Raw genomic sequence first — 115,343 nt, 5'->3', positions numbered from 1 at the left:
AGTAACAGAACTGAGGCAGGGTCAGATGCCATTTCGCCACATAGTGAGACTGGCAGATTAAACTGTGAGCACTTTTCTCTGATGATTTGTAATGCACTTAGAACCGCAGGGTGCAGGTTATCAAACAACCGGGAAACTTTGGGATTGTTTCGATCTACGGCGAGCAGATACTGAGTCAGGTCATTTGAGCCGATTGATACGAAGTCAATGTAAGGTGCCATTTTATCGAGTAACAGCATGGCCGATGGCACCTCGATCATAATGCCCAGTTTAGGAATACTGGTCTGCTTGCCCTCTTTTTGTAGTTCGGCAATGGATTGTTCAATCACCTCTTTGATCGATTTGATTTCATCAATGCGGCTAACCATGGGTATCAGAATTTGTAAGTTTTCCCGACCATGGCCTGCGCGAATCATTGCACGGATCTGTGTCACTAGTAGGGCGGTATTATCCAGCGTGAAACGCACACCCCGCCAACCTAAGTAAGGGTTCTCTTCTTTAAATTCAAAGTAGGGGAGCTGCTTATCGCCGCCGATATCCAGCGTTCGCATCGCTACGGGGCGTGGACTGTAGGCGTCAATAACCTCTTTATAGACTTGATACTGCTCCTCTTCTGTTGGGAAGTTATCATGGATAAGAAAAGGGATTTCAGAACGGTATAACCCAATACCTTCTGCACCATTTAATAAGCCCGGCGATACATCCGCCAGCAAGCCTGTATTTGTTAGCAGCGTTACATGGAAGCCATCTTGCGTGACAGCGGGTTGGTCTTTCAGGTCGGCAAGTGATTTCGTGAACTTCTGCTCATTTCGTTGCAGCTGGCGATACTCTTTTAGCATGGCGGCCGGCGGGGAGATGATCACTTCGCCACGATTACCATCCAACACCACAGGTAGTTGTAGGTACCGGTCAATATCAAGATCCGACACCCCCATTACCGCCGGAATACCTAGCGCGTTGGCTACAATGGATGTGTGTGATAATGCCGATCCTGAGGTACAAATAATCCCCTGGATCTGAGAGGTGCTGTACTCAGATAGGTCGGCGATACTGATAAGGTGGCCTGCTAGGATAATAGGGGTCTTTTTATCCGGCAAAGTACTTTTGACCCGCTTGGCCATTTGCGTCAGCAGTTTAATGGCGATATTGCGCACATCTTCGCCGCGGGCTTTCATGTAGGGGTCGTCTGCTTGTTCAAAGACAGCGGCAAGGTCTAACGCGGTTTGGCGTACCGACCAGTGAGCACTGCGGCCTTGCTGAATCCAATCGAGCACCCCCTCTTTAAGCTCAGGGCTGTCGAGCATCATACGGTAGACGGAAAACAACGAAACGATATCCTCTGGGAGGTCTTTCTCGATTCGGCTGGCACCTCGGTCTAGATCGTCACCTACTTTCTCTAAAGCAGACATAAAGCGCAGGGTTTCTTCGTTTATGCCTTCCCCTTTTTTTACAGGCTCTTTGTCGAGATTAACCTGCGTTTGTATGGAAGTGAGTGTACCTATTCCAACGCCAGAGGAGCTGATAACACCATTAAAACGCTTATAAGGGTTGCGGGGCTTTCGGCTAGGTATCCATTCCCCTGACTTTTGAATATTGGAGAGCGTTGCCGCAAGCTGTGACGCAATAGTGACAAGAAAAGCTTCGGCTTCTTGAGAAAACGGCTTTTTCGCTTTTCCTTGTACAACCAATACACCTGTCAGTTGGCGAAGGTGAATTAACGGGACGCCAAGAAATTGGTGGTACGGTTCCTCATGGGCTTGCGGGAAAAAGGCAAATTTGTCATGGGTTGGCGCATCAGCCAAATTTAAAGGGTGTTTAGTGGCTGCAATAGTACCCACCAAGCCTTCATCAAGTGCCAAGCGGATTTTACCTACCGATGACTCTGCTAACCCCTGGGTCGCTGCAAGTATTAATTTCGATCGGGAAGGGGATTTGAGATAAAGGCTGCAAACAGGCACCTCCATCAGCAAGCTTAACCTCGCCACGATGGCCTTCATCGCTTGCATGGCGTTTTCAGCGCCAGAAATTTCCTGAACCAGAGTGGTTAACGTCGCGAGAGAGTGCTGCATATCTACATCCTGTATCCCAGTAAACAGGTGGAATTACAGCCATATTCGCACATAAAACAATTATTTATCAATGGCTGGAAACCCTGACTTCCAGTAATATGTTGGCGAGTAAAGAAATGCCTAATCGGGAGTAGCACGTGAAAAGTTTTCTGTTTTCAACTGACAATGAACGAGGCGGTGTCATGCTGTGCGATATCGACACACTTGAAGATGCGGTTGAGTACCTGAAAGAGCGTTTTGCCGGTGTTGTTCGGGTTGAGCAGGGAAAAGATTACTGGGATGAGGCCGAAGGTTTTTGCTTTCAAACGGGAGAGGTTGATGCCCAACACCAAGGTGAAGACTCCTCAACATAACATACCCCAATGCGGACACAGGCATGCTGAAGGTATATCACGCTAACCAACTCGATACTCTAAGGGACGTGCTGGTGGAGATGATCCATCGAGACCCGTTAGAGGACCCATTTACCCAAGAACAGATTCTCGTGCAAAGCCCAGGTATGGCGCAATGGCTCAAATTAGAGCTGGCGGCGCGTTCGGGTATTGCGGCTAATATCGAGTTTCCGCTACCTGCAAGTTTCCTATGGCGGGCCTTTGTGGCGGCCTTAGAGGATGTGCCAGAACGCTCTGCGTATCAAAAATCCTCCATGACATGGGTGCTGATGGGGCTGTTACCTCGGCATTTGACCGACCCTCGCTTCAAAGTACTGCTCAATTATCTAGATTTACAAACCGATGCGCTCAGCTTATACCTCTTGTGTGGTCGCATTGCAGATCTGTTCGATCAGTATTTGGTGTACCGTCCCGACTGGATTGCGGCGTGGGAGCGGGGTGAAGATACCCCCGTGACGGATGATGAGCATCTTTGGCAGCCAACCTTATGGCGCGCTATTGTCGCAGATACACAGGCGCGGGGCTTACCCCATTGGCACCGCGCCAATATGTATGAAACCTTTATCACTGCATTGCGCAAACAATCGGGTGAGTTAACAGGTATCCCGAGGCGGCTGTTCGTCTTTGGCATATCTGCATTGCCCGAAAACTACCTGCAAGCCCTAGTTGCTCTTGGGGAGAAAACCGAGGTGCATCTGATGGTGGCGAATCCATGTCGCCACTATTGGGGTGATATTGTTGATCCCGCTTATATCGCACGCCTGAACCGCATGTGGTTATCAAAAGGCGAAGCGCCAGAGGATTACCTGCACGATAGTGGTCATCCTTTATTGGCCTCTATGGGGAAGCTCGGCCGTGATTATCTGCACCTCATTCAGGAGATGTCGCTACCTGAAGTGGGGGTATTCTCGGATGCCAATTACGAATCGCTGCTAGCGGCTTTCCAATCGGATATTTTGGAGCTTGAAACGCGCGGGGGGCGTGATCAAGCATCGCCTTTAATGATTCAGGAGCCTGAGCAAAGTATCGCGGTCCATAGCGCATATAGCCCGCTTCGGGAAGTGGAAATTCTCCATGATCAGTTACTCGCCTATTTTGAGCGTGACCCCGCCCTAAAACCCCGTGACATCATTGTAATGATGCCAGATGTTGCAGGGTATGCGCCTTATATCGATGCGGTATTTGGTAATGCTCAGGCAGAAAGATACCTGCCTTACGCGATTTCGGACAGGAGTGCCGACCAAGAGATTCCACTTCTTAAGAGCTTTTTACAGTTAATGACGCTGGATAAAAGCCGCTTTACCGTGTCGCAGTGTTTAAGCTTGTTGGAGCTACCTGCTACCTTACGGCGGTTTGGTCTAGCACAGGAGGATCTGGATAATATCCGTCGCTGGGTCAAAGATAGCGGGATTCATTGGGGATTGAACCGCCAGCATCGAGCAGAGGCTGGCAGTGTACCTTTTGAGGAAAATAGTTGGCAGTCAGGGTTGGATCGACTCTTTAGTGGCTATGCGATGGGAGCTGTCGAAGATACCTGGCATCAGGTAGCGCCTTATCCGGGGCTTACGGGGCTATCTTCAGCAGCACTCGGTGAACTCACCGCGTTTGTGCGAACGGCAGAAAGCTTAAGCGCCGCCCTAAAAGGTGAAAAAACGCTTACCGCTTGGCTAGTGTTGATACAGCAAGTTATCCATGACTTTTACGAGCCAGATGAACAAGACCATGAAGCGATAGAGCTGATTTACCAAACACTAGAAACGGTTAAAACAACCCACCAGGAAGTTGGCTTCGAACAGCCCTTTGATGTGGCTATTTTGCAAGATTTTCTGAAAGAGTCGCTCACCACGCAGCGCTCATCTCAGCGCTTTCTGTCTGGACAGATAAACTTTTGTACCCTTATGCCTATGCGTTCGATACCCTTTAAAGTGGTATGTTTGCTGGGCATGAATGATGGCGCTTATCCACGTTCGTTACCGCCTGTGGGCTTTGATTTAATGGCTAAGTTCCCAAGTAAGGGAGATCGCTCCCGTCGCGATGATGACCGCTATCTCTTTTTGGAAGCGCTGTTATCGGCAAGGCAAACGCTTTATATCAGCTATGTAGGGCGCTCGATAGCGGATAACAGCCCACGTATACCATCCGTGCTGGTCAGTGAAGTGCTAGAGTATATCGACCAAGCTTATCGCTTGGCGGGTGTTGAGCAACCACTCTCAGACTATTTGACGACGGAGCACCCTTTAACGCCTTACAGTACGCGCTATTTTAGTGAGGTGGATGATCCACTCTTCAGTTATAACCCGCTGTGGGATTTCTCTGATACTTACAGTGGGCAAGAGCTAACCGCGACGTTTATAACCGGTGCTTTACCTGATCAATCTTCAGATGTGAAGACGTTGGAACTGGCTTCCTTGATGTCGTTTTACCGCCACCCTATTCAGTACTTTTTCCAGAAGCGGATGCAGGTATGGTTTCGTGACGAAGAGTCTCCCTTAGAGGATGAAGAGCCCTTCGCTATCGACCCTCTAGACGATTATGCACTGCGTAAAGGGCTGCTCTCCACCGTTGTTCAGGGCCGCTCGCTTAAGGCATACAGTGATTTCCTAAGAGCCTCGGGAAATCTGCCGGTGGGTAAAGCGGGGGATCTTATCTTAAAGCGGCGTATCCACGATATTGAAACGCTCTATGAAAAACTCCAGCCTCTAATGGAAGGTGAGGCGCAGCGTGAAGAGATTCGAGTTCAGCTCGGTGAGCATCTATTAGAAGGGTGGGTAGGGCAACGTTATGCAGGTGGCTTCTTGCGTTATGACGTTGCTAAAGTATCGGGGCGGCATCGTTTTACAACGTGGGTACAGCACTTGGCCTGCTGTGCTGCAGGTTATCAAGAAAGAACACTCTATCGAGGCTTAAGTGAGGCGTTTGCCTTTCGGGCGATACCGGCGACTGAAGCGCGACAGCAACTCTTGGCGTTGGTTGATACTTATTGGCGTGGTATGAGCTACCCTCTGAACTGGTTGGCCGACCCTGCTTGGCTCTGGTTAGATAAAAGCGCCAGCGACCCTGAAAAAGCCCTTGTGAATGCACAAAAGCGTTTTGAGGATGAACGCGGTGGCGATCAGCACAATCTGTATGTCGCTAGGGTCTACCCAGAATGGCACCTGATTGAGCCGGGCTTGCTTGATTTAACCCAGCGGCTGTTTATGCCAATGCTGGATTATCTGGAAGAGATCCATGACAGTAAATCTGCTTGACCCCGTCACGCTCCCTATACGTGGCCAATGTCTGATTGAAGCAAGCGCTGGCACCGGTAAAACCTTTACGCTAGCAGCTTTATATTTACGTCTGTTGTTGGGCTTGGGTAAGGGTGAGTTGAATCGTCCCTTAGGTGTTGATGAGATTCTGGTGGTTACCTTTACGGAGGCGGCGACACAGGAGCTACGAGATCGTATTCGTTCCAGAATCAGAGAGGCAAGGCAGGCGTACCTTGAAGGGGAAAGTAGCGACCCTATACTGTCGCAATTACTGGCTGAATCCACCGATTTTGCAGCACAGGCTCGATTGTTAGAACTAGCCGCTTCTGAGATGGATCAGGCTGCTATTTTTACCATCCATGGTTTTTGTCAGCGCATGTTACGCCAACATGCCTTTGAAAGCGGCGCATCTTTTACGCAAACCCTAACCACAGACGACTTGCCGCTGGTACGCCAAGCGTTGCTGGATTATTGGCGCGAGACCTTCTATCTGGCAAGCGATGATCTGGCGATGGAGATGTTAGGGCACTTTGGTACACCCGAAAAGTTACTGGCTGAGTTGCGTAGCTTTTTAGGGATGGAGTCCCTGGTTCAGCAACCTGACTTAAGCGCTGTTGACTTACCAACAGAGTGGCAAAAATTTAAGCAGGCTGTTGCTGCATTTAAAGCACAATGGCTCGAATCGGTAAGCGATCTTAGCCGCATTATCGAGCAATCTGGAGTTAATAAGCGCAGTTACAGCACGCGCAACCTGCCTAACTGGTTAACGATTGTCACAGGCTTTTGTGAGAGCACAGACAGCAGCGTGCCTTGGGATAAGCTGGCACACTTTCGTGCGAGTGTTTTGGCCGAAAAAACACCCAAAGACTCACCGCCTGAACATCCGGTATTTACGGCCGCCGATGCGTTGTTTGATTTAGCTGTGCCGGTCAAAGAGGTTTTGTTATCTCGCGGATTAACCGAAATAAGGCAGCGCCTGCTAGCTGAAAAACAGCGCCAGCAGCTAATGACCTTTGATGATCTGCTCTCTCGCTTAGCAGTGGCGTTGCGTGGTACCGGAGGTGAAACACTGGCGACGGTGATTCGCCAGCAATATCCAGTTGCCATGATCGATGAGTTTCAGGATACAGACCCATTACAGTACGACATCTTTAGCCGTATCTACCCCGATGAGTCCACCGCTCTGTTGATGATCGGTGACCCTAAACAGTCGATTTATGCGTTTCGGGGTGCGGATATTTTTACCTACATGCGTGCGCGTCAGCAGGTGAGTGCGCATTATACGCTCGAGACTAACTGGCGCTCCTCATCCGCGATGGTCAATGCGGTTAACCACCTGTTTAGTTATGCCGATAGCCCCTTTCTGTACGATCAGGATATTCCGTTCCAGCCGGTATCTGCCTCGCCAAAAGCGGATAGCACTCCCTTTACGTTACACGGCCAGCCCCAAGCGCCTTTAACCTGTTGGCTAGAGCCAGAGCTTATCTCCTCCGGTGATTACTTAAAACGTTTTGCCAGCCGTTGCGCCTTACATATTGCGCAGGTGCTCAAGGATACCGTATGGCAGATCGGTGATCGCTCCGTAGAGCCCTCAGATATTGCTGTGCTGGTAAGGGATAGAAAAGAAGCGCGTGAAGTACAGCAGGCGCTGCAAGGGTGCGGCGTGGCGTCGGTGTTTTTATCAAACCGAGATAGTGTGTTCACCACACGAGAAGCTAAAGAACTACTCTACCTGTTAACCGCTATTGCAGAGCCAACCGATGAGCGATCCATGCGAACGGCTATCGCTACTCAGATTTTCCAATTGGATCTGCAAGCGCTGGATCAACTTTGCCAAAACGAACTCAAGTGGGAAATGCTGGTGGAGGAGTTTCAGCACTACCGCGACCTTTGGCTACGCTTAGGTGTGTTACCGATGCTGCATAACTTAATTGCACATCGAGGCTTAGCAAAAGGTTTAGTAGCGCTTCAAGGTGGAGAACGATCACTGACAGACCTGCTGCATTTGGGGGAGCTCTTACAGCAAGCCAGCCAAGAAACCGAAGGTCTCTCTGGAATTATTCGATGGTTGGCAGAACATATCGCCAACCCAAATCAAAACGCTGATGAGCAACAGATGAGGCTAGAGAGTGACCGCTCCCGTGTCACGGTAATCACGATCCATAAATCTAAAGGCTTAGAGTATGGCTTGGTTTATCTGCCCTTTATCTGTCGATATCGCGAGACAACCTCATCCCTATACCATGATGAGCAAGGCCAGGTGATTCTTAATCATCAACCGGACGATAATGTTAAAGCACAGGCGAAGAAAGAGCGCTTAGCCGAAGATCTACGCCTGCTCTACGTGGCGGTAACTCGAGCTGTACACGCCTGTTTTATGGGGATGGCGGATATTCGCTATCGTGGCAAACAGGGGATGACCCATGAGAGTGCGATAGGCTATCTCTTACAACAGGATAAAGAGATGCCATTTCCTGAGGTGGTGGAGCACTTTGCTCAATCTTGCCCTGAAGCTGTCGTGTTGCCGCTGCCAGAACCGGAAACCACTAACGATACACTGGGGTTGTTTGACCAGATAGATGAATCCCAGCCTTTATCCGAGTCAGGTCAACAAGGTGCCAGAGCCTTTACTGGCCAGATAGAGCGGGACTGGCGAGTGACCAGTTACTCTTCACTCAGCCGCTTTCATTCGGTAGAGCCGATTACCGCTATGAATCTGGATTTAGAAGTAATGGATGAACCTCAACAGGAAGCGCCGCCACTAGAAGAACCATCTCCGAGTATTTTTACCTTCCCCAAAGGTGCGGTTGCGGGGACATTTTTGCATACCATTCTGGAAAATATCGATTTTAGCCAGCTTGAGCCTGAAGCCTTAAGGGCAGTCTTAGAGCACCACCTTCAACTGAGTGGTTTTGATGAGTCATGGGCCGATGTGTTGCAAGCTTATTTCACTCAGATGCTGACGATTCCGCTCACGCCAGCAGGTTGTCGATTAATGGATATCGACTTACAGGCGCGTTTGGTCGAAATGGAGTTTATCCTACCGTTTAAACACTTGGCAGCTGAACCGTTGAACCAACTGATTCGAGCGTCTGACCCACTATCTTCCCGCGCTGGTGAGCTGATATTTGATCAGGTGCAAGGGATGCTCAAAGGCTATATCGATCTGATTATTCGATACCAGGGGCGCTACTATGTTATTGATTATAAATCTAACTATTTAGGAAGCAGCCCAGCTGACTATCACCAGTCTGCGATGGAAGAGGCGATGATCGATCATCGTTACGACCTGCAATACCAACTATACACATTAGCGCTGCATCGTTTCCTGAGAAACCGCTTGCCAGACTACGACTACGAAGAGCACGTTGGCGGCGTGTTTTACCTCTTTCTTCGGGGAATGCAAACAGAGGAGCCTGAGCACGGAGTCTTTTATACACGCCCAGATTTGCATTTTATCGAGCAGCTAGATCACTTGTTTTTTGAGGGCTCGCTATGACTAGGGTAGAGCAGCTTTATGAGCAAGGGCTGATTCGACGGGTCGATTACTATTTTGCCGTTTGGCTGAGAGAACAAGGTTGCACCAGCGAAACGCTTGAAGTGCTGGCTGCATTGGTTAGCCAGCAATCCGGTGAGGGGCATATCTGTATCCACTTGGCACATCTTGATGAGCTATTTTCTGAATGGCCCATATCGCTCAAGGTGCAGATGGAATCGGCGAGCCAACCCGAAATGATCGCAGCGTTAGTTGATCAGTCACTGCTGGGGGATGGGTCAAAACTCACTCCTTTAGTACTTGATAAAGGTCGTTTATACCTTTATCGCTATTGGCTACATGAGTGCCAAGTTGCCCAAACATTACTGGCGCGTAGCTTACCGGTTGCGACTGATCACGCGTTTTTAGATGACGCTTTAAATGACCTGTTTGGTGTCAATCAGCACGAAACCGATTGGCAGCGTGTGGCCGCGGCAACAGCGGTACAGCGTAAAGTTGCCATCATTAGCGGTGGGCCGGGCACCGGAAAAACCACAACCGTAACCAAAATGCTGGCGATCTATCTATTGTTACAACAGCGCTTGTCGCCGCATAACCAACCGGTGATTCGTTTAGCGGCCCCTACAGGCAAAGCGGCTGCCAGACTTTCTGAATCAATCGCCACAGCTAAACATGGGCTGAATCTGAGTGATGATATTCTCGCCGGGCTACCTGAACAGGGGACAACCCTGCATCGTTTGCTTGGAGCAAGACCGGCTGAACATGGCTATCGTTACAGTGCAGAGAACCCTCTACACGTTGATCTGCTAGTGGTTGATGAAGCCTCCATGGTGGACCTGCCTTTAATGGCTGCACTCCTGTCGGCATTGCCACAAAGCGCTCGGCTGGTGTTAATTGGTGATCGCCAACAACTAGCCTCTGTTGAAGCGGGCAGTGTATTGGGGGATTTATGTGCCATCCCTGATGATCCCGCAGAGCGCACGTTTGCACCTTCGGTAGCGTTTCTCAAAAAAAGCTATCGCTTCTGCGAAGATAGCGGTATCGGCGCTTTGGCAAAAGGGGTCAACTCAGGAGAGATCAAAGCCGTAAGAGAGGTGCTCAACCATGGTTATCAAGATTTGGAGATTATCCCCGCGCCAACATCGGATAATGAGCGCCTTATAGCAGAAATGCTTAAGCGTTATGCTCCCTACGTGCAGGCTGTTGAACAACATCAGGAACCTGCCGAGCTGCTAAAGCTATTTGGTACGTTTCAGGTGCTATGCGGCCAGAGAAGGGGAGTCTTGGGCGTCGAAACGCTTAATCCTTTATTTGAAAAAGCCTTAGTGACGAAACACAACGTGAGCATGAATGGCCGTTGGTATGCAGGCAGGCCGGTTATGATTACCCGTAATGATGCCAGTTTAGGGCTGTATAACGGCGATATTGGGATTACGCTACTGGATAAAATCACGGGACGCTTTAAAGTTTGGTTCGATTTAGGGGGCAAGCTTGCTAGTTTCTCAACCAGTCGTTTGCCCAGTCATGAAACGGTTTTTGCTATGACGGTTCACAAAAGCCAAGGCTCTGAATTTGATCAAGTCTTGTTAGTTTTAGGGGAAGACAACCGCGTGAACAGCCGCGAACTGGTCTACACGGGTATTACGCGAGCCAAGAAAAAATGCATTCTCTATGGTGCGATAAAAACACTGGAATCTGCTACCCAAAAACCAACACTAAGAATGAGCGGTTTAGCAGAAAGGATATGGGGTGCATCTTAAAGTAAAGAGCACCCGCAAGCGTTAAAGCGGATGGCCTAGCGGCCGCGTCTGCGTTGAGGCTTATCTTGAGTGCGAATGCGCAACGGCTGCATCTTTTCCTGATGATGCTGGTTAATCAGCGTCCTGCCAAAAAAGGCTATTGCGGCGACTAATATCAATGTAAACAGTATCATCATCTTTCATTCCTCATGCGTTTTTGGCATCTACCTTTACTTTAGACGTAGCTAGCTCATTTCTGCAACTTTTTGTGCAAATTCGGTGTACCCCCCAATGTGGGTTTGGCCGATAAAAATCTGGGGTACCGTCTCAACAGGTTTACCCACTGTTTTTTCGAGATCAGCTTTACTGATTCCCTCTTCATGAATATCAATATAGCGAAAATTAAACCCTTTGATCTCACACAGCTCTTTTGCGCGTGTGCAAAAACCGCAACCTTGTCTACCGAAAATAGTGACACGTTCCATAGTAATCTCCTCTGTAATACAACTATAAAACCGCATTATTGACGGTAATTCCAATGGGATTAATTTATAAGACAGATAGCCCAAACCTATGGGCCATATCATCCACAATGACTGTGGATAAAGCTGTAGACATCCTATGCGGAAACAAGTTCAAAGCCGAAATAGCAGGCGTGTAACATATTGATGAAAAACTAAGCGATTTTAAACAGTTAGCTTTAGCGATAGATAAATGCCCACAGTTTAAGTTGGGTTATCCTATACTACGAATTGCTCAGTACTTAAGACGGAAATCTTCAAGACATTTCCGGCAAAATCCGTATAATTCTGTGCCAATTGCCCCATATGAGCGACAAATTGTCACATTCATATGCTTACGAGTCAGTACGAAAATGCTGGGGCAGGCACTCGGTTTGCACCACAACCAAAAGTTGCGTTGCAGTGCGATATTGATGGGAAATACCTAATCTATATCAGGGCTAGCGAGTGTGATTTTCGGATCCCATATTTACATAAGAGATGGTGAAGATCAGATGACGGCGAAATCGGCAGATGTATTGTTAGTTGGGGCGGGAGCCATGAGCACGACTTTAGGCATGCTCCTAAAGCAGCTCGATCCATCCATTAATATCGTAATGGTTGAGCGACTTGATCAGGTTGCACACGAAAGTACAGATGGATGGAATAATGCAGGCACAGGACACGCCGCATATTGCGAATTGAACTACACACCCGTAAAACCGGATGGTTCAATTGACACGACCAAAGCGTTTGCGATCAATGCTGCATTTGAAGTGAGCTTGCAATTCTGGTCTTACCTTGTTGCCGAGGGGGCATTGCCTTCTCCTAAAAACTTCATTAACCCCACGCCACACCAAAGCTTTGTATGGGGTGAAGAGAACGTAACTTTCTTACGCAAGCGCTACGAAGCACTCAGCCAATCTGCACAGTTTGCAGATATGGAATACAGCGAAGACCCAGACGTACTGCGCGAATGGATGCCGTTGGTATTAGCCAACCGTGATCCTATGCAAAAAATTGCAGGTACGCGTGTTCGTTATGGCTCTGATGTTGATTTCGGCTCCCTAGCCCGCAATATGGCGAACTACCTAGACAAGCAGGATAACTTTGAACTACTGCTTAGCTCCACCGTGCGTGACCTGACAAAACAGGACGACGGCCAATGGCGCGTAGAGCTGAAAAACGAGAAAACAGGCAAAACACAAACTATCATCTCCCGCTTTGTCTTTTTGGGAGCAGGTGGTGGGGCGCTTCCGCTATTGCAGTTATCTGATATTCCTGAAGGGGATGGTTACGGCGGGTTCCCAGTGAGCGGCCAGTGGCTTGTCTGTAAAAAGCCCGAAATCGTTAATCAGCACTTAGCGAAAGTTTACGGCCAAGCGCCGATTGGTGCGCCACCGATGTCGGTTCCTCACTTGGATACCCGCATCATCAATGGTGAAAAAGCGCTACTGTTTGGGCCGTTTGCAGGATTTACCACAAAATTCCTAAAACAAGGCTCTATCCTAGACTTGCCAATGAGTGTACGCGCTAACAACATCAAATCGATGTTGTCTGTGGGTAAAAACAACATGGACCTGACCCGCTACCTGATCAGCGAAGTGATGCAGTCCCATGAAGCCCGTGTAGACTCCCTACGCAACTTCTTCCCAGACGCTAAGAATGAAGACTGGGAACTCGCTTATGCCGGGCAACGCGTACAAATTATCAAAAAAGACCCAGTAAAAGGCGGCAAGCTGGAGTTTGGTACAGAAGTGATTGCCTCAGCCGATGGAACATTAGCAGCCCTGTTAGGTGCATCACCGGGTGCATCAACCGCAGTTAATACCATGATCAACATCGTAGAGCGTTGCTTTGCCGATAGACTGGCGACCCCAGAATGGCAACAGAAAATCAAAGCGATGGTGCCATCATACGGCGAATCGTTAACCGATGATGACGCACTGCTTAAGCGCGTGAGGGAATACACGCTATCTACATTAGAACTGGATGCTTAATAAGCAAACCTGATAGAAAAACCGGCACATAGATGCCGGTTTTTTTGCACTGATATATACATTAGCCATATATTGTATGGCAGCTATCAGTAAAAACTGGTTTGGGGAAAGGTTGAAAGATAGTTAGATTGGTAAGTCAGTTACGGGCAGAGTTCCTGTGGCGCCAATAGGTGAAGTCCGTATACTAAGTTGTTAAGCAGCTAATGAATAAATGGAGTTAATACTTGGCTAAACAACCTTTATCGCACTACTCTCCGAAATTTGCAAATAAGGCGTGGGCTGATAGTGGGGGCTACACTTCGTATTTTCATTGCTCGTATAGCGGAGAGATTAAGAAATCTCACAAGGGTTGGAAGCAATGGGGTAGAAAGCGTGGCCTGTACTCTTGGGCTGTAGAAAAATCATTGGATCGAGAGCTAGAAACTTTAGCTAGCCCGATATACGAAAAAATTGTCAGCTGCGATGAACTATCTGGTAACGAGCGTATTATATGGTCACAATTTATATTGTCTCAGTTGGTTCGTACGCCAACCTATGTGAGGTATGAGAATAAAGCGAGGGATATTTTTGGCATTACGGAAGAGCCAAAGCATTGTCGCATTGGCTGCAAGGATTGTTTAGATCTTAACTTCGTAGCTAATAGAGATTGGTGTTTGCTTTTGGCGCATGAAGACGATTTTTTTGTAAGAAGTGATAACCCGGTGCTGCAAACTGGGTTTATTGAGCTACCAGATACATGCTTATTTTACCCTCTAACTCCTAAGATGTGTTTTGTTGCGTGCTCTATGCCAGAAAACTGGAACGCTTTCATTAACAAGCCTAATGAAACATGTGGGTACCGGTTAGCGAAAGGAGGAGCACACATGTTTAACTTTCATCTAGCAAAATCGGCAGGGGAATCCTTAATAATTTCTCCTAAAGACGATGGTGTTATTGCGGAAGGAATGTATGGAGACGTATTGGGTATTTATCCCCAGCCTCCATTTTCTTTACACGTGCTAGACGTCAACAACTCTGAAAGTGCTTTTGAAAGCATTCGTAAAATTATGAGCTGTACCGATGAAATAGATTATCCTAATTGGCAGCCGAATGAGCTGGAACCGTTTTATCAAAAGAATCAATTTGCTGGAACTACTTAACAATTTTGAAGCATTGCATACGGGTCAAGAACTTCGAGAATACAGTAATGAAGCTATATCACCAAAGATCAATGCTGCTTCTGTGGAGAAACAAGACAAGATAAAACTCCTTGTTTCTCTGCATCCAAATAATAGCTAATGAAAAGATTCCTACTCGCAACCCTGCTTTTCTTACGGGGTGTTACAGCTTTTAGCTCAAGAGTGCGTCGTGTTGTTACACGGTATGGCACGTACAGAGCGTTCTATGGGTAAATTAGGCGCTGAACTTACCAAGGAAGGGTACTTCGTAGTTAATTATGGCTATCCTTCGACTAGCTTAGATATAGAAGAGATCGCTACGAGTCATATTCCTAAAGCCGTTTTCGGTGATGTAGTTAATGATTCCGGTACGGCTATAATCACTCGCTTCTACCAACCTTGATATTCATCGTGATTAAATATTCCCAATATAGAAAAGTTTGCCTCGGTCGAGATTACTTGACCAAACACTATGCTGGTCATTTCGACTTAGACGAAGTGGCAAATTACGCATGCATGTCAAAATATCACTTTTGCCGGGTTTTTTCTGAGGTGTATGGTGAATCACCCTACCATTACATTTCAAAAATGAGGATTGAGCAGGCAAAGAGGCTATTAGTAACTAGCAAGCTGAGTATTAACGACATTTGTGAAGCGGTTGGGTACACGAGTGTCGGTAGTTTTTCTTTCTTGTTTCGCAAGAAAACGGGTATGTCTCCTACACAATACCGCTCCAAATTATGGGCGTTGGTTAAGGATCCCCTTACTTATCCAGTTCAATCAGTTCCTTTGTGCTATGCACATCATCTTTTCGGGGAGAAAATTGACAAGAGCAATATTGAATAAGGTGTAGTGGCTCACTTTGGATAAAATGCGATAACACTCTCATAACAGGATATTCAAATGATACAGTCAATAGCTCATGTTACGGTTTATGTTCTGAACCAAGATGAAGCTCTCGAGTTCTACAGGGATAAGTTAGGCTTCGAAGTAGGATCAGATTTTACGGTAGATGGAGGCTTTCGATGGCTAACGGTATTCGCAAAAGCCCAGCCTGACCTTGAACTAGTCTTGGCTGAACCAAAAGAGGGGCCAATGTTTACCAAAGATGCTGCTGAAAAGATACGCGCTTTAGTTGCGGATGGCGCTTTTGGAGCCGGCGTTTTTGAAACAGACAATTGCCAAAAAACCTACGAGGAACTTGTCGCAAAAGGAGTTGAGTTTACACACCCTCCCACTGAACAATTTTACGGTATTGAAGCGTTAGGGGTAGATAACTCCGGTAATTGGTTCAGCCTTACTGAGCGAGCAAAGTGATTAGCTAGCGCATGTTGTTTAACGAGCCGTTGAGGCTGTTGGATTAGCTCCACAGCCTTTGGTCTTAACGTGTTTGGATCCCGCTATCGGTGTTCAACAAGGTTGCATTTGCTATACTCTCGCAATTTTGCTTAAAGATCGTATTATTTTCCTACTTATGTGAATTGAATTGTGAATTATCTTCAGCCATAAAATCGGTTTACAAGGTTAGTAGCTAGTTGCTACTGTCCTCTTTGTCACATGCATAAATTAATATTTCATATGTAACACAAGGAGTGTAGAAATGATTGGGAAAATTGTTCTAGGGGCTGTATTGCCTTTATCGCTTACCTCATTTTTAGCCAGTGCTTCCACACCTTTAGGGTTTGCGCCTTGGATTAGTAGTAATTGTTACTCTGAATCTTGGGAGGGCGAAGTTAGGCATGGTCAGTGCCAAATAAACTATAACACGGGTGGTTATCCGCGTTGGTCTATTGGCGGTACGCATGAATATGCTGATTTTAGCGGGGGAACAAACACCGATATCAGGTTACTGGACCCAGTTATGGATGTTAGTTTCATACCCAGAACCGACTTTAGTGGTGTGTACGAGGCTAGGCTTGTGTTGGATAAGATAAGCTACCCTCACTATCGAGACAATCAAGGGCGGGATATTCGTACTGGTTACTCTGGTATCTTTTTAGGTGAAACAGCTTATGCAAGAAATTTGGCTCAGAAACCCGTTTTTACACTGGCTGAAGATGTAAATGTCTATTTGGAGGTTGACTTAGAGTCGGTTCAACGGACCGTATTACCTAGTCCAGCGTGGGTAGGAAATGCAGAAGTGCGAGTTATTCTTGGGGCAGTAGCGCAATGGGGGGGGAAGTCTCATTTTGTTGAATTTAATTTAATGCGTACCCCTGGTTTTGATCGATGCCACAACGTAAATATTAATAATAACCCGTCGCACCCGTACGCTTGGAGGCCTTTACTGAATACGATCCCTGCGTATGGTATCAGTTCTGCATATCCTGCAGGATTGGGTTTGGGAAGTGTTTGTGACACCCAGAATAGATATGACCATCGTTTCGTTGGACTTGATGGAACGGGACATTTCAACAAAGATCATGCTACCTCTGAGTTAGTGTACTACAATGTCGCTAACCTTCCTATTTACCCACAGCCATCTCTTGTGGCTGGTGCAGGCTATCAATCTTTTAATATTCCGGTTAGTCGAATTTTTAGGGACTATAATTGGGCACATAAACCGATAAATCAATATGGTAACGTTGATTGGTCTAGTGTTAAGTCTTTTGACTCTAATGACTTAGCTAATGGAGAAGTTAGTTTCTATTTTGGAATAGAGATTTATGGCGCTGGGAAGTCGACGGTAAAAATGAAAACTTTTAACATATATAAAAATTAAGATATAATATAGGGTGGATTTTCCACCCTTTTAGATGTTGTTAGGTATAGTATGGGATTGATTAGATTGATATTGGCTATTTCTGTGTTATTAAGCCATATGCCCGATTTAGGTGTTGAAACTATTATTAATAGAGATAACTTTCCAGTAAAAGTTTGGTCAGGTCATGCTGTATTTGCTTTTTTTATTATTTCTGGTTTTTATGTTTCTTTGATTATTAATGAAAAATACAATCTGTTAGACAAAGGAGTTAAACGATTTTACTATAATCGTGCTTTGAGGCTTTATCCTGCGCACTGGTTTGTGTTGGTTTGCTATATCTTTCTATTTCTATTTACTGGGGTGCAGTCTTTCATTATAGGGGATTTTCAGGAGAAATATTGGTTAGGTGTGTTTTCTATATTTTCTAATTTTCTATTTTTTGGGTCTGAACTTATAGGGTTCAATGATACATCTAATTGGTATTATGTGATTGGACCTATATGGTCCCTAAGTATCGAAGCATATTTCTATATTTTGGCTCCATTTTTGGTTATAAGGCCTCTAAAAGAAATTTTAATTGTTTTAGGTCTTTTTTTGTTGCTACGTTTCTCAATATATTGGTCAGGAAGTGAGCTAGTACCTTGGAGGTATTTTTATTTTCCTTCAGTTTTTGTTTTTTTTATAATGGGTGCTGTTTCTTATAATATTTACGGATATGTTAAAAGATGGCAGTTCTCGGATAAAGTGGGTTTGTTTCTTTTGGTATTCTTAATCTATTTTATGGCAGATGCTCGATATTGGGTTTATCCTGATTTAGATCAAATGGGGTCTTGGTTTTTCTTTATTTTAGTTTTTTTGGCTACCCCTTTTATTTTTATATTCTCTAAGAATATTAAGATAGATAACTTGATCGGGCAGATTGCTTATCCCATTTATATAAGTCACATGTTAGTGATAGCGGTATCTGCAAAAATTAATGTTTTCGATCTTGATAAAGGAGTTGTAGCTTTTTTACTAACCATTGTTGTTTCTTTTATGATTTATTTTTTCATAGATAGACCAATCGATAAGAAATATAGAAATAAAATCTCTAAAGTCTAAGGGTGGGGTATAAGGTTGAGTATCGTATTTGAGTTTTTAGGCTGGTTTTCTGGGGCTTTGTTGTTGCCTAGGAAGCTTATTTCTTATTAACTAACACGCTAAATTATCGACTGGAAGAAATTAAATAGGAGACTTCAGGTGGTGTTGTTCTGTCCGATCCAGCAAGAGCTGGATTGTATAAATGGTAGTGGTCACATTCTCGGGAAGATAAAGTTTGATGGCTATAACGATGAGCACATATTTTGCCCTGACAACGACTCGATCGTCTTAACGAGTGTAGAAAAATCTTATATCTCTGAGAGGCTAGCAGGTCTCGACTCTGGCAAGTACTCAATCCCCATGCAAGACGATGATTAATGCCGCATCCATAAGGCCTTTTGCCGCCTTCCTGCTAGAATAAAACAGTTAGTTTTTGTATCCAAATGGGAGCAGTATGAGCCAGCATCAACTGGAAGTTTTGATCCGTTCGCGTATACCACTGATTGTTATTGAGACTCACGAGGAGAATCAGGCCGTCGCTATGGTTACGGGTATGCGGCAGGTGTTGCAGCGTCCGATATTCAAGTGGAGTCTGACCGAGGGGTTCGAGCGGGTTGACCAGCAAATGGCGCCTCAAAAATTATTTGCTAAGCCTGCGGATGCACTGGCGCATATCAAATCGGTTCGTGTGCCGGGTGTGTATATTCTTGCGGATTTTCACCCCTTTATGGATGATCCAATGCATGTGCGTTTGCTTAAGGATATCGCGTTAAGTGCGGACCAGTTAGGCCATACGGTGATTATGATCAGTCATGAGTTAGCTATTCCGGTGGAGATTCGAAAGCTAACAGCGAAGCTGGATCTCTCTTTGCCAGATCGGGTGGAACTGGAGCAGATTGTTCGTGAAGAGGCGCGGCAATGGGCGCGGGAGTCAGGTAAAAAAGTACAAACTGATCCCGAAACCTTAGGTATGTTGGTTAATCATTTGGTAGGGGTTAGCCGCACCGATGCCCAGCGTTTAGCGCGTAATGCGATCTATGATGATGGGGCGATAACCCAAAGTGATATACCGGCAGTGACTCAGGCTAAGTACCAACTGCTAAGTGACGATGGCAATCTGCATTTTGAGTACGATACGGCTAAATTTTCGGATATTGCAGGTTTTACGCGCCTTAAGCAGTGGCTAAACGAGCGTCAACCTTTTTTTACCGAAAGTGGCTACCATTCCCATTTACCTACACCTAAAGGGGTACTGTTGTTAGGTGTGCAAGGCTGCGGAAAGAGCCTAGCGGCAAAAGCCGTGGCCGGTGCTTGGCAAGTGCCTTTATTGCGTATGGATTTTGGTAGCTTGTACGATAAGTACTACGGTGAAACCGAAAAAAACCTGCGAGATGCCCTAAAAACTGCTGAGGTGATGTCGCCCTGTGTTCTGTGGTTGGATGAGATTGAAAAGGGTATTGTCAGTGGCAGTGATGATAGCGGCCCCGCTAAGCGTGTACTGGGTACATTACTTACATGGATGGCAGAAAAGAAAGCCGCCGTGTTTTTGGTTGCAACAGCCAATGATATTAAAGCGCTCCCTCCTGAGCTGGTACGTAAAGGCCGCTTTGATGAAATCTTTTTTGTCGATCTACCTAACGAGCAGGTGCGCTTTTCTATCTTTGATATTCACCTTAAACGCTTGAAGCTAGATCCTACCCAGTTTGATTTTTCTCGTCTTGTGGCGTGTAGCGAAGGTTTCTCCGGTGCTGAAATTGAGCAAGCGGTGGTGTCTGCCTATTACTCCGCTCATGCCCAATATTCACCCTTAAACCAAGCGTTGTTGATCGATGCCTTGCGTAAAACGCAGCCGCTGTCGGTTGTTATGGATCACCAAATTGACCAACTGCGCCATTGGGCGGCAGATAGAACCGTGCCGTGTGATTAAGGTTCTCGAACATAGCTAAGCGTGTGATTGATGGTGCCCGTGGGGTACTGTCATTTCACTGTCATATTTCTCCTGCAGTATTCCCCTCCACAATGTGTTTTTAACGTTTACAACGTCAGCTTACCGGTGTTTGTAAACGGTATCTGGAAATATCTCTCTTGTGGTTTAAAGATCGACGCATCAAAACATCCCTCCTGGCGATAGGTAGCGATTGTTTACTACTACTGATTAAACTGGTGGTTGCTCTCATTACAGGGAGTGCCGCTTTGTACGCGGATGCGCTGCATTCTGGCACCGATATGTTGGTGTCGATCGTGTTGTTGATCGGGTTAGTCGTACGTTTTCGTAAAGAGCGCCTAGGTGATGCCAACGGTATTTTGTTGGCGTACCGCCTTGAGTCTGTTCTAGCCATTCTCGTGTCGATACTGATCCTGTGGGTTCCTTTTGAAATTATCCGTGGTCTAAAGGCTGAGGATAAGCCACCCGTCGACTATATCTGGTTGGGTATTTTAGGGGTGATGGTTGCTATCTTTTTGGCTTATACAATGGCGCGCCTTAAAAGCAAGGTGGGGGAGGAGACAAACTCTCCAGCTTTAGAGGCCGATGGCTACCATAGCTATATGGATATGTTTACCTCGTTGGCGGTTTTAGGTTCCTTTGTGGGGCTGTTGATTGGGGTGGATGTCGATGCCCCTGTTGCGATATTAATTGCCGTGATGGTGAGTTTGGCGGGTATAGAGCTTTTCATCAGTGGGGTGCGCAGCCTTCTAAAGGGAGGAGAGCTGGAGCAGAGCTCGTTTTTTGAGGCGGTAATGCATAGCCCTGGGTTTCGTGGTATTGGCTGGAAGATGGTTCGTTATCGTACACATCTTCTGGTTTTAGTTGCGTCTTTGGCAGTGTTAGGTTTTTTAGGCAGTGGTTTTCATGTTGTCCCCAGCGGTAGTCAAGGGATTGTGAGCTATTTAGGGAAGCGCCAAGGTGAAGTGTTAACAGAGGGGCTCCATTATGTGGCGCCGTACCCGATGGCGACGCTAAAGACGGTGCCGACGGATTATGTGTATCGCCTTCAGGTGGGGATGGATGAAACGCTATGGGAGCACTCGGATCTCCTCAGTCGCTACCATTGGCAGACGTTGGGCAATGTTAATCGAGATAAGCCACAGCATTTTTTGACTGGCGATGAGAAGCTGCTCAATGTCAGTATGAATTTACACTATCGCTTACCCAATATAGCGGTTGAGACCTACCTCTATGAGAATCTTCACGCCACGATCGAGGCGGTATCGGCTTCCGTTTTGAGCGCTTATCTTGCTTCACGCCCTTTTGCGTTGGATTTTGATACAAACCTCTTGGCGCAGCGGTTGACCGAGCGACTTAAAAGCGCCGGGATCACTATTGAAGTGTTAGCTTTTATACCTGATAAGGTGCAGCCTCCCAGTGCGGTTGTCCGTGATTATCATGATGCGTTGGCCGCCAGAGAGCAGCAATTGCAGCTGCTACAGGGTGTTGAGGGTGAGCGTATTAAGCAGATGCTTCAGAGCAATAACCATGTGTTACAGGTCCTTTCAGAATCCACCATTTCCGGTATTGAAAAGCGCTTAACGGCAGAAGGTGAGGCCGCTTATTTTGAGCAGGTCGCAAAAAGTTATCTACAACAGCCTTTGATGGTTGAGTTGAATCGACGTTTAGAGGTTATGGAAAAGGTATTGCCAGCAATGGATAAAGTATTGGTAAGTCCTGATATTGCCACTGATGATCGGCGCGTATGGAGTGAGGCAGAGTGAAGCTTAAGTGGATAATGAGTTTATCGGGGTTTGCGTTGGCGGTGTTTGCATTGTCAACGATGCTGATTCCGGTATCGGAGTCGCATATTGCGGTGGTCAGCCAGTTTGGCAAAATCGTCGAAGTTCGTAAGGAGTCTGGTTTATTGGTTAAGTTGCCAGAACCTCTTCAGGTGGTAACGTTACTGGATAAACGCCAGCAACTACTGCCCTTAGATAGCATGGAGTTTATTACGCGGGATGGTCGCAATGTGGTGGCTGATAGCTTCATATTGTGGAGAATCAGTGATGCGCAGAAGTTTCTCAGGAGTGTGCGCAATGTTGATGTCGCTAATGTGCGTTTGCGCGATCTCGCCTTATCTGAAATCGGTAGCGCTTTAGGCAGCTCTCCTCTTTCTGCACTTATCAATACACAAGCATCTGATGCCGCCTTAACGGCTTTGTTTACGCAGATCAAAGATAGCAGCAGCCAAAAAGCTATGGAGGCCTTTGGTATTACCATCTCGGCTATTTATCCTTCACGCTTAAGTTTACCGCAACCACTGATCGCGGATGTGTATAAGCGTATGTCTGCAGAGCGGAGCCGAATAGCACAACAGCTACGTGCTGAAGGCCAAGAGGAGGCGGCAAAAATAAAAGCAGACACGGAATATGAGGTGCGTCGTAAGCAAGCTGAAGCGTATCGGGATAGCCAAATTTTGCAGGGAGAAGCTGAGGCCGAAGCTTCTCGTATTTATGCCAGTGTATATGAGTCCCATCCTGAATTTTATCAATATCTGCGCTCGTTACAGTCCTATGAAAAGATACTCAATGAAAAAACACGCTTGGTGATTTCAACAGAAACGCCCGTGTTTAAATATCTGTGGTCAGCGCCGGAGAACCGCGATGCTCAAGCGCAGTGATCTGGGTAATGCTTTGCTGGACTCCCGCAATTTATTGATTGGTTTGTTGTTATCGATCCCTTTCTTGTATTTATTAAGTGGTCTTTATAGCGTTGGTGGTGAGCAACGGGGAATCCACTACCGCTTTGGTAAGCTGATCAATGATAATGTGCCTCCGGGGATGCATTACCACCTACCATACCCTATTGAAAGTGTTGTCTTGTTGCCGGCTTCACGTATCCGCTCTATGGAGGTGGATTACAGCCAGCTGGGTACTCAAATGCAAGCGAAAGAGCTACTCACTGGGGATGAAAATCTCGTGTCGATGAAGCTTTTAGTCGAGTACAGCGTGGCTGAATCTGGTGCTTTTATACACAATAGCCAAGATGCTGAAGCGGTATTGCTGCAATTGGCTTATGCCCAAGGCGCGTTGGCGGTGGCTCGTTGGGATATTGATGCACTCCTGACGTCGGGACGGCATCGTTTACAGCAGGAGTTAAAGCTTAATTTGCAGAAGTTGTTACACACCTTGCAGTTGGGTATTCGAATATCATCGGTGCAAATTCGCCAGCTTGAGCCACCTGCTACAGTCAAACGTGCTTTTGAGCAAGCTAACACCGCTAAAGCGGAGCAACTTAAATGGGTACAGGATGCCAAAGCACAGCGTAGCTCAAGGCTGGCAGAATCACGAGCAAACATCCGCCAGTATCGTTTACAGGCGGATGCCACAGCGAATGAGTTGCTAAAACGCTCAGAGGGCGACAGCCAGCGTTTACAATTACAAATCAATGAGTATAGTAAAGCGCCATCAACGATGGGGCCGCGAATCTATTCTGAGATGTTAGAGCGTGTGCTGGATAAGGCGCAGCTGCAAATCTTCAGCCCATCACAAGACCACCAGTAATTAATCAGTTCGCTGAATCAGTGGCGGATGGTTCAGGAGTGAGGCATCAATAATGAGAAAATTGATCGCAGGTATTGTGTTTTTCATGAGTATAGCGGGTATCTCTCAGGCTGAGGTAGCCACTGATGATTATGTAACTTATCGGCAAAGTGTCTTTAATCTGATGGGGTGGCACTTCAAACAGATGGGGGCGATGATTCAGGGGCGCACCGATTATGATGCCACTGAATTTAAGCAACGTGCTGAGGCCGTCGCAGCGCTGGCTCAAATGCCTGCCGAAGGCTTCATACCAGAAACCCGTGATACACAACTACCCCATCATGTTAAGCCAGAGGTCTGGTATCAAACAGAGCGTTTTGATGAGTTGATGCAAGGGCTAGTGGTCTCGACAACAGAGCTGGCCAAACAAGCAGGCGCTGAGGATAAAGATGATCTGCGCGCCGCTTTTGGTAAGGTGGCCCGCCAATGTAAGAGTTGCCACGACCGTTATCGTGAACGCATGTAGTAAATTAGGGTTGCTTGTTAAATAACCCCGCCGCCAAGTTGCATGGCAGCGGGATTAATCGCTTTAGCCTTTTAATACAGCACTCAGTGACTGGGCGACATACTGTATGTTGCTTGAGGATAAGCCTGCAATACTGATACGGCTCGAATCCACCATGTAGATGGAGTATTCATCTTTTAATTGCGCAACTTGTGCTTTATCAATCCCTAAGAAAGAGAACATACCTTTCTGTTCCGGAATAAATGCAAAGCTTTGCTCAGTACCGCAGGCTGCAATCTCTTTGGCTAACTGATGGCGTAACTGCAAAATACGTTCGCGCATCATAGTTAGTTCATCATCCCACTGCTTGGTTAGTGCTTCGTTACCTAAAATGGTCTCGACAATTGCCGCACCATGAGCCGGTGGCATAGAGTAAATACCACGAATGATACTAAACAGGTTGCTGGCCGAAACAGAGGCTTGTGTTTGGTTAGCAGAGATCACCATGACTGCGCCCGTACGATCTCGGTAAAGACCAAAATTCTTCGAACAGGAGCTCGCAATAAGCATTTCAGGAGCTTTGTCTGCTAACAGGCGTGCGCCATAGGTGTCTTCGACCAGCCCATCGCCTAATCCTTGATAAGCAATATCAACAAAAGGAATTAAGCCTTTACGTACTACAAGCTCTGCGATGCTGTTCCATTGCTCATGGTTGAGGTCAGCACCACTTGGGTTGTGGCAGCACCCGTGTAAAAGCACCACATCGCCGCTTTTAGCGGTTTCTAGGGCACTCATCATGGCATCAAAGCGGATCGCTTTGTTCTCGCCATCGTAGTAGGGGTACTCAGTGATAGTCAGGTTTGCACCTTTGAGCAAAGGAATATGGTTTGCCCATGTAGGGTCACTCACCCAAACGGTGGTGTCTGGGTCGCATTTTGCCAAAAACTCGGCTGCAACTCGAAGCGCTCCACAGCCCCCAGGGGTTTGTGCAACGGTGATGCGCTGATCCTTAATCACCGCATGATCATTCCCTAGTAGCAGGCGGCTGATTTGAAAGCAAAAGCCTTCAGAACCTGCTGGGCCGATATAGGTTTTTGTTGTCTCTGAGGCGAGCAAGTGGGTTTCAGCGGCGTGTACCGCTTGCATAATAGGAGTCTGCCCCTGTTCATCCTTATATACGCCCACACCTAAGTCGACTTTCAGTGGGTTGTTATCCTGACGGTATTGAACCATCAGGTTGAGGATAGGATCTGCGGGTAATCCATGCAGATGTTCAAACATAATATTCTCCTGCGCCTTATTTTAGCTGTGCGAGTAAAGCATCACGCTGTTTAGCTGCTTTTTCTGCGGCAGCCTCCCTGACAGGGCCAAAGCCTCGTATCTCTTTTGGAAGGTTGGCAATCTGCAGTGCCAGTTCGTAATTCTGCTGAGTGGTATCCTTTAGCAGGCGCGTAATGTCCTGTTGATAGTTAGCCAGTAGTGCTTTGTCTAGCTTGCGGTCAGCGGTAAAACGGAACGGATCTAACATTGTGTGACGTATGCCTCGCATTTTGGCGAGCATTCGTAGGGATTTCAACATCCAAGGGCCGAAAGTTCGTTTCACCGGGCGTCCATTGATTACTTTTTTGCTAAGTAGTGGTGGAGCGAAGTTGAAATGGATTTTATAGTCCCCTTCAAAGGTGCGGTGGACTTCATCAATGAAGTCCGTTTCAGTAAACAAGCGTGCAACTTCATATTCATCTTTAACCGCCATCAGGCGGTGCAGTTGGGTTGCAACCGTTGCTGTGAGCGCTTCGTTTTGATTGCCTAGTTTTTTATCCAGCGCACGAATAGCATCGATTTGTTGCAGGTACGTGTCTGCGAATGATTGGCTTTGGTAAGTTACCAGTGCTTGGCTTAGGCGCTGGATTTTCTCATCTAAGGTTTCCGGCGCAAGTACTGCAGCAGGTGAGATGGATTTTTCAACAAAGTCCGGCTGAGCCGCAGCAAGCCGTCCCCAGTTGAAGGCGGTTTTGTTTTTCTCTACGGCAACACCATTGAGTTCGATAGCACGCATTAGAGCGGTTTTTGAAACCGGAATAAGCCCTTGTTGCCATGCGTAACCTAGCATCATGACATTGGAGAAAACGGTATCGCCCAGCAGTTTTAGCGCATAGTCATTGGCATTTAGTGTATTAAACTGGCTATCACCTACGGCATCTGACAGCAAACGAACGCGTTTTTGGCTTTCCATATCCGCATCGCGATACAGTACATGATCGGCGGTAGCCATCTCAGCTAAATTGATCACCGCTTTGGTGTGGTTGTGGCGCAATACATCGAGGGCTTTTGCTGAGCTGGCAACAACCATATCGCAAGCAATCAATGCATCGGCACGGCCATGGTCGATACGTACCTGATGTATGTGATCGGGCGTATTCGCCAGGCGTACATAACTGAGTACGGCCCCACCTTTTTGAGCAAAGCCCATAAAATCCAGTACGCTGGAGCCTTTGCCTTCTAGGTGAGCTGCCATGGTGATTAGTGCACCTACGGTAACAACACCTGTACCACCAACACCACTGACTAACAGATCATAAGTGCCGTTAATGGGCGTGATTAGAGGGGAGGAGATAGTTTCTAGCTGTTGCAACATTGCATCGGCGCTTTGTGCTTTAGGTTTGCGCAGTTGGCCGCCTTCAACCGTGATAAAGCTTGGGCAAAAACCTTTGACGCAACTAAAATCTTTGTTACAAGATGATTGGTCAATCTGACGCTTGGTACCCATCTCTGTGTCTCTTGGCACAATAGAAAGGCAGTTAGATTGTACCGAGCAATCGCCACATCCTTCGCAGACATGATGATTGATCATGACGCGCTTGGCAGGATCTGGGAATTGGCCACGCTTACGACGACGGCGTTTTTCAGCAGCACAGGTTTGGTCGTAGATCAGAACCGTGGTACCTGGAATTTCGCGAAGCTCTCTTTGAACCGCATCGAGTTCATCGCGGTGATGGAAGGTGACACCTTTAGGGAATTGCCCTTCATGACCTTTGTATTTTTCGGGTTCATCACTGAGCACCACAACACGGCGAGCACCTTCTGAACTAACTTGCTGTGCAATGGCGGGAACGGTGATCTGCCCATCAACAGGTTGGCCGCCGGTCATGGCGACAGCATCGTTGAAGAGGATTTTGTAGGTGATGTTGGCACCAGCAGCGATCGACTGGCGAATAGCCATCGAACCTGAGTGGAAATAAGTACCTTCGCCCAAATTTTGGAAGATATGGCCTTTGCCAGTAAAGCGAGATTTACTAGCCCAGTTCACCCCTTCGCCGCCCATTTGAATGAGGGATTCGGTGTTGCGGCCCATCCATGAGGCCATAAAGTGACAGCCGATACCGGCCAGTGCTTTACTGCCTTCGGGGACTTTGGTTGAACTGTTATGCGGACAACCAGAACAGAAATAAGGAATCCGGCGTACACCGCCAGGGTCGGAAACCGTTACACCGGAATCCTTAATCTGCGCCAGCTCGGCATCAAAGTTAAGATCAAATAGACGTGACAAGCGTGCTGCCAGGTAGGGTGCCAGCAGGGACGGGCTTAACTCACCCACATAAGGAATAAGCGGTTGCCCGTTTTCATCCTGCTTACCTGTAATCAACACTTCACCGGGGCGATCCGGTTCCGACATCGCTTCTTTGATCTGACTTTCAATGATGCCTCGCTTCTCTTCAATGACAAGGATCTCCTGCTTGCCATGGATAAAATCGAGTATGCCTTTGCGCTCCAGCGGCCAGACCATACCGATTTTGAAGATCTCGATCCCTAATGATTGCAGACGCATCTCTGTTAACCCGAGAAGGTCGAGCGCTTCCATTAAGTCTTGGTGAGCTTTACCTGTTGAAACAATACCAAACACGGGGTTAGCGGCACTGAGTATTTTTTTATCGATAGGGTTAGCGCGAGCAAAGGCTTGGACCGCTGCTAATTTATGCTCAATACGGGTTTCCAGCTGGGGCCCTGGAAGGTCTGGCCAGCGGTAATGAAGCCCTTCTGGGGGTGGTGTGAAATCATCTGGTGTTTTAAATTCCGGCAGTGGTTTTAGTTCGACACTGGAGGCACTTTCTACTGTTTCAGAAATTGCTTTAAAGCCAACCCACATGCCTGAATAGCGGGAAAGGGCATAACCCCAAAGGCCAAACTCTTCGTACTCATCAAGGCTGGTGGGGTTGATAGTCGGCATGAACCACGCCATAAAAGCGACATCAGATTGATGAGGCATTGATGATGATACACACCCGTGATCATCACCAGCGACTACCAGTACACCGCCGTGAGGAGAGCTGCCGTAGGTATTGCCATGTTTTAAAGCATCACCGGCACGATCCACACCTGGGCCCTTGCCATACCAAATAGAGAAAACGCCATCGACTGTTTTGTCTGGATCGGTTTCAACTTGTTGTGTGCCCAGCACCAATGTTGCGGCTAAGTCTTCGTTGATCGCCGGGATAAATTCAACATTGTTCTGATCGAGTAGCTTTTTAGCTCCCCAGAGTGCCTGATCATATCCACCTAAGGGAGAGCCGCGATAACCGCTAATAAAGCCGCCGGTATTGAGTCCGTTCTTTTTGTCCAGTTGTGCCTGAACCAGCGGAATACGTACGAGTGCTTGGGTGCCAGTTAGAAAGACACGACCTTCAGTTCGGGTATAGCGGTCGCTAAGTTGGTAATCATCCAGCTGGACAGCGTCATCCGCCGTTGGTACGGATGTATCAGTCTTTACGTCAGAACTTGTCATAGTGAGGGCTACTTTATTATGGATTGTTTTAAACCAGTGTAGATTTTTTTGGGAGAAAGGTGCTTGCTATTTGAGGTGTAAAAAATATCTCTTTTGAAATAATCTTTCATATATTTGCGTATATAATAAAAATTAATTCAATAAATATAACGATTGGTGAATCATGGATGCTTTTGATCGTAAGATACTAAATTGTTTACAGGCTGATGGTCGAATAAGTAATCAACAGTTGGCGGATGATGTGGGGTTGTCTACAGCGGCTTGTTGGCGTCGGGTTAAGGCTTTAGAAGATCAGGGGATCATACGTAAATATACAGCGTTAATAGATCCTGATGCCGTACAGCAGGGGCTTTGTGTATTGGTCATGGTGTCGTTGTTGCGACATTCGACAGAGCATACGCTTGCTTTTGAGTCGGCTATGAAGGATTGCTCTGAAGTGTTGCAGTGCTACGCCGTAACGGGTAATGCAGACTTTGTGCTACGTGTGATGGTGTCGGATATTAAAGCCTATGATCGCTTCCTTAATGAAAAGGTGTTTCCACTTGAAGGGATTTCCCAAGTACATTCTAATTTTGCATTGCGTGAAATTAAGAGTGAAACCGCTTTGAAGGTGTAAAGTTTATTTTCATTATTTTTTAAAAGTGATTAGTTGGTTTTATTTTGGGGCGCTGTAGAAACAGTAAACAATACTGTAGCGCCTGTGATTACAGCAGTCTGCGTGAAAACGTCTAACTTGGCACAACTCTTGTACCTATCCTGCTAAACAATAATAACGCTTGGTAAGGTATGTCTGATCTGAAAGTACTGATCCTTGGGATCGGTAATATCCTATGGGCCGATGAAGGCTTCGGTGTACGGTGTGTTGAGGCATTAAATCAACGTTACCATTTCCCCCCCAATGTTCGTCTGATGGATGGCGGCACTCAAGGTATTTATCTTGTTCAGCATGTCCAGTGGGCCGATATGCTTATTGTCTTCGATGCTGTGGATTATGGTCTTGAGCCTGGCACATTGAAGATTGTCCGTGATGATGAGGTGCCTAAATTCATGGGTGCTAAACAGATGAGCCTTCATCAAACCGGCTTTCAAGAAGTGCTTGCCATGGCGGAATTTACTGGCAGTTATCCGCAAACGTTACTGCTAATTGGCTGCCAGCCTGTGGAGTTGGAGGACTTTGGGGGAAGCTTAAGGGATGTTGTTCGACAGCAGATTGATCCTGCGCTCTCAATTGCTCTGGATTTTCTGTCCGACAAGGGCGTTAAGCCACTGAGCGATGTGCAAGCAGGTCTTCACACAGCTGAAGCCTTAGCGCCTTTAGAGTTGACACTTGCTGAGTATGAGCAGGGGAGACCTTCTGAGGTTGAGGCTTGTCGTGTAGGTGACCCTAGAGTGCTTGCACATACAGAGCAGGATAACTGATATGTGTCTTGGTATACCGATGCAGGTTGTTAGTTGTCAGGGTAGTACTGCGTTGTGTGAAATCCAGGGTGTTCAGCATCAGATAGATCTTTCCCTTGTAGGTGGTCAGCCAGTAGGACAGTGGGTTTTGGTTTTTTTAGGTGCTGCCCGAGAGGTGATCTCATCAGAACGAGCTAAGCAGGTTCAGCAGGCGCTATTAGCCGTAGAATCGGTTATGCGAGGAGAGGCTACGGATCTGGATCTGCTATTTGCTGATTTGGTGAATAGAGAACCTAAATTACCTGACCACCTAAAGGCATCACTCGAATCAAGCGTTGATTAAATTAATTACAACAAGAGCATCGCTATGAAACATGCACCCTTAATCAGCCGATTAATTGATGAGTTGGCCTACCCGCTTTTGGATACGGCAAGCTTTGAACCCTTTATCAAGAAGCACCCTTATAGCATTTTATTTTTTACTGAGGATGCGACCCGCTTTCCTGAATCTTTGGATGTGGCGGTTATCTTGCCCGAAATCGTTAAGCAGTTTCCGCAACTAACGCCCGCTGTGATTGATCGTGGTAGCGAAAAAGAGCTTCAGGGACGATATAACTTTTCAGTGTGGCCCGCTTTGGTGTTTTTAAAAGAGGGGCGCTATCTGAGTACTCTCACAAAAATCCAAAACTGGGACGACTATTGCACGGATATTCCTCGAATTTTGTCGTTGGAAGCGCGTCGTGATCCAGGCATCGGTATACCTGTGGTGGCTTCATCCTCATCCGCTGTTTGCGGCCATTAAATCTGATTGTAGGAGTGCAGGTAATGAATCGGGAAATTCCGCTTTTTAATATGCCGATCGGCCCCGGCAGCCAGCAAGATAAAGATGATCTAGTGTTGGATTACATGCCGATGCCAAACGATATGGCTAGCTACCATATGCCTATTTTGCCAGAGCCAGAAGAACTTGAAACATGCCCGCATACGATTGCGCTGCTGGAGTTGCTTCAAGATGACTTAAACCACTATCAGGTGGGCCAGCCAAGTATTGAGCACAGCTTAGAGGCAATTCCCCCAGTAGATTTAATCACCCTCAATCAAATATTGGGAGAGGGGGAGGTTTCTGCTGTGATTCTAGGTTCAAGTGGCGAAAAAACTCAGATTCAAGAGACCGTTTTAGCGGGTGTGTGGCGCTTACGACAATTTGATTCAGCAGGGGAACTGATAAAGGATACCCTTGAAGTTGCTGATATTCCTCAGTGTGTACATCAAACAGCGTTCGAAACAGCGGCACCGTTGGTCGTTGGGGCGGTAGAAATAGGGGCTGATCTGCTGAATGCACCTTCTGTATTGGTTGAACTAAGCGATGTTTCTGCTCGCATGCAAGAGAGCCAAGATCAAGTACCGCCCCATGTCATTAACCTATCATTGCTGCCGTTTTCACCCAATGATCAAGGCTTTTTGGCCGAACAGTTAGGGGTAGGCCCTGTGACTATACTGTCCCGTGGATATGGCAACTGCCGTATAACCAGCACTGCCAGTTGTCTGATCTGGCGGGTGCAGTATTTTAATAGTACGGACCAGTTGATATTGGATACGATAGAAGTCTCTGCTATGCCGCAGGTTGCTTGTGCAGCCCAAGAGGATATTGATGATTCAGCAGTCCGGCTGAGCGAGATACGTGAGGTGCTGGTATGAGCGCAAGCTTTGAAGGCAGTTACCTTGGCGACGCTAACCGAATTGCCGATGATGTTTGCTTAGAGTGCAAGATCTGCTGGTATGTATATGACCCAGCTAAGGGTGATGAGGTTTGGCAGGTGGCTGCCGGAACGCCTTTTAGCCAATTGCCGGATTACTGGCGTTGTCCTGAGTGTGATGGAGAACGAGATCAGTTCATGGTGGTTGATTGTTGATGAATAGAGGGGAGCAGATAGCTGCTTTTTATCAAAAGGTAGAACAGCGTATGGCTAACATACCAGAGCTGCTCAACCCCAGCTTACATGTAGACGTTATGGAAGGCCCCTGTTTTACCGACGACGTGCACGGACCTTTGCAGCTCTATCTGGTGATTACCCCGTGGTTTATGAATCTGATGCTCCTAGCCGATGATACCGTTGAACAAGGCGCTAAAACAGAGCAAACATGGCAGGCTCTGATGAGTGAAAAAGTAACTATCGACCTGCCCTCAGGAACCTATGAATGGGTTATTGGTGGAGGAGAAGGGCTTAGTGCATTTGTCAGCTGCTCGTTATTCTCTCCGATGAATGCCTTTGAGTCCCAACAAGCGGCAGTGGCGATAGGGGAATCGATTATTGAGCAAATATTCGAGTCTCCGAAGGCGCAGCCCAATGCCCCTACATCAACTTCTGAGGTGAACTCGCCGAGCGGTTTGACCCGTCGTGGTTTTCTGAGAAAGGCGTTGCTGGCTGAGAACTTGACGAGGGCTAGCTCATGACGATAGCCACGTTGGCTGGGCAGTTACTGATTCGAGTTCAAGTCCTTAACGGACATATTCATACGGCTAGCCTTCAATCTTCTCGCCCGGTGATGTTGCCGCGGATATTGAAGCAACTCATGCCAGAAGTAGCCGTCGATAGAATTCGCCTGCTTTATAGCTTATGTGCCAATGCACAGCAGGTTGCAGCCTTGTGTGCGTGTGAGTCGGCGCTTGGTTTATCTATTCCTCCAGAGGTTATGGCGGCTCGAAGTAAGTTGGTACAGGCTGAAACCCAAAAAGAGCAAGCTTGGTCACTTCTGCATCACTGGTTAGCAGTACCGCATGGGGTGAAGCAACAAGCAAGCCAGAAGCTAACTCATGCTTTTCTTCGGTTGCAGCAAGCGTCTCACCCTTCTTTAAGCTTTGGGAAAGATGCGGAGGGTGTGAGTGATGCCCCTTTTAATCAGTGGCAATATGAATTTCAGAAGATCATGCAAGTGGCGTTATCTGAACCCCTTGAATCGTTTGTTGCGTCGGCATTGGATCAGAAAAATACGCCAGTGGGGGGCTTGATCAAACAGCTTAATATGCATCCCTCTTTAGTTCGCCATTATGTGTCGGGTTTGCCTACCCCATTATCGCCGCATATTCCAACTCCCGGTAGCGATGATCTTTTAGCTTTTACTCAGCATCCCACTTTTAATGGGCAGTGTTGCGAATCAACCCCTTTAGCGCGTCTGTATCAGAATGAGTCGGGACAAGCGCTTTGTAAAGAAGCTCGCTTTCGACAGTGTCACCCTATCGCGCAGAGAGTGATTGCTTTGCTAGCCGAGTTATCTACGCCTGTCAGTGAGAGCAACTGTGTGGTGATCGCTAACTCCGGAAGCTGTGAATTGGAGGCCGCCCGAGGTCGGTTATTCCACCAGGTAATCTTGGATCGGGCGGGTTTAGTGCAGTCGTACAGTATTCTGGCTCCTACTGAGTGGAATTTTCATCCAGAAGGTATTCTCACGACAGCCTTGCAGGGAGTCGCTGTGCAGAGTAAAACTGAAACTGAAGCGTTGCTTCATGATTGGATACGAGCGCTAGATCCGTGTGTTGATTATGTACTGACCATTGAGGAAGAGGCTGCCTGATGCATGAGATGTCGATTGCCGAAGGTTTGATGCAAATACTAGAGGATCAAGCAAAAACGCAATGTTATTCGCAAGTCAAAACGATTTGGCTTGAAGTTGGACCGTTGTCTGCGGTAGAGCCTGAAGCCTTACTCTTCTGCTTTGATGCAGTTGCTCGTGGCACCTTGGCGGAGAATGCGCAGTTGAAAATCATCGAATTACCGGGAATGGCGTGGTGCATGCAATGTAATCAAAGTGTAGCCATCACACAACGTTACGATGCGTGCCACCAGTGTGGTAGCTATCAGTTGACGGTAACTCAGGGCGATGAACTAAGAATAAAAGAACTAGAGGTAGAGTGATTATGTGTACGGTTTGTGGGTGTAGTGAAGGCAATGTAAAGATCGAAGGGCATGATCATACCCATGACGATCATCATGCACATACGCATCATCATGATACGCAAGCAGGTGATCTACATTTTGGTCATGGCCCTGCAGGGGCTCACGCGCCGGGTTTAAGCCAAAGCCGCATGGTGCAAATCGAGCAGGATATTCTTGGTAAAAATGACCAGTATGCTGCTCAAAACAGAGCATTATTCTCCGCAATGAACTTATTCGTACTCAACTTGGTTTCCAGCCCTGGGTCGGGGAAAACAACCTTGTTGACCGAAACGCTAAAACTCCTCAAAGATAAGATGCCATTGGGGGTGATTGAGGGGGATCAGCAAACAGCAAATGATGCTGACCGCATCAGGGAAACCGGCGTACAGGCGGTGCAGGTTAATACTGGGAAAGGGTGTCATCTGGATGCACATATGGTGGGGCATGCGGTTGAGAACTTTTCTGATCTAAAAAGCGGCATCTTATTTATAGAAAATGTAGGTAACTTAGTGTGCCCAGCGGCATTTGACCTTGGTGAAGCGCATAAAGTGGCGATTCTTTCTGTCACAGAAGGTGAAGATAAACCGATTAAGTATCCGGATATGTTCCATGCAGCCGACGTCATGCTGCTGAATAAAACAGACTTATTACCCTATCTGGATTTTGATGTAGATAAGTGCATTGAATATGCCCGCCGGGTTAATCCTGATATTCAGGTCATTCAGTTATCTGCCCGAAGTGGTGAGGGCATGAGCCAGTGGTTGGATTGGTTGTCCCAAGGAAGACAGGCGGGTATTCAGAAACAGATTGATGTAATGCAGCAAAAAATTGCTGACTTGGAAGCGAGTTTAACCCAATGCTGACGCGCACTCGGCCCACCGTACTTTGCATCGATGATGAGGTACGCTCTTTGGAGACACTAGAGCGAACGCTCGATGATGAATTCGAAGTGATGATTGCATCCAGCGCCGAGCAAGCCATAAAGTTGTTGAAACAACACAGTGTTCATGCAGTGTTATGTGACCAGCGGATGCCCGGTAAAACAGGTGTTGAGCTACTTTCTGAAATACGCCATCAATGGCCGAATACCGTACGTTTAATCCTATCGGGATATACCGACTCGGAAGATATTATTCGTGGCTTAAATGAAGCGGGAATCTATCAATACATCACTAAACCTTGGCATCCAGAAAATCTGCTGCAGATTTTAAGAAACGCTTGCCAGCTCAATGCCTTACAGGAAGAAAGTGAGCTGCTAGCTATGGAGATGCGCCTCACGAGGGAACAGGCTGAACAAAATATTGCTGCTAAAAAAGCTCGCCTCCAGCAAAACTTTGCATTAGATGAGATAAAAAGGGGAGCGAGTAGCCCTTTGAACGAGGCATGTGAAGCCGTTCAAAAAATTGCCCCTTATGATGTGTCGGTTTTAGTGACAGGGCCTTCCGGTGCAGGTAAAGAGCTGTTTGCCCGTGCTTTGCATTACAACAGCCTGCGCGCGGAGCGCCCATTTATCGTTGAGAACTGCGGTGCTATGCCAGATGAATTACTGGCTTCAGAGCTGTTTGGACATAAGAAAGGGTCTTTCACTGGCGCTATTAATGACCATATCGGGTTATTTGAACAGGCGGATGGTGGGACTATTTTCTTGGATGAAATCGGTGAAATTACTCCTGCTTTCCAAATCAAGTTACTGCGAGTCTTGCAAGAGCGCGAGATTCGTCGCTTAGGAGAAGAGCAGCGTCGTAAGATCGATGTTCGAATTGTTGCCTCTACCAATCGGGATTTGGAAGAGGAAGTCAGGGCAGGGCGCTTTAGACAAGATCTGTATTACCGATTGGCTGAGATGACGTTGGAGTTGCCTGCATTGGCAAAACGTCCTGAGGATATCCCGGTATTAGCGAATAGCTTTTTACAGCGTGCAATGAAAGAGTTTGACAAACCTGTTGATGGATTCACGCAAGAAGCGCTGGCTTGTATGCAAGCGTACGCTTGGCCGGGTAATGTGCGTGAATTGCAGAATGAAGTGCGTCGTATGTTGGTTTTAGCTCAAGATATATATTTAGGGGCTGATCTTTTAAGTCCTCGGGTATTACGCGCAGTACCTGAGGATGAAGCCCAAGAAACTGAGTTATGGGTAGGGCTTGAGGGCTCCTTGAAAGACCGTGTCGAAACACTGGAAAAGCGTATCCTCAAAGAGACTATGATTCGCCACCGTTGGAATAAAAGTCGAGCAGCAAAAGAATTAGGCCTCTCCCGTGTAGGTCTTAGATCAAAACTAGAGCGCTATGGTTTTGAAAGCCGTACGGGTGAGGTTAATAGTGAGGAGAACACTTCATGTGTTTAGGTATCCCCGGGCGGATCATTGAGATTACGGATGCGGATAATGCGTTGGGTTTAGTCGATGTATCCGGTGTTAAACGAGAAGTGAACCTTGGTTGCGTATTACCTGAAGGTGATCTCACAGCCTTAATTGGGCGCTGGGCACTCGTCCATGTAGGGTTTGCTATGAGCCTTATTGATGAGGAGGAGGCGCACAAAACTTTGGACTTATTAAGAGAGCTAGGTGAGTTTGCCGAAGAGCTTGATGCACTCCAACTTAATGATGGACTACAACGCTGAGGTGGTCTATGACTGACGATATTCTTGGAGGTCTATATCCCTTTATGGATAGCGATGAGCTCCGCCATAAAAGAGATAAGTCTGAAGCGCTACGAAACTCCGTTATTCAAAAGGCCGCTGAAAGTGTTTCGGTAAAACAACAATTCTTTGCAGCCAACAGTGATCTATTAATAGAGATCGCTACGGCATTAGCCGATACATATACATTAGGTGGGCGCCTGCTTTGTGCCGGAAATGGTGGCTCTTCCTGCGATGCCGCGCATCTGTCTCTAGAATTTATGCACCCTGTAACAGCGGGGAGACCGGCGCTTCCTGCGATTAACCTCAGTTCAGACAATGCCATGATTACAGCCATCGCTAACGATGTCGGCTTTGATCATGTTTTGCCAAGGCAGTTAGGTGCGATTGGACAACCAAATGATCTGTTAGTGGTTTTTTCGACCAGCGGTTGCTCATCAAACATTTCATCAGCGTGCGAGAAAGCTCACCGTATGGGTATGAAGGTGGTGGCGTTCACGGGCAATCAGGGTGGGGATCTCGCTAAAACCCCTTATGTTGATTACTGCTTGATCGTGGAATCTAACAGTGTTCATCGTATACAAGAGTGCCACTTGGCTTGCTATCACATCCTCTGGGACTTGGTGCATACCCTGTTGGCTGATCAACGTATGCGTTTGCCCGGTAGTTATTAATTACTCAATCTTTACCGGTGAAGATCACAAGAATAAAAACAGGAAGAAGTCATGAAGTTTGTTGATGAGTTCCGTGATCCCGACATGGCAAAAAGCCTTCTGGATAAAATCAACCAAATAGTCAAAGAGATACCTCGTTGCCAGCAACGGCCGCTACAAATAATGGAAGTGTGCGGGGGGCATACTCATTCGATATTCCGCTATGGATTAGAGCAACTGCTCCCAAAAGAGATTGAGTTGGTGCATGGCCCAGGTTGTCCTGTATGCGTGTTGCCAATGGGGCGTGTAGATGATTGCATTGCTATTGCTGAGCAGCCGAATGTGATCTTCACAACTTTCGGCGATGCAATGCGAGTCCCAGGCTCCAAGAAAAGTTTATTACAGGCGAAAGCTGGTGGTGCTGATATTCGTATGGTTTATTCTCCTATGGACGCGCTGCAATTGGCAAAAAAGAACCCGGATAAACAGGTCGTTTTCTTTGGCTTAGGCTTTGAAACGACGATGCCAAGTACCGCGCTCACGCTTTTACAGGCAAAAAAAGAGGGGGTTAGTAATTTCTATCTATTCTGTAATCATATTACGATCATTCCAACCATTAAGGCGATTCTTGACTCCCCAGATATGACGATTGATGGCTTTCTAGGTCCAGGGCATGTCAGCATGATCATTGGGCAGAAGCCTTATGAGTTTATCTCTCGCCATTATCAACGCCCTTTAGTGATAGCGGGTTTTGAGCCTTTGGATATACTTCAGTCGCTTTATATGTTGTTGATCCAGATACGTGATGAACGTGCTGAAATAGAGAACCAGTATACAAGGTTGGTTCCTGAGTCAGGCAATAGACAGGCATTACAAGCCGTTTCTGAGGTGTTCGAATTACGTGAGTTTTTTGAATGGCGCGGCCTTGGCTCCATTGATCATTCGGGCGTGCAGATTCGCCAGAGCTTTGCGCAATATGATGCAGAGCGACATTTTATTGTCCCTAATCTCACTATTGCTGATCCGAAAGCTTGCCAGTGTGGTGAAGTGTTAAAGGGCGCGATCAAGCCTTGGCAGTGTAAGGTTTTTGGTAAAGAGTGTACGCCTGAAACTCCGTTGGGTGCTTTGATGGTATCCACTGAAGGTTCCTGCAGTGCCTATTACGCGTACGGAAAAATTGACGTAGATAATCTCTAATCTGATCGTGTAGTTATGAAGGTAAACCATCCATGAAAAAAACGCGCAAGCTTCATGCTTCCCATATCAACATGTCTCATGGTTCCGGTGGGAAAGCGATGCGAGATCTGATTGAGGACCTATTTGTCAGCTGTTTTGATAATCCTCAGCTGAATGCGTTGGAGGATCAGGCACGATTTGATCTCCAGTCACTGCAGCAATACGGGGAGCGCTTAGCCTTCACAACAGACTCTTATGTGGTCGACCCTCTGTTTTTCCCAGGTGGAAATATAGGAACGTTAGCGGTAAATGGCACCATTAATGATTTGGCGGTGTCGGGAGCAAAGCCGTTATATCTTTCTTGTGGGATGATTATTGAAGAGGGTATGCCTGTCTCTGAACTGAGAGAGATAGTACAAAGCATGAAAGCCGCTGCTGACTTGGCAGGCGTTCAGATTGTCACAGGCGATACTAAGGTGGTTCCACATGGTAAAGGTGATAAGTTGTTCATTAATACCACTGGAATTGGTGTGATACCGCAGGGAATTGAAATATCGGCCTCACGCTCGAAAGTGGGCGATAAAGTCATTGTAAATGGCTATATCGGTGATCATGGTGCAGCCATACTGAATGCTAGAGGGGATTTAGCGCTTGATGTTTCTTTAGAAACGGATTGTCAGCCTTTACATGAATTGATGTCTGTGATGCTGGCTGCCTGTCCTGATCTTCATGCGGTCAGAGATGCGTCCAGAGGCGGAGTGGCAACGGTATTAAATGAATTCGCTGAAAGCGCGAATGTTTCGATCCGCCTTGATGAGAGTTGTATCCCCGTGAGAAATACCGTTCGCGGTGTTTGCGAAATATTAGGCTTGGACGCGCTTCATTTTGCTAATGAGGGAAAGCTAGTAGCGACAGTGCCCGCCGATAGTGCCGAAGCGCTGCTACATGCCATGCAATCCCACCCTGCTGGAAGGGAGGCTGCGATTATTGGTGAAGTGGTTGAAGGTCCTGCTGGTCGAGTGGTAATAAAAACAGGTTTTGGTGGTGAGAGGATTTTAGACATGCTGGTGGGAGAGCAGCTCCCCAGAATATGTTAAATCAACGCTACACGCGTAAGGGGCAAGTAGTAAAGATCAATCTAACTTAACTCTTGCCCGTTAATTTGATGCAGTAAGTCGATAAAATCCTCTGTTAATAAAGGCTTTGAGTATAGGTAGCCCTGTGCCTCATGGCAGCCTAATCGGATGAGCTCTTGCTGCTGCTCCGGTGATTCGACACCTTCCGCAATAACCTTCATATTAAGTAGCTCACCCATTCTTACCATCAGTGCGGTAATCGCTCTGTCCTCTTTATTTCCTGTGATCTTGTTAATGAAGGAGCGATCTATCTTGAGGTGGCTAATAGGCAGCTTTTGGAGGTAGCTAAGTGAGGAATACCCTGTGCCAAAATCATCCAACGCGACATGAACACCCCGTTGACGAATCTGATGAAGGATTGCAGTCAGCCCATCACTGTCCTCCATCATCATTGATTCCGTTATTTCGACTTCCAATGACGATGTGTTAATGCCTGTCGTAAGCAGTATCTCATCCATTCTTTGGATAAAGTGGGGGTCTTTAAGCTGTCTTACAGAGACATTAACGGCGACGACGATCTCCTCACCTGTCTGCGCTAGCCAATTAACTTGCTGCTTACACGCTTCTTCCAGTATCCAGTAACCCATTGGAACAATATATCCCGAAGACTCGGCTGTAGAGATAAAGTCATTGGGAGGTACTGTGCGCCCTTGATGATGCCAGCGTACCAGCGCTTCAGCGCCAATGATGTTCATTGTTGAAAGACAGATTTGTGCCTGAAACATCAACTTAAGTTCATTACGCTCAACGCAGTGGCGTAATTCAGCTGCCATATGTAAGCGATGTTGTAGTTGTTGTTCATATTCATGGCCGAATTCAGAAAAGCCTGCTCTGTTGGTTTTTTTCGCATGTTTTAATGCAATGCTGGCATTTTGTAAAAGCGTTTCTGCCTCGCTACCATGTTCGGGAAAATGTACCAGTCCCATTGTTAAACTAAGGGGAATCTCATAGCCATCAATGTTAAAGCTTTCGGATAGTGAAAGTTCGAGCTTCATAAGCTTGTCATGAACATAGTCTCTATTGGAATCAGGGATCATGACGCAAAAAGTATCCGCAGAAATTCTTCCGGTTAGGGTGTCATCACCTAATAGGGAGGGTAGGTGTTTAGCGATAGCAATTAAAGTGTTGTTGCCTACCTGATAGCCCAATCCGTCATTAATTGCTTGGAAATTATCAATGTCGGCAAGTACCAGATAAAAGGGTGTTTGCTGGTTGATATGTTGAGTGAGCTCGTAAAGATACCCTGTTCTATTAGGTAGTCTGGTGAGAGGATCTATGTAGGCAAGGTTCTCCATGCGCTCGAATAAACGGGCATTATCAAATCCAACCGAAATACTGACTGAAAACAGTGATAGAAGGTGTAAGTCAGTTTCGCTTAAGTTTTTGTGGGTATCCACCTTAACAATGAGGTTGTCTGAGTGAGGTGAGCGCATATGCAAAATGACATAGTTTTCACCAATAAAGCGTTGTTGGCTTTGAATGACCTGTTTTATTTCATGGACGATATCCGGGTGCTCTGAGCTATTTAATATGGAGCCGGACATTGACTTGTATTGGCCGTAGGCTGCGAGTACTTTGATCTCATGGTGAATATCTTCGCAGCAACACAAAAAACCGTTCTTCTCAATTTGAAGCAGGCTGCAAAGCTGAAGGAGTACGCCTTTTGCGAAGGTGCCAATTGCGCGCTCGCGAAACAGGGTTGGAGCACCATTGATAATCATCGCTAACCCTTCCTTGTTAGCTTTGATAGTTTTAATTTGTTGGTAAGAACGTATCGATGACGTTAGCGTTGTAATGAGGCGACTACGTGTTAACTCATCTTTAGATTTGTAATCGTTGATATCATATTTTTCGATAACTTCGCTTTCGGGAGCGTATCCCGGTTGGCCTGTACGTAGAATAATGCGTGTCGTATCTTCTCTTAGTTCTTCGCGGATATGGCTAACAAGTTTTAGCCCTGCGTCCGGCGTTTCCATAACCACATCCAGCAATATGCAGGCGAATTGCTCAGATTGTTGCAGCATGGTTTGGGCATCATGGCCGGTATAAGCGCTGTAGATGTCTAAATTTTTACCTAAAATTCTCTGATTTTTTAGCGCGAAACGCGTGGCCTCATGCACATCTTGGTCATCATCAACTACCAAAATTCTCCACGCTTCTCGGTCAGCATCCTGTAACGCCGTTTGATCGTCTTCAGCGAAATCAAATAAGTCGTCTTCGTGATGAGGTGGCTTCATGCTTATAACCTTACTAATGAGAGCTGGGCGCGTTGAGTGGGATTTTGAAGGTCAGTTTCAATCCCTGACCAACGACGCTCGATATACTTACACTCCCTCCGAGTAGGGATGTTGTTAGATTATAGACTAAATTTAGCCCAAGCCCTGATCCACCTTGCCCTAATTTGGTAGTGTAGAAAGGGTCAAATGCTTTTTTTAGTTCTTCTGGAGGCATACCGCAGCCATTATCCTCTATGATTAAAGAGGCCCACTCGTCATCGAGTTGGTTAACGCTAAAGGTAAGCTCTCCACTCTCTTTTCCTTCAAATCCGTGGAGTATCGTGTTATTGAAACAATTGGTAATAATTTGCCCTAGCTGTCCTGGGTAGCTATTCATCAGGATGCCTTCAGGTCCTATGGCTTTAATATCATAGGGCGAATGTTTTACTTGAGGATAAAGGGTGTACAGGACTTCGTCTAAAAGTAACCGCAGGTCGAATTTTCGGCGCTTTTCGCTGGTTTGATCGACAGCAACTTGTTTGAATTTACGGATTTGATCTGCTGCGTTATGAAGGTTACGTTCAAGAATCGTAGACGCTTCATTCATGGAGTGAATATAGTTTTCTAGCACGCTTTTACGTAAGGCTCCTGCTTCTATATCTTTAGATATGTCTTTGGTGGCTTCTGTGATCGTTGTTGCAATCGTAAGGCTATTGCCAAGGGGAGTGTTGACCTCATGAGCGATGCCGGCGACTAAACTACCCAAGGAAGCCATTTTTTCCGCCTGTACTAAACTCTTTTGGGCTTGTTTCAGATTATTTAGAGCCATCTCAGCGTCATGCCGAGCTTTTTCCGCGTCGTGTTTTGCTGTTTCCAGTTGGTTTTCTGTTTGCTGTTGGTGCTGTAAGCTGTTGTTGTATTCTTGAATGAGTAGACCTAATTCATCATTAGTCTTCCAATCGACAGGGTTACGCGTTCCTGTTTTTTGGTAGTGCCGAAGGGAGTAGGATACATGAGCAAGTGGGGCAAGAATCGTACTACGAAAGGCGAGTAATGAGATAACGACGGTCAGCACGAATAAGATGACAGACAGGATAATCAACGGCAGTATTTTCCGGGAAATTGCTTTCCAGTCATTTGTGATGCTCATCTGAATAGAGACCTTACCCAACTGCCTAGCCCTTCCTTGGTTGGTGTATATGATAGGGCTACTGAAGGTTTCTACACCATCCGCTTCTTTACACACCCCTTTTCTGATAATAGGGGTGATCTCCGAGTCTTGCTCTAAAACAACGCATGTGACTTCATGGGCTTCGATGGTTGCACTCATGATATTGCTAGATAAGGTGTTGGAAAGTTGCCAAACGGGTTCCGTAAGTAGTAGCGCTAAGTTCTCTACTTTTTGTTTAGCAAGCTCACGCTTTGCCTCTTTGGCTGTATTGAGCTCAAATGATGTGAGTATCAGCAAAAATATAACAGATGTGAAAAAAAAGGCAGGCAAAATCCGCAGTAGAAATTGATACCGGATGGAGTCAGTCATTTTTTTTTCCATCTAATGTTCAGCCTTATGCATCAAATTTGGCCCACATCCCTAAGGCTGATCTCAAATAGTTTTCCATTCTATTTTGGCCCTGATAAGTTTTGAGTAAATCTGAAATCTTCTCTTTAAGCTCGGGTGTATTACATTTAGATTTCTTTGAAAGCGTTAGATATAGATTTTCCTCTGTCACCGATACGGGGTGTGTGGTGAGATTCTGTAAGCCTGAACGATTGGCATAGGCTTGTCCTGGGTTCTCTTCATAAATGAGATAGTCTACCCGTTGCGCACTTAACATCTGAAGTGCCTGTTGTAAACTGGCGACTTTACTGATAGCTAAATTTGATTTGGCGAACTCATCAAAGGCTTCACCAAAGCTATTGTTTATGACAGTGACACCTTGGTAGGGCTTTAGGTCATGCCATACCGAGAACACGAACGGCTTTTGCTTGTTGTACCAAACCGCTGTTTTAGTGGCCTGGAATTCAGGATATAGGTAATCCATGTAGTTGGTTCTGGGGATGGTAAAGAAAGCACCGGCGATCATATCAACTCGACCAGCTGCGACCTCCTCTTGAACTCTACCCCACGGGCCGCTGTAAATTAACTCAATCTCTATACCTAGGTCCTGAGATAAGTCATTGATCAGCAATGAGATCGCACCGCTAAGGTTCGTATTATTCTCTGCTTTCCACAGATAGGGTGGGTATTCAGAATTACCGCTTGCCGTAATTTTTTTGCATTGGTGCTCATCCGCTAACACAACAGACTTGGCTCCAAGTACCAATACCAACATGAGCAAAAACGACTTAACTATGCACTTCATTAGTCTGCCCCTATAAATATGCGACTCTCAGTCAGTGTAGACGATATCTTGTATGTCACAAGTCGGAAACGGTATATGTTTGATTTTTATATCAATAATCGATCGTGCCATCTATTTGTTTTGCTGCTATTCTTAAACAACCTCTTTACGTTCTTTTGATACCTATGTACTTAATTGTAGCTACAGTATTACTTTGTTTGGTGTTTCAAAACTCAGGAGCAGACACCATCCGTAAAGTCATCCGTGCTGATGGCAGTGTGGAATATACCAATGTTAAAAGTGATAAGAAACCGCTTGCGGGTGGCTCATCAAAGAAACCTTATGAGGCTATTTATAAGTTTCGTGGAGCGAATGGTGTACTAACCTTTTCTGATCAGAAGCCGACGAAAGGTATTGAGTTTGAAACGCTAAAGTTTGCTTGTTATGCCTGTAATCCCGTTTCGACGGTTAATTGGCACTCCACTGCGCTTAATCTTTCAGCGTTTAAGCAGGAAGTTGACCGTTATTCCGAAGAGTTTTCTGTTGACTCTGCGCTAGTTCGCGCGGTGATTCATGCGGAATCTGCTTTTAAAGTAGGTGCGATTTCGAGTCAGGGTGCTCAAGGTTTAATGCAGCTCATGCCCGCGACCGCCAAGGAGTTGGGGGTAGTGAATGCATTGGAGCCGTCTGAAAACATCTATGGAGGTACCAAGTATCTAGCTGAATTGCTGAGGCTTTATCAAGGTGATATCACCAAAGCCACAGCGGCCTATAACGCAGGCCCTGGGGCTGTAAAAAAATATGAAGGCGTGCCGCCTTATGCGGAAACGAAAGCTTATGTAAAAAGGGTAGCCATCCTACATAAGCGTTACCAGCAGGCGGAGCCTTAAATAAATGCAATTGCGGTTCATTCCCTGTTAATAAAAGTATATTCTTGAAGAGCGAACTAACAAGGAGGACTTATAATGAATCGCATCCTAAAATCTAAATTTGGCACGGTTTCGGCTGGCGCCGTACTCTCTCTGGCAGCTATTTTGCCTAATCCGGCATCCGCTGCGAGTGACCCTCTTTTGGGTGAAGTTATGCTGGTTGGATTTAATTTTTGCCCAAGAGGGTGGATGGAAGCAGCGGGGCAGTTACTGCCTATCTCACAGAACACTGCTTTATTTTCACTTTACGGAACCATCTATGGCGGTGATGGTAGAACAACCTTCGCATTGCCTGATTTGCGAGGTCGTGCCCCAATAGGTGCTGGTTCAGGACCTGGGTTGTCTACTTATAATCAAGGCATTCGTGGCGGGACGGAAGAGTTTACTTTACTGGTTCAGAATATGCCTGAGCATAACCATTCTATTATGGCGACCAGTGCTCAAGTCACGAAAGGTGGCCCCGCTGGCAAGCTACTAGCCGCTGATAACCATACTAACAAGTATACTATCTATAATGGAGGTTCAACGCCGCTAAGTGCTATGGATTCAAGAATGGTAACAAATACGGGTGGAAGCCAGGCAGTTTCAAAACGTAGCCCATATCTAGCCATGAAATGGTGTGTGGCAACGCAGGGCGTCTATCCATCAAGAAGTTAATTTTCTAATATCAAAGCGGGCTACTTAGTGCCGTTGGTTTAGCTTGTTTAGCGCGGCTAAGCATAAATGTAGATAGTTCCGTTAATCAGTTAGGAACTATCTACATGGTACATCACATTTACAATCCTAGTTTATTTGCCACGTAGTCGGCGTCTTTGTCACCACGGCCTGACAGGTTAACCAGAATGGTGTGCTCGGGCGTTAGGGTTTGCGCTTTACGCATGGCCCAAGCAACGGCGTGTGAGCTTTCCAGCGCTGGGATAATCCCTTCGACCTGTGACAGTGTCATAAAAGCATTTAAGCACTCTTCATCGCTGGCGGTGTCATACTGTACACGACCTAACTCTTTTAAGTAGCAGTGCTGTGGGCCAACGCCTGGGTAATCAAGGCCAGAGGCGATCGAGTGAACAGGCATCGGCTCGCCATTATCAGTTTCAAGAACATAACACTTCATCCCGTGTATTTCGCTGGGTTTACCCAGTGTTAATGTGGCTGAGTGATCGGGTGTATCCAAGCCTTTACCTGCGGGTTCTACACCAACAATGGTTACATCGTCGTCATTCAAGAATTCAGTGAACAGCCCCATAGCGTTGGAGCCGCCCCCGACACAGGCAGTGATGAAGTCGGGTAATTTACCCTCTTTATCCATAAATTGCTGACGAGCTTCTTTGCCGATGACGCTCTGGAAGTCACGTACCATTTTTGGGAAAGGATGTGGACCAACAACGGAGCCGATGGCGTAGATATAGTTGACTGGGTCTTTTAAATACTCCACAAATGCACTATCGACGGCATCTTTCAGTGTGGCAGTACCTTGGGTTACAGGTACGAGTTTGCACCCTAAGATCTTCATCTTGGTGACATTCGGGTGCTCTTTTTCAATATCCACTTGCCCCATATGAATTTCACAGGGGATACCAACCAAAGCACATGCGGTTGCTAATGCGACACCGTGTTGGCCTGCGCCGGTTTCAGCGATCACTTTGGTTTTACCCATATATTTAGCGAGCAACGCTTCACCTAGGCAGTGGTTAATTTTGTGAGCACCGGTATGGTTGAGGTCTTCCCGCTTCAGGAAAATCTTAGCGCCGCCCAGTTTGTCTGATAGGCGTCGAGCATAGTAGATTGGGCTGGGGCGGCCGACATAGTCAGTTAATAGCATTTGCAGCTCATTCTGAAACTCTGGCATTTTACGAATCTCTTCGTAGGCCTGATCTATTTCGTCCATGATCGCTTTCAGTTCGGGAGGAATGATCTGCCCACCAAACTGTCCAAAAAATCCTGCGGTATCAGGCATTGGGCCGAAGTCGAAACTGCTCATATTACATCTCTCTTATAAAAAACGGTTTTTCTGTATCGTATGCAGAGACTATAAAAGAGAGTGGAGTGGGAATCTACGGTCTGTTTTAACAAATGAGACAAAAGTAAGAAGGTAGCCGAGTTAATCGAACTGAAAACCTAGTTGTTCTTCAGCGGTTGCTGTTTTTTTATACCCCAATTGCCGGTTTTGTTTGTTGAGGCTGAGCACAAGCCGCCTTGCCTCAAGGTAAGAGGTTAAGATAGTGCGTGTGCATTCGTGGCCCGAGTGGGCTTGAAGGTGTCCCCGACTCTCAGAAACAACCCAGTCGCCGACCAGATCCTGGTATAGGCGAATGATGAGATATTCCTGATTTTTGCGCCAATGTACAATCAAGCGGGGTTTACCATTCAATCAATAGCTGTGGGGATTTATAATGGCGCGAATTGAGCCTTAATCCTCTGCATTTGTAAAGCCTAGGAGCCACCTTGGGAACGAATAAATTGAAAATTATTGCTGATGAGAATATTCCGGGATTAGAGCCTATGTTTGGCGCTGATGTAGACCTTGTAAAGGTTGCTGGAAGAACGCTCTCAGCGGAGTATTTAAAGGGAGCGGATGTGCTCCTTGTACGATCAGTGACTCAGGTGAATGATGCGCTATTGGCACAGGCTAACCAACTTAAAATGGTAGGGACAGCAACTATTGGAACGGATCATATTGATCAAGCCAGTTTAGATAAAAGGGGCATACCTTTTTTCAGTGCGCCAGGATGTAATGCGAATGCTGTGGCAGAGTATGTGCTGTCTGTTGTGTTCAGCCTTCGTGAAGAGGAAGCTTTATATAACCATTTGACCGTTGGCATTGTCGGTGTTGGCAATGTAGGTGGCCGCTTACAGCAGCGCCTAACGGCACTAGGAATCAAGGTTCTATTAAATGATCCACCTCGGCAAGCCAAAGGGGAGCAAGGTTTTGTTAGTCTGCAAGAGCTACTGTCGCGTGCCGATATTATCTGCTGCCATACACCTTTAATAACGGATGGTGATTTTCCGACGTATCATTTGATTGCGCAGGAGCAGTTAGCGGCTTGCAAGGCGGGCGCTTTGATTATCAATGCTGGACGAGGTTCTGTTATTGATAATCAGGCTTTGTTGATTGCACTTGATGAAAGGCCCGATCTGCAAGTTGTGTTGGATGTTTGGGAGCATGAACCACGGTTGGATGAAAGCTTAGTTAATCGAGTTTCTATTGCCACACCACACATAGCCGGCTATAGCTTGGAGGGGAAACTGAGAGGGACGCATATGCTGCGATCTCGCTTCGCTGATATTTTTGGAGAAGCACCTCCTGCAGCTTTTCCAAGCTATCTTCCTAAGGCTGCGATCCATCACGTTCATGTTAGCGATGAGGTTACGGCTAAAGCACTGATTCGGCTCGTATATGACCCTTATTGTGATGATCGTGCGCTGAGGGCGAGTATTGGTTATCAAGATCAGGCAACTCGCTTTGATAGACTGCGTAAGCACTATCCTGTTCGCCGAGAGTTTGAGTCATTGGTGATCAAAGGCCTTGCAGAAAGCCAATTATCTAATACCTTGAAAAACCTCGGATTTACGCTTGAGTTAGCGTAAGCTTGAGGGCGCTTAGATGAGGTATTAATGGTAAAACGTATCACTCACTCGACACCGATGAGCATATCGAGAGCCTTAAGGCTCTGTATAGGAGAGCAGGTTGCACTGGAGCTTCAGGCTTCCAGACGCAGGCTTATTTTAACAATGTTAGGCTTTAAAGAGGGTGCAGGCGTCATCGTGACTGCACCTAAAAGTCTTATGAAAGGGCAAAATACTGAAGGTAGTGTTGCAACGCTCAGAATGGTGTCCGGGAACTACTTATGTGCGTTTAAGACTCGTGTAGACAAGGTCTTGACGTATCCATATCCGCACTTTCATCTGAGTTATCCTGACAGTGCTGAGTTTCAAACTTTAAGGCATCACGAGCGTATACCGGTTAATTTAACTGTATCGGTTGATCATCAGCGTGAGGAGTACGCTGCTCGCTATAGCTTGCCTAAATTGCTCTACTGTAGGGATTTGGGGATGAAAGGAGCCTCTATAGAGGCTTCTGATAGAATTGCTCCGATCGGTGAGTCGCTCTTTTTAACGTTTCGCTTTCGCGTCCAATCTATGGATCAGATAGTGCTTCTTCCAGCTACCCTAAAAAATATCGAAGAATTAGAACCCGGTGTTGTATTACATGGCGTGGAGTTTGATGCGCTAGAAGAAGATACAGAGCTACTATTAGCGGCATTTTACTATCAGCAATATTTAATAGAATTAGGTTATTTAGGTCATGACTGAGCAGCAGAAAACCTTTCGATTAGGTTTATTAATCAATCCCGTAGCGGGGTTGGGAGGAAGTGTGGCCTTAAAGGGGAGTGATGGACAGGCGACCACACAACGAGCTCTTGAACTCGGTGCTGAGCCCAAAGCACAACAGCGCACAGGTATCGCTTTGGAAGTGCTTAAAGGGCTACCCGTTGAGATTTTAACTTACCCAGCTGAGATGGGTGAGGAGGCTGCGCTTGCATCGGGTTTTATCCCGACAGTGATTGGACAGATTGAGTCAGGCAATACCACCCCTGAAGATACTGAACGGGCAGCACGTGAGTTATGTGCTAAAGGGATAGACTTATTGCTGTTTGCAGGTGGAGATGGAACAGCGAGAAACATCTGTAAGGCGTTACCCGATCAATTTCCGGTGCTTGGAATCCCTGCTGGAGTCAAAATACATTCGGGTGTTTATGCTGTGACGCCAAAAGCAGCGGGTGAAATCGTCGCCATGTTAGTGCGCGGTGAATTAGTCACTCTAGGCGATCAGGAAGTTCGTGATATTGATGAGGAAGCTTTTCGTGCAGGAACGGTTAGGGCGAAATATTACGGTGAGTTAAAGGTTCCTCAAGAGCATCGTTATCTCCAGCAAGTTAAAAACGGCGGAAAAGAGTCTGAGGAGCTGGTTTTAGCCGATATAGCGGCGGAAATTATTGAACAGATGGAGTCTGATCAACTTTATATTATGGGCTCTGGCTCAACGGTGCAGGCTGTTATGGATGAGTTAGGGCTGAAAAGTACACTGTTAGGTGTGGATCTTGTTGAGAATCATCAAATAGTCGCGTCAGATTGCACAGCGCAAACATTACTGTCTCTAACCGAGGGGCGTCAGGCAACGATCATTATTACAATCATCGGTGGTCAAGGGCATATTTTAGGGCGGGGAAATCAGCAACTTTCACCTGAGCTGATTCGCCGGGTAGGAAAGGAAAATATCAAGGTTATTGCGACTAAAACGAAGCTGACGCAGTTGTCTGGACGACCTTTAATTGTTGATACTGGCGATGAGCTGTTGGATCGTGAGCTTTCGGGCGTCATCCCTGTAATCACGGGATATAAAGATGCCGTATTATATCGGATAGCAGAAATTTAAAGCCGCAGGAAATGCGTTGCAGGCTAGCCCTGCAACGTATGTGAATTGATGAACTTATCTTTGAATAACCCTGTTTCTTCCCTCTGATTTCGCGGCATACAGGGCTTTGTCGGCTCTTTCAATAAACTGCTCTGCACTTTCATTCGACGTTAACTGAGCCACACCAAAAGATGCGGTAATTGAGCTAATCACTTGCCCTGTTTTTTTCTGTTTGATACGTATAGCCTGAATTTTGTGGCGCATGGTTTCAGCAAGTTCTGCGGCCAAAGACAGTGGTTGTCCTATCAGCAAGATGGCGAACTCTTCGCCGCCAAAACGCACTGCAAGCGTAGGTTCTTTGCACTCATCTTTGAGGAGTTTACCAAAGTATTGCAAGACTTTATCACCCATGAGGTGACCATACTCATCATTGAATTTCTTGAAAAAATCTATATCAATCATGATCAGACTGGTTATGGGTGGTGAGCTAGCGCCGATGATTTGCTCTAGCTCAGTATCAAAAACTCTTCGGTTAAATAAACCTGTTAATGGATCAATGCGAGCATCTTGACGAGTCTTTTGTAACTCTTCTTTAAGGGCCGAAATCTCTTCTTGCGCGGCCGCTATTTGTTGTTGAAATTGACTGGTGGCTTCTGTGATAGATGCGGTATTTCTCGCCAATTTATTGATGATCTCCTCAATGGGTGGGCTCTTATGAGGGTCATTAAGCGCATCCAGGCTATCTTCTAATAGTAAACTGTAGTTAGAGGTGTGCTCTGCGGCATCATTCACATGCTCACTTAAACTGCTTGTTAGTGCAATGAGTTGAGCTTGAGCAGCATCATTGTCGCTAAGCTCGTCACTGATGACGTGCTCTCTGAAAAGTTGCTCACTCAATATCGTTGGACAAGTGCCATATGTTTCTAAGGTTTGATCCATTTGATAGTTAAGGTTAGGCACTTTATTTGAGACATAAGTATACCAAAGTGCATAATTTAACGGATTTGGCGGAATATTATATTTGACCATTAATGGAATGGCTTGACGTAAATATTCAGCGGATTGTGTTGAATTTTCAGCGAACTTCATACATCCCCTTCGCTTTCCTATGAGGATTTAGTCATAGGAATCAAACATGATAATTGTACAGCTAACTCAAGAATCGCTAATAATATAGCGGCCTTCATGACAAAATAAAACGGTTGTTTAAAAATATTTAGAATTCCGAAAATGTTGAATTAGGTGTATCGGCAAATATTCGGAACTCTTAACCTTTGAGTTGAGTATAGCCGAAAAAAAATAAATCAAACCGCTGATGAAAAAATGGTTTTCACCTTTTTCCTAAAAGCGAATTGACGGTTTAGTCTATTAAGGCGTAACTTCATGCTTCCAATGACGGGGGCTTTCATGCAGTTAACTTACGGTTTACATGCTCGCAACTTAAAAGGTGACTTTTTCGGGGGGGTAACTGCCGCCATAGTTGCTCTGCCTTTGGCGTTAGCCTTTGGTGTATCTTCTGGTGCAGGAGCGATAGCAGGAATATACGGCGCGGTCTTTGTGGGATTATTTTCTGCGTTATTTGGTGGTACGCCATCACAAGTTTCGGGGCCGACTGGACCGATGACGGTTGTGATGGCGGGTGTTTTTACCCATTATGCTGCTTTAGACCCTGATACCGGACCCGCTATGGCTTTTACGGTTGTCATGTTGGGTGGTTTTTTTCAGGTTTTATTTGGCGTTTTCCGTCTTGGACAGTTTATTACTTTGATGCCATTCCCTGTAATTTCTGGGTTTATGACAGGCATTGGAACCATCATTATCTTACTGCAGTTACCTCCTTTCTTGGGGGCTGAGGCGATTGTTGGTGTTGTAGATGTTGTTACTTCTGTGCCTGATATGATCTTAAACGCCAGTATCCCCGCCCTTGTTCTGGGAGGGACTACACTGCTTATTGTATATGCTACGCCACGTTCGATAGAGAAGTGGCTTCCTGCCCCTTTAATTGCTTTATTTGTTGGCACACTGCTGTCGTTATATTTTTTCCAGAGTGTTGATGTGATTGGCGTAATACCGACAGGGTTACCTTCACTACATTGGCCTGTGGTCAATCTTGATTTAGCCCAAGATATGCTGATTTCGGCTTTGATGTTAGCGACGTTAGGCTCCATTGATTCACTGTTAACATCGCTTGTAGCTGACAATCTAACAAGGACGCAACACCGTTCAGAGAGAGAGTTAGTAGGCCAAGGGATAGGTAATATGGTAGCCGGCCTCTTCGGTGGTTTACCGGGTGCTGGAGCTACGATGAGAACGGTAGTCAACATCAGAGCTGGAGGTAAAACTCCATTGTCGGGTATGACTCATGCGCTCATACTCTTTATTATCGTATTAGGTGCGGGTGACTTTGCCTCACATATTCCTTTGGCTGTGTTGGCTGGCATTCTGATTAAAGTGGGTATTGATATTATTGATTGGCGCTTTCTGCGCAGGGTTCATAAAGCACCTATTTTTGTGATGGCTTTAATGACGTCTGTGTGGGGGCTAACAGTTTTTGTCGACTTGATAACCGCCGTGGCTGTGGGGGTGTTCATAGCGAATATCTATACGGTTAAGCGTCTAAGTGACACCCAAGTGGAGTCGTTGCGTATTATCCAAGACAACCCTGATGATCATCAGTTCCTGGATGCGGTTGAAAGCCAATATCTCCAAGACGCTCAGGGTAGAGTACTACTTTATCAATTAAATGGACCGGTGAGCTACGCTTCGGCTAAGGGGATTTCAAATAAGTTAGTGGGGTGTAAGTCCCATGAAGTGCTGGTTTTAGATTTCAGTAATGTACCGCATATCGATGTTTCAACCGCTTTAGCGCTGGAGGAGGTCATTATGGACGCTAGTCTAGCGAGCCAGGAAGTCATGATGTCTGGTGCTAACACTATGGTGAGCCACATACTAGACAGGATGAGTGTTGCAGCGTTGGTAGAGGAAAAAAACCGCTTTAATTCCCGCGAAGCGGCTTTGAGGGCCGCTCGCGATCAGATTTTAGAGGCTGAATCTTTTCCTCTATCAGCGTTGCCAGATTGATAAACGAGAAAACCAAGGGTAGTCCGTTAAGGACTCATTGAGCCTGCTATTTAAATCGGCGAGTGACAGGGAGCTATCATTGAGTTGCTCGCTGGCCCGCTTACCCAGTTTTAACTCAATCTCTATTAAGTCATGGAGATAGTGAAGCGTTAGGTAGTAGTCTGTGCATTGGGGCAATAGGGGAGATATGGCATCGGCAAGTACCTGCTCAATCTCCTTGCGCAGTGGAAGAATTCGGCAAAAGTTCTCCTCTTCGTCATCGTAAGTATCAATATGAAAAATGACATGACCTATGTCGTCGAACCTCTGTAGTAAGCGCATTACAGCGGTGTCTCCGATCCAATGACCTTCTGAGGCGCTGCAGTAGGGGGGAACCTGAATGTGCATCTCTAACAGGCTTTTGCTTCCCATACTACGACTTTTAAAGTTATGTACGCTGATAATGCCATCGACTTCAGCTACAGTTTCACGTAGCTCGTTGACCCGCTCTTCCGGAAGCGCAGTATCAACTAATTCTTTAATGCTGGTCCAGGTTAGGTCCCAACCTATCTTTCCTACAAAGGCGGCTACGGCAATTGCTGCTACTTTATCGAACCAAGGAAACCCAGCCATAGCCCCTGCTATACCTATCAAAACGACAATAGATGAAAGGGAGTCTGTTCGGCTATGCCAAGCATTTGCGATAAGTAGATCTGATTGTATGCGCTTTCCAACAGCGAGTGTATAACGGAAGATCCACTCTTTACTGACTATAGATAAAAATGCAACTAATAAGGCTCCCCAGCCTGGTGTGGGAAGGTTTGAATTGTTTTCCCAAAGTGACATGCTACTTTCAAACGCCATGGCGCCAGCTACAGCAATTAGTACGCACCCCAACAAAACCGTTCCGACTGTTTCGAAGCGGCCATGTCCCCATGGATGGTCCTCGTCGGGTTTTTCATGGGAGAAATGAAAAACAATGACGACCATAAAGTCGGTTAATAAATCAGAAAAGGAGTGAATACCGTCGGCAATTAGTGCACTTGAATTGGCGGCAACACCAATGATGATTTTGGCGAATCCTAATAGGGTATCCAAAATGGCACCGATGATGGTGACTTTTTGTGCTTCCTTATTTCTGTTTGCTGGAGGCGACATTCTTTTAACCTATCTTTTTAGAGTGCGTCGGATGTTACCTCTCCAAGGAACTTGGGGCCATATTTTCGGAGTAAAAAATTAATATTTTTGTTTTTTTATGTATTGACATCAGAAAAAACGTTTTAAGTCTTTGATTTAGTATTTGGAGTGGAAAAAGCGGGATTTTTATTGCTTGACTGATATTAACTTGTTGAATTTAAAGAATAAAAACAATTGGTTAAAAAGCAATCAATTTGTCTTGAGCGCTGCTCTCGTAGGGCCTGTAAGACGTTTTTCTTACAGTGTTAACAGAGTTATCCACAGGATGTGTGGGCACCTCGCGCAAGCCTAGAGATAGTGCTGGATTGAGCCGAATAGTCACACCTTGTGTTGCGTTGCACAAGGTTTTAGTATGGTTTTTTTCTTTGCCTGCGAATGGGTTTCACTGTGGAAAATACCAGCCTGACTCAAGTCGTTTTACCACTTGCACTTTTCTTAATTATGCTAGGTATTGGGTTGTCTTTGCGTCTGGATGACTTCATTCGACTGAGAAAGCAGCCCGGCGTTGTTTTACTAGGCAGCGGGCTGCAACTTATTGGGTTGCCTCTATTGGGCTGTCTGTTAGTGACGCTCTTTCAAGTGTCAGGGGCTTATGCGGCTGCGATCATGATTTTGACGTTAGCCCCAGGAGGGGCTACGTCTAATATGGTCAGTTACTTGTGTCGGGCTGATATTGCTTTGTCTGTTTGTTTAACGGCCATTGCCAGTATAGTCACGCCCTTTACACTTCCTATTCTTTCATTCTATGTACTACAGCATTGGATGAGTATTGAGACCGCCGTGAGCTTTCCTATTACGCAAACACTCATAAAGCTCCTTTTTATCGCATTACTCCCGATTTTTTTGGGTATGGTAATTTTTTATCATTTACCGAGGTGGGCAACGAGGCTACAGCCGGTCGTAAAATGGAGCTCTTTAGGTTTTATGATATTAGTTGTGATAGGCATCGTTAAGAGTAATCAAACTCATCTCATCGTGCTTCTTGAGGAGCTAGGCGTAGTGATGATTGTGATGGCGGCATTAGCCGTTATTATCTCTTGGCTTATTGCAGCTAGCTTTGGCTTTGCTATTGAGCAACGACTGACACTAGGAATTGAAACCGGTATTCAAAATGCTGGCCTGGCACTTATTATCACCGGCACCGTGCTAAATGATGCGCAGATGTCAGGTGTCGTGCTTTTATATGGCGTGTTGATGCAAATACCCGCCGTGTTTCTGATTATTATCAGAAACCTCCCACAAAGAAAGAGTCCTAGCATTCAGAACTAGTCAATACCTACAATTTTGTGGGTCTGTAAGCTCATTTTCCAGCGGGGGTGGCGTAAGCAGTAATCGATTACCTGCTGAGTTGCATTCGGGCACCTAGGATCATCTATAGGTTGTAAATAAAAGTGAGAAAAGCTGAGGTGTTTAAAACGTTCTGGTAACGCTTTATCTTGGGGGTAGACCAGCTTTAACTCATCCCCTGCTTCGATGATAACCTCCGAGCTACCTTTAGGACTGACGCAAATCCAGTCAATCCCCTCTGGAAGGGGGCGAGTGCCATTAGTTTCGATCGCGATTTCAAAACCTAATAAATGCATGGCTTCGATAAGGGGGGTATCCACTTGTAATGCAGGCTCGCCGCCGGTAAACACAACAAAGGGTTTGCCTTCAGGTGTCGGCCAAAAGCGTTGTATCGTGCTTGCCAGCGATTCCGCTGTAGGAAACTTCCCCCCATTTTGACCATCAGTACTGATAAAGTCGGTGTCGCAAAAGTCACAAATCGCCTGTGCTCGATCTTGTTCTCGACCTGACCACAGGTTGCAGCCTGTGAAACGGCAGAAGACAGCGGGTCGGCCAGCATGGGCACCCTCTCCTTGTAGGGTGTAGAACATCTCTTTTACGCTGTACATAGTCGACTCTGAATGGTGAAGGAGGGTAAGTCTACCTTGCTATCAGGATGAATCAAGAAATTCGTTTAAGTTTTATTCACCTTAAGTCGTAGTGAAGTCGATGGAAGAAATAGGTGTAGTGGTGTATAACCATACTTATATCGTATGAAAATATCCTTATAACAATAAGCAGAGTATTTCGTTATGTTTCTTAAGTCTCTTACTTCCATTGCGTTAGCTGGTCTACTCGTTTCTTCTCCCTGTGTTATGGCGGAGGGAGGAGGAAAAGCCATGATCGCCCCCGGGCTCTACTCTTTTGAGGTGATGCATGATGGCAAGAAGATGGAGATTAAGCGTAATCAGAATCCGGACAATCGTATAAGTGAGTTATATGCCACGACGTTTCGGGGTATGCCTCAGGCTATGCACCCGTTTGAGCCTTATGATGTTGAGACGTTAGGTGAGCGTGAATTTGTCAAATACATGATGGACGCACAAACAGACAAAACCATTATGATTGTGGATACCCGAACGGTGGGTTGGCATCAACGTTTGACGATTCCCGGTGCAGTGAGCTATCCGTATACGATGATGGATGATCCAGAGGACCGCGATTGGGCACTGGATGACTTCGGGGCGAAAAAGCAAGAGGATGGCAGCTATGATTTTAGTGTTGCTAAAACGCTCGCCATGTTTTGCAACGGTTATTGGTGTGGGCAAACCCCCGCTATGGTAAGAGCTATGCTTGAACTGGGTTATCCGGCTGAAAAAATTAAATATTATCGTGGCGGTATGCAGGCTTGGACAAGCTTAGGTTTCACTGTCGTTGGTGAAGCTGCAGAGGCTGAGTAATAATCTCACCAATACGAAAGGGGCTTTTTAGGCCCCTTCTTGTTAAATTTTTATGAGCGTTGAATCTCTCCGCCAAAAGCATCAAGAAGCTGAGGTAGTAAGCGCTGATACTCCATCGCTAATCGGGCAATATCGCTGTCGAGTCTGACTAAGGGGTCTTCTGAGGCTTCCTCATTGAGAGTTTGTGTAAGCTCTTCGCTCGGTTTGACTCGTTTGAGGCTTAGGTCATCCTGTAGTACAAATGAAAGTGTGCTATCCCACTCTAAAGCCAGTTTTGAAACCTGCTTACCAGCCTCCAAGTGAGCAATAATCTCGTTGGAGTGTAGATCTTCCCCTTTGATCCGAATAATACCACCTTCTTCTTGGCTATCTTTTAGCTCGCACTCTTCTAAGCAGGAAAAACCGGGAGTTGAGGCAGTCTGTTGTAGCCACTGTGACATGATTACACCCGGTGAGTGGTGCACATCAGGCAGGATAACCGGTAGTGTTGATAAACTATTACGTAGTAAATTGAGAAGTTCTTCTGCTCGCTTATGACTTGAGCTATCAACAGCAATGAACCCTGCTCTTGGCATAATTAACGCGAAGGTTTGCTGATATCGGCTGAATGCTCGCGGTAGTAAGTCGAGAATTATTTCATCTTTCAGCTGTAGTTGTTCTTTACGATAAACTTTCCGAGCTTGTTCCTGCTCAATTTGGGCAACACGATCATTCAGTTTTCTTTTGATCACGGTAGCCGGCAGTATTTTTTCCTCTTTTTGAGCGGCAATTAAGAAAGCTCCCTGACTACTGAAAACAGATTGCTGATCGAGTGCTGAGTGAGGGGCAACCCAGCCGTAACGACTCAGTTCCTGGCTGCGACAGGGTTGAAAGAGGTGCTCAGCGAAAGCGCTCTCAAGTTGTGACTGTGTGTAATCTTGTGATTCTGTAAAACGATAAAAGATAAGATTCTTAAACCACATAGGGATCCCGAAAACTGGCAAAAAATAGGTCGTCCATAGCTTAGAGGGTATTTGCAGTGATATACAGAAAAAACACGGTTTTATGATGCTAGGTGTCGTTTGGTTTTTCCGGTAGCAATGGCATCTAGGGGGTTATCAGGCCAAGGGTGTTTGGGGTAGCGACCTTTCATCTCCTTTTTTACCTGCGGATAAACATTTTGCCAAAAATGTTCAAGGTCTTGTGTTACTTGAAGAGGACGACCGGCAGGTGATAAGAGATGAACTTGCAATGTTACTTTAGAGGCAATTGTGGGTGTTTCATTTAAGCCGAACATCTCTTGAAGCTTCACGGCTAAAACGGGAGGTGAGGTGGAGTAATCAATTGGTATGAGAGAGCCTGATGGCACTTTGATCTTTTCAGGTATAAGTGTGTTTAACTGTTGTGTCAGTTCCCACGGTAATAAGTTGATAAGAATCGATCGCAAGTCGAGCTTTGCTAACTGCTCAAGCGACTTACAGCCTGCTAAGTAAGGCTGTAGCCAAGTCTCCATTGTGTTCAGTAAAGCCGAGTCTGAGAGATCAGGCCATGGATAATTGTCTGGCAACAGCGTGCTTGCTAGCGTTACTCGTTGACGCCATTTAAGCGTAGCAGCATCCCATGGGAGTACGTTTAATCCTCGTTGGCGTATGTAATTAAGTAAGGCTTTTTCGTGAGCGCACTCAGGAAGTGACAGCAGAGGTTGCTTGGATAGAATGATCTTTCCTAAGTATTGACGTTGTTCTGCAATAATTTTTCCCGCTGTCTCATCCCACTCAATGAGCTCTTGATCGAATATAAGGTGGGATAATTCTTGCTGTAATAAAGCGGAGTCAAAAGCTACTGCTTGCCAGATTTTATCTTGTGTTTGGCTCTCTTTCCCACCTAGTTGCGCTACGGCTAGCCAGCCCTGTTGAGAAAGGTAATCTTGCTGATTAAGGTGCGCTGCACGGCCATTTGCCAGCTGGTAGACACCCGGTGCTTTTTTCTTAGCAAGGCGATCCGGCCAGGCGCTGGCAATTAATAAACCTAGTTGCTGGTTAGTGGGCAGGCTTTTTGATAGGTTCGCTTTTGGTAGCGTCCTGCATAGTGTTAAAAGGCGCTGGCTTTGTTGCTTGATTCGATAGGCTTGACCAGAGGTTCTCGGTGGTTCCAGTAACCAATCCAAGCGCAGCTGAATGTCTGCTTGATGGCTACGAATAGGATCCCGCTCAGTAAAAATTGCCGCCAAGTCACAAGCTAAATTTTCTAATTGGTAGTGACGGGCGACTAACAGCATTTTAGCCAGCCTTGGATGTAACGGTAACGCAGCCATCAATTGGCCTTCAGGGGTAAGCTGAAAGCCGCTTTCTACACGGTGTAATGCGCCTAGTGCGTGTAAGAGAGACTGCGCTTGTTGATAGCTTGATGGAGAGGGTGGGTCTATCCATGATAACTCATTGGGTGTTTTGCAGCCCCATTGGTGGAGTTGCAGTACAAGAGGCGTGAGGTCCGCTTGAGATATTTCTGGTGGTGTAAAGGGAGCTAACTGTTCTTGTTGAGCCTTTGACCATAATCGGTAGCACATGCCTGCTTCGAGGCGTCCTGCACGACCAGCACGTTGTTCACTGGTAGAGCGAGACACACGCCGGGTATGTAAGCGTGTCATGCCGGTGTTTGTATCATAGATGGCTTGACGGCTCAGGCCGCTATCGATAACGATGTTGATGCCTTCAATGGTTAGGCTGGTTTCTGCTATGGATGTGGTCAGAACAACTTTTCGATGGCCTTGATTAGGGGGAGATATCGCCTTTTTTTGCTGTTGTAAGCTAAGATCGCCATAGAGTGGTGTGATTTCAATGGTTTGGTGCTCGTAGCGAGTTGTTAAATGTGCTTGGAGCTGTTCCTCTACCCGCTGAATCTCAGCGAGGCCCGGTAAAAAAACCAGTAAGCTTCCCTGTTGCTCATCAAGTGCCTGTAGAATGGTTTTAACTACGCGAGGCTCAATGGGCTGGCTAGCTTGCCAAGGGGCGGTGTAAAAAATGTCGACGGGATAAGTGCGGCCTTCACTGTGGATAATCGGAGCATGATTGAGCAGTGTTGAGATTGCTGGTGTGTCTAATGTGGCTGACATCACCAAGAGCTTTAGGGCAATATCATCTCTAAATAATGTCCGGCTTTGCAAGCATAACGCCAAGCCTAAATCGGCATCAAGGCTGCGTTCATGAAACTCATCAAATATCACCAAGCCGACACCTTCAAGGCTAGGGTCTTCTTGGAGCATACGGGTTAGTATGCCTTCTGTAATGACTTCGATGCGGGTGTATTGACTTACACAGGTATCCATCCTGATACGGTAGCCAACGGTTTCTCCGACACTTTCTCCTAAGGACGTTGCCATACGTTCAGCCGCCGCTTTCGCGGCTATGCGCCGCGGCTCTAAAATAATGATCTTTTGCTTTTGAAGCCACGACTGCTCTAGTAGAGCTAGTGGGACAACGGTGGTTTTACCTGCGCCTGGTGGGGCTTGTAGTACCGCTTCATCTCGATAGTTTAATGCTTCAAAAAGCTGAGAAAGGCATTGATGTATGGGTAATGTGGGCATAGCCGTTAAAGCGTGTCACTGTATAGCAAGGTGCTCAAGAGCTGCCTCTATTGACTGGTCTAAATAAAAACCAAAGAACTCAGGCGTTGTGATTCCAACATGGTTCTTGGTGAGCTGCTTCCCAGTTTTATCGAGAAACATGAGTGTTGGCGTTAAGCTGGCATTGTAGCGTCGCGCAAGTTCTTTTACTGCAATAGGCCTTCCATCAAAATCAATGATCTTTTTATTCTCGTCTATCTTCAATTCCCTAATGATCAGCTTTTTTTGATACCCTGGATTCTGAGACATAGGGTACAAAAAATCATTCCTGATTAAAGAACAATAGCTACAATCATGTCGGCTAGCTAGCACCAGTAAAAGCTGCTGAGGTTGCAGTTGTTTTGCATCCAGCTGGAAGTTTTGTGCTTTGGGAAGTTCACCTGCTTGCGCTATCAGCCAAGGTAAAAAGAGCAATAAGGCGAGTAATCGGGCCATTAGTTAGATTCCAAAAATTCAACGATCAATTCGACAACTTCGTCAGTATAAAGGTCCATAAAGAAATGGTCTGCCCCTTCAATGTCGAAATAGCGTATATGCGGATTATCGATTCTTTTCATTTGCACAGGCAGATCTTTGACGGTTGTATCTTCAGACCCACTAAAAACCAATGTAGGCGTAGTGGTGTTCTTAATAATATCAGGCGTGTTGAAACGGGTGTCCGGCTTGTAATAGTTAAGGAAAGAGCCTGCTGTGACTTCACTATTAGCGCAATAGATGAAATCGGTATTTTTTAGCCACGCATTTTCTGGTGTTTGCTCGGCCTCCTTTATCACCTGCTCAAGGTTTTTCTTGTATCGAGTTTGGTAATCGACACGCTCCTGTTCTGCGCTCCATGTAGCAGGGGCTATCAGAACCTGTCGCTGTACCTGCTCTGGATGTTCTGAAGTATACCACGCAACTTGATTACCACCGCGTGAATGGCCGAGTAATGTGATCTTGTCAGCCCCTTGGTTTTTGAGCCACTGAATCCACTGATCAACTTCTGTGAGTGCGTCGGTATGTTTATGTTGATGGGGTGTGTTGCAGTCGTACATGCCGTGACGGTTATCAACGCCCAAGCTAAGGTTAATGGCGAGGGTATGATAGCCGTTTTCTGTGAGCTGCTCTTGGAAAGCTCTAATGATTTCCATGTGGTTATGGGCGAGGGTGCCATGTACCAGCACAATCACTCCATCACTCAATGGCTGTGCATCACTCGTTTGAAAGTCCGCATTGAGCGTGATGCCCTTGAAGGGAAGAGTGACTTCCTCTGCATACGCTAAAAAGCTAAAGGTCAGCAGAAACAATGATACGAGCTGTTGCAATCGAGACATGGAAAACCTCTGTTATTGTTATAAGCTTATTCTAATACACTCACAATAGCAGAGGCTATCTGGTTTGGCTACAGGCCTTCGTAAGCAAGTAAGGTATACACGGGTATGCCAGTATCCTGTATACGTGTTGACCCTTGAAGATCAGGAAGGTCGATAAGCGCGGCACACTCGATGACGTTAGCGCCCAAGGTTTTGATGAGTGTGCAAGCAGCTAGAATGGTGCCGCCGGTAGCAATCAAGTCATCAAATACTAGGACTTTGTCGCCAGCAGAGACGGAGTCCACTTGCATTTCCACAGCAGATGTTCCGTATTCTAATTGATATTCTTGGTGCACAGTTTTTCCTGGCAGCTTGCCTTTTTTACGAACAAGCACGAGTGGCTTTTGTAGTTGATAGGCCATGATGGATGCAATTAAGAATCCACGCGCGTCAATACAAGCAATATGAGTCATTTCAGAATCCATATAGCGTTGAATGAAGGCATCTGAAATCATCCGCAATGCTTTGGGATCTTTAAATAGAGGTGTGATATCACGAAACATAACACCAGGTTCAGGCCAGTCAGGTAGGGTACGGATGACAGATTTGACGTAGTATTCGTCGTAAGACATGTGCTCAATAGCTCCTCAATCAGGCCGGAACGTAAACGTTTGATATGGCTCAATGTTATCTAAGGCGTTTTGCCTTCTAATGACTTCGTTGGGTTACACATAGAGATGGCTACTTCTTTGTGCAACTATTTGTGACGCCGTTCAATCTTGAACGGCGTTTTTTTATTATAGCGTTAACTGTTGGACATCATCTTCGGTATCTTCTTTACCCATGCATTCACCCGCTAGGGTGTATAGATGCTCCAGATTAATTAGATCTACCTCTTTTCCATCTACTTGAATCAGCTCATTCTTCTGGAATCGAGTGAAAATACGGCTAACGGTTTCAACCGCTAATCCCAAATAGTTACCTATTTCATTGCGTGACATGGATAAGCGAAACTTATGGGCAGAATAGCCACGAGCCTGAAAACGTTGGGATAACTTGACCAAAAAGGTCGCAACGCGCTCTTCGGCATTTTTCTTTGATAGCAACATCATCATTTGCTGATCGTCACGAATCTCTTTACTCATCGTGCGCATCACTTGTCTGCGTAGCTCTGGTAACTGTCCACACAAACTGTCGAGGTGCTCAAATGGAATTTCACATACAGTTGTCGTTTCTAAAATTTTGGTTGAGACGGGGTAGTTGTTGCTATCAAAACCGCTCAAACCTACTAATTCCCCCGGGAAATAGAACCCCGTGATCTGCTCTTCACCTTCATTAGTTATGGTGTAGCTTTTAACACTGCCCGCGCGAATCGCGTATACAGACTCAAATTCATCCCCTTGATGGAAAAGGTGTTCGCCTTTTTTTAAAGGACGACTTTTGTCAATGATATCGTCCAGCCTTTCCATCTCGGTTAGATTTAGCGATACGGGCAGACAGAGTGAACTTAAACTGCACGTGTTACAGTGGGCTTGTTGAAGGCTATGTAGTTTCCCTTCCTTCTTTACATCACTCATGGCCGTTTCCTGTGGTTGTTTTACATAACGAGCGGCTACTCAGCCCCAAATTATGTAACATTTCACGGGAACCGTGAAGCACCGATTAGATGATACGTGAAAAAGCCTGTGTTTCTTGCTGTTTAGGTATGTATTTATCGAAGGTCATACAGATGCGACGAATCAAAAGTCGACCAGCTGGGGTCACAAAAATTTTACCTTGCTCCAGAGTAATCAAACCATCTGTAGAAAAGTTGTTTAATTCGGTTAATTCTTCAGCAAAATAGTCATTGAAATTGATATTGAATTGTTGGCTGATGGTTTGAGGGTCAAGTTCAAAATGGCAAATGAGTTGTGTGATAACTGCACGGCGGATGCGATCATCTAGATTGAGTTTGACGCCTCGACGAATAGCACTGGAGCGAGATTCAACGGACTCCGTATAAGCACTAATGTCGTGCTCGTTTTGATAATAGACATCGCCGATTTGACTGATTGCAGAGACACCCATAGCAACCAGATCGCAATCAGAGTGGGTTGTATATCCCTGAAAGTTACGATGCAGTTGGCCGTTTTGTTGCGCCAAGGCGAGTTCATCATCGGGCTTTGCAAAGTGATCCATGCCTATGTAGACGTAGCCTGCGGATAGCAATGTATTAATCGTGGATTCTAATATCGCTAACTTGGTTTCTGGGCTAGGTAGATCGTCTGCATTAATGTGTTTTTGTGAGCGGAAGCGATCCGGCATATGCGCATAATTAAAGACTGAAAGCCGGTCTGGGCTGAGTTCAATGACGGTATTCAACGTCTCATTAAAGCTTTCTAAGGTTTGGTGGGGTAGGCCATAGATCAAATCCATATTGATCGATTTAAAGCCTAATTGCCGGGCTGTGCTTAGAATCTCAGCGGTTTGCTCCGTTGACTGGACTCGGTTAACGGCTTCTTGAACAACGGGGTTCACATCTTGTACGCCTAAGCTGATCCGGTTGAAGCCGATGCTGCGCAACGTTTCTAAGGTTTTAATAGAGGCTTCGCGTGGGTCAATCTCAATAGAGTAATCGCCGCTATCATCATTTAGTAAGTTAAATGACGCTTTTAGTTTATCCATTAACTCGACCATCTGCTCATCGCTGATGAAGGTCGGGGTGCCGCCGCCCCAATGAAGTTGATTGACAACTCTGTCATCACTGTACCAGCGAGCTACTTCTTCAATCTCTTTATACAGTGTATCTAAATACGGTTGTGCCTTTTTACGATTGCGTGTGATGACCTTATTGCAGGCACAGTAGTAACAAACGTGGGCACAGAAAGGGATATGCACATACAAAGAGAGGGGGGCGGTTTTATCTGAGGTTAATTGCCCCGTCTGAACAAGGTCTTGCTCCGATAGCGATGTATCAAATTGAATGGCTGTCGGATAGGAGGTATATCGTGGGCCGGACAGGTCATAGCGATTAATTAGATCTAGATCCCAAGAAATACTGGTGTCTAAGCTCACGATAATTTCCTCACAATTTTAAAGCGGAGCAGTATAACACTCAGCATATTAATTGGTTTGATGCGGGTCAAAACTTAACAAGCGCTGTTAACGGTAGCGTATATAAACCAAACAGAATGATAAGTAACCCAGAGATGTGCTGAACATTACGATTACTCAGAAGGCTTTGTACCTGACGGGCAAGTAGGCCGGTCGTGAGCATCGCGGGTAGGGTGCCCACACCAAAGGCCAGCATCAGAAGGCCACTTTGTATAGGGTCTTGGCTGGTGGCTGACCAAATGAGTGTGCTATATACGAGGCCACAGGGCAGCCAGCCCCAGAAAAAGCCTAATAGCAGGGCTTGTCCATTATGCCTTACCGGTAGTAACCGGCTGGCTGCTGGACGTATCAACGCCCAGATACGACTACCCGCGCGCTCGATATAGGTTAAGCCTTTCCACCACTGAGCTACATAAAGCCCCATTGAGATAAGCAAAAGCCCTGCGATGGAACGTAAGATAAGTGCAAAAGTTCCATCTTTAATTAACACACCAGCACTGCCGAGTAATGTACCTGCGATAGCATAACTGATCAGGCGACCGCTGTTATAACTGAGAAGATGTAACCAGCGGTTAGGGTGATCACTCATCGCCATGGTAGCAGCAATGCCACCACACATACCGATACAATGGGCACTGCCTAGAAGCCCTAAAAAGAGCGCTGTGGTGAGGGAGACAGAATCAGTCACGTGTTGGTTGTTTCTGCTTCGCGTCGTCAGGAATTAACTCATCATCATCGTCATATAAAATGCTATGAGCAGGCGATTCTAAGTCATCGTATTGGCCGTTATTGACGTTCCAGAAAAAAGCCCAAGCAGCAAAGGCTGTTAATATGATCGCGATGGGTATTAATAGGAATATGATTTCCATTAGCGTTCTGTCCAAAGATATTGGGGTTATTTTACGCGATTTCGTCGCACAAGTTTAGTCAGACGTAATGCATTACCGACAACCACAAGTGAGCTGGCAGACATTCCAATCGCTGCCATGTAGGGTGCAATAAAGCCTGCTGATGCCAGTGGTAATGCCAGCAGGTTGTACATAATTGACCAGCCAAGATTTTGGCGAATGATATATTGGGTTTTTTTCGAGAGTAAGATAGCGTCCGTTAGGCGGCTTAACTCGCTTCCAATTAAGACCGCATCCGCATTCGTTTTTGCAAGATCGGTTGCACCGCCCATAGCAATGGAGGTTTGTGCGCCCGCCAATACAGGAATATCGTTAATGCCATCCCCTACCATGATTACACGAGCCCCTTCCTTTTGCAGTGCTTGTACGTGGGCAAGTTTCTCTTTAGGCGATACATTGGCAATAACAGTGTCAATACTCAATTGCTCGGCGATCTCATGGACGGCTGCAGAGCTGTCACCGGTTAGCATTTGAATCTTTAGGCCGAGTTTTTTAAGTTCTTGTAGTGTTCTTTCGGTATCTTTACGCAGCTGGTCGTTAAGGCAAAACCAAGCAATAGGTTCATGTTGATCGCAAAGAAGAAGCCATTGCCCATGTTGATCGGGTGCATCGGAAATAGTCATTTGGCGGTGACATAGTGCCGCTGCATATTCGGGTTTGCCTATGCGGTAGCGCTTTCCTTCCACTTCACCTTCTAATCCTTGCCCTAGTTCGGCTTGGAGCGAATCTGCGGCCTTTATGCCGTAGCGATGAAAGGCTTTGGCAATAGGGTGCTCTGAATGGCTCTCTAAGGCCGCCGCTGTTTCTAAAGCAAATTGTGTATCTATGTTACCTAGTGTTACGGTGCTTTTTAGCGATAGGTTACCCTCGGTGAGAGTGCCGGTTTTATCAAATACAACATGCGTTGCTGTAGCTAAACTGTCCAGTACATGTCCACGGGTTATTAGCAAGCCATTTTGGCGCAAAGTCCCGGTCGCTGCCGTCAGAGCGGTGGGGGTTGCTAAGGATAAAGCGCAAGGGCAGGTTACAACGAGCACAGAAAGTGTTACCCAAAATGCGTGTGATGGTTCGATTTGCCACCAAACCAGACTGACGATTGTTGCCGTAACAAGGACGGCAGCAACAAAGTAGCTTGCGACTTTATCGGCTACTTTAGCGACTTGAGGTTTTTCCTCGTGTGCGCGATCGAGCAGCCTTACGATTGCTGATAAACGGGTTTGCGCGCCGACTTCCGTGACTTCGAGTTGGATTGGGTTTTCAGCATTAATAGTGCCGCCAACGACTTGGTCGCCTATTGTTCGGCTGACAGGTAAGTATTCACCGGTCAGCGCAGACTCATCGATGGAAGATGCTCCTGTCTTAATAACACCATCAGCAGGAATGGTATGCCCCGGTTTTACTAAAACGATATCGCCGGGTTTTAACTCAGTAGCTGGCACCAGCGCTTCATGACCTTCTACGATTTTTATCGCACTGGCAGGTAGTAAATTGAGAAGTGAGTTACCGGCGCGCCCTGTGCGGTGCCGGGCTTGCATTTCTAGATAACGCCCGATCAACAAGAAGAAGGTGAACATAGTGACCGAGTCAAAATACACTTCGCCACTTTGCGTAATGGTTGCCCATACACTTGCTAGGTAGGCTAAACCTATTGCGATCGATACGGGAACGTCCATACTCAAATGGCGGGTGCGAATGTCTCTAAGGGCCGCCACGAAGAAGGGTTTAGCGGAGTAGAGCACCACTGGAGTAGCAATAATTAAGCTGGTCCAGCGAATAAAAGTTTCAAACTTGTCTTCAATCCCTTGTAATGTTCCTGCATAGAGCGCTACCGCCATCATCATGACTTGCATCATGCCGACTCCGGCAATCCCTAGACGTCTGACGGCTTGTTTTCGCTCCTGCTCGAAGAGCTGCTCCTCTTTATCTGGGTTGTACGGGTGACCTTGATAGCCGATTTTATAGATAGCACTCATGATATCGCTCAAAGCGATTTCATTAGCTCGCCAGCGAATTCTAGCTCGGTGATTTGTCAAATTGACACTAGCTTGAGTAACCCCAGGTTGTTTTACGAGGTGATGCTCAAGCAGCCAGACACAGGCTGCACACGTGATACCTTCAATGACCAGAGAGGCTTCTTTGACATCTTCTTCCAGTGAGATGACAAACTCTTTTTGAATGTTGGGATTATTATAGAGCTGTAGTTCATCTTTAACAGCTGAAGGCAGTTCAGCTCCTGTCATTTCAGGGATTAGGCCTGCCTCTCCCTGGCGATGCTTATAGTAATGCTCTAGGCCGCTTTGAATAATAGTCTCTGTTACTGCCTGACAACCCGGGCAGCACATAGGTTGGTTTTGTCCTTTGACCACCACAGAAAAGTGCGTACCTTCTGGTACGTCCTGTCCACAGTGAAAACAGGACACATGATCCTGTGGATGATCCAACCTACTATTCATGGAAGTAACCTTATTTAGATGGTGTCAGTTCAATAAGTCTTTGTTCATAGGGCGGATGAACTTCGATTCTTAGACTCCATGTTTCTGTAGGCGGCGTAAGGTATAAATATCGCTTACCTGAAATCGGGCTAGATAGAGATCCAGAGAAAAGGCCTTGGGAGCCAACAGATTTTAATGTGATACTTTGGTCGTATTTCTGGTGCGTTGGGTGCACAATACCTAAGGTTAGGTATGGCGGTAGTTCAGTTAGGTTTCCAGAGAGCTTGAGCATTAAATCGCCAGTCACATCATCCAGATTGAGTGTCGCTGAAATGTTCTTTTCGATAGCGGCCAGATTTTTTTCAGAATTAACTTCGTAGCTTCTGACATTGCGGTAGTAGTCATCCTTCACTACGCCATCCATTGTGACAATGGATAGGTAAAGGAACGTAAAGCCATAAATAAATACGGCAATTAAAGGGGTAAGAATAAACCACAACCATGGCTGTTTGTACCAAGGTTTTGCTGCTTGTATATCGTCAGTCATGTCGTTCGCTGTCATAAAAAATAGCCGCCATCTTTACAGAGAGCAGCTATTCTACCTTAATTACTGCGCGGGTCACTATCGACGTGGCGCAGGACCAATAAAGCGGTTTGCTTCGGTAATAGAAATACTACTGTTATCCAGCGCTTCAACGGTTAACTGGATATCATAATTGGGTCGCTCTAAGCGATCCCGAGACAGTTGTAATCTAATTGGATAATCCAGTAGCTCACCTGCCTTGACTGTGACAACAGGATCGTCAATCAGTTTCAAACCGTCTAGCCCGCTGATACTGATACGATATTGGTGATCTTGTTGCTCTTTATTAGCGATCTTCAGTTTGTAAACGTTTTCTATCATACCGTTAGACGCTTCGTTATAGAGTTGACCACGGTCACGAAGAATGTCGACTTCAAGAGGGACACGATTGTATAAAGTATAACTAAAGGCAACAAACATCGCCGTTAACACGATGAAATAACCAATTAAGCGAGGGCGTAGCAGCTTGGTTGTATGCCCTTCTAATTGATGTTCGGTTGTGTAGCGCACAAGGCCTTTTTCATAACCCATACGCTCCATTATGTCATCGCACGCATCAACACACGCGCCACATGCGACGCATTCATACTGAAGGCCATCTCTAATATCAATGCCTACAGGGCAGACATGTACGCAGTTGTCGCAGTCGATACAGTCGCCTAGCCCTTCAGCTTTGTAATCGGCGCCTTTTTTACGTTTGCCGCGATTTTCACCACGGGCTTCATCATAGGAGATGATAAGCGTATCTTGGTCGAACATTACGCTTTGGAAGCGCGCATATGGGCACATGTAAATACATACCTGCTCGCGCAGCCAGCCTGCGTTAGCATAGGTCGCTACCGCGATGAAACCGATCCACCACATCTCCCAGGGGCCTAGGGAGAAGGCTGCAACGTCTGCAACGAGTTCTCTGATCGGCGAAAAGTAGCCTACAAAAGCAATAGCTGATGTGATTGCAATGAATAACCACAGAGCATGCTTAACTGCCTTTTTGCGGAGTTTCGTCATACTCCATGCTGATTTGTCCAGTCGCATGCGCTGGTTGCGATCGCCTTCTGCAAAGCGTTCTGCCCAAATGAACAACCAGGTCCACACGAACTGAGGGCAGGCGTAACCGCACCATAGTCGTCCCGCAAACACCGTAACAAAGAAGAGGGTAAAAGCGAGAATAATTAATAGCCACGAGAGTAGCATGAAATCTTGAGGCCAAAATGTCATGCCAAAAACATGGAATTGGCGATTAGGCAGGTCAAATAAGACAGCTTGTCTGCCATCCCATTGAAGCCATGAAAAGGTGTAGAACATGATTAACATGATCGCACCGGAGATAATACGGAAGTTTTTAAAGAAGCCCTTATAAAACTTTACGTAGATGTGTTCACGCTCAGCATAAAGGTTAACAGCTTCGCCTTTTCCTTTTGGGGTAACGTCTTTTACGGGTATCTGGTTCATGCCTGTGCTCGCAAGCTGAATGGTTTTTGATTAATCGTTAAGACTAAACATCTATTAGATAAGCTTAATATTATAAGGGAATTCCCAAAAAAAAGGCGATATGAAAATCTCATATCGCCTTTTATATTGATAGCTGTCAATTACTTGTTAGACAAGCTGTACACGTAAGCTGTGATTAACTGGATCTTGTCATCACTTAGCAAGTCTTTGTGAGCCGGCATGACGCCATTACGGCCAGCACGGATAGTATGGGCTACTTTCTCAAAAGAGTTGCCGTATAACCACACGTCGTCAGTCAGGTTAGGAGCACCGAGTGCTTGCATACCTTTACCGTCAACACCGTGGCACGCTGTGCACAGTGCCTGGAACTGAGTCTTGCCTCGTGCAGCCGCTTCAGCGTCTGATTCAAGGCCGCTGAGTGTCAGTACATAACTAGTGACGTCACGAACACCTTCTTCGCCCAGTACTGCGCCCCAAGCAGGCATTGCGCCTTGACGACCATTGACAATAGTTTGCTTGATGGTCTCTGGAGCTCCGCCATATAGCCAATCACTGTCAGCCAGATTTGGGAAACCAAATGCGCCAGTACCTGCTGTGCCGTGACACAGTGAGCAGTTGTTGGCGAACATGCGTTGGCCCATTTTCAAGCCAGCAGCATTTTCTGGTTTTTGAAGCTCTTCAACGGATAGTGCTGCATACTTACCAAATACTGGCTTGTATACCTCTTCCGCGTGGGCCATCTCTTCTTCCCATTGACCTGTAGAAGTCCAGCCCAATAGACCTTTAAAGTTACCCAGACCCGGGTAAAGAACCAGATAAATCAGACCAAAGATAACGGTTGCCATAAACATCTGGAACCACCATTTTGGCAGAGGGTTATCATATTCTGCAATACCGTCAAACTCATGCCCAAGCGTCTGATCGGTTTCTTCTTTGAAGTTTTCGCTCTTACGCGTCTGTAAGAGTAACCATGTGCAGCCTAAGATGACTGCTAGGGTAATAACTGTTACCCATGCGCTCCAAAAAGCACTCATTATTCCACTCTCCTGTTCTGAGCCGCACCATTCTGTTTTTCGCCTTCTTCTTCGTCAGCGAAAGGAAGTTGGGATGCTTCATCAAATCGTTTTTTGTTCCCTGGGAGTAATACCCAGATAAACAGACCGATAAACGTGATGAGCATAACTACCGGAATGTATGGACCGTAAACATCGTAACTCACTGTTATTACCGCTTGTTATTGTAAACAGAATGGGTTTTACCCAGCGCTTGCAAGTAGGTTACCAAAGCATCAATTTCATACTTTCCAGCAACCTGTTCCTGTGCACTGGCGATCTGCTCGTCAGTATATGGAACACCAAGTTTGCGCATCGTTTCCATTTTCGCGGCTGTGTCTTTACCAGTCAGTTTATTCTCGAACAGCCAAGGATAAGCTGGCATTTTAGACTCAGGTACAACATCACGTGGGTTGTACAAGTGAGCGCGCTGCCAATCGTCAGAGTAACGTCCACCTACACGAGCAAGGTCTGGACCTGTACGCTTAGATCCCCATAAGAAAGGGTGCTCCCAAACGTGCTCGTTAGCTGTAGAGAAGTGACCATAACGTTCAGTTTCTGCACGGAATGGGCGAATCATCTGGGTGTGACACACATGGCAGCCTTCACGGATGTAGATGTCACGGCCTTCCAACTCAACCGCATTGTAAGTACGCAAGCCTTCAATAGGCTTAGTTGTTTGTGCCTGGAAGAAAAGAGGCACAATCTCAGCCAAACCACCGCCACTGATAACGACGATGATTAGCAAGATCATTAAGCCTATGTTCTTTTCAATCGTTTCATGCTTGATCATTATTTTGCTCCTCGCCTTATGCAACCTGCGCAGTAGCGTCAGCTACTGGGGCTTTGCTGTCCTTGCGAACAGTCTGCCAAGTGTTGTAAGCCATCAGAAGCATACCAGCTACCCAGAACATGCCGCCCAACCAACGAACGAAGTAGCCTGGATGCGATGCTTCCAGAGCTTCTACGAAGCTGTAAGTCAAAGTACCGTCTTCGTTAACTGCACGCCACATCAGACCCTGAAGGATACCGTTAACCCACATCGCGCAGATGTAAAGTACTGTACCAACAGTTGCCAGCCAGAAGTGAGTGTTGATCAGGCCAACGCTCCACATTTGAGCTTTACCAAACAGTTTCGGTAGCATGTGGTAAGTCGCACCAACAGAAATCATAGCAACCCAGCCCAAAGCGCCAGCATGTACGTGGCCAACAGTCCAGTCAGTGTTATGAGACAGTGCGTTTACTGTTTTAATAGACATCATAGGGCCTTCGAACGTAGACATACCGTAGAAGGACAGAGAAACAACCAAGAAGCGAAGAACTGGATCTGTGCGCAGTTTGTGCCATGCGCCAGACAGCGTCATCATACCGTTGATCATACCACCCCAAGAAGGCGCTAGAAGGATCAAAGACATAACCATTGCTACAGACTGAGTCCAGTCAGGCAGTGCGGAGTAGTGAAGGTGGTGTCCACCCGCCCACATATAAGTCGCAATCAAAGCCCAGAAGTGGACGATTGAAAGGCGGTAAGAGTAGATTGGGCGTTCAGCTTGCTTAGGAACAAAGTAGTACATCATACCCAAGAAGCCAGCAGTCAAGAAGAAGCCTACCGCGTTGTGTCCATACCACCACTGAACCATGGCATCAATGGCGCCAGGGTATACAGAGTAGGACTTGAATAGACCTACAGGCATAGCCATGCTGTTTACGATATGTAAAACCGCTACGGTAATGATGAAAGCCATGTAGAACCAGTTACCCACATAAATGTGAGATGTTTTACGGTTCTTCACTGTACCCAAGAATACAATTGCGTAAGCTACCCACACAACGGTAATCAGGATGTCAATTGGCCATTCCAGCTCTGCATACTCTTTTGCAGAAGTCATTCCCAGCGGTAGCGTAATGGCTGCAGCTAGGATAACCACTTGCCATCCCCAGAAGGTGAAAGCGGCTAGTGCATCAGAGAAAAGACGCGTTTGACAGGTACGTTGAACTACATAATAAGATGTAGCAAACAGGGCAGAACCACCGAATGCGAAAATGACCGCATTGGTGTGTAACGGACGAATACGACCGTAAGTTAACCATGGAGTATCAAAGTTTAGTGCAGGCCAAACCAACTGGGCGGCGATTAAAACGCCCACGGTCATGCCAACAATACCCCAGATCACCGTCATAATGGCGAACTGGCGTACAACTCTGTAGTTATAAGTTGGATGTTCAGTTGCAGTGCTCATGTCAGGCTCTCATCAAAAAGCTTGTTTTAAAGTAGAGTTCCACCGGAGATTATCTTGGAATATCCCAGTGTTTTCAACGAGGTTAAAGCGTTGACTGTGGCGTATTGTCGCACATGCAGCATCATAAATATATTCTATATAAGTACTAACTAATTCGGCCTATGTTTCATAACTATTTGATATAGTTGTATTTATTTTTATTTGAAAAAAGTGGTGCAAACTTTTTGGTCTGTTTTTATGTGCGACAGCGCTTTATTGACTACGACTTTAGGTGTGTAATTCTGGCGGAAAAACTCTCATTTGCTTGATCTACATCAAGCGCATTTTCATGCACTGCTTAACATAACTTAACAGAGAGGTTTTATGAAATTAACGAATGGTGAAAGAAGCATTGCCAGCATAGTACTAGCTCATGGGGCTGGAGCCCCTATGGATAGTGAGTTTATGCAAGAAGTGGCTATCAATTTGAGTCAGGGTGGTGTTGAAGTCACCCGTTTTGAGTTTCCATACATGCAAGCGCGTAGAGACACAGGGAAGAGGCGACCTCCCGATCCGATGGAGAAGTTGCTAGCGTCTTACAAAGAGATTGTAGCCGATATACCTAAGGATAAGCCTATTTACCTTGCGGGAAAGTCGATGGGGGGGAGAGTCGCGTCAATGTTGCTGAACGAACTGGACGTTGTTGCGGGTTTCGCTTTTGGATATCCCTTCCATCCAATAGGAAAGCCTACATCGCTGAGAGTGAGCCATTTGATGGAGCTGACAAAGCCGCTTTATATATATCAGGGCACGCGGGACAAGCTCGGGTCCCAGCCGGAGGTGAGGAGCTACCTGCTTCCTGAGAACGTGCAAGTAGCCTGGTTTGAGTCAGCAGATCACGATTTAAAGCCGCTAAAGCGATCTGGCTTTACACAGCGTGAGTATATCCATCTAGCAGTAGCTGATATGCTGGATAAAATTGTGAATTAGTTGTTCTTTTATGACTAATGCTCTAACACTGTGAACTTTTCATCTCTATCGAGCATGGGGATGATCTGCTCCATAACTTCTTTCCTTTCTTCAGAGGAAAGCCAGCGGTGCCAGTCTTGCACAGTTCTATAAGTAGCGATCACGATGCGGTGGTTCGGGTCATAAGCATTTTTCAACGCCTCCCCTGATATAAAGCCATGCGCTTGCATTGCTTTTTGAAGAGTCACCCTCGCTGCTTTTTCATAAAGTTCGGTCAAGTCTTCGGCTATGTGTCGTTCGATGATTACTTTGATCATGCTTTTCTCCTGTTTTTTTGTTTTATTAAAGAATAAACCGTGATGGAAAAATCACAAACTCAGACTTTAGACGGTGTGGCTTTCGCTGTTGTGTATTATTTGAGACAATAGGCTCGTTTTAATTCAGAGATAAGAGATGACGGCTATTAAAGAAGATCATCTTTTGGACGCTACAGGTTTGTATTGCCCAGAACCCGTGATGATGCTGCACAATAAAGTGAGAGAGATTGCAACCGGTGAATTATTACTCGTGTTAGCAACCGATCCGTCGACTCAGCGAGATATTCCTAAGTTTTGTGCATTCTTAGGCCATGATCTGGTTGAGCAAATCAATGAAAACGAAATATTTAGCTACTATATTCGCAAAGGTAGTTAGATGAAGAGTGTTGAAACCGCAGTGGAACTGACACTGCAAACGCTTGATGAGTGCGAACGAATACTGACTTCTCTTGAAAACAAGAAGCAGGCGCGTTCGAATACCAAAGTTATTGAGAGTGATGTTGTGAACGACGTAGTTACACCGAATAGTAAAAGCAAGGCAAAAAACCGCGCAGCTAACCAAGCTGCACTTCAGCTTTTAATGGATACTTATCCTCAGGTTTTTAGCCGGGAAAATGTCAGGCCTCTCAAAATCGGTATTCAGGACGACCTGATTGCAGATGATAAAGTTGCTAAAAATAAAATTAAAAGAGCGTTGGCTTCATACGTTAGAGCACCGCAATATTTTCGTTCTCTGCAAGAAGGTGCTGACCGTATCGACTTGGCTGGCGAGGCATCGGGTCAGGTAACGGCAGAAGAAGCGGAGCACGCCAAAGGGAAACTCAAAGAGTTTCATCAGCGTCGCCGAGATCTGCAACGTGAAGCAGAAAAGCAAAAAAGGGAACAAGAAAAGTCCGAGCGCTTGAGTAATAAACTGGAACAGTTAGTTTCACTAAATCGCCGTTAAGCTTTTATTCCCTTGAAATTTTGATAAAACACCCTATAAATCAGTAATCTTTAATATAGGGTGTTTTTATGTCACATTCTTCATTGATTGCTTGTCCCGCTTGCCAAACGCCTAACCGTGTGCCGGATACGCGTCTGTCTGACGATCCCGTGTGTGGTCGATGCCGCGAACGACTTTTTCAAGGTCGTGCATTGGATCTCAATACGTCTGCTTTTCAGAAACTAGTTCGCAATACCGATATACCTATTGTGGTCGATTTTTGGGCATCTTGGTGTGGGCCTTGTAAAATGATGTCTCCCATTTTTGAGCAGGTGGCACATACAATGGAGCCAGAGATGCGTTTTGTGAAAATTAACACTGAAACCGAACAAGCTTTGGCTGGTCAGTATGGTATTCGAAGCATTCCGACATTACTGGTTTTAGATAATGGAAGAGAGGTCGCCCGCCAGTCTGGCGCAATGGACGCAGCCAGCTTGAAGCGCTGGCTGGAGTCGGTTATATAAGTCAGCTATTTCAGCGCTTCTGGGATGCCATGTAGGAAGCCCTGTGTGCCATCAATGTTCATATAGGCTAGGCTTGCGACCTGAGTGTCCCGCTCGACGCGCTCAGCGTAGGCCTTAATGCCCAAACTGTGTGCTGCTGTAATCAGGCTGCTGACAAAAAAGCGGTCCTCAGGGTTATCTTCTACATGTTTACAGAGAGAGCCGTCGATTTTTATATAATCGGGTTGGATCGCATAGAGGTAACTAAAGCCGCTAGGGTGTATGCCAAAGTTGTCCACACCGAACCCGATACCTGCTTGTTTGAGGGTGCTCCTAAACTGTGCCACTAAATCGACATCCGTTAGTACGGCTGTTTCGTTGATCTCTATATTGAGCCGCCCTCTTAAAGCATTTTGTTTGACAGCTTTTTTGATCCACTTAGTAAAATTATCCGAGTGGATTGCTTGTTGGCTCAAGTTGATTGTGAGTGCCGCCCCTTCATTTGTGGAGGCAAGGTAGGCCATTGCTTGTTCGAGAACGGCTTTGTCCAGTGCTTCAATTAAGCCCAGCTCTTTAACAACGGGTATAAATTCAAGTGCAGAGCAGGGGGCGTTATCTTGATTGAGAATTCGGGCGAGCAGCTCTCTTTGGATAATCGTGCTGTCTTGAGCGCTGATAACCGGTTGGTATTGCAAAAATACTTGTTGATTGTTAATCGCGCTGGCAACATGCTCCTGCCAAGTACTGGAAGTTAAGCGTGAGCCGCTAAAAGCTTGTGGGTAGTAGATATCGCAGTTTTGTTGGATAGCGTTGCGAATGGCAACTTTTGCTTCCGATAGTAATTGCGATGCACTCATATCCTCGTGGCTCTGGGTAACGGCGATATTGACGACGGGGCCTTCTTTGCTCAGCTCCGCATAAAAATCTGATTGGGTCTTAATGGCATCATAAAGTGTGGAGATTTGCCGTTTAGTGTCTTCTTCGTTACCTGAAGGGATCAGTGCCATGAAATCTGCACCTGATAATCGCCCTACAATATTGGGTTGATATTGCATAGATAGCTCTGCCATTATGCGCCCTACTTGTTTTAAGAAGTTATTTGCCCTGTCTTCACCGAGTTGCTCATTGATGTGTTGCAGGTTTGGGATGTGGAGATAGATGCAGGTTCCAGAGCCAAATTCTTTTCTATAATCAAGCCAATCACTTAACTGAGCTTCTGTTGCTTTAGAGTTTGCTAAGCCCGTCAGGTTGTCTTGATAGGCGGTTCGGCGCAGTTCTTCAATATGTCGAGTTTGTTCTTCAAACATACGCTGCACACGCTTTACCATACGGTTCATCGCATCAACTACACTACGCAGTTCTTGTGTTTTTGGCAGCTCTGTTTGTTCGATGTATTGGCGTTCGGACAGGGCGCTCGCTTGCTTTTCTACACCTTTTAGCGGCCGAAGAATCAATCTGATCAGATAACTTAATGAAAAAACAGCAACTAACGAGAGAGAGACAAACCATAGCAAGGTTTGTTCTGCGCCTTTCCAAAGCTGTTCGTAGGCATAACCGGCTCTACTTTGTACCTCTACTTTCCCTACTTTACGCCATTGATGACTGACTTCTCGCTCCATGACGGGGGGATCAATACTCATCATCGATACAAACCAATCAGGTACGTTGTCCGAAATTCTTGGTGATGTCGTCGTTACAAAAAGTGATTGACCGTCGGCATCTGTAATATCAATTTTTTGGTAAAAGCCGTTATCAAAAATGGCATTAACTGTCGTCTCGATAGTGGCGGTATCAGAATCGGCAATATAAGGTGCAAGGTAAAGCCCTAAATGGGTCGCGGTGTCCTGACCGTGGGACTCGAGTTGGTTCAGCAACATATCCTTGGCGTTATCCGACATGATGTATAGGGTGCCGGAAACCAATCCAATCAGCACAGCAAACACGGCGGCGATCAGTTGATTAAGTAAAGACATAGCAGCTCCTTAGCCCCATTATTAGTTAACATTAACATGCTTATTTTCTAGTCGTGACTTTAATTGAACCCATGGCCCAAGGCGGTCAGATGTCCCGACAAGTGTTGAACGCCGCCCTTTTTTTGATAACCATAGATTATCACCATTGAAACTATATACGTGAAGCAAATCTGTTCGTTGGTTTGCGGGTTTAATTTCAGGAATTAGATTGTCTAATACGACAGGAATCGCATTGGGTGACTCGTAATAAGTGAGTACCATGTGAGCTTGATTGAGCTTTAGTGCTTTAACATAAGCTATACTGAGTTTGCTCATATCAACTCCTGTTTCCTTGAGGGTGTAATATTTCGCAATTGAAAAGTCTTCACAGTCCCCCCCGTTACTGATTAAGAATTCCACGGGGGTTGCCCAATAATCTTTTTGCTTCCAGTGAACAATATCATCCAGAAAGCGCACTTGATTAAAGAAGTCATTTACCTCTTTAAGCTTTTGCTGCTCACTCTTTCCTTGTAGATCGTTTATCAAATTCTGCCAAGCACGTAATCTCAAGCCTGCTTGTTTGCCATACTTAGTTTCTAACTGTTGTATGTAAGCCTGGCTCAAGCGAATACCAATCTCGCTTAAGCCGGTAGCTGCCATCAGCAAGGCGGCTACCAGCAGACATATCTGCAGTAACAACTGATAACGCGGTGCTAAGGTCGCAGATATTTTAATGGGAGAGTTGTAGTTTTTTTGCACAAATATCCTGTTATGCATCTGGCTTGTCTACAAGCATGGTAGATAAACGGCGATTCTACAAGTGGCAGGATTAGTCGTGGTTCCCGGGCATTAAATTGCACTGATTAAGAATGCGTTGCCATGCTTTGGTATGCCGATCTCGTGCCCTGATGTATCTATTCCAAAGACTTATCTCGGCGTTGCGTTGAAAAACTTGAGCGACGTAATCAGAAATTTCAGAAGGAACGGGCAGATGGCTTGTTGTTGATTGATGAAGCCGATACCAGCGTGAAGCGAGGCGGTCAACCTTAGAAAGGTAGGGCTGGACTTTTAACGCATATTGCTGGGTGAAAATACTTTTCAGGATGTCGGCTTTAGGGTTTCGCATGTCTTTAAAACAAAGAGGTCGACGCTCAAGCCTGCTTTCAATGGTGTGGGCTACATTGTTTAAGCTAGCTTCTAATAGAAGTAAAGACTTGAGTAACGGTACGCCTAGTGGAGCTGTATAGAGCGACTCGTAACTCTTTTCTAGGGTTTGCGTGTCGATTGGCTTCAGTGTTTCGGGATTAAGAGTGGCGATGTTGGTTAGGTTATTGAACAGCTCAAGGGCAGATAACGCGGGGTGGTAACTCTGTTCAGGCTGATCTAAGGGGATAGGGGGCTGATTTAATGCCAGACTTTGTTCAATTTCCTCACCGGTGTAAAACGCGTTCCAAAGAACGGCTGGCAGGTTATCGGTTTTAGTCCGATGAATCGCCTGGATTTTCTCCTTAATAGCTAAGTCGATATTTTTATCATTTAGAACAAGAGGAAGACAATCGGTAATCGTGCGATAAAAACGTAGTTCATAAGAAAGTACTTGGGAGGGAGGAGCCACTTTCCCTAGGGAGCTGTTTTTCTGTGCAATCAGGGGTAATAGGTTGCATACGCTAAGGTCGAGTACTTCAATCAGCCCTTCACGTATCTCAGTGGTTACTAATGTGCGTAAACGTTGGGGCGGCAATGGTGGGGGAGAGTCCGGTATAGCGCTTTTCCACTCTTCGTCCAAAATGTTGGCAACTCCCTGCGTGTAATCATTGAACAGTCGGTCAAGATCGGACTGAGTATTGCAGCCACTAAGAATGAGTGTAATGAGTAGTATCGGAATGAATTGCACGATGAGCCACCCGTTTTAACCTAATGATTAGTAGAAGTGCAGCGACAGACAGCCCTATAACTAGGCCATACCAAAAGCCTGCTGCACCGATTGCGGGGATGAGTAGATCTGTTAGTCCAAGTATATATCCCAGGGGTAGTCCAATCACCCAATAGGCGATAAATACGATGAGCAACGGGTAGGATGTATCTTTATAACCTCTGAGAGCCCCTGCCGCTGTGACCTGCAGTGCATCTGATATCTCAAATAAAGCGGCGATTAACAATAGACTGGACGCCATCGAAATCACCGCAGCTTCGGATGTAAATAACTCTGCAATGGGTCGTGCAAGTAGCCAAATACTTATACTGGTGATAAGCGCAATACAGGAGGTTAATACCATGGCTGCCTTTGCTGTGAACCAAGCGGCTGATGGATTGCCAGCCCCATTCATTTGTCCCACTCTAATGGTACAGGCAATGGCCAAACTGAGCGGGATCATAAAGATCAGGCCCGTAAATGTCATTGTGATTTGGTGGCTGGCGACAATGAGCACACCGGATGGTGCTAATAAGAGCGCAATGACAGAGAACATGCTGCTTTCAATGAGAATAGAAATACCCATCGGTATACCCAGCCGTAAAAACTGTCCAAAGGCTCTAAGGTCTATCCAAGGGAGTGTAAAACGTGGCAAATGAAGCTGAGTTTTGTAGTGCATAACCGCCCAACCTAGCGCAAGCATCATCCACATGACTGCCGCGCTGGCCCAACCGCATCCGGCTGCTCCCATCTCGGGAAAGCCTAGTTTTCCGAATACAAAGATATAGTTCAAAGGGATATTGGCTAGGAGAGCAAAAAGCGCAATATGCATGGCAGGGCGTGTTTTACCGAGACCTTCGAAATAGCTTCTTAGCAATTGATACAACAGCAAAGCCGGAAACCCCCAAGCTATTGCTTTTAGGTATTCCATTGTTTTAGCTGCTAAGTCCTGTTCGACACTCATAACATTGAGTATCCAGTCTGCCGAAAATAGAAAAGCAACGCAGCCTATCCCACAAAGTAGGGATATCCACAAACCTTGTCTAAAAAAAGTAACGATACTTTGTAACTGACCTGCGCCTGTTGCGTGCGCAACTAAAGGTGTAGTCGCCATCAGCAGTCCTGTACAGGTTAAGAACAGGGGTAGCCAGATGCTTGAGCCTAATGCCACTGCTGCCAAATCTAATGTGCTGTATTGACCGGCAACCAGTGTATCAACGAAACCCATAGCTGCTTGTGCAAGTTGAGTCACAATGATGGGGGAGCCTAATGTCAATAGCTGCTTAATTTCATGACGAAATGAGTGGCGCTGCACAGTGGGAATCTCAGGTAAAGGTAGATGGACAGTGGTGCCAAAAGTTGGCTTGATGGTAGAGTGCCATAGGTTGGATTGCAACCTGCAAAACAAAAAAGCCTCGCGGGTGCGAGGCTTTGTTTAAGCGCGACTGATCTAAGCGATACGTACTGCCACGTAGCTACCAGGAGCTGCTTCGATAACGGAGTGCTCCTCGTTACCATAAGCGGTTGGAGCCGGTACTTTCTTACCGCCGCGACGCTTATGCCAATCAGCCCAGTTCGGCCACCAGGAGCCTTCGACACGCTCGGCAGTTTCCAGCCAGTGGTCAGGCCCTTTGCCTTGCTCGCCTTTAACCCAGTAGTTTCTTCTGTTTTTCGAGGCTGGGTTGATAACCCCTGCTACGTGACCACTGGCTCCGAGTACAAACTCAATATTGCTTCCGAATGTTTCGGTAGCCTTGAATGTGCCTTTCCAAGGTGCAATGTGATCTTCAATTGTAGATAAGAAATAGCATGGCGTTTTGATGCGGCCTAAGTCCACCGGTGATCCACAGATTGTCAGCCCATCTTTTTCTGAAAGTTTATTTTCCAAGTACATCTTATTAATGTAATAGGTATACATTTCAGCAGGTAGGTTGGTTGAGTCTCCATTCCAATAAAGGATGTCAAATGGAGGTGGTGTCTGGCCCTTTAAGTAGTTGTTAACGACATAAGACCAAATCAAGTCATTCGAACGTAGCATATTGAACGAAGTAGCCAGTTCTTTTCCGGATAGATAGCCTTGGTTGTTAACTTTATCTTCTAAGCGCTTAACCTGCTGCTCATCGATAAAGACACACAAATCACCTGGGTCTTGGAAGTCTGTCAAGGTTGTCAGGAAGGTTGCTGATGATACGCTGGTATCTTTACGATGGGCCATGACCGCCAGTGCGGAAGCCATCAGGGTTCCACCGATGCACCAAGCAACTGTATTCACCTTCGCCGATCCTGAAATCTCTTTCACAACGTCAATCGCTTTGAGAACACCTTCACCTACATAATCGTCCCAGCTGATATCGCTCTGATCAGTTGTTGGGTTAATCCAAGAGACTAGGAATACAGTTTGGCCCTGATCAACGCAGTACTTAACATAGGAGTTATGTTCTTGGAGGTCCAAGATATAAAATTTGTTGATACATGGCGGTACGATCAGTGTTGGTTTTTCAAATACTTCTTCGGTTGTCGGCTTGTACTGAATCAACTGGAACATACGGTTTTGGAAGACAACAGCGCCTTCCGTTGTCGCTATATTCTCACCAAGAACGAAAGCGCTTTCATCCGTCATGGTAATGCGACCTTTTTCTAGGTCTCCGAGTAGGTTTTTGAGGCCATCGACCAAGCTCTGCCCTTTACTCTCTAATGCTTGCTGTAGTACTTCCGGATTTGTAATAGCAAAATTGGTAGGGGACATTGCATCAATATATTGTTGCGTATAAAACTCCAGCTTTTTCTGTTCCGTTTCAGAAAGCTTAGCGTTCGCTGCCATGTTTTGTAGTAGGTTTGACCCCAAGAGGTAAGACTGTTTGATATAGCTAAAAACAGGGTTTGTTGACCACTCTTCGGCGCTAAAACGACGATCGCCAGGAGCAGGGTTTGCTACAGGCGCGGCTTCAGACTGTCCCGTCAGTAGACTTTTCCAGAGATTCATTTGCGCCATTTGGTAATCAGAAATCGCTTTGATCCAAACCGTTGGGTCTTCCATCGAACGCGTTGCCAAATCGGTCCATGATTGAGTGAATTGGCTGAAGATGTCATCACCACCCGCAGAGGAAAAATTTTCAAGAAGCTTTTGCGTTTCTTGGTTTACGTAGTTAATAAACTCTTGCGGGTTAGTCAAGTTGTTGCTGTTGTTTTCCATGAAACTGCCTTTTTCGTAAAGTCTGCCTTCGCCCGACATGATCATCATTTCTTAGCGGCGTGTTTGCAGAGCTATTGATAACAGGTTTTCAGTAACCAGTTGTGAAACTGTCGTTTGAGCATATCCTTGCCACTACGGCGCTTGCAAGTACTGAGAAACCGTAATTTCTTAAACTTTAGGCGCGAGTGTTAGTGTGTTGCTCATCAATCATAGCATCGATATATTTCAAAATTTTGTAACTTTCCTCTTCTGCTAACGACATCGCCTGAACAATTTCTTGTTTAATAGACTTATCACCAACCCAATCTGCATCTCTTAACGAAATGGCTTTTTGCACGGCAGCATGAACATTGGCGTGTGGCATTTCTAGGCGTTGATACGCTTGAGTACTTGAGAACGTTTCAAAACCTACACCTTCATAGTACCAGCGGCCTAAGCGGCATTGGTGATGAGTCACTGAGGTGGCCTCAATCTCTTTATCACGGTTGGTTGAATGATCTAGAGCTAAGTAACCATTTTGTTTGAAAATAATATGATCTGCTTTAGCTAAACAGCCAAAAGCACGGTCTTTCGCACAGGCTACCGCTATCATAGTATCTTTTGATCCGTTTGAGAAAGTGTCGAATTGGTCCTTAAACCCATTCACCATCTCATTTACCTCGGACGCAATGGCATTAGACTCAGAGGCCTGAGAAACCATCTCTTCTACACGATCGCTAAAAGTATTAATGGTTGCAGAGACATCAACTGCCGCTTCTTTGGTACGTCTGGACAGTGCTTTGACTTCGTCTGCTACTACGGCAAAGCCACGGCCTTGTTCACCGGCCCTAGCGGCCTCGATGGCGGCATTTAAAGCTAACAGGTTGGTTTGGTCAGCAATGTCAGTAATGATGGAAAGTGACTCTTTCACCCGGTCGCTGTCTTTTCCTAATTGATTGACGACGGTAGCGACTGAGTTAATGGTCGTAGAAATATTGTCGAGTGCTTTAACCATTTCCCTGACAGAGGATTGACTGCTGTGAGCTGCATTACCGTTATCGTTGGCAATGGTTTCGACCCGAGCCATTTCTTCTCCGATACGTATCAAGTCATCTTGGGTTTGTCGTAAGTTATTAATTAGATGGCTTGTATTCAGTGAGTGCAGTTCGGAGTGGAGCTCGTTTGCCACAAGTAGCTGTGAGCCTTTTTGCATCTCTGTCAGTGCTAAGTTGATATTTTCAAGAGACTGTTTGAGTAAGCCAGGCAATCCGCGGTGAAGCGCGGGGCGATCATAATTGCCTTTGGCTACATGTTTGAAACAGGAGTCAACCTCTTTGAAGTAAGACTCGACCTTATCTAGAAAATCGTTTACTTCCCAAGCAACTTTGCCTACTTCGCCAAGTCTGGCTGTTTTGGTAATTCGCACATGAAAGCGCCCTTGATTGGCATTGTGCAGTGTTTCATAGATGGTCTTCAGAGCGTCAATCGCATTATCAGTTCTTTGTAACAGGCGAAATGCTATGTAGGTGCTGAGAATAGGCTGGAGCAACCACAGAAAGTTCATATCGTAGAGGAACATCACCAACAATGAACTGACCATAGAAATGGCGACAAAGATAAAGCAATATAAGCGGATACGTTGATCTAAAAAGAGAGCGCCAGCGCTAATCCCGGATCTTTGGGGTTGCTTAATATTCATGTGTTTTCCTCTTTATCTAAGCTGAGGACGAGAGAGGAGTAATCGATTTTCATCGCCTTGAGTGTGTCATTTAGGTAAGCAAGGGAGTGGGTCATTGCGTCTTTTGTGCCGCTTTTCTTCTCTATTTCTAACATTGCTTGGTAAATGGGTGTGATGGTATCAATGGCTAGCCGGGATGGTTTTCGACGTACTGAATAGTAGCCGCGAAGCTGTCCTTGGGTGTCATAATCGGGTGTGACATTGGCGAAGACCCAATAGTAGCTGCCGTCTTTGCATAAGTTCTTAACGTAGACAAAAAACTCTTCCCCCGTTTTTAGGGTATCCCACATCATTTTAAACCCACCCCGTGGCATATCGGGGTGACGAATAATATTGTGCTGGATACCCAAAAGCTCGGGTTCAGAATAGCCAGAAATGGACATAAAGGTACGATTTACGTAGGTAATGAGTCCTTTAGTATCAGTTTTACTAACGATAAATTCGTCATCGGTAAGAGAGACTTCATGATCAATGGGGGTGATTTTAGGTTTCATTGTTCACTCGCTTAGCGTGGTATCTCGATGGTTTGAGCGCAAATTACTTGCCTGTCATTCTAGCAGAGAAGTAAGATTCTGCATGGTGATCAATAGTCAAAATCCCTTAATTTTAGGAAGGATATATTTTTTGCGTAGTTTTTTGATGTACAGCACGGATGGTTGTCATTTATGTGATGTGGCAGAGCAGCTCTTAATAGGGTGTTTGGATAGCGAAAAGCATCAGGTTGATGTGATTGATATCGCATATGATGATCACTTGCTTGAGAAATACGGAGAAACTATTCCAGTACTTTTGGATGAAATATCTCAAGAAGCACTGTATTGGCCCTTTGATCAGGAACAGTTAGTGCGGTTTGTGAATAAAGCGCTATAGGCTAAAGAGTAACCGCGTATTCTGAGTGGCTTTATCTATTAACGATTGGGTGGAGATGCCTTTAACGTTTGCAATCGTTGCGGCTACATGTGGCAGAAAGCTAGGCTCGTTCCTCCCTTTTTTGGGTTTAGGGGAAAGGTTTCTTGGTAACAAGTAAGGGGCATCTGTCTCTAATAAGATGCGGTCATCGGGTATTTGTGCGACAAGCTCCAGTAGTGGAAGCCCGCGCCTCTCATCACACACCCATCCTGTAATACCAATATATAGTCCCATATCTAAGTAACGGTACAGTGTCGTTTTGTCACCGGTAAAACAGTGCACAACCGCGCCCTTTAGTTGGGATAGGTAAGGATTGATAGTTTCTATCAGATCTTTTTCTGCTTCCCGCTCATGGAGAAATAGAGGGAGCTGAGTCTCAACAGCAAGTTGAATCTGCTGCTCAAATGCAAAGTGTTGTGCCTTAGCAGGTGAGAAGTTGCGGTTATAATCGAGCCCCGTTTCACCAATGGCTACGACGGCAGAGTGTTGAGCGAGTTCCTTAAGCACCGAATAGTCCCTTTCCTCAAAGTGACTCGCATCATGAGGATGTACGCCGACGGTACAGCTCAAGTATTCAGGATACTTATCGCAAAGCAACTGTGCAGATCTGGCACTATTTATAGATGTCCCCGTTACAATTATATGCCCCAAGCCAGCGGCTTTGGCACGATCTATCACCTCGGGCAAGTCCGCATGAAAACGTTTGTCAGTTAAGTTAGCGCCGATATCAATCATGCTGGTTAATTGTAAGCCGGTGTTTTTTTGGCTGGTTTGTCTGTCATCGCCAACGCCGCAAGCTCCGTTTTATTAAATAAACTAGCGGGTTTCTTATCCAGAACATCATAAATAACGCTAAAGGCTAAAACGTTCTGTACATAATTACGTGTTTCATCAAAAGGAATTGTCTCTATCCAAGCATCCAGAGGAAGGTCTCCGCGCGATTTTAACCACTGTTTAACTCGGCCAGGGCCTGCATTATAAGCCGCTGTCGCGTAAACACGGTTACCTTCAAAGGTATTTAGCATATCGGCAAGATAAGCGGTTCCTAACGATATATTAGTCTTCGGTGTATAGAGCTGATCAGGGTGGGAGTAACTGACCTCGAACTTCTTAGCTGTTTGTTTTGCGGTGGCAGGCATCAACTGCATTAACCCTCTGGCTCCGACTCTTGAGCGTGCTGTTTCTCGGAATGCGCTTTCTTGGCGGGCTATAGCCACAGCCCATGTGCGGTAAATACCGCGCTCTTTAGTCATCTCAGTGAAGAGTGATTGATGAGGCTTGGGGAAGCGTATATCGAGATCATTCCATGCTTTTATGCGGGATGCTCCCCAAATGGCTTGGTCGTACCAGTGCCAGTCTTTAGCGATATGGGCAACGACGTGCTGATCTTCTTTGCTAAGTTGCTTTGTTAAAAATCGCCACTCTACACGGGCGGCATACTCTAAATCTAACGCTAAAAGTTCTCGTATTCGCTGTAATGCAGGCAGTGTTTTGAGTGTGTTTTTACGCTCATCAGAAAAGCCAGCAGGTTGATGATTTAAAAAGAAAGGTACTGACGATTGCTCGGATGCTAAAAATCCATAGAAGCTTCGCTCTTTAACGACCTGACTATAGTCGGGTGTGTAAGCGCCTGGCGATTGGCGGTTTTTTGCTGTTTCACGCCAATAGAGCCAACGGCCCTCTTGTTGGAGTGTTACGGGGAGTTTAGTAATCAGCTGTGATGTTGCTTTCCAATCTTGCTGGGAGAGGGCTAAACGAATACGCCATTCAGTGAGCTTAGGGTAACCGAAATCAGGGTCTAGCTTAGCCAGCATCTCTTGTGCGTTACTTCTATAGCCTTTAGCGTAGCGCATACCAAAATAGTGATCCATCTGGTCTTTTTGATCAGTCGAGAAAGCGAGCTTATCGCGAAGTGTCAGCCACAACTCAACAGCTTGATTAATATCTTTTCGAGCGATATTTCTGATGGCCATGTAGGCCAGTGATGCGTGCTTGGGGTGAGTTTTAGAAAGTCGTTTATCACTCTTAATAATGGTTGGATCTTGAATAACCGCGTTCACAAAGGAAGCTTGCTTCTTGCCTTCTGGGCCGAGGAATCGCTCTATATATCTACTTAGCGAGAAGTTTTTCTGCTCTACGGCATTCCAGTAACGGGTTAACGCGAACGAAGGTGATGGGTTACCAGCGCGCATCCAAGTTTCAAACAGAGAGTCGCAGGCCTTATCAACTGAGTTTCCGGATTGCCATAATTGTGTGGCTCGTTCAAATGCTTGTTTTTTTCTCCCTAGGCTCAGTTCAGCATTGGCTAGCTGACACTGATGATACTCCCCCGGTAGCGGGAGTCTCTGATAAGCATCTAAGTAGGCTTGTGATTGTGAAGATTTAAGCAGGAAGTCGAGATGGGCTGTTTGCACATCATCGGCAAAAGGTGTGTCACGGTGTTGTTTGATAAACGCCGAGATTGTCGCAGTGCTTAGGGTCTCGATGTCTCGCTTGATTTGCCGAACTTGTAAATAAGGCACAAGAGGGTAGGCAGCTAATTGTGTTGTCAACCGATCAGCTAATGCATCTTGTTTTTGCTCAAATGCTGTTCTGGCCTTGATGTAGAGCTCACGCTCAGCCTTGGAGGCAAGCACAGAGGTAGAAGGAATTAATAAGGATAGGCCGATAAGGATCGTTAGGGAAAAGCGCTTTTTCTTAAATAGCATGGTTCCGTCTGCCTTCTTAATCACTCAAGTTATGCTTAAGTGTAATGCAGCATGAGTAAAAAGGTAAACTACAGGAGTTATTTACTATCGCCTTGGTGTATCCACGTTTTAATCATCATATTGGAAGCTCGGTCGTATATTTATTACGCTTCATTGAAATCAGCGTTCGAAACTTACGAACGTTTTGGTCAGCGTATAAGACTTTCTCTGCAAAGTGTTGGAAGGCTTCCATATCAGGGACTGAAACAATCAGCACAAAATCGACTTCTCCGGTGACTTGGTATGACTGCGTGACTTCTTGTGCGACATTGACGCGCTTTATAAAAGCTTGGTTTAGATCAGCACGGTCTCGTTCCATTTCGACCTCCACAATCATGGTAATGCCGTTGCCTGTAAGTAAAGGGTTAAGAATAGCGACCTCTTTGAGAATGACATGATTCTGGCGCAGCGAGCGAACGCGCTTCAGACAAGCTGGCGGCGAAATCCCGACGTGCTCTGCTAAGCTTGCGTTCGTAAGATGGCTGTTGGACTGAAGGGTTCTTAGAATTCGGCGGTCAATCTCATCAAGTTCCATGGTATTCCCTTGAAGGTTTATAAAATTCTTATTTGTAATGAATTAAGAAATTATATTTCAAAATATATAGATTTTAGAAATTATAAAAACAGTTAGCCTATTACTATATTCCAGTTCTGTCGCATACCACATCATACAACCGAGCAGGAGTTCATATTTATGTATACGTCTTTGCGGCGTTTTGGAAGTGAGTTGGGAAATGATATCTGGCAGGTATCGACAACGCTTTTCAAACTTATGGTACCTACTATTATTGTCGTTAAAATTTTAGAAGAGCTGGGCGCTGTCGACTATTTGGCCACTTTTCTGGGGCCTATTATGGCTTGGGTTGGGCTTCCTGAATCGATGGGGTTGGTGTGGGCGACCACTATTTTGACGAATATTTATGCAGGTATGCTGGTCTTTTTTTACGTTCAGCAGACAGAGGTGCTGAGCGTCGCACAAGTGACCGTACTATCAGTGCTATTGCTACTTGCCCATGGTCTACCGGTGGAAGCGCGCATTGCTCAGCAGGCGGGGGTCAGGCTCCGTGTCACTTTGTTGCTTCGCTTGGGAGGCGGCTTATTATTAGGCTGGATTTTGCATCAGTTATATACCCAGATGAACTGGCTTCAAGAAACCAACCAATTGGTTTGGCAGCCACAGATACCAGAGGCAGGCTTATGGGCTTGGGTTGTCAATCAAGCTAAAAGCTTGTTAATGATTCAGGTGATCATTATTGTGCTACTAACGTGTTTGAAAATACTCAAACTCCTAGGTATCGAGCGCTTAATCGGCTTTTTACTAAGGCCCATCCTGCGTTTTCTGGGTATTGGAAAAGAAGCAACGACGATTACCATTGTGGGCGTCACGTTGGGTTTATCTTTTGGTGGCGGGCTCTTGATTAAAGAAGCGAGGGCAGGGCATGTGCCTCAGCAGGATATCTTTGCCTCAATGTGCCTGCTAGCACTGTCCCACAGTATGATCGAGGATACCCTCTTAGTTATGGTACTTGGTGCGGACCTTTCGGGTGTCTTGTGGGCCAGATTAATATTCACGGTTGTTTTGATCGGCACCTTCACACGTATCACCGTACGTTGTTCTGAGACGTTCTGGAAACGGCATCTGGTCAATCGAAACATTGAGCCATTGCTGCCAAACGAGCCTTCAAAAGCTGGGTCATGCTGATTTAGCTATATTGCTTACGATGATTTGGTTAAAATGCGCGCTTGTTTTTCTATCTAAAAGAGCGTGCCATGCCCCTGATCCGTTTAGACAAGGCCTCTGTTGCCTTTGGTTCCCGCCCCTTACTAACTGATGCCGACCTGATTATTGAGCCGGGTGAGCGCATCGGTCTGGTGGGTTTAAACGGCGCAGGAAAGTCGACCTTGATGAAGGTGATCAATGGTCAGGTGCATCTGGATGGCGGCGAGTTGTGGATCGACCCCGCGTGCCGTATTGCTGAGTTACCCCAGGCGTTGCCGGCGGCGGATGAACGCAAAGTATGGGATGTTGTGGCATCAGGCTTACAAGATGTTGTTCAGATGCGTGCAGCTTACGATGAACTTGCCACACGAACAGATGCAAAAGCGATGGCGGAGATGGAGCGCTTACAGCACCGTCTAGAAGCAGTCGACGGTTGGCATTTGGAGCAAAAGGTAGAGCGTGTTTTAACCAAATTAAACTTGAACGGTGATGTAAGTATGGCATCACTGTCAGGTGGGTGGCGACGTCGGGCTGCTTTGGGTGCAGCCTTAGTTCAAAACCCTGATCTTTTGCTCCTTGACGAGCCGACTAACCATTTGGATATCGAAACCATCGAATGGTTAGAGCAGCAGCTTATGGAGTTTCGAGGCGGTTTACTATTTGTTTCTCATGATAGGGCGTTGGTTGACCATTTATCGACGCGCATTATTGAGCTGGATCGTGGCCGTTTAACCTCATTTACCGGCAACTACACCAGTTATACTGAGCAGAAACAGATTCTTCTGGAGCAGGAAGAGAAGCACAATGCGCTATTTGATAAACGTTTAGCGCAAGAAGAAGTATGGATTCGTCAGGGTATTAAAGCACGCCGAACCCGTAACGAAGGGCGTGTCCGTGCGCTAAAAGCGATGCGTAATGAGCGCTCTGAGCGTTTAAATCGACAGGGCAAGGCAAGCTTTAATCTTGAAGAGGCGCAAAAATCCGGCAAGCTGGTGGCTGAACTAGAAAATGTCTCGGTGAGCTTTGGGGAGCACCAAGTGATCCGTAGCCTGACCGGTGCTATTCAACGTGGCGACCGTATTGGTTTGATCGGGCCCAACGGGGCAGGCAAAAGCACATTGTTAAAGCTGATTTTGGGCGAGTTAGAGCCAACCAGCGGTAAGATTAATCGCGGAACTAAACTAGAGGTCGCTTACTTTGACCAGTTGAGGGGGCAGCTCGATCCTGAGAAAACGGTGATCGACAACATTTCTGAAGGACGAGAGTCGATCGAGATCAACGGTAATCGTCGTCACATTATTGGCTACTTACAAGACTTTTTGTTTTCTCCAGATCGAGCGCGTACGCCGGTCAAAGCACTGTCTGGCGGAGAGTGTAATCGTGTGTTACTCGCGCGTCTTTTTAGCCAACCGGCTAACTTACTGGTACTCGATGAGCCAACCAATGACCTGGATGTCGAAACACTGGAGTTACTGGAAGAGATTCTTTTGGACTACAAAGGCACGGTCCTACTTGTTAGCCATGATAGGGCATTCTTAGATAATGTAGTTACAAGTACGTTTGCATTTGAAGGGGATGGCGTTGTCGCCTCTTACGTGGGTGGCTATCAAGATTGGTTGAGGCAGCGCCCCGAACCTCAAAAAGCCAAAGCTGTGGGTAAAGGTGAAGCACCCAAAGCCGAAGTTAAAGCGCAAACGAAACCAGAAGCTGTAGCAACAGAGCAGAAAAAAGCCAAACTCAGCTATAAGCTGCAAAGAGAGCTGGAACAACTCCCCGCTTTGCTGGAAGCGGCAGAAGCTGAGTTAGCAGCGCTTCAGGAAGAGACGGCTAATCCAGACTTTTACAGCAAAGAACATAGCTATGTAACGGAACGTCTGGCCGCGATGGCGGCACAAGAAAAGGCAGTTGAAGATTTGATGGAACGCTGGGTTGAGTTGGAGGCCATGTAGCCCACAGGCTACATGGCAGACAGAGACTCAATACGATCAATCTTTAGGTTCGTAGATACGAATAGCTAACACATCACAGGGCGCACCATGAAGAACGCTGTTAGCGGTTGACCCCAATAGCAGCGCCAAACCATGTCGTCCATGGCTGCCGACCACGATCAAGTCGCAGCCATTTTCTTCAGCGACACGATGGATTTCGGATTCGGTATGACCGGTTAATACCTGCTGGGATTCAACAGGGTAACCGAGCTTTTCACAAAACAGCGCTAGCTTGCTGCGAGCATGCTCATCTAACTGGTTTTGTACGGTAGTCAGATCCATCGGAACATCACCGCCATATGCAAAACTCAAAGGCTCTATTACATGAATGACGGTTAATTGCGCCTGATTATTCGTCGCTATTGTGCGAGTCTTCTCGATGAGTTGATCAGATTCCTCAGACAGATCCACTGCGAGTAAAATTTTTGAATAAACAGCCATGAGAATCATCCTTATTTGTGGGTTATTTTCAGCTTAGCATAGCGTACTCTGTTAAACTCTCCCTATACAAAAAATAGGTGACGCATATCAAAAGGAAAGCGCCCCATGAAAGTGTTAATCATTGTTTTTGTCGTCCTTTCTTTGCTGGGGTCCGCGATGTGGATGATGCCGACGCAAAGAGAGCGGTTTCAGGCGAAGCTTCGCCTAAAGGCTAGAGGGGAAGGGTTTCAAATCCAGCTAGTGCGCCTGACTGCCCCCAGAGGCAAAGGTGAAATGGAAGGCGATAACCACAATGTACCCGCTTACCGTATCACCCGCAGCAATGTTGATAAGAAAAAAGCCGAGCTACTCAAACCGTGGCAAATTTTTAAAGTTGATGCGATGGCTAACGAAGGTTTACCAGAAAAGTGGAGCTGGAAAATGGGCGAGCGAACTTTAAACAGCGACCAATTAGTCGCCTTAAACCAAATTATCGACATATTGCCAGCTGATGTCATTGCGTTGGAGTCGACACCTATACAGGTGACGGCATACTGGAAAGAGGGAGACGAGTCCGACTTATTAATCATTAAGCAAGCGCTAAACCAGCTGATCGAAGGAAAACTATGAACAAATCTTTACCGACTAAACCCTCCTTAGAAACAGGTAAATACCAGCATTACAAGGGCAATGAATATGAAGTAATTGATCTGGCCCTGCACTCAGAGACCGAGGAGTGGATGGTGGTGTATCGCCCCCTTTATGGTGAAGGATATTTGTGGGTTCGCCCTTACGAAATGTTCACTGAAAAAGTGACCTTGGCTGACGGCGGTCAGGTTGGGCGATTTGTAAAAGTCTAAAAAGATATAAAGATTGCCGACTTCCTCTCACACAAATTGTGTCCCAAAAAGGAAGCCGGCAGTGCAGAGATCAGGAGGCTATGGCATTAAATAACGCCACGACGCTCTTGGTCACGTTCAATAGATTCAAATAAGGCTTGGAAGTTCCCTTCGCCGAAACCTAAGTTTTCTTTACGTTGGATTAGCTCGATAAAAATAGGGCCAAACAGATTTTTTGTGAAAATTTGTAGTAAGTAACCCTTATCATCGCCATCCACTAAAACTTGATGAGCTTTAATTTTGGCGCGATCTTCCGTGACATTAGGTACACGATTGAACACTTCTTCATAGTAGTTATCATGGATATCTAATGTATCAATAACGCTGCGATCCAGTTTGTCCAGAGAGGTGAGTAAGTCGTCTGAACGGAAGGCAATGTGCTGAACCCCAGGGCCATTATATTGATCCAAGTATTCATCTATTTGGTTGTTGTTATCATCTTTGCCCTCATTGATAGGGATGCAGAAACTTCCATCTGGCGAGCGAAGTGCATAAGAGAGTAAAGCGGTTTTTTGTCCTTTAATGTCGAAGTATCTAACCTCTTCAAAGCCAAATACGTCTTTATAGAAGTTGGCCCATGTGTTCATCGTACCTTTATAGACATTATTGGTCAGGTGGTCGATTTCAATAAAGCCCAGATTTTCGGTTATAACCGGATTTTCTAGGGGGGCAAAATCATCATGATAGATAGAGCCTTTAGCGCCAAATTTGTCGATGAAGTAGATCAGACTGTCACCAATACCATAGATAGCAGGGTATGGGAGATCGGTTTTTGCTGGATCTGCGGCTTTAGCGCCACGTTTAACCGCTTCTGCTAATGCCTCAGTGGCATTATCGACACGCCACCCCATTGAGCAGATTGCTGGCCCATGACGGCGAGTAAACTCAGCAGAAAACCCATCCTTTTCATTGTTTAATAAGAAATGGATATCGTTCTGATTAAAATAGTAGATCTCTTTATCCTGATGGCGTTTTAGTTTTGAAAAGCCAAATGCAAAAAATACTTGCTCCATAAAGGCTAAGTCATGGCTCGCAAATTCGGTAAATTCAATACCTTGTAAACCGATAGGATTCTTCTCAGAACGCATGATATTTTCCTCTGTGCATTAGCCCGGCTAGGTTGGGTTGGGCGATTTTTATAATGTGGCAGATACTTCAGCCAATAGTGTGTTCAAAGTATTCGGTTTGCTTGTTCAGAAAAAGCGGAATATTCTGTTAAGGATGATCAAATAAATCGATGGTGTTGTATGGCAGTTAGTTTAGAATCGCTAAAAGTACTGAATGCAGTGGTCGAGACAGGGAGTTTTGCAAAAGCAGCTGAAGTTTTACATAAAACTCAGTCGTCTATTAGTTACCAGATCAGTAAGCTCGAGGAGCAATTAGGTACACAGGTATTTGATCGCAGCACTTATCGTGCTGAGCTAACCCCAGTGGGGCTGCGTATACTGGAAGAGGGTAAACGTTTACTACAACAAGCAGAGTATGTATCCCGTTTAGTGAGTCAGTTTTCGGATGGTTGGGAGCCTAAATTAGAACTGGTAGTGGATGGTATGCTACCGGTAGAGCCAGTATTACAGGCTTTAAAAGAGATGTCAGAGTTAGAAATACCAACACGTATTCAGTTTCGAATTGAGTTTCTGGGGGGGGTGCAGCAGCGATTTGAACAACAGCAGGCGGATTTGATGTTGGTATTAGATTATAAAGCAGATCCTGGCTTGTCTGCGGTGTCCTTAGATAGCTTGGAGGCGGTGCTGGTGGTAAGTCGTGATCACCCGCTTGCCGATGTAGAGGGGCTAGATACCAGCGAGTTACTCCATCATGTGGAGTTGACTGTCCATGATTCCAGCTACAGTAGTGCCTATGGAGGACCGCAAACATTTGGAGGCGAGCGAGTCTTTTATCTAAGCGATTTCAAAACTAAAAAAGCGGCGCTACTGCAAGGTTTAGGTTTTGGGTGGATGCCATTAGCACAGGTGCAAGAGGAGTTAAGTTCCGGGCGCTTGCGTGAGGTTAACTATCAAGGTGGGTCTCGTTATATCTATTCACCCTTGTTAGTCTGTCGAAAGCATGAAACGTTAGGGCGAGCGGCTACGCTTCTGCATCAGAAGTTACATAAAGCCTTTAGTTAAAGGGTTATCGCTTAGAAATTTCTCGCATCAGAGAACTTATGTCTAGCCCCATCTCTTCCGCCATTTTGGAGATGTCGTTGCTGGTGCGAGGTGGAACTTTTACGGCGGACTTTTGGCGCGCACGTTCCCACTTAATCTCTTCTATTTTTTTTCCCAGCTGCGTCTGGAATTGATCTAACTGCTCAATACTATATGACTGTAGTATTGATAGAAATTCTTCTTCGGTCATCTGTATATAAAACGCCTTTGTTAGAGTAACAAATGCTAAATAAAAGGTTGGTCGTCAGTATATGGTCAGCTACCAGAACAAGTAGCCTTTGAGTATTCTAGCACAGGATTTGAATTTTACTTAATCACGGGTATGTTGAGCCCGCAACCTTTTAAAACCAACCGAGTGATCAGTGCGGATGCGGTGTCATAGTCTTTGTCATCCAGCTGTTGCTTGCCGGTTACCATACCTATTTGCCAATCAAAATCGGCATAAGTTTGGGTAGAAGCCCATATGGTGAATAAAAGATGGTGTGGGTCGATTGCGTCCATTTTCTCTTCAGCGATCCATTGATTGAGCCGAGCTGTACACTTTTCTGTTTGGCGCATGAGTTTTTTACGAATATCTTCGGGTAGGTGGGGCGCGCCATGCATAATTTCACTGGCAAATACTTTAGAAGCGTGAGGGTGCTCTTTAGAGATATCGATTTTGGTTTTGATATAGTGTTGCAGAGCCATAGCAGGGTCATCGTACAAGTCAAAGGGCTCGGACGCTTTTAGCAAAGGTTCAATGATAGATTCCAATACACAGCGGTAGAGGTTCTCTTTGCTCTGAAAGTAGTAGTAAATATTGGGTTTAGGCAGGTTTACTTTTCTGGCTATGTCCATGATTTTTGTGGCGGCATAACCTTTATCCGCGAATTCTACCGCCGACGCTTTTAAAATAACTTCGCTGTTTTTCTCACGAATTCTGCTCATAATCTTTAATATCTACTACGGTGTTTTAAAGAGCGGACATCCTATCTTTCTATGGGGACAGGCTCAAGGCGACAATAGGATAGTTGGCCCCTCTTCTGGGAAAAAGTGCTCATCACAGTTGTTGCCGATACCCGCACGATCAATGACTAAAAATTCGTCTCCATCATGCAGCGCTAAGATAGGGTGGTGCCAAGTATCTCTGTGATAATTTACACCTTGTTGCCCATTGGTTATAAAAGCTTTAACAGTTTTAGGGTGAGGGGAGTTTTCTTTTCCTTTCGGCGCGACGACGACTAAGAAGGAGACGCCCCTTAACGGCATAAATGCTTGGCTCCCTAAAGGGTGCTTTTCTAACATCTTAATAGTGTAGGGCATTGTGAGCTTTTGGGCTCTGAATATGCTGATAATACCGTCTCCTTGCTCATCCAACTGGATATTAGCAAGCTGATGAAAGCGTTGAGTCGATCCATTATTGATCGGGAAGCTATCACGGTTTTCCGTTTCAATAACATCACCGAAAGCCGCGAAGGCTTCTTGCGTGAGTGGCATGGGCTTCAGCTCAATCATGTTACCTCACCTTATGTCTTATTTAGTTTGCCAAATACCCGCAAGCGGCTGATTCCACCATCAGGGTAGATATTCAGTTTGATATGGCTGACTTTGCCGAGCGGTTGAATTTCTGATTTGAAATGATGTTCTGCATCCATCTCTAGTTTTTGAGAAGGCAGTAACTCTTTCCAATATAAACTGCGGGTCGCGATTTGATCATCTGTACCGCCTTCTACCAGTGCAGCTTGTACCGAACAGCGATCAGGGTAGTTGCCTTTGAAGTGATGCGTATCGACCAAGATATGTGTGACATCACAGGGATGTGCGAGGGCAACGATAACCCAATCATTACCTGGGGTTCTGCGCCGTGCTGTTTCCCAGCCATCACCCATGTTTACCCCTCTGCCAGGGTTGAGGATATTGCCCATTTTCCCGTAATGCTCATCGCTACAAGCCAGTGCCCGTGCTCCATTGAGTACAGAAGCGAAGTCTAGCTCTAACCCTTCTTGGCTAGCACTCCAGTTGCGATAGGGTTTGCCGTATAAGCGTAAGCGTGCAACACCTCCGTCAGGAAAAATATTCAGGCGTATGTGAGTCCAAGGGCGAGAATCGTCTACCGGAAACAAATTATGGCTGTCGCCGTTGAGGCTAACGGCACCCAGTAATGTTTCCCACTGGGTAGACTCGTCTGGTGCTTTATCCGGGGAGAAACAAGCATCAATAGAGGCAGATGGAGGGTAGTTTCCTGTGAAGTAGGCGGTATCGATATCCACGCCTTTTATAACACCTGCAACACCGAGTTTAACGATGGCATAATCATAGCCTTCGAAGCGTTTTCTTCGTGATTCCCAGCCGTCCATCCATTTGCCGTTATCATCATATACGCCGTCTTTCCAAACGGGAGCTTCTGGCTGGAGCATGCGGTTAACATCGGCAAACCAGTCATCTGTCACAAATGTTGCCACACTCCCTAAACGTGCATCCGCAAGGTTGGTAAAGCGGGTGAAATCAGTGTTCTTTTGCATATCTATTCTCACCAATCAAAGCATTTCTAAGCGAAACAGAGCGATTTTGTTAATTTCGTCTAGGGCTTGTTTAAATTCAGTGGGTTTATCGTTTTTTAGTCTCGATGCAAAGGCCTCTAGAATCTGAAAGCGGTTACTACCTTTGACTGCCTTTATAAATGGGAAGGCAAACTTTGCTTTATAGGCAGCGTTGAGCTGTGAAAAGCGCTTAAATTCTTCGGCACTGCATTTGTGAATACCCGCGCCCGCTTGCTCTTGGGTAGAGGAGGCCGTTAGCGTACCTTGAATCGCAGCTTTGCCGGCTAAATCCGGATGGGCATTGATTAAGGCCAGTTGTTGCTCATAAGAGGCGTTTAACAGAACTTCGCTCATTGTTCTGTGAACGATATGCAGATCATCAAACTGATCTACAGGGCCTTTATCATAGGTTGCGTCGGCTATCCAAGGGGAGTGTTCATAGATATCCGAGAAGCATTGCACAAAAGTCGCTTTATTCATTTGGCAGGGTTTGATTGTGCGAAATTTCATGACTGGAGGGCCTGTGGTGTGTAGGGGTGCTTATCGTACCAATGGCGCGCAATATCTATCCGCCGGGCGTACCATACTTTGTCAAATTGTTGGGTGTACTCGATAAAACGTTTTAGGGCAGCTATGCGTCCAGGCCGGCCAATTAAACGACAATGTAGGCCAATAGAGAGCATTTTAGGTGCGGTTTCACCTTCTTCATAAAGCGTATCGAAGCTATCTTTTAAATATTGGTAAAACTGCTCACCGCTGTTAAATCCTTGGGTTGTAGAGAAACGCATGTCGTTGGTGTCGAGTGTATAAGGAATAACTAAGTGGCCTTCCCCTTGGTTATCTAACCAATAGGGTAGATCATCGTCATAGGCGTCTGAGTCATATAAAAAACCACCTTCCTCCATGACCAATTGTCGGGTGTTTGGGCTGTTTCGGCCGGTATACCAACCCAGAGGTCTTTTTCCTGTGATGGATTCAAGAATTTGAATAGCCGTGTGAAGGTGTTCCCGTTCCTCCTTTATGGAGATTGGGTGGTAATCAATCCAGCGATAACCGTGGCTACAGATCTCATGTCCTGCGGCGGCCATTGCTTTAATGACCTCGGGGTGGCGTTGAGCAGCCATGGCCACTGCGAAAATAGTTAATGGGATTTGGTACTTTTTGAATAATGAGAGTACGCGCCATACGCCAGCACGGCTGCCATATTCATAGATCGACTCCATACTCATATGTCGAGCATGGGGGAAGGGGAGCGCACCAGGAATTTCAGATAAGAACGCTTCCGACTCTTGATCGCCATGCAAAATACAACGCTCACCGCCTTCCTCGTAATTTAGGACGAATGAAAGTGCAATTTTGGCTTCATTGGGCCATTCAGGATGGGGAGGCTGGCCTCCATAACCAATAAGGTTGCGTTGATAGCTCATAATAACTTAACTCTAGAGTCAGGTTATTGTTGTATACAACCTTTTAGGGCAAAATTGAAGTCTAATCTACATCAATAGCACGTGCTTGTGGCAGCAAAAGAGGTGGTATCTATGGGCTACTTAACGACACATGTACTGGATACAGCCCATGGGTTACCGGGTAAAGGTATTTCAGTTGACCTTTATCGCATCGAAGGCACAAACAAAACCTTGCTTCATTGTTGTATTACTAATGATGATGGGCGAACTGATACACCTATTTTAGCCGAAGCGGAATTTGCTGTAGGTGAGTACGAATTGGTATTTTCGGTGGCGAGTTATTTTCGAAAGATAGGCGTGGTGTTACCCGATCCTGCCTTTATTGATGAGGTGGTAATTCGGTTTGGTATTGCGGATATAGAGACGCATTATCATGTTCCGTTATTGGTTTCCCCCTACGGTTATTCAACATACCGGGGGAGTTAATTAAAAGGTGACTAGCGCTGATAAAGCGTGTGTGTAAAAAATAGTCAACGGTCTGTTTTTGGTGTGTAAATGCGTTTTTTTGCCCGGTTTTGCTGCTTAAATCGCTATTTTTTCTATTTTAGTCACCACCACAGCCACCGCTGCAACCGGATGAATCTCCACTGCAGCTGGAGCCACCACACCCCGATCCGCATCCAATATGGCCTGCACAATAAGTGTCATTTTTACCGGGTTCTTGAGATTGGCAATTGAGTGCGTAATTGAACCCGTCAGGAATCATGAGCTGTGAATCCATAGCAAAAAGCAACGGTAATTGTGTCGGTGATTTAGGCTGAATGTTCTCTCGTGAGCAGGAAATATTCCATGCAGCTTTAATCCCTTTTTGAGCGAGAGTCGGGGATTTCATGGCTTCAGCAGGAGTGTGATGTAAAAACCTTCCCAGCGCTTTCTTACAGAAGTACTCGTATTTGCGTGTAAAAAGAATAAACTCGTGCCAAGCGACATCGACTACCTGTGAAGGCATCGAGACCATTCTATTTCCGGCGATATTACACAAGTGAAAGTATTCCCTGAGTCCCGCTATCACATAGTCCGCGTCTTGATCGGTTAGGTGGGGATACTTTTCGATTAACTTGCGAGCAATCGCTGGTGGAAATTGGTAGGTGTCTATTAACTGCTCCCGCCGTGACACAAGCCATTTTCGATAAGCTTTGTAAACCAGATAACTAATGACAGCGGCTAATGCTACAGATATAAAACCACCCATAAATTTCTCAAAATCCTTCTATTAAGTAAGAGCAAACGCCACCGCTGCTTTGGCGTGGATCGCTGTGGTGTCGTACAAAGGTAGGCAGCTATCCGCATTCTGAATCAGCAAGCCAATTTCAGTACAACCAAGGATAACGGCTTCGGCACCCTGTTCCTTGAGATTTTTTATGGCGTTCTGATAGAGCGTCCGTGATGCCAGCGTTACTGTTCCACAACAAAGCTCATCGTAGATAATACGGTTTATTTCGACTTGTTCAACGAGACTGGGTGTGATGACCTCGTTAACCCCTAAGTTAATCAGCCGTGATGAATAGAAACTTTCCTGCATCGTAAAACGTGTACCTAAGAGCCCAACACGCTCTACACCATCACCTAAAAGTGCTTTCGCTGTTGCATCGGCAATGTGAAGTAGAGGAATGTCGATTGCGCTAGTAATTTCATCAGCGACTTTATGCATGGTATTTGTTGCTATAAGTAAGCAGTCTGCGCCCGCTGCTTCGACTTGCTTAGCGGCTTGCGCTAGTAAAATGGCCGCTTCTCCCCATTTGCCTTCGGCTTGTAGCACTTCTATTTCGGCAAAATCCACGCTAACCAGTACAATCTTGGCAGAGTGTAAACCGCCTAATTCGGCCTTTATTCCTTGGTTGATTGTCGCGTAGTAACTTTGCGTTGACTCCCAACTCATACCACCGAGTATTCCAATTGTTTTCATGGTATCTCCTCTCAACATCGTTAAACGTCCGTGTTATCAAAGACTAAATGAATACGTCGATTGCGCTTGCCTTTATTCTCTATTTTACTGATGCGCACGGGGCCAATTTCACGTGTGTTCTTTACATGGGTGCCGCCGCAGGGCTGTAAATCGATTCCTTCTACTTTGATGAGCCTAACGGTACCGCTACCCCTAGGCGGCTGGACTGAGAGCGTTCTGACCAAGTCTGGTTGCTGGTCTAGCTCGGCTTCTGAAATGTTTAATGACATGACTTCAGAACCTGTGCAGATGAGCTGATTGATCTGCTGGGTTAATACTTCTTTATCGAGTTTGCTATCGCCTAGGTCGAAATCGAGTCGGCTTTTCTCTACGCCAACAGAACCACCGGTAACTCCTTTAGGAACAAGAGAGCAAAGTAGATGCAGGCAGGTGTGCATCCGCATGAGCGAGTAGCGACGTTCCCAATCGAGCTTTTGGTGAATAGCATCGCCTACATTAGGTAATGGGTGGTTTGCTTCAAGAAAGAGTAAAATCTGGTTGGCTTCACTTTTTTGTGTGTCAATGACTCGAAACTCGCCTACGGGTGATTCGATCCAGCCTGTGTCTCCTGGTTGACCTCCACCTTGAGGATAGAAAAGAGTCTGGTTCAATTTTATGTAAGGTCGTCCTTCGAACTCACCTACAGAGGTTATGATCCCGTCCGCTTCGGCTAGGTAGCTTTCTTCAAGAAAAAGTCGCTTTGTCATAAGGGTTCCTTAATTGTATGGATTCAATTTATTGTTTTGACTAAATTAAGCGAGCAATTCATCATATTAACTCTATTTTTTAGGTCAATATTTTTATTGTTATGGTGACAATTTGGACCCCCGATCTTAGTCGCTACCAAGGGGCGCGATACAAAGCGTTAGCTGAAGCTATTTCCAACGATATTTTGAGTGGTGTTTTATCACCTGATGAAAAACTGCCCCCGCAACGCCGATTGGCTGATGCTCTTGGCGTTACGGTGGGAACAGTCACCCGTGGGTACGCTGAAGCGGAGCGGCGTGGTTTAGTGAATGCCAAGGTTGGTAGCGGGACTTACATACGCAGCAGTGGTGCTCAATCTATGGGTGATTACCTTATTACGGATAAACCCTGTGGATTTACTGATCTTACGGTGAGTTTGCCTGTTGATGTTGGCCAGCACTCTCTGCTTGCAAATACACTGCAGGAGCTACATCAACAACCTGAACTGCTATCTCGGTTACTGGGGTACCATCCTGAAGGAGGGTTTTCCCATCATAGGGAAATAGCGGCGCAGTGGCTAAGTTATGATGATTTTACGCCGAGTGCTGATTGTCTGACGCTCTGTAATGGCGGTCAGCAGGCGATTCAATTAGCGCTAATGTCTGTTTGCCAGCCGGGAGATACGTTACTTGCAGAAGGCGTTGCGTATCCGGGGTTGAAGGTGTTAGCACGACAGCTGAAATTGAAAATTATACCGTTATCTTTTGATAGTGAGGGTATGTTGACTGAGTCGATTGATGGGTTGTGTCGGCAGTATAGTCCGAGGTTGATCTATTGCACTCCGACTCAGCATAATCCAACCAATACAAGACTATCGAAGGCCCGACGCGAATCCTTAGTTCAAGCAGCACAACGTAATCAATTACTAATAATTGAAGACGAGGTCTCTGCTGTTCTGGCGCAGCAGAGGGACTTACCCTTAGCGGCGATGCTTCCTGATCAGGTTTTTTATATCAGTAGTTGTTCAAAAAGCATGGCTGGTGGACTTAGAGTGGGCTTTTTGGTTTCACCGCCAGCTTATCACTGTAAGGTATCGGCCGCATTGCGTGCGAGTTGTTGGATGGCTGCCCCGTTGATGGTTGAAATCGCCTGCCGTTGGATTAAGCAAGGACATGCTGACAAATTATTAAATCAGCAAAAGAAAAAGTTGAGGGAGCGATTTCTTATCGCAAAAACGTTATTGGCGGGATTGGAGTTTCATGCCAGAGCGGATAGTTTTTTTGTCTGGTTATCCTTGCCGGATCATTGGCGCGCACTGGATTTTGTCCGAGCAGTTGAAACGCAAAAGATTATGATTACCGCTGCAGAGAGTTTTGCGGTTGCTAATTATGCCGCTCCGCAGGCGGTTCGCATCTGTATCAGCGCTGCAGAAAATAACGAGGTGTTAAGCAAGGCTTTGTTGGCTATCAAAACATTGGCGCTCTCTACGCCTGACACTGAGCTTTCTCTATTTTAAACGAAGGATGTGTTATGACATATCAACTTACCGTTGTGGATCAGTCCCCAGTACAGTTGGGAACAGCTGGAGCGGACCAAGCCCCAACATTATCTGCACAATTAGCGAAAGCCTGTGATCAGTGGGGCTATCAGCGTTACTGGTTGGCAGAGCACCATAATAGCAATAGTTTTGCTGGCCCGTGCCCGGAAGTATTGATTAGTCACATAGCGTCCATAACCAAGGAGATTCGTGTGGGGAGCGGTGGTGTGATGCTGGCTAACCACAACCCTTACAAAGTAGCCGAGCAATTTCGCATGCTCGAAACCTTATTTCCTGGGCGCATTGATTTAGGCATTGGTCGGGCACCCGGAGGCGATGGCGTAGCAAGTCAGGCACTTGCGTACCCTTACCGGCCAGATAATGGGCAGCGTTATGCAGAGCAAACCCAGCTACTTTGTGGTTTCTTAAGAGACGGTTTTGCTGATAGTCACGCTTTTAGCGATTTAAAAGTGATGCCGGATGATCAACCATGTCCTGAATTATGGATGTTAGGTACCAGTGGTGGCAGTGCCGCCTTTGCAGGTCAGATGGGAATGAAAATGTCATTAGGGCTTTTTATCAGCCCGGGCGATCAAACCGTTGCCATTATGCGTGAGTATCAGCGAGCCTTTCGCGAGTCTGGGCATGCTGGCGAGCCCCAAACCATGATTACTGTCTCCGCTCTGTGTGCGCCAACCCGAGAAGAAGCGCTCTACTTAGCGGCTCCGCAGGCGCTTTGGAAAGTGATGGCGTTTCGCCACGGTGTCAGGAATCCTTGGCTGAGTCCGGAGGAGGCGCTCAATCAACTAAAGACCTTGCCACTGTCCGATCAGCGCTATTTTGACGAACTCATTAATTCGGTATTACTGGGCTCGCCTGATGAGTGTGCTGAGCAATTAGCAGCCCTAACTCAATACTGGGGTACTAACGAGATCGGGTTGGTCACCGTTACCCATGATTATGAATCACGTAAACGTAGTTATGAGTTAATGGCCCAAGCTGCCGGTATCATCGACGTTTAACGTTAGAGCAGCCCCGCAGGGCTGCTTTTTAACATCAACGGTTTCGGGTAATAAAGCGGGTTTCTTTTGTTGCGGTTAAGCCCGCACCAGAAAAAGTAAACTTAATCGGTGTTCCTGAGGCAACTTTATGCTCAGTACATACTTGATAAGGAATCCAATACCCATAATGCTCTTTAGAAAGTACAGATAACCCCTCTAAACGAATATTAGAAATACCTGCCGCAGTAACTGTAAGACGCTGAATTGATGAATGAAACGGCTCAGCTTTAATGAGGTAACGATTACAAACTGTATCATCATCCGGCTGATGGAATAGCGCACCGCGATCTCGGCGTATTTCTATTAGGATATCGGTTTTTTGCGTTAGTCCAAATACAGTGGCACCTGTTGCTATGATCAATATTAATAAATACCCAAGCAGGCGGGGCCGCCAAATAGGGCTGTTTTGTTTATTGAGTAGCGCATCAGAGGTAAAGCGAATCAATCCGCGAGGCCGCTTTAATTTATCCATCACTTGGTCGCAGGCATCAATACACGCCCCACAGTCAATACAGGCAGCTTGCAGACCGTGTCGGATATCAATGCCTGTTGGGCATACTTGAACGCAGAGGTTACAGTCCACGCAGTCCCCCGTTGTACCATCGCTACAGCGTAGGTGGCCGCGGGGTTCACCGCGTTGACGGTCATAACTAACGGTGCGGGTATGATCGTCAAACATTACGCCTTGAAATCGAGAATAGGGGCATGCATGTAAGCAAATTTTCTCCCTGACTAAGCCAGCATTGGCATAGGTCAGGGCTGCCATGATCGTGATCCAGCCTACAACAGATTGGCTTGCACTCAAATTTAACAGGGCTTCGAAAAGCTCACGAATTGGGATGAAATAGCCAGTAAAAGTGATGGCGGTTAACAGAGATACGCTAATCCATAGACTATGTTTTGCGATACGCCGTACCAGCTTGCCACCTGTCATCGGTTGGCTGTCTTGCTTTGCTCTGAGGCTGGCACGTCCTTCTGTCCAGTTTTCTATGCGGATGAACACCCATGTCCAGATACTTTGTGGGCACGCAAACCCACACCAAACTCGCCCCCAAGCAACTGCCATAAAGAACAGCAAGCTCGCACCCGCGATCATGACACCCGCTAAGAGCGGAAGATCATGCCAAGAGAGTGAGTTACCAAAAAGATGAATACTGCGCTGGCTAAAGTCGAAAAGTAGCCAGGGCTTATCGCCGACTTGTATCCACACTAGGGCAAAATAGGCAAAAAGTAGTGGCCAACTGATAAGCCTTCGGAGTTGTTGAAAGCGCCCTTCCGTTAAACGGACATGTATTTTTTCGTCCTTTGAAAATGGCATAACCTCAATCTGTTCTACAGGAATCTGTTGCATTAGGCACCACGTTGACACGTTACGTTTTATTGAGGGTGAAGCCTAAATAAGAACAATGAATAGGAACAGGTATAAAAAAATATTATAAAATAGGTACAGATTGTTTTTTGGGCCAACGGGTATCCATACCTACAGGAAAAGACTATGGGAAGTGAATATCGATACCGACAATTAGAAGCGTGGCTGATTGAAGGGATCCAAAAAAAGCGCTGGGGTAAAGGTGACCGACTACCTTCCATTCGCTCACTTTGTGAAACCAAAGCCTTATCAAAAGCTACGGTGCTTCATGCTTACCAACGATTGGAAGCAAGTGGTTTAATCGAAGCGCGTCCAAAATCAGGCTACTTTGTGTGTGGTAGCCGTATCGAAAGGCCGTTACCTGAAAGCCGGCCGCCTATATCAGCGCCTTTACCCGTATCGGTGAGTGATGTCGTCATGGACGTTATGGCGCGAGGTGCTGCTTTTGACCTGCTTCCAGAACGCCATCAGCGTGAAGAGAATAGCCATGCCGTTCAGTTACTCAACCGGCATATCGGGAGAGCCCTTCGCTCACAAAGAGGGGCCGCTCACCAATACTATGATGGACCTGCTGGACATATCGAGCTACGGGCATTGATTGCTCAGCGTTATAGACGCTTGAGCTGTGAGCTAACTACTGAAGACCTGTGTATTACGGCAGGGTGCCAACAAGCCTTATTTCTTGCGCTGATGGCAACGTGTCAAATCGGAGATACCGTTGCAGTCGAATCCCCAGGTTTTTATGGCGTGTTTCAATTGCTGGAACAGCTAGGTTTGAAAGCGTTAGAAATACCAAGTTCTGCGGTAGATGGCTTGCAAACCCAGGTGTTAGCTGAGGCGTTAACGCGCTGGAAAATTAAAGCATGCGTAGTGACGCCAGCGTTCGCTACGCCTTGTGGTGCAACGTTAACGCACTCCGCGAGAGAAGAACTGATCCATCTGGCGAATACGTATGACTTTGCAGTGATCGAAGATGATATTTATGGTGATCTGGGATTCTTTGTTCGTCCTGAGCCCTTAAAAGCATTGGATACAGAAGATCGGGTCATTTTATGCAGCTCTTTATCAAAAAATCTGTCTAGGGATATTCGCATAGGCTGGATAGCTGCAGCCCGCTGGCATGATAAAGTGAAGCATCTCAAACTGGTTACGATGCTAGCCAGTAGTCGGTTTGTCCAGCAGGGTGTGGTCAGTTTTTTTAAAGATGGTGCATATGATGCACATCTGCGAAAACAGCGGGAAGTGCTGCGCTATAACTGTGATCAATTAGTTAACTATCTCAATGAGCAGTGGCCGTCGGATATAAAGCTATCGGTTCCTGAAGGTGGTCTAGCACTATGGCTACAATTGCCTGATCACCTGAATACGCTGGCTCACTATAATGAGGCACTCAGAGAAGGCATGGTCATTACACCAGGGGCGTTATTTTCGGCAGCCGATAATTACCATCATTGTATCCGTTTAAGTTTTGCTCACCCGATAACCCAAGCTAGAGAAGCTGCTTTATTCCGCTTAGGTGAAATATTTTTTATGAAATAACCTATGTCGATTTTTTGGTCTAAACTTGAGTTGTATAGTCAACTAAACATCCTATGCGTGCTGTTAGGATCCGGGCTTGGTAGGTGCACCATGAATCTTAAAAATTACTTGAACTTTTTCGTAAAGCGCTTGATACCGCTGCTGTTTTTTAGCTCAGCCGTTATCGGAGCAGAGTCTATAACTTTATATACCTATCACAAAACGCCCCCGTTTATTACAGGCGCAAACAACGGTTTAACCTATGATCTGGCAAAATACCTGACTGAAAAAAGTGGTGGGGCTTATCAGTTTGATGTTGAGGTCATGCCCAGAAAGCGACTGGATCAATTAATGGTTGATACTGATATGGTTATCCCTTGGGTAACACCGGCGTGGTTTGGTCCAGGGGCTGCAGAAAAATATCAGTGGACAAAGCCGATACTTGAAGACGGCAGCATCTACGTTTGGAGACCAGAAGCTAACAGAACGTTTTCTACGCCAGATGAGCTTAAAGGTGCGCGTTTAGGCGGGATTTTGGGGTATCGATATATCAATATTGACCCAATGGTGGCGTCGGGTGAGATATCGCGGGTTGATACCCAAGACGAATCGCAACTGTTAGAGATGTTACTTTTGGATAGGTTTGATGTCGGTATAGCGCCGCTTTCGGCAAGTCGTTATCTAATGAAGTCAAACCAGTGGACAGAGAAACTGTCTTTCTCTTTGCATCACGGGTTTCTACGCAGTTTTTTATTAAAAACAGATGATCAACAGCTAAATGATTTCATACAAATACATGCCAAAGAGATGGGTAGTGACTCGCAATGGGCAGAGATTCTAGGCAATTACGGGTTATCTCCAAAACACCCGATGTCGAGTGTGTCTGACGCGAACTAATGATCAATCGTTTTATTCATGGAAAACGGTATGGGGTTATTTATGTGGATGTGTGTATCGGAAATATCTGCACCATAGGCCAGTACTTCAACCCCGTGGTTAATCGCTTCCTCTAGTGTGTCTGTATAGATCGGGTCAATGCACCGATTGGGTGTAACCGCCGATATGCCTGTATGGGCTACATTAAAAAAGAGTACGGCACGCGCGCCCTGTGATTTCATCTCCATGAGTTCGCGAAGGTGTTTGGTGCCACGGGTAGTTACTGCATCTGGGAAGCTGCCTAGATTATTCTCCTCAAGCAGAGTGACATTTTTGACTTCTACATAGCAGTCGGGTTTGCCATCGGCCGATAGCAGAATATCAATCCGACTGTTCTCTTGGCCATACTTACATTCTGTTTTTAGGGTTTCATAATGCGCTAGTTCAGGAATATCTCCCGCGAGAATCGCTTCTTTGACAAGATGATTGGCGCGTCCTGTATTGATACAAGCCAAGTAGCGGGACTCGACCTCGACTAATTCCCATGTGTAGCGCAGTTTTCGCTTGGGATTATTTGCATCATAAACCCAAACCCGACTACCCGGATCGCAGCAGTTCTTCATTGATCCTGTGTTAGGACAATGTGCGGTAATCACTTCGCCACTGGCTAGTTCGATATCGGCCAAAAATCGCTTATAGCGTTTGATCAACGTGCCTTGAATAAGCGATGGAGTATAGCGCATCAGTGGTGTCTCGGTTGGGTATAGATGTAGGGCAGCCTGCCATATATCCATTCAAAACACAGCCCGAAATAAAAGTGATTACAGCATCGGCGGTTTTTCTGGCAAACTTGGGCCATTGTATGCAGTTTAATGGTAGGAATAAAAGCGTTATGACAACAGCAAAGTTTGCCAATGATGCCGAAGTAATCGAATTTGCCCGTACGAATACTCCCTATTTTACGTCAGGTGAGGCGCCCAGTGTTGAAGAGATCGGTGATGGGAATATCAACTTTGTTTATCGAGTCAAGGATAGTAAAGACAGCGTTATTGTAAAACAGGCACTACCTTATGTGCGTATTATTGGTGAAGGTTGGCCGCTTTCTCTGGATCGCATACGCATAGAAGCATCAACACTTAAAACAGAGGGTCAGTGGGCAGAGGCCTACGTCCCTAAAGTGTATTGCTTTGATGAGCAACAATCTGCCGTCATTATGGAAGATATTGGTGATCATGATAACTTGCGTCATGCATTGATCGCGAGAAAACCGCTGCCGGCGTTAGGACGACATCTGGGAGAGTTTTTGGCAGAAACCTTATTCCACACGTCTGATTTTTATTTGGATACTTATCAGAAGAAAGCAGCTGTTAGCAGCAACATCAATCCTGATCTTTGCAAAATTACCGAAGAGCTCTTCTTTTGGGACCCTTTCTGCGATCACGAGCGTAACGCGATCAATCCGGCAGTGCGCCCTGTCGCCGAAGCGATTTGGCAAGATGAGGTACTCAAGATCGAAGCGGCTAAGCTCAAATATCATTTTATGACCGATGCTCAGGCGCTCTTACATGGAGATCTTCATTCAGGTTCTGTCTTTGTTACCGAAACGAGTACCAAAGTAATCGATCCTGAGTTCGCATTTTATGGGCCGATGAGTTTTGATATTGGATCTGTGATTGGCAATCTGTTACTGAACTTTGCAGGCCAGATTGGTTTAGAAGGTGATACCGAAGAGAAGCGCGCATATCAAATGTATCTGCTGGATACGATTGAGGCACTGTGGCACACCTTTGAAGCGAATTTCCTCGAAAATGTAAAATCCAAGTGTCAGGACCCTGTATTCAACGCGCCAGGCTTTGCACAGGCATTTATTGGTCATGTTTGGCATGAAAGTTTGGGTTATGCAGGTACGGAGATTATCCGAAGAACCATAGGTCTTGCGCACGTTGCTGATCTGGACTCCATCGAAGATGAGCAAATCAGATCGGTATCAGAAGGACTAGCATTAAGCGTTGGCGTTACCTTAATTAAACAGCGCCACGAAATACGCTCACCGCAGGTTTTACGGGCTGTTATACAAGCAGCCGAATAACCTACAAACAGATCAGGGAGAAGGATATTGGAATCGCGCAGGCAGGTCCTGAACTGGCACCAACAAGGAAAGCTAAAAGGAGAGTTAGACTCCTCACTCCATACCATTAGGCATAGTGGTGAAGTTTGGTATCGCTTTATTAGCCAGTTTCTCCTTTTTACTGGAGCCTTAGGGGCGGCTGCAGGTGTGATTTTTTTCTTTGCGTTTAATTGGGAAGCGATGGGGCGTTTGCTCAAGTTCGCACTCTTAGAAAGCGCTATGGTATTGGCTGTGTTGTTATATAGCCGCCTTAATAGCCGTAGACGCTCTTCATCCGTTACAGTGTTGGGCATGGCGTTGTTGACCGGCGCTTTGCTGGCATTAACCGGACAAACCTATCAAACCGGAGCCGACCCTTGGGAGCTCTTTGCAGTCTGGGCTGCGATGATAACCCCATGGGTGATAATGGCGCAAAGCTCCTCTTTATGGCTACTTTGGGTCAGCTTAGTGAATTTATCATTGCTACTTTATCTAAGTACTTTTAGAGGTTTGTTGGGGTTTTTGTTTCGAGAAGAAGAGTGGCTGTGGCTGTTTAGCAGCTTGAATACTTTGATTATGTTGGGGTTAGAGTGGATATCTAGGCCGACCATCGCAGATAAGGGAGTACCTTATCTTGCAAACAGAATCGCAGCGCAATTGGCGACTCTATTAGCGGGTTGCTCCGTTACTTGGCTGGCAATTTGGTCAATATTAGATGATGTAGGCAGTCTAGGGCTGTTTGTTTGGATTGTTTGGATGGCTGGGTGCTTTTACCTTTACCGCTATTTGATGAAAGACCTTGTCATTCTGTCAGGTTGGGTACTGAGTGGCATTATTATCGCCAGTTGTTTGCTGGGAAAACTCTTTGAAGGTGCCTTGGATGAAGGCATCTTTCTTCTGATTAGTTTTGTCATTATCGGTTTATCGACAGCCGGTGGACTTTGGCTAAAGCGTTTGGCGACAGAGTCGGAAGCAGGGGGAGAAGCTGCTCAGGAGACTTCATCATGAATGAAGCGAGAAAGCAGTTATGGGCAGAGCTATCACAACAGCAATTGACGCATGGTGATATACCAGCTTTAGAAACCGAATATGTGCCTTGGTATATTGCGCTCATGCAAGGGTTTGCTGGCTGGATTGCTGCACTGTTTATGCTTGGTTTTATAGGCTCGATCTTTGGCTGGCTGTTTCGGTTTGATAATGAAGTATCACTCATCTCGGTTGGCTTGATCTGCTGCACGGGAGCTTACTTACTCTTTCGAACGCGCACCGGCAGCGTATTTTTTGGTCAAGTAGGGTTAGCCGTCAGCCTATGTGGGCAGATGATGGTGGCTTGGGGGTTATTTGACTGGCTACCGATAAGAGATGCTTTGCCGTTCTTTCTGCTAGCTGTTTTTCAGATTTTACTAACCCTTGTGATGCCAAACTTTATACACCGATTGCTTACGGGCTGGTTTGCACTCATTGCATTCTTTTGGGGGCTGGATCTGCTTGGGCTCTTTGGGTTAGGGGCTGCCATATGTAGCGTATTGTTTGTGTTGGTTTGGATAAATGATAGGTCATGGAAAGGGTTTCAACCCGTTTGGGAGCCGGTTGGTTATAGCTTGGCGTTGGCTTTGGTGCAGTTTAATGGGCATTTGATTCTTGGAAACCCGTTGCTTGATGGGTTTCATGAACAATCAGATTCTATATGGTGGCACTTATCTCCGTGGTCGGCTATGGCCATGGTAGGTTTATCAACGATCTTGTTATTACAGGACATTATTAAGCAATATGGCGTGCCTTTATCGAGCCTTATCGGACGCTTGATACTGATCGGCGGTGTTTTGATCTTTATCTCTGGGCAGATATCGACGGGTGTCAGCAGTGCGTTATTAATCTTGTTGGTGGGGTTTGCTTACCAGCGGCAAGTCTTGACGGCGCTTGGTTTGGTTGCACTACTCTCCTTTGTTTCTTGGTACTACTACAACTTGGCGACAACGCTCTTGATAAAGTCGTTTATCCTTATGGGGACGGGTGTTGCTTTATTGCTAATACGTTTAGGCGTTCGTTATGTTTTGAACAAAAAACACGTTGCTAATGCTGCTACACCCCATGACGGCTTAGGTGAAACGCTGTTTAATTTCGCACCCATGAACCGACTCAAATGGGCGGTTGTTGCAATGATGCTGCTGATCCTAGCCGCTGTGAATATCACGATCTTTAAGAAAGAAAATCTTCTGGCAACGGGTGAAACGGTATTACTTGAGTTGGCTCCGGTTGATCCGCGTTCTTTGATGCAGGGCGACTATATGCGCTTACGTTTTGCTATCGAACGGGAGTTCCAGCAGGAAGTCCCTAAAGAGAATCATGATGGCCATGTGTTAGTCGATCTGGACAAAAACAGGGTGGGCCGGTTTGCTGGTATCTATCGTGGTGAGCCGTTAGCCACTCAGCAAGCCAAGCTTGAGTATCGAATGAGAGAAGGCGATATTAAATTTGCGACCAATGCTTTCTTCTTTCAAGAGGGGAAAGCGTCCGTTTATGAAGAGGCTAAATACGGTGAATTTGCAGTGTCAGACAATGGCGAACTTTTATTACACCGCTTAAGAGATGATGCATATCAGGTATTGGGTGAAAATCAGCCGTGACCCAGAATTATGTCAATCTAATGAAGAGTTTTAACATGACTGGTAACCCTGTCGGGAAGTCGCTAGAGTACTCAGCTGATTTTTAAGGAGAACATCAGTAGATCATGAGTAAAGTAACCGGCCCAGCACGCTTTTATTATGCGACGCTCTATTCCATCAAAGGCGTAAAAGCGGCTTTTCGGCATGAACCCGCTTTCCAATACGAAGTTTACGGATTTGCGATGTTGTTTCCGCTTTCCTTTTGGGTTGCGCAAACGGCGACTCAATGGGCTCTGCTCGTCGGTTGTTGCTTACTGGTGTTGACTCTAGAACTGCTGAACTCGGCTATTGAAGCGGTAGTCGATAGAGCCGGGACTGAGTTTAATGAGCTGGCAGGGCGGGCAAAAGACTTAGGTTCAGCCGCTGTTTTTTTTGGATTGATTATCACCGCGATGGTGTGGGGTGGCATTATCATCGATAATGGCGGATTGTAGCTGGGCACTACCAGTCATCGCCCAGCCCAAAATGCTATGACAAAAGACAGTATAGAGTTCCTACGACTTTACCGCAGAAAACAGGTAAAATGCGCGCCTTTACTATAACTAAGTAACTTTGCCCTGCGGAACTTCAGAATATGATACGTCTCTCAAACATCAAATTACCTTTAGATCATAGCGAAGATGACTTAAAACAAGCTGTCTTAGCGATGTTATCTATAAAG

General features: G+C 46.1%; 113 protein-coding genes (2 of these 113 only partly in view). 60 read left to right on the top strand and 53 right to left on the bottom strand.

Annotated features, from left to right (window positions below; translation table 11 throughout):
• A protein-coding gene (gene ptsP / locus F0U83_RS11090) for a phosphoenolpyruvate--protein phosphotransferase (RefSeq protein ID WP_138987476.1) crosses the window boundary here: on the bottom strand, nucleotides 1–2,069 show its 5' portion. It extends 181 nt beyond the left edge of the window; 2,069 of the gene's 2,250 nt are visible here — the first part of the coding sequence; the start codon lies at nucleotides 2,067–2,069; the stop codon falls past the left edge of the window.
• Nucleotides 2,070–2,206: 137 nt separating this feature from the next.
• On the opposite strand from ptsP, the gene F0U83_RS11085 reads away from it, so the two are divergent.
• Genes F0U83_RS11085 through recD form a run of 4 tightly spaced genes read left to right on the top strand, consistent with a single transcriptional unit; the run spans nucleotide 2,207 to nucleotide 10,965 of the window.
• Nucleotides 2,207–2,422, top strand: coding sequence for a hypothetical protein (locus F0U83_RS11085; RefSeq protein WP_138987477.1), 216 nt, complete (start codon nucleotides 2,207–2,209; stop codon nucleotides 2,420–2,422).
• Nucleotides 2,423–2,445: 23 nt separating this feature from the next.
• A complete protein-coding gene (gene recC / locus F0U83_RS11080) occupies nucleotides 2,446–5,709 on the top strand; it encodes an exodeoxyribonuclease V subunit gamma (RefSeq protein WP_138987478.1) in 3,264 nt (1,087 codons plus the stop codon).
• Nucleotides 5,690–9,208: an exodeoxyribonuclease V subunit beta gene (recB, locus tag F0U83_RS11075; protein WP_138987479.1), complete on the top strand. Its 3,519-nt coding sequence runs from the start codon at nucleotides 5,690–5,692 to the stop codon at nucleotides 9,206–9,208. Before recC ends, recB begins: the two co-directional genes overlap by 20 nt.
• Nucleotides 9,205–10,965: an exodeoxyribonuclease V subunit alpha gene (gene recD, locus F0U83_RS11070; RefSeq protein ID WP_138987480.1), complete on the top strand. Its 1,761-nt coding sequence runs from the start codon at nucleotides 9,205–9,207 to the stop codon at nucleotides 10,963–10,965. Before recB ends, recD begins: the two co-directional genes overlap by 4 nt.
• A 35-nt stretch (nucleotides 10,966–11,000) precedes the next feature.
• On the opposite strand, the gene F0U83_RS16970 is transcribed toward recD, so the two are convergent.
• A complete protein-coding gene (locus F0U83_RS16970; RefSeq protein WP_170221798.1) occupies nucleotides 11,001–11,141 on the bottom strand; it encodes a hypothetical protein in 141 nt (46 codons plus the stop codon).
• 48 nt (nucleotides 11,142–11,189) lie between these two features.
• Nucleotides 11,190–11,429, bottom strand: a complete 240-nt coding sequence (locus F0U83_RS11065) for a GrxA family glutaredoxin (RefSeq protein ID WP_138987481.1) — start codon at nucleotides 11,427–11,429, stop codon at nucleotides 11,190–11,192.
• A gap of 485 nt (nucleotides 11,430–11,914) precedes the next feature.
• Between F0U83_RS11065 and mqo the strand changes: the two genes are divergently transcribed.
• From mqo to F0U83_RS11000, 13 genes are all read left to right on the top strand, one after another.
• Nucleotides 11,915–13,444 carry a malate dehydrogenase (quinone) gene (mqo, locus tag F0U83_RS11060; protein ID WP_338036374.1) on the top strand — a complete coding sequence of 510 codons (1,530 nt, stop codon included), beginning with the start codon at nucleotides 11,915–11,917 and terminating at the stop codon, nucleotides 13,442–13,444.
• 224 nt (nucleotides 13,445–13,668) lie between these two features.
• A complete protein-coding gene (locus F0U83_RS11055) occupies nucleotides 13,669–14,583 on the top strand; it encodes a DUF4238 domain-containing protein (protein WP_138987483.1) in 915 nt (304 codons plus the stop codon).
• 208 nt (nucleotides 14,584–14,791) lie between these two features.
• Nucleotides 14,792–15,004 carry an esterase/lipase family protein gene (locus tag F0U83_RS11050; RefSeq protein ID WP_138987484.1) on the top strand — a complete coding sequence of 71 codons (213 nt, stop codon included), beginning with the start codon at nucleotides 14,792–14,794 and terminating at the stop codon, nucleotides 15,002–15,004.
• Between the two features lie 8 nt (nucleotides 15,005–15,012).
• Nucleotides 15,013–15,447, top strand: coding sequence for a helix-turn-helix domain-containing protein (locus tag F0U83_RS17430; RefSeq protein WP_420813330.1), 435 nt, complete (start codon nucleotides 15,013–15,015; stop codon nucleotides 15,445–15,447).
• Nucleotides 15,448–15,504: 57 nt separating this feature from the next.
• Nucleotides 15,505–15,918 (top strand): VOC family protein, encoded by a 414-nt coding sequence (locus F0U83_RS11040; RefSeq protein ID WP_138987486.1) that lies wholly within the window; start codon nucleotides 15,505–15,507, stop codon nucleotides 15,916–15,918.
• Nucleotides 15,919–16,201: 283 nt separating this feature from the next.
• Nucleotides 16,202–17,323, top strand: a complete 1,122-nt coding sequence (locus F0U83_RS11035; protein ID WP_138987487.1) for a hypothetical protein — start codon at nucleotides 16,202–16,204, stop codon at nucleotides 17,321–17,323.
• 51 nt (nucleotides 17,324–17,374) lie between these two features.
• Nucleotides 17,375–18,406 (top strand): acyltransferase family protein, encoded by a 1,032-nt coding sequence (locus tag F0U83_RS11030; protein ID WP_138987488.1) that lies wholly within the window; start codon nucleotides 17,375–17,377, stop codon nucleotides 18,404–18,406.
• A gap of 138 nt (nucleotides 18,407–18,544) precedes the next feature.
• A complete protein-coding gene (locus F0U83_RS11025) occupies nucleotides 18,545–18,763 on the top strand; it encodes a hypothetical protein (protein ID WP_138987489.1) in 219 nt (72 codons plus the stop codon).
• 76 nt (nucleotides 18,764–18,839) lie between these two features.
• Nucleotides 18,840–20,312 (top strand): AAA family ATPase, encoded by a 1,473-nt coding sequence (locus F0U83_RS11020; RefSeq protein WP_138987490.1) that lies wholly within the window; start codon nucleotides 18,840–18,842, stop codon nucleotides 20,310–20,312.
• A gap of 158 nt (nucleotides 20,313–20,470) precedes the next feature.
• Nucleotides 20,471–22,096 (top strand): cation efflux transmembrane domain-containing protein, encoded by a 1,626-nt coding sequence (locus F0U83_RS11015; protein WP_138987491.1) that lies wholly within the window; start codon nucleotides 20,471–20,473, stop codon nucleotides 22,094–22,096.
• A complete protein-coding gene (gene hflC / locus F0U83_RS11010; protein ID WP_138987492.1) occupies nucleotides 22,093–22,995 on the top strand; it encodes a protease modulator HflC in 903 nt (300 codons plus the stop codon). The genes F0U83_RS11015 and hflC overlap by 4 nt, the downstream gene beginning before the upstream one ends.
• Nucleotides 22,979–23,878: a protease modulator HflK gene (gene hflK, locus F0U83_RS11005; protein WP_138987493.1), complete on the top strand. Its 900-nt coding sequence runs from the start codon at nucleotides 22,979–22,981 to the stop codon at nucleotides 23,876–23,878. The genes hflC and hflK overlap by 17 nt, the downstream gene beginning before the upstream one ends.
• A 52-nt stretch (nucleotides 23,879–23,930) precedes the next feature.
• Nucleotides 23,931–24,383 carry a c-type cytochrome gene (locus F0U83_RS11000; RefSeq protein WP_138987494.1) on the top strand — a complete coding sequence of 151 codons (453 nt, stop codon included), beginning with the start codon at nucleotides 23,931–23,933 and terminating at the stop codon, nucleotides 24,381–24,383.
• Between the two features lie 63 nt (nucleotides 24,384–24,446).
• Here F0U83_RS11000 and F0U83_RS10995 read toward each other — a convergent pair whose 3' ends face one another.
• Both F0U83_RS10995 and F0U83_RS10990 read right to left on the bottom strand, forming a co-directional pair.
• Nucleotides 24,447–25,643 (bottom strand): amino acid aminotransferase, encoded by a 1,197-nt coding sequence (locus tag F0U83_RS10995; protein WP_138987495.1) that lies wholly within the window; start codon nucleotides 25,641–25,643, stop codon nucleotides 24,447–24,449.
• A 16-nt stretch (nucleotides 25,644–25,659) separates the two neighbouring features.
• Nucleotides 25,660–29,142 carry an indolepyruvate ferredoxin oxidoreductase family protein gene (locus F0U83_RS10990; protein ID WP_138987496.1) on the bottom strand — a complete coding sequence of 1,161 codons (3,483 nt, stop codon included), beginning with the start codon at nucleotides 29,140–29,142 and terminating at the stop codon, nucleotides 25,660–25,662.
• Nucleotides 29,143–29,305: 163 nt separating this feature from the next.
• Here F0U83_RS10990 and F0U83_RS10985 point away from each other — a divergent pair, with 163 nt between their 5' ends.
• The 15 genes from F0U83_RS10985 to hypE all read left to right on the top strand — a co-directional run bounded on the left by F0U83_RS10985 (nucleotide 29,306) and on the right by hypE (nucleotide 40,038).
• Nucleotides 29,306–29,758, top strand: a complete 453-nt coding sequence (locus tag F0U83_RS10985) for an Lrp/AsnC family transcriptional regulator (protein ID WP_138987497.1) — start codon at nucleotides 29,306–29,308, stop codon at nucleotides 29,756–29,758.
• Nucleotides 29,759–29,928: 170 nt separating this feature from the next.
• Complete coding sequence (locus F0U83_RS10980; protein ID WP_138987498.1) at nucleotides 29,929–30,561, top strand: HyaD/HybD family hydrogenase maturation endopeptidase; 633 nt, start codon at nucleotides 29,929–29,931, stop codon at nucleotides 30,559–30,561.
• A 1-nt stretch (nucleotide 30,562) separates the two neighbouring features.
• Complete coding sequence (locus tag F0U83_RS10975) at nucleotides 30,563–30,883, top strand: HypC/HybG/HupF family hydrogenase formation chaperone (protein ID WP_138987499.1); 321 nt, start codon at nucleotides 30,563–30,565, stop codon at nucleotides 30,881–30,883.
• 24 nt (nucleotides 30,884–30,907) lie between these two features.
• Nucleotides 30,908–31,342, top strand: coding sequence for a thioredoxin domain-containing protein (locus F0U83_RS10970; RefSeq protein ID WP_138987500.1), 435 nt, complete (start codon nucleotides 30,908–30,910; stop codon nucleotides 31,340–31,342).
• A 23-nt stretch (nucleotides 31,343–31,365) separates the two neighbouring features.
• A complete protein-coding gene (locus F0U83_RS10965) occupies nucleotides 31,366–32,238 on the top strand; it encodes a hydrogenase expression/formation protein (RefSeq protein ID WP_138987501.1) in 873 nt (290 codons plus the stop codon).
• Nucleotides 32,235–32,453, top strand: coding sequence for a rubredoxin (locus F0U83_RS10960; RefSeq protein ID WP_138987502.1), 219 nt, complete (start codon nucleotides 32,235–32,237; stop codon nucleotides 32,451–32,453). Before F0U83_RS10965 ends, F0U83_RS10960 begins: the two co-directional genes overlap by 4 nt.
• Entirely contained in the window at nucleotides 32,453–32,995 is a 543-nt protein-coding gene (gene hybE, locus F0U83_RS10955) for a [NiFe]-hydrogenase assembly chaperone HybE (protein ID WP_138987503.1), read from the top strand. The genes F0U83_RS10960 and hybE overlap by 1 nt, the downstream gene beginning before the upstream one ends.
• A complete protein-coding gene (locus F0U83_RS10950; protein ID WP_138987504.1) occupies nucleotides 32,992–34,113 on the top strand; it encodes a hypothetical protein in 1,122 nt (373 codons plus the stop codon). Before hybE ends, F0U83_RS10950 begins: the two co-directional genes overlap by 4 nt.
• On the top strand, nucleotides 34,113–34,454 hold the full coding sequence (gene hypA / locus F0U83_RS10945) for a hydrogenase maturation nickel metallochaperone HypA (RefSeq protein ID WP_211343658.1): 342 nt from the start codon (nucleotides 34,113–34,115) through the stop codon (nucleotides 34,452–34,454). Before F0U83_RS10950 ends, hypA begins: the two co-directional genes overlap by 1 nt.
• 2 nt (nucleotides 34,455–34,456) lie before the next feature.
• The gene (gene hypB / locus F0U83_RS10940) at nucleotides 34,457–35,338 is read left to right on the top strand and encodes a hydrogenase nickel incorporation protein HypB (RefSeq protein WP_138987505.1); all 882 of its coding nucleotides are present in this window, start codon (nucleotides 34,457–34,459) and stop codon (nucleotides 35,336–35,338) included.
• The gene (locus F0U83_RS10935; protein ID WP_138987506.1) at nucleotides 35,332–36,819 is read left to right on the top strand and encodes a sigma-54-dependent transcriptional regulator; all 1,488 of its coding nucleotides are present in this window, start codon (nucleotides 35,332–35,334) and stop codon (nucleotides 36,817–36,819) included. Before hypB ends, F0U83_RS10935 begins: the two co-directional genes overlap by 7 nt.
• A complete protein-coding gene (locus F0U83_RS10930; protein WP_138987507.1) occupies nucleotides 36,810–37,094 on the top strand; it encodes a HypC/HybG/HupF family hydrogenase formation chaperone in 285 nt (94 codons plus the stop codon). The genes F0U83_RS10935 and F0U83_RS10930 overlap by 10 nt, the downstream gene beginning before the upstream one ends.
• Nucleotides 37,095–37,102: 8 nt before the next feature.
• Nucleotides 37,103–37,786 carry a D-sedoheptulose-7-phosphate isomerase gene (locus tag F0U83_RS10925; RefSeq protein WP_138987508.1) on the top strand — a complete coding sequence of 228 codons (684 nt, stop codon included), beginning with the start codon at nucleotides 37,103–37,105 and terminating at the stop codon, nucleotides 37,784–37,786.
• Nucleotides 37,787–37,837: 51 nt separating this feature from the next.
• Nucleotides 37,838–38,962 carry a hydrogenase formation protein HypD gene (gene hypD / locus F0U83_RS10920; RefSeq protein ID WP_138987509.1) on the top strand — a complete coding sequence of 375 codons (1,125 nt, stop codon included), beginning with the start codon at nucleotides 37,838–37,840 and terminating at the stop codon, nucleotides 38,960–38,962.
• Nucleotides 38,963–38,994: 32 nt separating this feature from the next.
• Complete coding sequence (gene hypE, locus F0U83_RS10915; protein WP_138987510.1) at nucleotides 38,995–40,038, top strand: hydrogenase expression/formation protein HypE; 1,044 nt, start codon at nucleotides 38,995–38,997, stop codon at nucleotides 40,036–40,038.
• Between the two features lie 41 nt (nucleotides 40,039–40,079).
• Here hypE and F0U83_RS10910 read toward each other — a convergent pair whose 3' ends face one another.
• The 3 genes from F0U83_RS10910 to F0U83_RS10900 are packed head-to-tail and all read right to left on the bottom strand — an operon-like array spanning nucleotide 40,080 to nucleotide 44,656.
• Nucleotides 40,080–42,314 (bottom strand): bifunctional diguanylate cyclase/phosphodiesterase, encoded by a 2,235-nt coding sequence (locus F0U83_RS10910; RefSeq protein ID WP_138987511.1) that lies wholly within the window; start codon nucleotides 42,312–42,314, stop codon nucleotides 40,080–40,082.
• Between the two features lie 13 nt (nucleotides 42,315–42,327).
• Nucleotides 42,328–43,833, bottom strand: coding sequence for a sensor histidine kinase (locus tag F0U83_RS10905; RefSeq protein WP_170221800.1), 1,506 nt, complete (start codon nucleotides 43,831–43,833; stop codon nucleotides 42,328–42,330).
• Between the two features lie 25 nt (nucleotides 43,834–43,858).
• Entirely contained in the window at nucleotides 43,859–44,656 is a 798-nt protein-coding gene (locus F0U83_RS10900) for a substrate-binding periplasmic protein (RefSeq protein WP_138987513.1), read from the bottom strand.
• Between the two features lie 164 nt (nucleotides 44,657–44,820).
• Between F0U83_RS10900 and F0U83_RS10895 the strand changes: the two genes are divergently transcribed.
• Together F0U83_RS10895 and F0U83_RS10890 are read left to right on the top strand one after the other, a co-directional pair.
• Nucleotides 44,821–45,525: a lytic transglycosylase domain-containing protein gene (locus F0U83_RS10895; RefSeq protein ID WP_138987514.1), complete on the top strand. Its 705-nt coding sequence runs from the start codon at nucleotides 44,821–44,823 to the stop codon at nucleotides 45,523–45,525.
• 75 nt (nucleotides 45,526–45,600) lie between these two features.
• Nucleotides 45,601–46,221 (top strand): phage tail protein, encoded by a 621-nt coding sequence (locus F0U83_RS10890; RefSeq protein ID WP_138987515.1) that lies wholly within the window; start codon nucleotides 45,601–45,603, stop codon nucleotides 46,219–46,221.
• Nucleotides 46,222–46,339: 118 nt separating this feature from the next.
• Here the strand turns inward: F0U83_RS10890 and trpB are convergent, their stop codons facing one another.
• Both trpB and F0U83_RS10880 read right to left on the bottom strand, forming a co-directional pair.
• Entirely contained in the window at nucleotides 46,340–47,542 is a 1,203-nt protein-coding gene (trpB, locus tag F0U83_RS10885; protein ID WP_138987516.1) for a tryptophan synthase subunit beta, read from the bottom strand.
• A 120-nt stretch (nucleotides 47,543–47,662) separates the two neighbouring features.
• The gene (locus tag F0U83_RS10880; RefSeq protein ID WP_138987517.1) at nucleotides 47,663–47,914 is read right to left on the bottom strand and encodes a hypothetical protein; all 252 of its coding nucleotides are present in this window, start codon (nucleotides 47,912–47,914) and stop codon (nucleotides 47,663–47,665) included.
• A gap of 92 nt (nucleotides 47,915–48,006) precedes the next feature.
• On the opposite strand from F0U83_RS10880, the gene F0U83_RS10875 reads away from it, so the two are divergent.
• Genes F0U83_RS10875 through F0U83_RS10865 form a run of 3 tightly spaced genes read left to right on the top strand, consistent with a single transcriptional unit; the run spans nucleotide 48,007 to nucleotide 50,998 of the window.
• Nucleotides 48,007–49,149, top strand: coding sequence for a 4-phosphoerythronate dehydrogenase (locus F0U83_RS10875; RefSeq protein WP_246077731.1), 1,143 nt, complete (start codon nucleotides 48,007–48,009; stop codon nucleotides 49,147–49,149).
• 27 nt (nucleotides 49,150–49,176) lie between these two features.
• Nucleotides 49,177–49,875 carry a PilZ domain-containing protein gene (locus tag F0U83_RS10870; protein WP_138987518.1) on the top strand — a complete coding sequence of 233 codons (699 nt, stop codon included), beginning with the start codon at nucleotides 49,177–49,179 and terminating at the stop codon, nucleotides 49,873–49,875.
• Nucleotides 49,868–50,998: an ATP-NAD kinase family protein gene (locus F0U83_RS10865; protein ID WP_138987519.1), complete on the top strand. Its 1,131-nt coding sequence runs from the start codon at nucleotides 49,868–49,870 to the stop codon at nucleotides 50,996–50,998. The genes F0U83_RS10870 and F0U83_RS10865 overlap by 8 nt, the downstream gene beginning before the upstream one ends.
• Before the next feature lie 54 nt (nucleotides 50,999–51,052).
• On the opposite strand, the gene F0U83_RS10860 is transcribed toward F0U83_RS10865, so the two are convergent.
• The gene (locus tag F0U83_RS10860) at nucleotides 51,053–52,066 is read right to left on the bottom strand and encodes a GGDEF domain-containing protein (RefSeq protein WP_138987520.1); all 1,014 of its coding nucleotides are present in this window, start codon (nucleotides 52,064–52,066) and stop codon (nucleotides 51,053–51,055) included.
• Between the two features lie 318 nt (nucleotides 52,067–52,384).
• Between F0U83_RS10860 and F0U83_RS10855 the strand changes: the two genes are divergently transcribed.
• A complete protein-coding gene (locus F0U83_RS10855; protein ID WP_138987744.1) occupies nucleotides 52,385–54,058 on the top strand; it encodes a SulP family inorganic anion transporter in 1,674 nt (557 codons plus the stop codon).
• Here F0U83_RS10855 and F0U83_RS10850 read toward each other — a convergent pair.
• A complete protein-coding gene (locus F0U83_RS10850; protein WP_138987521.1) occupies nucleotides 54,041–55,195 on the bottom strand; it encodes a cation diffusion facilitator family transporter in 1,155 nt (384 codons plus the stop codon). The genes F0U83_RS10855 and F0U83_RS10850 overlap by 18 nt on opposite strands.
• Before the next feature lie 426 nt (nucleotides 55,196–55,621).
• On the opposite strand from F0U83_RS10850, the gene F0U83_RS10845 reads away from it, so the two are divergent.
• Entirely contained in the window at nucleotides 55,622–56,503 is an 882-nt protein-coding gene (locus tag F0U83_RS10845; RefSeq protein WP_170221802.1) for a bile acid:sodium symporter family protein, read from the top strand.
• Here the strand turns inward: F0U83_RS10845 and queE are convergent.
• On the bottom strand, nucleotides 56,500–57,129 hold the full coding sequence (gene queE, locus F0U83_RS10840) for a 7-carboxy-7-deazaguanine synthase (protein ID WP_138987523.1): 630 nt from the start codon (nucleotides 57,127–57,129) through the stop codon (nucleotides 56,500–56,502). The two genes, F0U83_RS10845 and queE, sit on opposite strands and share 4 nt — an antisense overlap.
• 183 nt (nucleotides 57,130–57,312) lie before the next feature.
• On the opposite strand from queE, the gene F0U83_RS10835 reads away from it, so the two are divergent.
• Nucleotides 57,313–57,960: a rhodanese-like domain-containing protein gene (locus F0U83_RS10835; RefSeq protein WP_138987524.1), complete on the top strand. Its 648-nt coding sequence runs from the start codon at nucleotides 57,313–57,315 to the stop codon at nucleotides 57,958–57,960.
• 50 nt (nucleotides 57,961–58,010) lie between these two features.
• Here the strand turns inward: F0U83_RS10835 and rdgC are convergent, their stop codons facing one another.
• From rdgC to ccoN, 16 genes are all read right to left on the bottom strand, one after another.
• The gene (gene rdgC, locus F0U83_RS10830) at nucleotides 58,011–58,922 is read right to left on the bottom strand and encodes a recombination-associated protein RdgC (RefSeq protein ID WP_138987525.1); all 912 of its coding nucleotides are present in this window, start codon (nucleotides 58,920–58,922) and stop codon (nucleotides 58,011–58,013) included.
• A gap of 80 nt (nucleotides 58,923–59,002) precedes the next feature.
• Nucleotides 59,003–61,522, bottom strand: coding sequence for an ATP-dependent helicase HrpB (gene hrpB / locus F0U83_RS10825; RefSeq protein WP_138987526.1), 2,520 nt, complete (start codon nucleotides 61,520–61,522; stop codon nucleotides 59,003–59,005).
• Nucleotides 61,523–61,537: 15 nt separating this feature from the next.
• Nucleotides 61,538–61,996: a thioredoxin family protein gene (locus F0U83_RS10820; protein ID WP_138987527.1), complete on the bottom strand. Its 459-nt coding sequence runs from the start codon at nucleotides 61,994–61,996 to the stop codon at nucleotides 61,538–61,540.
• Nucleotides 61,996–62,874, bottom strand: a complete 879-nt coding sequence (locus F0U83_RS10815) for an alpha/beta hydrolase (RefSeq protein WP_138987528.1) — start codon at nucleotides 62,872–62,874, stop codon at nucleotides 61,996–61,998. The genes F0U83_RS10820 and F0U83_RS10815 overlap by 1 nt, the downstream gene beginning before the upstream one ends.
• 68 nt (nucleotides 62,875–62,942) lie before the next feature.
• The gene (locus F0U83_RS10810) at nucleotides 62,943–63,485 is read right to left on the bottom strand and encodes an adenine phosphoribosyltransferase (protein WP_138987529.1); all 543 of its coding nucleotides are present in this window, start codon (nucleotides 63,483–63,485) and stop codon (nucleotides 62,943–62,945) included.
• A 165-nt stretch (nucleotides 63,486–63,650) separates the two neighbouring features.
• The gene (gene fnr, locus F0U83_RS10805) at nucleotides 63,651–64,430 is read right to left on the bottom strand and encodes a fumarate/nitrate reduction transcriptional regulator Fnr (protein ID WP_138987530.1); all 780 of its coding nucleotides are present in this window, start codon (nucleotides 64,428–64,430) and stop codon (nucleotides 63,651–63,653) included.
• Nucleotides 64,431–64,515: 85 nt separating this feature from the next.
• Nucleotides 64,516–65,907: an oxygen-independent coproporphyrinogen III oxidase gene (hemN, locus tag F0U83_RS10800; protein ID WP_138987531.1), complete on the bottom strand. Its 1,392-nt coding sequence runs from the start codon at nucleotides 65,905–65,907 to the stop codon at nucleotides 64,516–64,518.
• Nucleotides 65,908–65,974: 67 nt separating this feature from the next.
• On the bottom strand, nucleotides 65,975–66,634 hold the full coding sequence (locus F0U83_RS10795) for a sulfite exporter TauE/SafE family protein (protein ID WP_138987532.1): 660 nt from the start codon (nucleotides 66,632–66,634) through the stop codon (nucleotides 65,975–65,977).
• The gene (ccoS, locus tag F0U83_RS10790) at nucleotides 66,627–66,815 is read right to left on the bottom strand and encodes a cbb3-type cytochrome oxidase assembly protein CcoS (protein ID WP_138987533.1); all 189 of its coding nucleotides are present in this window, start codon (nucleotides 66,813–66,815) and stop codon (nucleotides 66,627–66,629) included. The genes F0U83_RS10795 and ccoS overlap by 8 nt, the downstream gene beginning before the upstream one ends.
• 26 nt (nucleotides 66,816–66,841) lie before the next feature.
• Entirely contained in the window at nucleotides 66,842–69,307 is a 2,466-nt protein-coding gene (locus tag F0U83_RS10785) for a heavy metal translocating P-type ATPase (protein WP_138987534.1), read from the bottom strand.
• Nucleotides 69,308–69,317: 10 nt separating this feature from the next.
• A complete protein-coding gene (locus F0U83_RS10780) occupies nucleotides 69,318–69,848 on the bottom strand; it encodes a FixH family protein (RefSeq protein WP_246077733.1) in 531 nt (176 codons plus the stop codon).
• Between the two features lie 60 nt (nucleotides 69,849–69,908).
• Nucleotides 69,909–71,321 carry a cytochrome c oxidase accessory protein CcoG gene (gene ccoG, locus F0U83_RS10775; RefSeq protein ID WP_138987535.1) on the bottom strand — a complete coding sequence of 471 codons (1,413 nt, stop codon included), beginning with the start codon at nucleotides 71,319–71,321 and terminating at the stop codon, nucleotides 69,909–69,911.
• 140 nt (nucleotides 71,322–71,461) lie between these two features.
• Entirely contained in the window at nucleotides 71,462–72,355 is an 894-nt protein-coding gene (ccoP, locus tag F0U83_RS10770) for a cytochrome-c oxidase, cbb3-type subunit III (RefSeq protein WP_138987536.1), read from the bottom strand.
• Nucleotides 72,355–72,540: a cbb3-type cytochrome oxidase subunit 3 gene (locus tag F0U83_RS10765; RefSeq protein WP_211343659.1), complete on the bottom strand. Its 186-nt coding sequence runs from the start codon at nucleotides 72,538–72,540 to the stop codon at nucleotides 72,355–72,357. Before F0U83_RS10765 ends, ccoP begins: the two co-directional genes overlap by 1 nt.
• A 5-nt stretch (nucleotides 72,541–72,545) precedes the next feature.
• Nucleotides 72,546–73,166, bottom strand: coding sequence for a cytochrome-c oxidase, cbb3-type subunit II (ccoO, locus tag F0U83_RS10760; protein WP_138987537.1), 621 nt, complete (start codon nucleotides 73,164–73,166; stop codon nucleotides 72,546–72,548).
• A gap of 16 nt (nucleotides 73,167–73,182) precedes the next feature.
• Nucleotides 73,183–74,613 carry a cytochrome-c oxidase, cbb3-type subunit I gene (gene ccoN / locus F0U83_RS10755; protein ID WP_138987538.1) on the bottom strand — a complete coding sequence of 477 codons (1,431 nt, stop codon included), beginning with the start codon at nucleotides 74,611–74,613 and terminating at the stop codon, nucleotides 73,183–73,185.
• 363 nt (nucleotides 74,614–74,976) lie between these two features.
• Here ccoN and F0U83_RS10750 point away from each other — a divergent pair, with 363 nt between their 5' ends.
• Nucleotides 74,977–75,582 (top strand): alpha/beta family hydrolase, encoded by a 606-nt coding sequence (locus F0U83_RS10750; RefSeq protein ID WP_138987539.1) that lies wholly within the window; start codon nucleotides 74,977–74,979, stop codon nucleotides 75,580–75,582.
• A gap of 14 nt (nucleotides 75,583–75,596) precedes the next feature.
• Here the strand turns inward: F0U83_RS10750 and F0U83_RS10745 are convergent, their stop codons facing one another.
• Nucleotides 75,597–75,878, bottom strand: a complete 282-nt coding sequence (locus F0U83_RS10745; RefSeq protein WP_138987540.1) for an antibiotic biosynthesis monooxygenase family protein — start codon at nucleotides 75,876–75,878, stop codon at nucleotides 75,597–75,599.
• A 136-nt stretch (nucleotides 75,879–76,014) separates the two neighbouring features.
• Between F0U83_RS10745 and tusA the strand changes: the two genes are divergently transcribed.
• The 3 genes from tusA (at nucleotide 76,015) to trxC (ending at nucleotide 77,327) form a co-directional block, all read left to right on the top strand.
• The gene (tusA, locus tag F0U83_RS10740) at nucleotides 76,015–76,254 is read left to right on the top strand and encodes a sulfurtransferase TusA (protein WP_138987541.1); all 240 of its coding nucleotides are present in this window, start codon (nucleotides 76,015–76,017) and stop codon (nucleotides 76,252–76,254) included.
• Nucleotides 76,255–76,824 (top strand): ProQ/FINO family protein, encoded by a 570-nt coding sequence (locus tag F0U83_RS10735; RefSeq protein ID WP_138987542.1) that lies wholly within the window; start codon nucleotides 76,255–76,257, stop codon nucleotides 76,822–76,824.
• Nucleotides 76,825–76,892: 68 nt separating this feature from the next.
• A complete protein-coding gene (gene trxC / locus F0U83_RS10730) occupies nucleotides 76,893–77,327 on the top strand; it encodes a thioredoxin TrxC (RefSeq protein WP_138987543.1) in 435 nt (144 codons plus the stop codon).
• A 5-nt stretch (nucleotides 77,328–77,332) separates the two neighbouring features.
• On the opposite strand, the gene F0U83_RS10725 is transcribed toward trxC, so the two are convergent.
• The 7 genes from F0U83_RS10725 to F0U83_RS10695 form a co-directional block, all read right to left on the bottom strand.
• Nucleotides 77,333–79,279, bottom strand: coding sequence for a bifunctional diguanylate cyclase/phosphodiesterase (locus tag F0U83_RS10725; protein ID WP_138987544.1), 1,947 nt, complete (start codon nucleotides 79,277–79,279; stop codon nucleotides 77,333–77,335).
• Nucleotides 79,280–79,300: 21 nt separating this feature from the next.
• A complete protein-coding gene (locus F0U83_RS10720) occupies nucleotides 79,301–80,017 on the bottom strand; it encodes a transglutaminase-like cysteine peptidase (RefSeq protein WP_246077736.1) in 717 nt (238 codons plus the stop codon).
• 70 nt (nucleotides 80,018–80,087) lie between these two features.
• Nucleotides 80,088–81,152: a DUF3080 family protein gene (locus F0U83_RS10715; RefSeq protein ID WP_170221804.1), complete on the bottom strand. Its 1,065-nt coding sequence runs from the start codon at nucleotides 81,150–81,152 to the stop codon at nucleotides 80,088–80,090.
• Nucleotides 81,112–82,578 carry an MATE family efflux transporter gene (locus F0U83_RS10710; RefSeq protein WP_246077738.1) on the bottom strand — a complete coding sequence of 489 codons (1,467 nt, stop codon included), beginning with the start codon at nucleotides 82,576–82,578 and terminating at the stop codon, nucleotides 81,112–81,114. The genes F0U83_RS10715 and F0U83_RS10710 overlap by 41 nt, the downstream gene beginning before the upstream one ends.
• 42 nt (nucleotides 82,579–82,620) lie before the next feature.
• Complete coding sequence (locus tag F0U83_RS10705) at nucleotides 82,621–84,402, bottom strand: PHA/PHB synthase family protein (RefSeq protein ID WP_246077740.1); 1,782 nt, start codon at nucleotides 84,400–84,402, stop codon at nucleotides 82,621–82,623.
• Nucleotides 84,403–84,538: 136 nt separating this feature from the next.
• Nucleotides 84,539–86,041 (bottom strand): methyl-accepting chemotaxis protein, encoded by a 1,503-nt coding sequence (locus tag F0U83_RS17335; protein ID WP_170221806.1) that lies wholly within the window; start codon nucleotides 86,039–86,041, stop codon nucleotides 84,539–84,541.
• Nucleotides 86,038–86,574: a PAS domain-containing protein gene (locus F0U83_RS10695; protein WP_138987547.1), complete on the bottom strand. Its 537-nt coding sequence runs from the start codon at nucleotides 86,572–86,574 to the stop codon at nucleotides 86,038–86,040. The genes F0U83_RS17335 and F0U83_RS10695 overlap by 4 nt, the downstream gene beginning before the upstream one ends.
• A 130-nt stretch (nucleotides 86,575–86,704) precedes the next feature.
• Between F0U83_RS10695 and F0U83_RS10690 the strand changes: the two genes are divergently transcribed.
• On the top strand, nucleotides 86,705–86,950 hold the full coding sequence (locus tag F0U83_RS10690) for a glutaredoxin family protein (RefSeq protein ID WP_138987548.1): 246 nt from the start codon (nucleotides 86,705–86,707) through the stop codon (nucleotides 86,948–86,950).
• Here the strand turns inward: F0U83_RS10690 and F0U83_RS10685 are convergent.
• From F0U83_RS10685 to F0U83_RS10675, 3 genes are all read right to left on the bottom strand, one after another.
• A complete protein-coding gene (locus F0U83_RS10685) occupies nucleotides 86,945–87,724 on the bottom strand; it encodes a TatD family hydrolase (protein ID WP_138987549.1) in 780 nt (259 codons plus the stop codon). The two genes, F0U83_RS10690 and F0U83_RS10685, sit on opposite strands and share 6 nt — an antisense overlap.
• 5 nt (nucleotides 87,725–87,729) lie before the next feature.
• A complete protein-coding gene (locus F0U83_RS10680; protein ID WP_138987550.1) occupies nucleotides 87,730–89,697 on the bottom strand; it encodes a transglycosylase SLT domain-containing protein in 1,968 nt (655 codons plus the stop codon).
• 115 nt (nucleotides 89,698–89,812) lie between these two features.
• Entirely contained in the window at nucleotides 89,813–90,271 is a 459-nt protein-coding gene (locus tag F0U83_RS10675) for an Lrp/AsnC family transcriptional regulator (RefSeq protein ID WP_138987551.1), read from the bottom strand.
• Between the two features lie 159 nt (nucleotides 90,272–90,430).
• On the opposite strand from F0U83_RS10675, the gene F0U83_RS10670 reads away from it, so the two are divergent.
• Nucleotides 90,431–91,438: a nucleoside recognition domain-containing protein gene (locus F0U83_RS10670; protein ID WP_138987552.1), complete on the top strand. Its 1,008-nt coding sequence runs from the start codon at nucleotides 90,431–90,433 to the stop codon at nucleotides 91,436–91,438.
• Between the two features lie 68 nt (nucleotides 91,439–91,506).
• Nucleotides 91,507–93,405, top strand: a complete 1,899-nt coding sequence (locus tag F0U83_RS10665) for an ATP-binding cassette domain-containing protein (RefSeq protein WP_138987553.1) — start codon at nucleotides 91,507–91,509, stop codon at nucleotides 93,403–93,405.
• Between the two features lie 36 nt (nucleotides 93,406–93,441).
• On the opposite strand, the gene F0U83_RS10660 is transcribed toward F0U83_RS10665, so the two are convergent.
• Nucleotides 93,442–93,885 carry a universal stress protein gene (locus F0U83_RS10660; RefSeq protein ID WP_138987554.1) on the bottom strand — a complete coding sequence of 148 codons (444 nt, stop codon included), beginning with the start codon at nucleotides 93,883–93,885 and terminating at the stop codon, nucleotides 93,442–93,444.
• 105 nt (nucleotides 93,886–93,990) lie between these two features.
• Between F0U83_RS10660 and F0U83_RS10655 the strand changes: the two genes are divergently transcribed.
• Nucleotides 93,991–94,494 (top strand): hypothetical protein, encoded by a 504-nt coding sequence (locus F0U83_RS10655; protein ID WP_138987555.1) that lies wholly within the window; start codon nucleotides 93,991–93,993, stop codon nucleotides 94,492–94,494.
• Nucleotides 94,491–94,724: a DUF1653 domain-containing protein gene (locus F0U83_RS10650; RefSeq protein ID WP_138987556.1), complete on the top strand. Its 234-nt coding sequence runs from the start codon at nucleotides 94,491–94,493 to the stop codon at nucleotides 94,722–94,724. Before F0U83_RS10655 ends, F0U83_RS10650 begins: the two co-directional genes overlap by 4 nt.
• An 86-nt stretch (nucleotides 94,725–94,810) precedes the next feature.
• Here the strand turns inward: F0U83_RS10650 and hppD are convergent, their stop codons facing one another.
• Nucleotides 94,811–95,851, bottom strand: coding sequence for a 4-hydroxyphenylpyruvate dioxygenase (gene hppD / locus F0U83_RS10645; protein ID WP_138987557.1), 1,041 nt, complete (start codon nucleotides 95,849–95,851; stop codon nucleotides 94,811–94,813).
• A gap of 159 nt (nucleotides 95,852–96,010) precedes the next feature.
• Here hppD and F0U83_RS10640 point away from each other — a divergent pair, with 159 nt between their 5' ends.
• A complete protein-coding gene (locus F0U83_RS10640) occupies nucleotides 96,011–96,892 on the top strand; it encodes a LysR family transcriptional regulator (protein ID WP_138987558.1) in 882 nt (293 codons plus the stop codon).
• A gap of 4 nt (nucleotides 96,893–96,896) precedes the next feature.
• Here F0U83_RS10640 and F0U83_RS10635 read toward each other — a convergent pair whose 3' ends face one another.
• The 6 genes from F0U83_RS10635 to puuE all read right to left on the bottom strand — a co-directional run bounded on the left by F0U83_RS10635 (nucleotide 96,897) and on the right by puuE (nucleotide 100,877).
• Complete coding sequence (locus F0U83_RS10635; RefSeq protein ID WP_138987559.1) at nucleotides 96,897–97,121, bottom strand: hypothetical protein; 225 nt, start codon at nucleotides 97,119–97,121, stop codon at nucleotides 96,897–96,899.
• A 116-nt stretch (nucleotides 97,122–97,237) separates the two neighbouring features.
• Nucleotides 97,238–97,858: a TetR/AcrR family transcriptional regulator gene (locus tag F0U83_RS10630; protein ID WP_138987560.1), complete on the bottom strand. Its 621-nt coding sequence runs from the start codon at nucleotides 97,856–97,858 to the stop codon at nucleotides 97,238–97,240.
• A gap of 63 nt (nucleotides 97,859–97,921) precedes the next feature.
• On the bottom strand, nucleotides 97,922–98,425 hold the full coding sequence (locus F0U83_RS10625; protein ID WP_138987561.1) for an ureidoglycolate lyase: 504 nt from the start codon (nucleotides 98,423–98,425) through the stop codon (nucleotides 97,922–97,924).
• Nucleotides 98,426–98,436: 11 nt separating this feature from the next.
• Complete coding sequence (alc, locus tag F0U83_RS10620) at nucleotides 98,437–99,432, bottom strand: allantoicase (RefSeq protein ID WP_138987562.1); 996 nt, start codon at nucleotides 99,430–99,432, stop codon at nucleotides 98,437–98,439.
• Between the two features lie 15 nt (nucleotides 99,433–99,447).
• Nucleotides 99,448–99,960 carry a 2-oxo-4-hydroxy-4-carboxy-5-ureidoimidazoline decarboxylase gene (gene uraD, locus F0U83_RS10615; RefSeq protein WP_138987563.1) on the bottom strand — a complete coding sequence of 171 codons (513 nt, stop codon included), beginning with the start codon at nucleotides 99,958–99,960 and terminating at the stop codon, nucleotides 99,448–99,450.
• On the bottom strand, nucleotides 99,957–100,877 hold the full coding sequence (gene puuE / locus F0U83_RS10610; RefSeq protein WP_138987564.1) for an allantoinase PuuE: 921 nt from the start codon (nucleotides 100,875–100,877) through the stop codon (nucleotides 99,957–99,959). Before puuE ends, uraD begins: the two co-directional genes overlap by 4 nt.
• Nucleotides 100,878–100,988: 111 nt before the next feature.
• Here puuE and uraH point away from each other — a divergent pair, with 111 nt between their 5' ends.
• Nucleotides 100,989–101,342 (top strand): hydroxyisourate hydrolase, encoded by a 354-nt coding sequence (gene uraH / locus F0U83_RS10605; protein WP_138987565.1) that lies wholly within the window; start codon nucleotides 100,989–100,991, stop codon nucleotides 101,340–101,342.
• A gap of 118 nt (nucleotides 101,343–101,460) precedes the next feature.
• On the opposite strand, the gene F0U83_RS10600 is transcribed toward uraH, so the two are convergent.
• Genes F0U83_RS10600 through F0U83_RS10590 form a run of 3 tightly spaced genes read right to left on the bottom strand, consistent with a single transcriptional unit; the run spans nucleotide 101,461 to nucleotide 103,568 of the window.
• Nucleotides 101,461–102,108, bottom strand: a complete 648-nt coding sequence (locus tag F0U83_RS10600; protein WP_138987566.1) for a glycine-rich domain-containing protein — start codon at nucleotides 102,106–102,108, stop codon at nucleotides 101,461–101,463.
• 21 nt (nucleotides 102,109–102,129) lie between these two features.
• On the bottom strand, nucleotides 102,130–102,822 hold the full coding sequence (locus tag F0U83_RS10595) for an aspartate/glutamate racemase family protein (RefSeq protein ID WP_138987567.1): 693 nt from the start codon (nucleotides 102,820–102,822) through the stop codon (nucleotides 102,130–102,132).
• 20 nt (nucleotides 102,823–102,842) lie between these two features.
• Nucleotides 102,843–103,568: an alanyl-tRNA editing protein gene (locus F0U83_RS10590; protein ID WP_138987568.1), complete on the bottom strand. Its 726-nt coding sequence runs from the start codon at nucleotides 103,566–103,568 to the stop codon at nucleotides 102,843–102,845.
• A gap of 101 nt (nucleotides 103,569–103,669) precedes the next feature.
• On the opposite strand from F0U83_RS10590, the gene F0U83_RS10585 reads away from it, so the two are divergent.
• Nucleotides 103,670–105,064 (top strand): aminotransferase-like domain-containing protein, encoded by a 1,395-nt coding sequence (locus F0U83_RS10585; RefSeq protein ID WP_138987569.1) that lies wholly within the window; start codon nucleotides 103,670–103,672, stop codon nucleotides 105,062–105,064.
• Nucleotides 105,065–105,078: 14 nt separating this feature from the next.
• Nucleotides 105,079–106,107 carry an LLM class flavin-dependent oxidoreductase gene (locus F0U83_RS10580; RefSeq protein ID WP_138987570.1) on the top strand — a complete coding sequence of 343 codons (1,029 nt, stop codon included), beginning with the start codon at nucleotides 105,079–105,081 and terminating at the stop codon, nucleotides 106,105–106,107.
• 34 nt (nucleotides 106,108–106,141) lie between these two features.
• Here the strand turns inward: F0U83_RS10580 and ccoG (F0U83_RS10575) are convergent, their stop codons facing one another.
• Nucleotides 106,142–107,497: a cytochrome c oxidase accessory protein CcoG gene (gene ccoG / locus F0U83_RS10575; RefSeq protein WP_138987571.1), complete on the bottom strand. Its 1,356-nt coding sequence runs from the start codon at nucleotides 107,495–107,497 to the stop codon at nucleotides 106,142–106,144.
• A 144-nt stretch (nucleotides 107,498–107,641) separates the two neighbouring features.
• Here ccoG (F0U83_RS10575) and F0U83_RS10570 point away from each other — a divergent pair, with 144 nt between their 5' ends.
• The gene (locus tag F0U83_RS10570; protein WP_138987572.1) at nucleotides 107,642–109,054 is read left to right on the top strand and encodes an aminotransferase-like domain-containing protein; all 1,413 of its coding nucleotides are present in this window, start codon (nucleotides 107,642–107,644) and stop codon (nucleotides 109,052–109,054) included.
• A 90-nt stretch (nucleotides 109,055–109,144) separates the two neighbouring features.
• Nucleotides 109,145–109,930, top strand: a complete 786-nt coding sequence (locus tag F0U83_RS10565; RefSeq protein ID WP_170221808.1) for a substrate-binding periplasmic protein — start codon at nucleotides 109,145–109,147, stop codon at nucleotides 109,928–109,930.
• Here the strand turns inward: F0U83_RS10565 and sfsA are convergent.
• Entirely contained in the window at nucleotides 109,927–110,703 is a 777-nt protein-coding gene (sfsA, locus tag F0U83_RS10560; protein ID WP_420813329.1) for a DNA/RNA nuclease SfsA, read from the bottom strand. The two genes, F0U83_RS10565 and sfsA, sit on opposite strands and share 4 nt — an antisense overlap.
• 98 nt (nucleotides 110,704–110,801) lie before the next feature.
• On the opposite strand from sfsA, the gene mtnK reads away from it, so the two are divergent.
• The 5 genes from mtnK to F0U83_RS10535 form a co-directional block, all read left to right on the top strand.
• The gene (gene mtnK / locus F0U83_RS10555) at nucleotides 110,802–111,998 is read left to right on the top strand and encodes an S-methyl-5-thioribose kinase (protein ID WP_138987574.1); all 1,197 of its coding nucleotides are present in this window, start codon (nucleotides 110,802–110,804) and stop codon (nucleotides 111,996–111,998) included.
• A gap of 27 nt (nucleotides 111,999–112,025) precedes the next feature.
• Complete coding sequence (locus tag F0U83_RS10550) at nucleotides 112,026–113,024, top strand: DUF2157 domain-containing protein (protein WP_170221810.1); 999 nt, start codon at nucleotides 112,026–112,028, stop codon at nucleotides 113,022–113,024.
• The gene (locus F0U83_RS10545; protein ID WP_138987576.1) at nucleotides 113,021–114,643 is read left to right on the top strand and encodes a GDYXXLXY domain-containing protein; all 1,623 of its coding nucleotides are present in this window, start codon (nucleotides 113,021–113,023) and stop codon (nucleotides 114,641–114,643) included. Before F0U83_RS10550 ends, F0U83_RS10545 begins: the two co-directional genes overlap by 4 nt.
• 104 nt (nucleotides 114,644–114,747) lie before the next feature.
• On the top strand, nucleotides 114,748–115,116 hold the full coding sequence (locus tag F0U83_RS10540; RefSeq protein WP_138987577.1) for a diacylglycerol kinase: 369 nt from the start codon (nucleotides 114,748–114,750) through the stop codon (nucleotides 115,114–115,116).
• 140 nt (nucleotides 115,117–115,256) lie between these two features.
• Nucleotides 115,257–115,343, top strand: partial view of an NAD(P)/FAD-dependent oxidoreductase gene (locus tag F0U83_RS10535; RefSeq protein WP_138987578.1) — the beginning only. 1,512 nt of this gene lie beyond the right edge of the window; only the first 87 of its 1,599 coding nucleotides appear in the window; it begins with the start codon at nucleotides 115,257–115,259; its stop codon lies beyond the right edge, outside the window.

The organism is Neptunomonas concharum (genome assembly GCF_008630635.1).
Lineage (GTDB): Bacteria > Pseudomonadota > Gammaproteobacteria > Pseudomonadales > Balneatricaceae > Neptunomonas > Neptunomonas concharum.
Note: the sequence above shows the minus strand (reverse complement) of the source record. Positions and strands in the feature narration are given on the sequence as shown.

Coding starts and splice junctions, on each gene's coding strand:
- recC (WP_138987478.1), top strand. CDS start 2,446: ATGCTGAAGGTATATCACGCTAACCAACTCGATACTCTAAGGGACGTG.
- recB (WP_138987479.1), top strand. CDS start 5,690: ATGACAGTAAATCTGCTTGACCCCGTCACGCTCCCTATACGTGGCCAA.
- recD (WP_138987480.1), top strand. CDS start 9,205: ATGACTAGGGTAGAGCAGCTTTATGAGCAAGGGCTGATTCGACGGGTC.
- F0U83_RS16970 (WP_170221798.1), bottom strand. CDS start 11,141: ATGATGATACTGTTTACATTGATATTAGTCGCCGCAATAGCCTTTTTT.
- F0U83_RS11065 (WP_138987481.1), bottom strand. CDS start 11,429: ATGGAACGTGTCACTATTTTCGGTAGACAAGGTTGCGGTTTTTGCACA.
- F0U83_RS11040 (WP_138987486.1), top strand. CDS start 15,505: ATGATACAGTCAATAGCTCATGTTACGGTTTATGTTCTGAACCAAGAT.
- F0U83_RS11035 (WP_138987487.1), top strand. CDS start 16,202: ATGATTGGGAAAATTGTTCTAGGGGCTGTATTGCCTTTATCGCTTACC.
- F0U83_RS11030 (WP_138987488.1), top strand. CDS start 17,375: ATGGGATTGATTAGATTGATATTGGCTATTTCTGTGTTATTAAGCCAT.
- F0U83_RS11020 (WP_138987490.1), top strand. CDS start 18,840: ATGAGCCAGCATCAACTGGAAGTTTTGATCCGTTCGCGTATACCACTG.
- hflK (WP_138987493.1), top strand. CDS start 22,979: ATGCTCAAGCGCAGTGATCTGGGTAATGCTTTGCTGGACTCCCGCAAT.
- F0U83_RS11000 (WP_138987494.1), top strand. CDS start 23,931: ATGAGAAAATTGATCGCAGGTATTGTGTTTTTCATGAGTATAGCGGGT.
- F0U83_RS10995 (WP_138987495.1), bottom strand. CDS start 25,643: ATGTTTGAACATCTGCATGGATTACCCGCAGATCCTATCCTCAACCTG.
- F0U83_RS10990 (WP_138987496.1), bottom strand. CDS start 29,142: ATGACAAGTTCTGACGTAAAGACTGATACATCCGTACCAACGGCGGAT.
- F0U83_RS10985 (WP_138987497.1), top strand. CDS start 29,306: ATGGATGCTTTTGATCGTAAGATACTAAATTGTTTACAGGCTGATGGT.
- F0U83_RS10980 (WP_138987498.1), top strand. CDS start 29,929: ATGTCTGATCTGAAAGTACTGATCCTTGGGATCGGTAATATCCTATGG.
- F0U83_RS10975 (WP_138987499.1), top strand. CDS start 30,563: ATGTGTCTTGGTATACCGATGCAGGTTGTTAGTTGTCAGGGTAGTACT.
- F0U83_RS10970 (WP_138987500.1), top strand. CDS start 30,908: ATGAAACATGCACCCTTAATCAGCCGATTAATTGATGAGTTGGCCTAC.
- F0U83_RS10965 (WP_138987501.1), top strand. CDS start 31,366: ATGAATCGGGAAATTCCGCTTTTTAATATGCCGATCGGCCCCGGCAGC.
- F0U83_RS10960 (WP_138987502.1), top strand. CDS start 32,235: ATGAGCGCAAGCTTTGAAGGCAGTTACCTTGGCGACGCTAACCGAATT.
- hybE (WP_138987503.1), top strand. CDS start 32,453: ATGAATAGAGGGGAGCAGATAGCTGCTTTTTATCAAAAGGTAGAACAG.
- F0U83_RS10950 (WP_138987504.1), top strand. CDS start 32,992: ATGACGATAGCCACGTTGGCTGGGCAGTTACTGATTCGAGTTCAAGTC.
- hypA (WP_211343658.1), top strand. CDS start 34,113: ATGCATGAGATGTCGATTGCCGAAGGTTTGATGCAAATACTAGAGGAT.
- hypB (WP_138987505.1), top strand. CDS start 34,457: ATGTGTACGGTTTGTGGGTGTAGTGAAGGCAATGTAAAGATCGAAGGG.
- F0U83_RS10935 (WP_138987506.1), top strand. CDS start 35,332: ATGCTGACGCGCACTCGGCCCACCGTACTTTGCATCGATGATGAGGTA.
- F0U83_RS10930 (WP_138987507.1), top strand. CDS start 36,810: ATGTGTTTAGGTATCCCCGGGCGGATCATTGAGATTACGGATGCGGAT.
- F0U83_RS10925 (WP_138987508.1), top strand. CDS start 37,103: ATGACTGACGATATTCTTGGAGGTCTATATCCCTTTATGGATAGCGAT.
- hypD (WP_138987509.1), top strand. CDS start 37,838: ATGAAGTTTGTTGATGAGTTCCGTGATCCCGACATGGCAAAAAGCCTT.
- hypE (WP_138987510.1), top strand. CDS start 38,995: ATGAAAAAAACGCGCAAGCTTCATGCTTCCCATATCAACATGTCTCAT.
- F0U83_RS10910 (WP_138987511.1), bottom strand. CDS start 42,314: ATGAAGCCACCTCATCACGAAGACGACTTATTTGATTTCGCTGAAGAC.
- F0U83_RS10905 (WP_170221800.1), bottom strand. CDS start 43,833: ATGACTGACTCCATCCGGTATCAATTTCTACTGCGGATTTTGCCTGCC.
- F0U83_RS10900 (WP_138987513.1), bottom strand. CDS start 44,656: ATGAAGTGCATAGTTAAGTCGTTTTTGCTCATGTTGGTATTGGTACTT.
- F0U83_RS10895 (WP_138987514.1), top strand. CDS start 44,821: ATGTACTTAATTGTAGCTACAGTATTACTTTGTTTGGTGTTTCAAAAC.
- F0U83_RS10890 (WP_138987515.1), top strand. CDS start 45,601: ATGAATCGCATCCTAAAATCTAAATTTGGCACGGTTTCGGCTGGCGCC.
- trpB (WP_138987516.1), bottom strand. CDS start 47,542: ATGAGCAGTTTCGACTTCGGCCCAATGCCTGATACCGCAGGATTTTTT.
- F0U83_RS10870 (WP_138987518.1), top strand. CDS start 49,177: ATGGTAAAACGTATCACTCACTCGACACCGATGAGCATATCGAGAGCC.
- F0U83_RS10865 (WP_138987519.1), top strand. CDS start 49,868: ATGACTGAGCAGCAGAAAACCTTTCGATTAGGTTTATTAATCAATCCC.
- F0U83_RS10860 (WP_138987520.1), bottom strand. CDS start 52,066: ATGAAGTTCGCTGAAAATTCAACACAATCCGCTGAATATTTACGTCAA.
- F0U83_RS10855 (WP_138987744.1), top strand. CDS start 52,385: ATGCAGTTAACTTACGGTTTACATGCTCGCAACTTAAAAGGTGACTTT.
- F0U83_RS10850 (WP_138987521.1), bottom strand. CDS start 55,195: ATGTCGCCTCCAGCAAACAGAAATAAGGAAGCACAAAAAGTCACCATC.
- queE (WP_138987523.1), bottom strand. CDS start 57,129: ATGTACAGCGTAAAAGAGATGTTCTACACCCTACAAGGAGAGGGTGCC.
- F0U83_RS10835 (WP_138987524.1), top strand. CDS start 57,313: ATGTTTCTTAAGTCTCTTACTTCCATTGCGTTAGCTGGTCTACTCGTT.
- rdgC (WP_138987525.1), bottom strand. CDS start 58,922: ATGTGGTTTAAGAATCTTATCTTTTATCGTTTTACAGAATCACAAGAT.
- hrpB (WP_138987526.1), bottom strand. CDS start 61,522: ATGCCCACATTACCCATACATCAATGCCTTTCTCAGCTTTTTGAAGCA.
- F0U83_RS10820 (WP_138987527.1), bottom strand. CDS start 61,996: ATGGCCCGATTACTCGCCTTATTGCTCTTTTTACCTTGGCTGATAGCG.
- F0U83_RS10815 (WP_138987528.1), bottom strand. CDS start 62,874: ATGTCTCGATTGCAACAGCTCGTATCATTGTTTCTGCTGACCTTTAGC.
- F0U83_RS10810 (WP_138987529.1), bottom strand. CDS start 63,485: ATGTCTTACGACGAATACTACGTCAAATCTGTCATCCGTACCCTACCT.
- fnr (WP_138987530.1), bottom strand. CDS start 64,430: ATGAGTGATGTAAAGAAGGAAGGGAAACTACATAGCCTTCAACAAGCC.
- ccoS (WP_138987533.1), bottom strand. CDS start 66,815: ATGGAAATCATATTCCTATTAATACCCATCGCGATCATATTAACAGCC.
- F0U83_RS10785 (WP_138987534.1), bottom strand. CDS start 69,307: ATGAATAGTAGGTTGGATCATCCACAGGATCATGTGTCCTGTTTTCAC.
- F0U83_RS10780 (WP_246077733.1), bottom strand. CDS start 69,848: ATGACAGCGAACGACATGACTGACGATATACAAGCAGCAAAACCTTGG.
- ccoG (WP_138987535.1), bottom strand. CDS start 71,321: ATGAACCAGATACCCGTAAAAGACGTTACCCCAAAAGGAAAAGGCGAA.
- ccoP (WP_138987536.1), bottom strand. CDS start 72,355: ATGAGTGCTTTTTGGAGCGCATGGGTAACAGTTATTACCCTAGCAGTC.
- ccoO (WP_138987537.1), bottom strand. CDS start 73,166: ATGATCAAGCATGAAACGATTGAAAAGAACATAGGCTTAATGATCTTG.
- ccoN (WP_138987538.1), bottom strand. CDS start 74,613: ATGAGCACTGCAACTGAACATCCAACTTATAACTACAGAGTTGTACGC.
- F0U83_RS10750 (WP_138987539.1), top strand. CDS start 74,977: ATGAAATTAACGAATGGTGAAAGAAGCATTGCCAGCATAGTACTAGCT.
- F0U83_RS10745 (WP_138987540.1), bottom strand. CDS start 75,878: ATGATCAAAGTAATCATCGAACGACACATAGCCGAAGACTTGACCGAA.
- tusA (WP_138987541.1), top strand. CDS start 76,015: ATGACGGCTATTAAAGAAGATCATCTTTTGGACGCTACAGGTTTGTAT.
- F0U83_RS10735 (WP_138987542.1), top strand. CDS start 76,255: ATGAAGAGTGTTGAAACCGCAGTGGAACTGACACTGCAAACGCTTGAT.
- trxC (WP_138987543.1), top strand. CDS start 76,893: ATGTCACATTCTTCATTGATTGCTTGTCCCGCTTGCCAAACGCCTAAC.
- F0U83_RS10725 (WP_138987544.1), bottom strand. CDS start 79,279: ATGTCTTTACTTAATCAACTGATCGCCGCCGTGTTTGCTGTGCTGATT.
- F0U83_RS10705 (WP_246077740.1), bottom strand. CDS start 84,402: ATGTCGGGCGAAGGCAGACTTTACGAAAAAGGCAGTTTCATGGAAAAC.
- F0U83_RS17335 (WP_170221806.1), bottom strand. CDS start 86,041: ATGAATATTAAGCAACCCCAAAGATCCGGGATTAGCGCTGGCGCTCTC.
- F0U83_RS10695 (WP_138987547.1), bottom strand. CDS start 86,574: ATGAAACCTAAAATCACCCCCATTGATCATGAAGTCTCTCTTACCGAT.
- F0U83_RS10685 (WP_138987549.1), bottom strand. CDS start 87,724: ATGATTGATATCGGCGCTAACTTAACTGACAAACGTTTTCATGCGGAC.
- F0U83_RS10680 (WP_138987550.1), bottom strand. CDS start 89,697: ATGCTATTTAAGAAAAAGCGCTTTTCCCTAACGATCCTTATCGGCCTA.
- F0U83_RS10675 (WP_138987551.1), bottom strand. CDS start 90,271: ATGGAACTTGATGAGATTGACCGCCGAATTCTAAGAACCCTTCAGTCC.
- F0U83_RS10670 (WP_138987552.1), top strand. CDS start 90,431: ATGTATACGTCTTTGCGGCGTTTTGGAAGTGAGTTGGGAAATGATATC.
- F0U83_RS10665 (WP_138987553.1), top strand. CDS start 91,507: ATGCCCCTGATCCGTTTAGACAAGGCCTCTGTTGCCTTTGGTTCCCGC.
- F0U83_RS10660 (WP_138987554.1), bottom strand. CDS start 93,885: ATGGCTGTTTATTCAAAAATTTTACTCGCAGTGGATCTGTCTGAGGAA.
- F0U83_RS10655 (WP_138987555.1), top strand. CDS start 93,991: ATGAAAGTGTTAATCATTGTTTTTGTCGTCCTTTCTTTGCTGGGGTCC.
- F0U83_RS10650 (WP_138987556.1), top strand. CDS start 94,491: ATGAACAAATCTTTACCGACTAAACCCTCCTTAGAAACAGGTAAATAC.
- hppD (WP_138987557.1), bottom strand. CDS start 95,851: ATGCGTTCTGAGAAGAATCCTATCGGTTTACAAGGTATTGAATTTACC.
- F0U83_RS10640 (WP_138987558.1), top strand. CDS start 96,011: ATGGCAGTTAGTTTAGAATCGCTAAAAGTACTGAATGCAGTGGTCGAG.
- F0U83_RS10635 (WP_138987559.1), bottom strand. CDS start 97,121: ATGACCGAAGAAGAATTTCTATCAATACTACAGTCATATAGTATTGAG.
- F0U83_RS10630 (WP_138987560.1), bottom strand. CDS start 97,858: ATGAGCAGAATTCGTGAGAAAAACAGCGAAGTTATTTTAAAAGCGTCG.
- F0U83_RS10625 (WP_138987561.1), bottom strand. CDS start 98,425: ATGATTGAGCTGAAGCCCATGCCACTCACGCAAGAAGCCTTCGCGGCT.
- alc (WP_138987562.1), bottom strand. CDS start 99,432: ATGCAAAAGAACACTGATTTCACCCGCTTTACCAACCTTGCGGATGCA.
- uraD (WP_138987563.1), bottom strand. CDS start 99,960: ATGAAATTTCGCACAATCAAACCCTGCCAAATGAATAAAGCGACTTTT.
- puuE (WP_138987564.1), bottom strand. CDS start 100,877: ATGAGCTATCAACGCAACCTTATTGGTTATGGAGGCCAGCCTCCCCAT.
- uraH (WP_138987565.1), top strand. CDS start 100,989: ATGGGCTACTTAACGACACATGTACTGGATACAGCCCATGGGTTACCG.
- F0U83_RS10600 (WP_138987566.1), bottom strand. CDS start 102,108: ATGGGTGGTTTTATATCTGTAGCATTAGCCGCTGTCATTAGTTATCTG.
- F0U83_RS10595 (WP_138987567.1), bottom strand. CDS start 102,822: ATGAAAACAATTGGAATACTCGGTGGTATGAGTTGGGAGTCAACGCAA.
- F0U83_RS10590 (WP_138987568.1), bottom strand. CDS start 103,568: ATGACAAAGCGACTTTTTCTTGAAGAAAGCTACCTAGCCGAAGCGGAC.
- F0U83_RS10585 (WP_138987569.1), top strand. CDS start 103,670: ATGGTGACAATTTGGACCCCCGATCTTAGTCGCTACCAAGGGGCGCGA.
- F0U83_RS10580 (WP_138987570.1), top strand. CDS start 105,079: ATGACATATCAACTTACCGTTGTGGATCAGTCCCCAGTACAGTTGGGA.
- ccoG (WP_138987571.1), bottom strand. CDS start 107,497: ATGCAACAGATTCCTGTAGAACAGATTGAGGTTATGCCATTTTCAAAG.
- F0U83_RS10570 (WP_138987572.1), top strand. CDS start 107,642: ATGGGAAGTGAATATCGATACCGACAATTAGAAGCGTGGCTGATTGAA.
- F0U83_RS10565 (WP_170221808.1), top strand. CDS start 109,145: ATGAATCTTAAAAATTACTTGAACTTTTTCGTAAAGCGCTTGATACCG.
- sfsA (WP_420813329.1), bottom strand. CDS start 110,703: ATGGATATATGGCAGGCTGCCCTACATCTATACCCAACCGAGACACCA.
- mtnK (WP_138987574.1), top strand. CDS start 110,802: ATGACAACAGCAAAGTTTGCCAATGATGCCGAAGTAATCGAATTTGCC.
- F0U83_RS10545 (WP_138987576.1), top strand. CDS start 113,021: ATGAATGAAGCGAGAAAGCAGTTATGGGCAGAGCTATCACAACAGCAA.
- F0U83_RS10540 (WP_138987577.1), top strand. CDS start 114,748: ATGAGTAAAGTAACCGGCCCAGCACGCTTTTATTATGCGACGCTCTAT.